Source organism: Streptomyces kronopolitis (assembly GCF_014646275.1).
Classification (GTDB): Bacteria; Actinomycetota; Actinomycetes; order Streptomycetales; family Streptomycetaceae; genus Streptomyces; species Streptomyces kronopolitis.
Genome location: NZ_BMND01000002.1, coordinates 56,658 through 172,000, shown reverse-complemented (window position 1 = coordinate 172,000; position 115,343 = coordinate 56,658). Strand labels below are relative to the sequence as shown.

At 73.6% G+C, this 115,343-nt stretch carries 86 protein-coding genes and 3 pseudogenes (1 of these 89 only partly in view); 45 read left to right on the top strand and 44 right to left on the bottom strand.

Translation table 11 applies throughout. From position 1 onward, the window contains the following. Nucleotides 1–981 precede the first annotated feature (981 nt). Both IEY78_RS02565 and IEY78_RS02560 read left to right on the top strand, forming a co-directional pair. Complete coding sequence (locus IEY78_RS02565; RefSeq protein WP_189095858.1) at nt 982–3,495, top strand: DEAD/DEAH box helicase; 2,514 nt, start codon at nt 982–984, stop codon at nt 3,493–3,495. Between the two features lie 52 nt (nt 3,496–3,547). After that, the gene (locus IEY78_RS02560) at nt 3,548–4,417 is read left to right on the top strand and encodes an acyl-CoA thioesterase (RefSeq protein WP_189095857.1); all 870 of its coding nucleotides are present in this window, start codon (nt 3,548–3,550) and stop codon (nt 4,415–4,417) included. Here the strand turns inward: IEY78_RS02560 and IEY78_RS02555 are convergent. Together IEY78_RS02555 and IEY78_RS02550 are read right to left on the bottom strand one after the other, a co-directional pair. After that, the gene (locus tag IEY78_RS02555; RefSeq protein WP_373294045.1) at nt 4,348–5,247 is read right to left on the bottom strand and encodes a DUF6397 family protein; all 900 of its coding nucleotides are present in this window, start codon (nt 5,245–5,247) and stop codon (nt 4,348–4,350) included. The two genes, IEY78_RS02560 and IEY78_RS02555, sit on opposite strands and share 70 nt — an antisense overlap. An 80-nt stretch (nt 5,248–5,327) precedes the next feature. Beyond that, nucleotides 5,328–5,735 carry a roadblock/LC7 domain-containing protein gene (locus IEY78_RS02550; RefSeq protein WP_189095856.1) on the bottom strand — a complete coding sequence of 136 codons (408 nt, stop codon included), beginning with the start codon at nt 5,733–5,735 and terminating at the stop codon, nt 5,328–5,330. A gap of 167 nt (nt 5,736–5,902) precedes the next feature. Between IEY78_RS02550 and IEY78_RS02545 the strand changes: the two genes are divergently transcribed. Then, nucleotides 5,903–6,331, top strand: a complete 429-nt coding sequence (locus tag IEY78_RS02545; protein WP_189095855.1) for a PPOX class F420-dependent oxidoreductase — start codon at nt 5,903–5,905, stop codon at nt 6,329–6,331. A 57-nt stretch (nt 6,332–6,388) separates the two neighbouring features. Here the strand turns inward: IEY78_RS02545 and IEY78_RS02540 are convergent, their stop codons facing one another. Then, nucleotides 6,389–7,003, bottom strand: coding sequence for a GTP-binding protein (locus IEY78_RS02540; protein WP_189095854.1), 615 nt, complete (start codon nt 7,001–7,003; stop codon nt 6,389–6,391). A gap of 304 nt (nt 7,004–7,307) precedes the next feature. Here IEY78_RS02540 and IEY78_RS02535 point away from each other — a divergent pair. Next, a pseudogene (locus tag IEY78_RS02535) lies at nt 7,308–7,918 on the top strand (class I SAM-dependent methyltransferase). A gap of 53 nt (nt 7,919–7,971) precedes the next feature. Here IEY78_RS02535 and IEY78_RS02530 read toward each other — a convergent pair. Continuing rightward, complete coding sequence (locus tag IEY78_RS02530) at nt 7,972–8,871, bottom strand: oxygenase MpaB family protein (protein WP_189095853.1); 900 nt, start codon at nt 8,869–8,871, stop codon at nt 7,972–7,974. Between the two features lie 394 nt (nt 8,872–9,265). On the opposite strand from IEY78_RS02530, the gene IEY78_RS02525 reads away from it, so the two are divergent. Continuing rightward, the gene (locus IEY78_RS02525) at nt 9,266–10,048 is read left to right on the top strand and encodes a hypothetical protein (protein WP_189095852.1); all 783 of its coding nucleotides are present in this window, start codon (nt 9,266–9,268) and stop codon (nt 10,046–10,048) included. A 225-nt stretch (nt 10,049–10,273) separates the two neighbouring features. On the opposite strand, the gene IEY78_RS02520 is transcribed toward IEY78_RS02525, so the two are convergent. Together IEY78_RS02520 and IEY78_RS02515 are read right to left on the bottom strand one after the other, a co-directional pair. Then, entirely contained in the window at nt 10,274–10,456 is a 183-nt protein-coding gene (locus IEY78_RS02520; RefSeq protein ID WP_129250881.1) for a tail-anchor membrane protein, read from the bottom strand. A 394-nt stretch (nt 10,457–10,850) separates the two neighbouring features. Beyond that, nucleotides 10,851–11,243 (bottom strand): nuclear transport factor 2 family protein, encoded by a 393-nt coding sequence (locus tag IEY78_RS02515; RefSeq protein WP_189095851.1) that lies wholly within the window; start codon nt 11,241–11,243, stop codon nt 10,851–10,853. A gap of 324 nt (nt 11,244–11,567) precedes the next feature. Between IEY78_RS02515 and IEY78_RS02510 the strand changes: the two genes are divergently transcribed. From IEY78_RS02510 to IEY78_RS02490, 5 genes and pseudogenes are all read left to right on the top strand, one after another. After that, nucleotides 11,568–14,624 (top strand): glycoside hydrolase family 2 TIM barrel-domain containing protein, encoded by a 3,057-nt coding sequence (locus IEY78_RS02510; RefSeq protein ID WP_189095850.1) that lies wholly within the window; start codon nt 11,568–11,570, stop codon nt 14,622–14,624. Between the two features lie 113 nt (nt 14,625–14,737). Beyond that, nucleotides 14,738–15,665, top strand: a pseudogene (gene mmuM, locus IEY78_RS02505) (homocysteine S-methyltransferase). Nucleotides 15,666–15,829: 164 nt separating this feature from the next. After that, a complete protein-coding gene (locus IEY78_RS02500) occupies nt 15,830–16,627 on the top strand; it encodes an ABC transporter substrate-binding protein (RefSeq protein WP_189095849.1) in 798 nt (265 codons plus the stop codon). 11 nt (nt 16,628–16,638) lie between these two features. After that, entirely contained in the window at nt 16,639–17,424 is a 786-nt protein-coding gene (locus IEY78_RS02495; protein ID WP_189095848.1) for an amino acid ABC transporter permease, read from the top strand. 5 nt (nt 17,425–17,429) lie between these two features. Then, nucleotides 17,430–18,260 (top strand): amino acid ABC transporter ATP-binding protein, encoded by an 831-nt coding sequence (locus IEY78_RS02490; protein ID WP_308426849.1) that lies wholly within the window; start codon nt 17,430–17,432, stop codon nt 18,258–18,260. A gap of 74 nt (nt 18,261–18,334) precedes the next feature. Here IEY78_RS02490 and IEY78_RS02485 read toward each other — a convergent pair whose 3' ends face one another. Further along, a complete protein-coding gene (locus IEY78_RS02485) occupies nt 18,335–19,198 on the bottom strand; it encodes a hypothetical protein (RefSeq protein ID WP_189095847.1) in 864 nt (287 codons plus the stop codon). 136 nt (nt 19,199–19,334) lie between these two features. Between IEY78_RS02485 and IEY78_RS02480 the strand changes: the two genes are divergently transcribed. Further along, a complete protein-coding gene (locus IEY78_RS02480) occupies nt 19,335–20,300 on the top strand; it encodes an acetylxylan esterase (RefSeq protein ID WP_189095846.1) in 966 nt (321 codons plus the stop codon). A gap of 222 nt (nt 20,301–20,522) precedes the next feature. Here IEY78_RS02480 and xylA read toward each other — a convergent pair whose 3' ends face one another. Then, a complete protein-coding gene (gene xylA, locus IEY78_RS02475) occupies nt 20,523–21,686 on the bottom strand; it encodes a xylose isomerase (RefSeq protein ID WP_189095845.1) in 1,164 nt (387 codons plus the stop codon). Between the two features lie 235 nt (nt 21,687–21,921). Here xylA and xylB point away from each other — a divergent pair, with 235 nt between their 5' ends. From xylB to IEY78_RS02445, 6 genes are all read left to right on the top strand, one after another. Further along, nucleotides 21,922–23,352, top strand: coding sequence for a xylulokinase (xylB, locus tag IEY78_RS02470; protein ID WP_189095844.1), 1,431 nt, complete (start codon nt 21,922–21,924; stop codon nt 23,350–23,352). Between the two features lie 63 nt (nt 23,353–23,415). Further along, a complete protein-coding gene (locus IEY78_RS02465) occupies nt 23,416–24,690 on the top strand; it encodes an ROK family transcriptional regulator (protein WP_189095843.1) in 1,275 nt (424 codons plus the stop codon). A gap of 167 nt (nt 24,691–24,857) precedes the next feature. Next, entirely contained in the window at nt 24,858–26,267 is a 1,410-nt protein-coding gene (locus IEY78_RS02460) for a family 2B encapsulin nanocompartment shell protein (RefSeq protein WP_189095842.1), read from the top strand. A 101-nt stretch (nt 26,268–26,368) separates the two neighbouring features. Further along, the gene (locus tag IEY78_RS02455) at nt 26,369–27,784 is read left to right on the top strand and encodes a family 2B encapsulin nanocompartment shell protein (protein ID WP_189095841.1); all 1,416 of its coding nucleotides are present in this window, start codon (nt 26,369–26,371) and stop codon (nt 27,782–27,784) included. 240 nt (nt 27,785–28,024) lie between these two features. Further along, a complete protein-coding gene (locus IEY78_RS02450) occupies nt 28,025–28,672 on the top strand; it encodes an N-acetylmuramoyl-L-alanine amidase (protein ID WP_189095840.1) in 648 nt (215 codons plus the stop codon). A gap of 168 nt (nt 28,673–28,840) precedes the next feature. Continuing rightward, the gene (locus tag IEY78_RS02445) at nt 28,841–30,052 is read left to right on the top strand and encodes a phosphodiester glycosidase family protein (RefSeq protein ID WP_229699696.1); all 1,212 of its coding nucleotides are present in this window, start codon (nt 28,841–28,843) and stop codon (nt 30,050–30,052) included. A gap of 117 nt (nt 30,053–30,169) precedes the next feature. Here the strand turns inward: IEY78_RS02445 and IEY78_RS02440 are convergent, their stop codons facing one another. Beyond that, nucleotides 30,170–30,364, bottom strand: coding sequence for a hypothetical protein (locus tag IEY78_RS02440; protein ID WP_129250376.1), 195 nt, complete (start codon nt 30,362–30,364; stop codon nt 30,170–30,172). Nucleotides 30,365–30,796: 432 nt separating this feature from the next. Between IEY78_RS02440 and IEY78_RS02435 the strand changes: the two genes are divergently transcribed. After that, nucleotides 30,797–31,651 (top strand): Ig-like domain-containing protein, encoded by an 855-nt coding sequence (locus IEY78_RS02435; RefSeq protein WP_189095839.1) that lies wholly within the window; start codon nt 30,797–30,799, stop codon nt 31,649–31,651. Nucleotides 31,652–31,719: 68 nt separating this feature from the next. Continuing rightward, complete coding sequence (gene lysX, locus IEY78_RS02430) at nt 31,720–35,037, top strand: bifunctional lysylphosphatidylglycerol synthetase/lysine--tRNA ligase LysX (protein ID WP_189095838.1); 3,318 nt, start codon at nt 31,720–31,722, stop codon at nt 35,035–35,037. Nucleotides 35,038–35,114: 77 nt separating this feature from the next. On the opposite strand, the gene IEY78_RS02425 is transcribed toward lysX, so the two are convergent. The 15 genes from IEY78_RS02425 to IEY78_RS02355 all read right to left on the bottom strand — a co-directional run bounded on the left by IEY78_RS02425 (nt 35,115) and on the right by IEY78_RS02355 (nt 60,446). After that, nucleotides 35,115–36,290 carry an alkaline phosphatase family protein gene (locus IEY78_RS02425; RefSeq protein ID WP_189095837.1) on the bottom strand — a complete coding sequence of 392 codons (1,176 nt, stop codon included), beginning with the start codon at nt 36,288–36,290 and terminating at the stop codon, nt 35,115–35,117. 39 nt (nt 36,291–36,329) lie between these two features. Continuing rightward, the gene (locus IEY78_RS02420; RefSeq protein ID WP_229699657.1) at nt 36,330–37,283 is read right to left on the bottom strand and encodes a galactokinase; all 954 of its coding nucleotides are present in this window, start codon (nt 37,281–37,283) and stop codon (nt 36,330–36,332) included. Next, nucleotides 37,280–39,145, bottom strand: a complete 1,866-nt coding sequence (locus IEY78_RS02415) for a class I SAM-dependent methyltransferase (protein WP_189095836.1) — start codon at nt 39,143–39,145, stop codon at nt 37,280–37,282. Before IEY78_RS02415 ends, IEY78_RS02420 begins: the two co-directional genes overlap by 4 nt. 5 nt (nt 39,146–39,150) lie before the next feature. After that, entirely contained in the window at nt 39,151–40,407 is a 1,257-nt protein-coding gene (locus tag IEY78_RS02410; RefSeq protein ID WP_189096172.1) for a glycosyltransferase, read from the bottom strand. 2 nt (nt 40,408–40,409) lie between these two features. After that, nucleotides 40,410–41,201, bottom strand: coding sequence for an alpha/beta fold hydrolase (locus IEY78_RS02405; protein ID WP_189095835.1), 792 nt, complete (start codon nt 41,199–41,201; stop codon nt 40,410–40,412). Between the two features lie 7 nt (nt 41,202–41,208). Continuing rightward, nucleotides 41,209–41,523, bottom strand: coding sequence for a phosphopantetheine-binding protein (locus IEY78_RS02400; RefSeq protein WP_189095834.1), 315 nt, complete (start codon nt 41,521–41,523; stop codon nt 41,209–41,211). Further along, nucleotides 41,513–46,099, bottom strand: coding sequence for a type I polyketide synthase (locus tag IEY78_RS34775; protein ID WP_189095833.1), 4,587 nt, complete (start codon nt 46,097–46,099; stop codon nt 41,513–41,515). The genes IEY78_RS02400 and IEY78_RS34775 overlap by 11 nt, the downstream gene beginning before the upstream one ends. Nucleotides 46,100–46,166: 67 nt before the next feature. Beyond that, nucleotides 46,167–53,195 (bottom strand): type I polyketide synthase, encoded by a 7,029-nt coding sequence (locus IEY78_RS02390; protein ID WP_189095832.1) that lies wholly within the window; start codon nt 53,193–53,195, stop codon nt 46,167–46,169. Nucleotides 53,196–53,621: 426 nt separating this feature from the next. Beyond that, entirely contained in the window at nt 53,622–54,560 is a 939-nt protein-coding gene (locus IEY78_RS02385) for a 3-hydroxyacyl-CoA dehydrogenase NAD-binding domain-containing protein (protein WP_189095831.1), read from the bottom strand. 26 nt (nt 54,561–54,586) lie between these two features. Beyond that, on the bottom strand, nt 54,587–55,324 hold the full coding sequence (locus tag IEY78_RS02380; protein ID WP_189095830.1) for an acetoacetate decarboxylase: 738 nt from the start codon (nt 55,322–55,324) through the stop codon (nt 54,587–54,589). 12 nt (nt 55,325–55,336) lie between these two features. Continuing rightward, a complete protein-coding gene (locus IEY78_RS02375) occupies nt 55,337–56,143 on the bottom strand; it encodes a crotonase/enoyl-CoA hydratase family protein (protein WP_189095829.1) in 807 nt (268 codons plus the stop codon). A gap of 52 nt (nt 56,144–56,195) precedes the next feature. Further along, nucleotides 56,196–57,365: a CaiB/BaiF CoA transferase family protein gene (locus IEY78_RS02370; RefSeq protein ID WP_189095828.1), complete on the bottom strand. Its 1,170-nt coding sequence runs from the start codon at nt 57,363–57,365 to the stop codon at nt 56,196–56,198. A 182-nt stretch (nt 57,366–57,547) separates the two neighbouring features. After that, nucleotides 57,548–58,453: a LysR family transcriptional regulator gene (locus IEY78_RS02365; protein ID WP_229699694.1), complete on the bottom strand. Its 906-nt coding sequence runs from the start codon at nt 58,451–58,453 to the stop codon at nt 57,548–57,550. Nucleotides 58,454–58,525: 72 nt separating this feature from the next. Next, a complete protein-coding gene (locus IEY78_RS02360) occupies nt 58,526–58,999 on the bottom strand; it encodes an acyl-CoA thioesterase (protein ID WP_229699656.1) in 474 nt (157 codons plus the stop codon). 217 nt (nt 59,000–59,216) lie between these two features. Beyond that, the gene (locus IEY78_RS02355) at nt 59,217–60,446 is read right to left on the bottom strand and encodes a S1 family peptidase (RefSeq protein WP_189095826.1); all 1,230 of its coding nucleotides are present in this window, start codon (nt 60,444–60,446) and stop codon (nt 59,217–59,219) included. A gap of 103 nt (nt 60,447–60,549) precedes the next feature. Here IEY78_RS02355 and IEY78_RS02350 point away from each other — a divergent pair, with 103 nt between their 5' ends. After that, entirely contained in the window at nt 60,550–61,092 is a 543-nt protein-coding gene (locus IEY78_RS02350; protein ID WP_189095825.1) for a cell wall hydrolase, read from the top strand. 3 nt (nt 61,093–61,095) lie between these two features. On the opposite strand, the gene IEY78_RS02345 is transcribed toward IEY78_RS02350, so the two are convergent. Continuing rightward, on the bottom strand, nt 61,096–62,460 hold the full coding sequence (locus tag IEY78_RS02345; protein WP_189095824.1) for a hypothetical protein: 1,365 nt from the start codon (nt 62,458–62,460) through the stop codon (nt 61,096–61,098). A gap of 203 nt (nt 62,461–62,663) precedes the next feature. On the opposite strand from IEY78_RS02345, the gene IEY78_RS02340 reads away from it, so the two are divergent. Beyond that, the gene (locus tag IEY78_RS02340) at nt 62,664–63,206 is read left to right on the top strand and encodes a Ser-Thr-rich GPI-anchored membrane family protein (RefSeq protein ID WP_229699655.1); all 543 of its coding nucleotides are present in this window, start codon (nt 62,664–62,666) and stop codon (nt 63,204–63,206) included. A gap of 27 nt (nt 63,207–63,233) precedes the next feature. Here the strand turns inward: IEY78_RS02340 and IEY78_RS02335 are convergent, their stop codons facing one another. The 4 genes from IEY78_RS02335 to IEY78_RS02320 form a co-directional block, all read right to left on the bottom strand. Further along, entirely contained in the window at nt 63,234–64,391 is a 1,158-nt protein-coding gene (locus IEY78_RS02335; protein ID WP_189095823.1) for an acyl-CoA dehydrogenase family protein, read from the bottom strand. Then, nucleotides 64,388–65,635, bottom strand: coding sequence for an acyl-CoA dehydrogenase family protein (locus IEY78_RS02330; RefSeq protein WP_189095822.1), 1,248 nt, complete (start codon nt 65,633–65,635; stop codon nt 64,388–64,390). The genes IEY78_RS02335 and IEY78_RS02330 overlap by 4 nt, the downstream gene beginning before the upstream one ends. Continuing rightward, on the bottom strand, nt 65,632–66,630 hold the full coding sequence (locus tag IEY78_RS02325; RefSeq protein ID WP_189095821.1) for an NADPH:quinone oxidoreductase family protein: 999 nt from the start codon (nt 66,628–66,630) through the stop codon (nt 65,632–65,634). The genes IEY78_RS02330 and IEY78_RS02325 overlap by 4 nt, the downstream gene beginning before the upstream one ends. 222 nt (nt 66,631–66,852) lie before the next feature. Further along, nucleotides 66,853–67,923: a glycosyl hydrolase family 18 protein gene (locus IEY78_RS02320; protein WP_189095820.1), complete on the bottom strand. Its 1,071-nt coding sequence runs from the start codon at nt 67,921–67,923 to the stop codon at nt 66,853–66,855. A 248-nt stretch (nt 67,924–68,171) separates the two neighbouring features. Here IEY78_RS02320 and IEY78_RS02315 point away from each other — a divergent pair, with 248 nt between their 5' ends. Then, the gene (locus IEY78_RS02315; protein WP_189095819.1) at nt 68,172–69,617 is read left to right on the top strand and encodes a glyceraldehyde-3-phosphate dehydrogenase; all 1,446 of its coding nucleotides are present in this window, start codon (nt 68,172–68,174) and stop codon (nt 69,615–69,617) included. 202 nt (nt 69,618–69,819) lie between these two features. Beyond that, nucleotides 69,820–70,296 (top strand): SRPBCC domain-containing protein, encoded by a 477-nt coding sequence (locus IEY78_RS02310; protein WP_229699654.1) that lies wholly within the window; start codon nt 69,820–69,822, stop codon nt 70,294–70,296. 89 nt (nt 70,297–70,385) lie between these two features. On the opposite strand, the gene IEY78_RS02305 is transcribed toward IEY78_RS02310, so the two are convergent. After that, nucleotides 70,386–70,868, bottom strand: a complete 483-nt coding sequence (locus IEY78_RS02305; protein ID WP_189095817.1) for a phosphatase domain-containing protein — start codon at nt 70,866–70,868, stop codon at nt 70,386–70,388. A gap of 525 nt (nt 70,869–71,393) precedes the next feature. Between IEY78_RS02305 and IEY78_RS02300 the strand changes: the two genes are divergently transcribed. From IEY78_RS02300 to IEY78_RS02265, 8 genes are all read left to right on the top strand, one after another. After that, the gene (locus tag IEY78_RS02300) at nt 71,394–71,714 is read left to right on the top strand and encodes a hypothetical protein (RefSeq protein ID WP_189095816.1); all 321 of its coding nucleotides are present in this window, start codon (nt 71,394–71,396) and stop codon (nt 71,712–71,714) included. 82 nt (nt 71,715–71,796) lie between these two features. Further along, nucleotides 71,797–72,063 (top strand): hypothetical protein, encoded by a 267-nt coding sequence (locus IEY78_RS02295; protein WP_229699653.1) that lies wholly within the window; start codon nt 71,797–71,799, stop codon nt 72,061–72,063. A gap of 424 nt (nt 72,064–72,487) precedes the next feature. Beyond that, nucleotides 72,488–73,765, top strand: coding sequence for an ergothioneine biosynthesis glutamate--cysteine ligase EgtA (gene egtA / locus IEY78_RS02290; protein WP_189095815.1), 1,278 nt, complete (start codon nt 72,488–72,490; stop codon nt 73,763–73,765). Then, on the top strand, nt 73,762–75,081 hold the full coding sequence (gene egtB / locus IEY78_RS02285; protein ID WP_189095814.1) for an ergothioneine biosynthesis protein EgtB: 1,320 nt from the start codon (nt 73,762–73,764) through the stop codon (nt 75,079–75,081). Before egtA ends, egtB begins: the two co-directional genes overlap by 4 nt. Nucleotides 75,082–75,118: 37 nt before the next feature. After that, the gene (egtC, locus tag IEY78_RS02280) at nt 75,119–75,874 is read left to right on the top strand and encodes an ergothioneine biosynthesis protein EgtC (RefSeq protein WP_189095813.1); all 756 of its coding nucleotides are present in this window, start codon (nt 75,119–75,121) and stop codon (nt 75,872–75,874) included. Further along, entirely contained in the window at nt 75,871–76,833 is a 963-nt protein-coding gene (gene egtD / locus IEY78_RS02275) for an L-histidine N(alpha)-methyltransferase (RefSeq protein ID WP_189095812.1), read from the top strand. The genes egtC and egtD overlap by 4 nt, the downstream gene beginning before the upstream one ends. A gap of 147 nt (nt 76,834–76,980) precedes the next feature. Further along, entirely contained in the window at nt 76,981–77,916 is a 936-nt protein-coding gene (locus tag IEY78_RS02270; RefSeq protein ID WP_189095811.1) for a phosphatidylinositol-specific phospholipase C, read from the top strand. A gap of 246 nt (nt 77,917–78,162) precedes the next feature. Beyond that, a complete protein-coding gene (locus IEY78_RS02265; RefSeq protein ID WP_189095810.1) occupies nt 78,163–79,287 on the top strand; it encodes a trypsin-like serine peptidase in 1,125 nt (374 codons plus the stop codon). On the opposite strand, the gene IEY78_RS02260 is transcribed toward IEY78_RS02265, so the two are convergent. Further along, on the bottom strand, nt 79,259–80,293 hold the full coding sequence (locus IEY78_RS02260) for a phosphatidylinositol-specific phospholipase C domain-containing protein (protein WP_189095809.1): 1,035 nt from the start codon (nt 80,291–80,293) through the stop codon (nt 79,259–79,261). The genes IEY78_RS02265 and IEY78_RS02260 overlap by 29 nt on opposite strands. 184 nt (nt 80,294–80,477) lie before the next feature. Next, complete coding sequence (locus IEY78_RS02255; protein WP_189095808.1) at nt 80,478–83,663, bottom strand: cytochrome P450; 3,186 nt, start codon at nt 83,661–83,663, stop codon at nt 80,478–80,480. Between the two features lie 105 nt (nt 83,664–83,768). Here IEY78_RS02255 and IEY78_RS02250 point away from each other — a divergent pair, with 105 nt between their 5' ends. From IEY78_RS02250 to IEY78_RS02235, 4 genes are all read left to right on the top strand, one after another. Beyond that, nucleotides 83,769–84,470 carry a PAS domain-containing protein gene (locus IEY78_RS02250; protein ID WP_189095807.1) on the top strand — a complete coding sequence of 234 codons (702 nt, stop codon included), beginning with the start codon at nt 83,769–83,771 and terminating at the stop codon, nt 84,468–84,470. A 185-nt stretch (nt 84,471–84,655) separates the two neighbouring features. Next, a complete protein-coding gene (locus IEY78_RS02245) occupies nt 84,656–85,063 on the top strand; it encodes a universal stress protein (RefSeq protein WP_189096168.1) in 408 nt (135 codons plus the stop codon). Nucleotides 85,064–85,164: 101 nt separating this feature from the next. Then, nucleotides 85,165–85,380 (top strand): dodecin, encoded by a 216-nt coding sequence (locus IEY78_RS02240; protein ID WP_189095806.1) that lies wholly within the window; start codon nt 85,165–85,167, stop codon nt 85,378–85,380. Between the two features lie 134 nt (nt 85,381–85,514). After that, nucleotides 85,515–86,966 carry an amino acid permease gene (locus IEY78_RS02235; RefSeq protein WP_189095805.1) on the top strand — a complete coding sequence of 484 codons (1,452 nt, stop codon included), beginning with the start codon at nt 85,515–85,517 and terminating at the stop codon, nt 86,964–86,966. A 71-nt stretch (nt 86,967–87,037) separates the two neighbouring features. On the opposite strand, the gene IEY78_RS02230 is transcribed toward IEY78_RS02235, so the two are convergent. Beyond that, complete coding sequence (locus IEY78_RS02230; protein ID WP_189095804.1) at nt 87,038–87,514, bottom strand: hypothetical protein; 477 nt, start codon at nt 87,512–87,514, stop codon at nt 87,038–87,040. A 455-nt stretch (nt 87,515–87,969) separates the two neighbouring features. Here IEY78_RS02230 and IEY78_RS02225 point away from each other — a divergent pair, with 455 nt between their 5' ends. Continuing rightward, the gene (locus IEY78_RS02225) at nt 87,970–90,351 is read left to right on the top strand and encodes a GH92 family glycosyl hydrolase (protein ID WP_189095803.1); all 2,382 of its coding nucleotides are present in this window, start codon (nt 87,970–87,972) and stop codon (nt 90,349–90,351) included. An 81-nt stretch (nt 90,352–90,432) separates the two neighbouring features. Here the strand turns inward: IEY78_RS02225 and IEY78_RS02220 are convergent, their stop codons facing one another. From IEY78_RS02220 to IEY78_RS02205, 4 genes are all read right to left on the bottom strand, one after another. Then, the gene (locus tag IEY78_RS02220; RefSeq protein ID WP_189095802.1) at nt 90,433–90,645 is read right to left on the bottom strand and encodes an EF-hand domain-containing protein; all 213 of its coding nucleotides are present in this window, start codon (nt 90,643–90,645) and stop codon (nt 90,433–90,435) included. An 83-nt stretch (nt 90,646–90,728) separates the two neighbouring features. Then, on the bottom strand, nt 90,729–93,197 hold the full coding sequence (locus IEY78_RS02215) for an excinuclease ABC subunit UvrA (RefSeq protein ID WP_189095801.1): 2,469 nt from the start codon (nt 93,195–93,197) through the stop codon (nt 90,729–90,731). Between the two features lie 20 nt (nt 93,198–93,217). Next, nucleotides 93,218–94,597 carry an NAD(P)/FAD-dependent oxidoreductase gene (locus tag IEY78_RS02210; protein WP_189095800.1) on the bottom strand — a complete coding sequence of 460 codons (1,380 nt, stop codon included), beginning with the start codon at nt 94,595–94,597 and terminating at the stop codon, nt 93,218–93,220. Between the two features lie 254 nt (nt 94,598–94,851). Further along, on the bottom strand, nt 94,852–96,033 hold the full coding sequence (locus IEY78_RS02205) for a CapA family protein (RefSeq protein WP_189095799.1): 1,182 nt from the start codon (nt 96,031–96,033) through the stop codon (nt 94,852–94,854). Nucleotides 96,034–96,374: 341 nt separating this feature from the next. Between IEY78_RS02205 and IEY78_RS02200 the strand changes: the two genes are divergently transcribed. Beyond that, entirely contained in the window at nt 96,375–97,178 is an 804-nt protein-coding gene (locus IEY78_RS02200; protein WP_229699652.1) for an alpha/beta fold hydrolase, read from the top strand. 165 nt (nt 97,179–97,343) lie between these two features. On the opposite strand, the gene IEY78_RS02195 is transcribed toward IEY78_RS02200, so the two are convergent. Continuing rightward, on the bottom strand, nt 97,344–99,428 hold the full coding sequence (locus IEY78_RS02195) for a restriction endonuclease (RefSeq protein WP_189095798.1): 2,085 nt from the start codon (nt 99,426–99,428) through the stop codon (nt 97,344–97,346). A gap of 393 nt (nt 99,429–99,821) precedes the next feature. Between IEY78_RS02195 and IEY78_RS02190 the strand changes: the two genes are divergently transcribed. Together IEY78_RS02190 and IEY78_RS02185 are read left to right on the top strand one after the other, a co-directional pair. Continuing rightward, entirely contained in the window at nt 99,822–100,163 is a 342-nt protein-coding gene (locus IEY78_RS02190; RefSeq protein WP_189095797.1) for a hypothetical protein, read from the top strand. Between the two features lie 285 nt (nt 100,164–100,448). Then, the gene (locus tag IEY78_RS02185; protein ID WP_189095796.1) at nt 100,449–100,910 is read left to right on the top strand and encodes a hypothetical protein; all 462 of its coding nucleotides are present in this window, start codon (nt 100,449–100,451) and stop codon (nt 100,908–100,910) included. Nucleotides 100,911–100,961: 51 nt separating this feature from the next. Here IEY78_RS02185 and IEY78_RS02180 read toward each other — a convergent pair whose 3' ends face one another. Both IEY78_RS02180 and IEY78_RS02175 read right to left on the bottom strand, forming a co-directional pair. Then, nucleotides 100,962–102,635, bottom strand: a complete 1,674-nt coding sequence (locus IEY78_RS02180; protein WP_189095795.1) for a DUF6895 family protein — start codon at nt 102,633–102,635, stop codon at nt 100,962–100,964. A gap of 79 nt (nt 102,636–102,714) precedes the next feature. Further along, entirely contained in the window at nt 102,715–102,933 is a 219-nt protein-coding gene (locus IEY78_RS02175) for a hypothetical protein (RefSeq protein WP_189095794.1), read from the bottom strand. Between the two features lie 870 nt (nt 102,934–103,803). On the opposite strand from IEY78_RS02175, the gene IEY78_RS02170 reads away from it, so the two are divergent. Beyond that, nucleotides 103,804–104,646, top strand: a complete 843-nt coding sequence (locus IEY78_RS02170; protein WP_189095793.1) for a nitroreductase/quinone reductase family protein — start codon at nt 103,804–103,806, stop codon at nt 104,644–104,646. Between the two features lie 84 nt (nt 104,647–104,730). Here IEY78_RS02170 and IEY78_RS02165 read toward each other — a convergent pair whose 3' ends face one another. Both IEY78_RS02165 and IEY78_RS02160 read right to left on the bottom strand, forming a co-directional pair. After that, nucleotides 104,731–106,293 carry an AMP-binding protein gene (locus tag IEY78_RS02165; protein WP_189095792.1) on the bottom strand — a complete coding sequence of 521 codons (1,563 nt, stop codon included), beginning with the start codon at nt 106,291–106,293 and terminating at the stop codon, nt 104,731–104,733. Nucleotides 106,294–106,646: 353 nt separating this feature from the next. Then, a complete protein-coding gene (locus tag IEY78_RS02160) occupies nt 106,647–106,817 on the bottom strand; it encodes a hypothetical protein (protein WP_159742382.1) in 171 nt (56 codons plus the stop codon). A gap of 424 nt (nt 106,818–107,241) precedes the next feature. Between IEY78_RS02160 and IEY78_RS02155 the strand changes: the two genes are divergently transcribed. Beyond that, nucleotides 107,242–108,666, top strand: coding sequence for a lipase maturation factor family protein (locus IEY78_RS02155; protein ID WP_189095791.1), 1,425 nt, complete (start codon nt 107,242–107,244; stop codon nt 108,664–108,666). Here IEY78_RS02155 and IEY78_RS02150 read toward each other — a convergent pair. Continuing rightward, entirely contained in the window at nt 108,560–109,648 is a 1,089-nt protein-coding gene (locus IEY78_RS02150; RefSeq protein ID WP_189095790.1) for a tetratricopeptide repeat protein, read from the bottom strand. The genes IEY78_RS02155 and IEY78_RS02150 overlap by 107 nt on opposite strands. 294 nt (nt 109,649–109,942) lie before the next feature. Between IEY78_RS02150 and IEY78_RS02145 the strand changes: the two genes are divergently transcribed. Continuing rightward, entirely contained in the window at nt 109,943–111,145 is a 1,203-nt protein-coding gene (locus IEY78_RS02145; protein ID WP_189095789.1) for a lactonase family protein, read from the top strand. Nucleotides 111,146–111,304: 159 nt separating this feature from the next. Continuing rightward, nucleotides 111,305–112,732 carry an amino acid permease gene (locus IEY78_RS02140; protein WP_373294044.1) on the top strand — a complete coding sequence of 476 codons (1,428 nt, stop codon included), beginning with the start codon at nt 111,305–111,307 and terminating at the stop codon, nt 112,730–112,732. 4 nt (nt 112,733–112,736) lie between these two features. On the opposite strand, the gene IEY78_RS02135 is transcribed toward IEY78_RS02140, so the two are convergent. Continuing rightward, nucleotides 112,737–113,507, bottom strand: a complete 771-nt coding sequence (locus IEY78_RS02135) for a PaaX family transcriptional regulator C-terminal domain-containing protein (protein WP_189095788.1) — start codon at nt 113,505–113,507, stop codon at nt 112,737–112,739. A gap of 113 nt (nt 113,508–113,620) precedes the next feature. Between IEY78_RS02135 and IEY78_RS02130 the strand changes: the two genes are divergently transcribed. Further along, nucleotides 113,621–115,279, top strand: a complete 1,659-nt coding sequence (locus IEY78_RS02130) for an acyl-CoA dehydrogenase family protein (protein WP_189095787.1) — start codon at nt 113,621–113,623, stop codon at nt 115,277–115,279. Further along, nucleotides 115,279–115,343, top strand: a pseudogene (locus tag IEY78_RS02125) (crotonase/enoyl-CoA hydratase family protein) (it continues 705 nt past the right edge of the window). Before IEY78_RS02130 ends, IEY78_RS02125 begins: the two are co-directional and overlap by 1 nt.

Below are 115,343 nucleotides of genomic sequence, written 5' to 3'. Positions count from 1 at the left end.
GGGGTGGGGGTGGGTGTGGGGGGTGGGCGAGGCTGGGCTTGATGGGGAGCAGCCTCGGCAGATGACTCGATCAACCGCCAAGCTGCCGGCACCGCCTCACCAAAGCCCAACTCGCCCGACGAAACCCGGGGCCCCTCCCCCTCCCCCTCCCCACCCCCTCCTCCACCACCCACCGCCCGCTTCCCACCACCCACTCCCGGCAGCCCGTCACCCGTCAGCGGCAGCCCTCAGCCGTCAGCCATCACCGGTGGCCTGCCGCCTGCCGCCTGCCGCCTGCCGCCTGCCGCCTGCCGCCTGCCGCCTGCCGCGATAGTCGACCGCGCCGGAGGACAACCGCCCCGGACTTCGACCACGGCCGCCGACGTCCATCAGGGCAGGCACCGATAAGGTCAGCGCCGCTCAGAGCCAAGGTTCATCGGGCCGGCATGCCTATGCCCGACATCGCTCAGCTCCGCGCCACTCAGGCCGGACGTTGATCAAGTCGTCACCGCTCATACCCGACGTCACTCAGCCCGACGCCGCTCAAGCCTGCCGTCGCTCAATCCCGACGCCGCTCAGGCCCGAAGCCGCTCAGGCCAGGCATTGATCAGCCGGGCACGCATCAGGCCGGACATTGATCGCGCACCCCGATGATCAAGGCGGATGCCCTCGCCACCCCTCCCCCTCGCCTACCGTGCGTGATCTCCACCACGTGCCGACCGGCGGCGCCGCAGCTGACAACCCCGGTCGCCAACGATCCGTACGCACCCCGCCACGGAAAGCGATGCCATCCCCTCGCACCGCCCCATGGCCCGAGCCGCAAGGGTGGACATGTGTGCTGCTCAGCGTCGCTGCGGTCGGGCGCCAGGGCGGTGGTGGGGCCCGAGTCGTGAGGTGGCGGGGTCGGTGGGACGGTCGGCTTGTGGGGGCGAGCAGCTTGAGTTGATCTTCCGGTGAGCCGCCGGTTCCCTGATCCGGGCCGAAGGCAGGCAGTATGGGGGCGTGACCCTCATCGATCATCTGCCGAACGACGCCGACCCCGATGCCCTCTTCGAAGCCTTTTCGGGCTGGGCCGAGCAGCAGGGCATCTCGCTCTATCCTGCCCAGGAGGAGGCGCTGATCGAGGTGGTCTCGGGGGCGAACGTCATCCTGTCCACCCCCACCGGCTCCGGGAAGAGCCTGGTGGCGGCCGGTGCGCACTTCACCGCCCTCGCAAACGATCAGGTCACCTTCTACACCGCGCCCATCAAGGCACTGGTCTCGGAGAAGTTCTTCGACCTCTGCAAGATGTTCGGCACCGAGAACGTCGGCATGCTCACCGGCGATGCGTCGGTCAACGCGGATGCCCCGGTCATCTGCTGCACCGCCGAGGTGCTCGCCTCGATAGCGCTGCGGGACGGCAAGGACGCGGACATCGGCCAGGTCGTGATGGACGAGTTCCATTTCTATGCCGAGCAGGACCGCGGCTGGGCCTGGCAGATTCCGCTGCTGGAGCTGCCGCAGGCCCAGTTCATTCTGATGTCGGCGACGCTCGGCGACATGTCGCGCTTCGAAGAGGATCTGACCCGGCGCACGGGGAAGCCGACGTCGTTGGTGCGCTCGGCGACGCGGCCGGTGCCGCTGTCGTACGAGTACCGCACGACGGCGATGACGGAGACGCTCACCGAGCTGCTGGAGACCCGCCAGTCCCCCGTCTATATCGTGCACTTCACCCAGGCCGCCGCCGTGGAGCGGGCGCAGGCCCTGATGAGCATCAATATGTGCACGCGGGCCGAGAAGGACGAGATCGCGCAGCTCATCGGGAACTTCCGGTTCACCACGAAGTTCGGCCGGAACCTCTCCCGGTACGTCCGCCATGGCATCGGCGTGCACCATGCGGGCATGCTGCCGAAGTACCGCCGGCTCGTCGAGAAGCTGGCCCAGGCGGGCCTGCTGAAGGTCATCTGCGGTACCGACACCCTCGGTGTGGGCGTCAACGTCCCCATCCGCACGGTGTTGTTCACAGCGCTGACGAAGTACGACGGATCGCGGGTGCGGACGCTGCGGGCGCGGGAGTTCCACCAGATCGCGGGCCGCGCCGGGCGGGCCGGCTTCGACACCGCGGGCTTCGTGGTCGCGCAGGCTCCCGAGCATGTCGTGGAGAACGAGAAGGCGCTGGCCAAGGCGGGCGACGACCCCAAGAAGCGCCGGAAGGTGGTGCGCAAGAAGGCGCCGGAGGGCTTCGTCAACTGGGGTGAGAACACCTTCGAGAAGCTGATCGCTTCCGACCCGGAGCCGCTGACCTCGCGCTTCCGGGTGACGCACGCGATGCTGCTGTCGGTGATCGCGCGGCCGGGCAATGCGTTCGACGCGATGCGCAAGCTGCTGGAGGACAACCACGAGCCGCGCCGGAACCAGCTCCGGCACATCCGGCGGGCCATCGCGATCTACCGCTCGCTGCTGGACGGCGGAATCGTGGAGCGACTGGCGGAGCCGGACGCGGAGGGCCGGATCGTCCGGCTGACCGTGGACCTCCAGCAGGACTTCGCGCTGAACCAGCCGCTGTCGACCTTCGCACTCGCCGCGTTCGACCTGCTCGACCCCGAGTCGCCGTCCTACGCGCTGGACATGGTCTCGGTCGTGGAGTCCACGCTGGACGATCCGCGGCAGATCCTGGCCGCGCAGCAGAACAAGGCCCGCGGCGAGGCGGTCGCCCAGATGAAGGCCGATGGGGTCGAGTACGAGGACCGCATGGAACGGCTCATGGACGTGGAGTACCCCAAGCCTCTGGAGGAGTTGCTCTTCCACGCCTACGGCCTCTACCGCAAGAGCCACCCGTGGGTCGGCGACCACCCGCTGTCGCCGAAGTCGGTCATCCGCGATATGTACGAGCGCGCCATGACCTTCACGGAGTTCACGTCCTTCTACGAGCTGGCGCGCACCGAGGGCATCGTGCTGCGCTACCTGGCGAGTGCCTTCAAGGCGCTGGACCACACCGTGCCGGACGATCTGAAGTCCGAGGACTTCGAGGACATCATCGCCTGGCTGGGCGAGATGGTGCGGCAGGTCGACTCCAGCCTGCTGGACGAGTGGGAGCAGCTCGCCAACCCGGAGGTGGAGACGGCGGAGCAGGCCGCGGAGCGGGCCGATCAGGTCCGGCCGGTCACGGCGAACGCGCGGGCGTTCCGGGTGCTGGTGCGCAATGCGATGTTCCGGCGGGTGGAGCTGGCGGCGCTGGACAAGGTCGAGGAGCTCGGCGAGATGGATGCCGAGTCCGGCTGGGACGCGGACGCCTGGGGCGAGGCGATGGACGCCTACTGGGATGAATACGAGGATCTGGGCACCGGGCCGGACGCGCGTGGCCCCAAGCTCCTGCAGATCGAGGAGGATGCCGAGCACGGGCTGTGGAAGGTACGGCAGACTTTCGCGGACCCGAACGGTGATCACGACTGGGGTATCTCCGCGGAGGTGGACCTGGCCGCCTCCGACGAGGAGGGTCGCGCGGTGGTGCGGGTCACGGATGTGGGTCAGATGTGAGGCGACGGCTTCGTCCGAGGCCGCCGGAGGATGCGACGGAGGGCCACCGGTCATGAGCAATCCCGCCGACAGGCTGGTCGATCTGCTGGATCTCGAACAGATCGAGGTGAACATCTTCCGCGGCCGCAGCCCGCAGGAATCGCTGCAGCGGGTCTTCGGCGGGCAGGTCGCGGGACAGGCGCTGGTGGCTGCCGGGCGGACCACGGAAGGTGACCGCCCGGTCCACTCGCTCCATGCGTACTTTCTGCGGCCGGGCCGGCCCGGGCTGCCGATCGTGTACCAGGTCGAGCGGGTGCGCGACGGGCGGTCCTTCACCACCCGCCGGGTCGTCGCCGTCCAGCAGGGACGCACGATCTTCAATCTGACCGCCTCCTTTCACAAGCCGGAGCCCGGCTTCGATCATCAGTTGCCGTTGCGCCGGGCGGTGCCCGACCCGGAGGAGCTGCCTACGCTCGCGGAAGAGGTCCGCGACTATCTGCGTGAACTGCCCCAATCCCTGGAGCGGATGGCGCGCCGGATGCCGTTCGAGATCCGGTATGTCGACCGGCTGCGGTGGACCCCGGACGAGATCGAGGGTGCCGAGCCGCGCAGCGCGGTGTGGATGCGCGCGGTCGGGCCGCTGGGCGACGATCCGCTGGTGCACACCTGCGCGCTGACCTACGCCAGCGATATGACGCTGCTGGACGCGGTCCGCATCCCGATCGAGCCGCTCTGGGGACCGCGCGGGTTCGACATGGCCTCGCTCGATCATGCGATGTGGTTCCACCGGCCGTTCCGCGCCGACGAGTGGTTCCTCTACGACCAGGAGTCGCCGATCGCCACCGGCGGGCGCGGCCTGGCCCGGGGAAGGATCTACGACCGGGAGGGCAGGCTGCTGGTCTCGGTCGTCCAGGAAGGGCTGTTCAGAAAGCTGGGCGGCTGACCCGAGCGGGCCGCGGAGGCCGTGGCGGCCGGTGTCCGCAGCCGCCCCGGGTCGTTCCGGCGGGCGCGCTCCAGGCTTCGGGAGAGGTTGACGCGGTACCACAGCACCTCGTCGAACTCCTCGGCCGTCACCACCCGTTCAAAGGACTCGCGGGCGGCCGGGGTCACCGTGATGACGGAGGCCAATGTGGGCCGGAGCCGGCGCAGCAGGGACCGCTCCAGCGGGTCCTCGGCCACCGAGGCCAGTTCTTCCGGCGGGAGTACCGCGGCGATCACGGCGGCCGATTCCCAGGGGTCGTCGGTCTGTCCCATGAGCTGGGCGACGCGCCGGCTGCGCCACTGGCGGGCCCGCCAGTCCTGTCCGCTGTCGAGCATCACCCGCATCGCCGCGGGGGTGTTGCCCCGCATGAGTTCGGGTTCCCGCTCGGCGAGGCGGGTGACCTCGGAGGCGAGGTACAGCCAGACCACCGCGCCGAAGCGGTTCACATAGAACCGGACGGGGCCGAGGCAGCCGGCCCGGGTCAGGCGCACCACCCGGCCGGGCCCGACGCCCATCAGCGCGGCGGCCTCAGTCGTGCTGACCGCGCGGATCCGTTCGCGGAGGGCTTCGGGAAAGCCCGGTTCGGCCTGTAGCCGGGCGATCTCCTCCGCCGGGACCCGGTGGTGCCGGCCCGGCGATCCGGTCCCCGCCGGCCGGTGCTCGCTCCCGGCCGGGACCGTCCGCACTTCTCCGAGCTGGACGGCGAGTTCGAACTCGCCGGTGCGCAGCTCCAGTTCACGGGCGGCTCGGCCCGTCGTGAGCGTCTGCTGCCCGTCGCACATCACTGTCATGCCGTTTCCCCCGGCCACTCGGTCGATCACTGACAGTGACGACCATAGCCGCAGGCGATGACAGCCGGTCAATGCCCGCCTCAGATCTGTGGATAACTCTCCGGCCGGCGGACCGCGACCCCCAGATGCTCCCCGACGCGATTGACCAGCAGCGTCATTTCGTAGGCGATCTGGCCCATGTCGGCCTCGGCGCCCGCCAGCACGCACAGCGCGCTGCCGTCCCCCGCCGCCGTCACGAACAGCACCCCGTCGTCGAACTCCACCATCGTCTGGCGCACCCGGCCGATGCCGAAGTGCAGCCCCGATCCCTTCGCGAGACTGTGCAGTCCCGACGCGACGGCCGCGAGGTGCTCGGCGTCCTCCCGGGCCAGTTGCTCGCTCGCCCCGGTCACCAGCCCGTCGTTGGAGAGCACCAACGCGTGCCGTACCTTCTCCACCCGCTTGGTCAGGTCGTCCAGCAGCCAGTCGAGTCCGCTGCTCAATGCCATTGCCGCTTCCTCCCCGTGTCCTGGCCGCGCATCGGGCCGGACGGCAGCCCGCGGTCCGTCCGCGAACTGCTGTGCCAGCCTGTCCCACCGCCGCCGTCTCGGCAAGCGGCCCACAGCCCGGCGTGCCACGCGGCGCCGCTCCGCGCCCCATGGATGAGGATGTCCGCATGGCACACAAGATGACCAAGGACGAGTGGCAGAGGTTCCTTTCCGAGGGGACCCGTACCGGCAAGCTGGCGACCGTACGGGCCGACGGCAGCCCGCACGTCGCGCCGGTGTGGTTCCTCATGGACGGCGAGGAGTTGGTGTTCAACACCGGTGAGGACACGGTCAAGGGCCGCAATCTCGCCCGTGACGGCCGGGTGGCGCTGTGCGTCGACGACGACACGCCGCCGTTCTCCTTCGCGGTCGTCCACGGGACGGCGGAGACCAGCAGCGAGCCGGCGGACGTGCGCCACTGGGCGACGCGGATCGCGGCGCGCTACATGGGCGAGGACCGTGCGGAGGAGTACGGGGCGCGCAACGGCGTGCCGGGTGAGCTGGTCGTACGGGTCAGGATCGACAAGGTCGTCGCGGTGGCGGCACTGGCGAGCTGAGGGTGCGCATGGGGCGGGCCGTCCGGGGTCCGCGCCGGGCCCGCCCCCTTCCCGCCGTCACCCCACCGGGTCCAGGACCCGGTCCGAGCGCCACCGCCCCGCGTGCTCGACGAGCCGGACCAGCACTTCCTTGCCGGAGTCGCGGTCGCGCACGTCGCAGAGCACCACCGGGGTGCCGCGGTCCAGGTCCAGCGCCCGGGAGACCTCGTCGGCGCCGTAGGAGTGCGACTCGGCAAAGCAGTTGACGGCGACCAGGAACGGGATCGAGCGGCGCTCGAAGTAGTCGACCGCGGGAAAGCAGTCCTGCAGCCGCCGGGTGTCGGCCAGCACCACGGCGCCCAGCGCGCCCTCCGACAGGTCGTCCCACAGGAACCAGAAGCGGTCCTGTCCCGGGGTGCCGAAGAGGTAGAGGGACAGGCCCTGCCGGATGGTGATGCGGCCGAAGTCCATCGCCACCGTGGTGCTGCCCTTGAGGTCCACTCCCCCGGTGTCGTCCACCATCTCGCCCGCCTCGCTGAGCCGTTCCTCCGTGCGCAGCGGGTGGATTTCGCTGACCGAGCCCACCAGGGTCGTCTTGCCCGCGCCGAAGCCGCCCGCGACTAAGACTTTCAGGGTCACATCGGGGTCGGAGCCCGGGCCTGCGCCCGTCGGGGCCCCCTGTGCGCCGTTCATCGGCCGTCTCCTCCAGGTGCAAGGGTCCTGCGCGTCACGGGGTGTACGGATCCACGGCTCGGCGAGAGGAGCCCTCGGCGGCACAATGCCGTCCGCATCCATGGCGAGGACCGTACCGCCCGCTGACCGGGATGTCCGAGGATTCCCCAAAGCCACCACGACTTCCGATCAAGAAGCGCCCCGGCCCCGGATTTCGTGATAGCCGGTCGTAGCGTGGGGCCCCATCCGGGGGCCGGAGCACCACCGGTCCCGGGGCACCCGGCGCCTGCGCCGCGCCCCTGACCGCCCGTCACGAAGGAGCCCCATGACCGACCATCACGCCGACCGGCCGCACGAGGTCCGCGCGTTCTTCGCCGCCCGTGCGGCCGGCTGGGACGCCAAGTTCCCCGATGACGGCGCGGCCTATGCCGCGGGCGTCGCCGAGCTGGGCCTCCGGGAGGGCGACCGGGTCCTGGACGCCGGCTGCGGCACAGGGCGGGCACTGTCCGCGCTGCGCTCCGCCGTGGGGCCGCGCGGGACGGTGCTGGGCGCCGATCTCACGCCCGAGATGCTGGCGGCCGCCGTGCGGGCCGGGCGGGACCGGGCGGCCCGGCTGCTGCTCGCGGACGTGACCCGGCTGCCGCTGCCGGACGCCGCGCTGGACGCCGTCTTCGCCGCCGGGCTGCTGTCCCATCTGCCCGACTCGGCGGACGGCCTGGCCGAACTCGCCCGGGTCGTCTGCCCCGGTGGCCAGCTGGCGCTGTTCCACCCCCTCGGGCGGGCCGCCCTCGCCGCGCGCAAGGGGCGCCCGCTCACCCCCACGACCTGCGCGCCGAGCCGAATCTGCGGCCCCTGCTCACCGCCGCCGGGTGGGAGCTGATCCGGTACGAGGACGAGGATGCCCGCTACCTGGCGCTGGCCGTCCGGCAGGGATGAGCCGGGGCCGGACGGTTGAGCCGGGGCCCGAAGCGGGACGGGCCGCCGCCGTGTCATTCGGGGGCCGCGGGCTCCTCCCCGTGCGGGACCGGGCAGGTGCCCGTGGGGCGCGCGGCGGGAAAAGTCCCGAGAGCGGCCAGCCGGAAGCCGTTCGGGTAGCCCTTGATCTCAGGGTTCTGGCGTGCGTAGTGCGGGGTGCGGCGCGGCGGCAGCAGGCGCACGGCCCGGGCGCGCAGCTTCAGTGCGCCGCGGACCGTCTTGCGTACCGCCGGCGCGGGCGGCTCGTACCGGAACGCCGCCAGAAGGGCGTCGTCCAGGAGGGCCATGCTGGCGCCGCGCACCACCGGCGCGAGCGGGCCGTACCAGCCCGCCATGAGGTCCAGAGTGGCGTCCGAGACCCGGCGTCCGCCCTCGTCCCACCCGAAGTGGGCGGCCTCGTAGGCGTCGAGGCAGCGCTCGAAGTCCTGGTAGGTCTGCGGGATCCCGGCGATGCCCATGTGCCGGCCGAGGGTGCGGTAGTAGGCGGCGACGGCCTGCTGTTCGTGTGCGGTCAGCCGTCGCCAGCCGTATGCGTCGAGCCAGCGCTTGGGCACCACCACGAAGGTGCACAGGACGTAGCGCATGTCCTCGTTGCTGATGTCGTAGCCGTGGTGCATCTGGTTGATGCGGCGGATCGCCGTCCGGCCTTCGGTGCTGTCGAAGCCGTGCTCGACGACGGCGTCCAGGAGGAGGGCGGTGTCGTCATAGCGCTTTTGCGTACGGTCCGTCAGCTCCGCCGTCTCGGCGAGCAGCCGGCCGATGCTCGGCACCGCATAGGTCCGGTAGAGCGCCAGCTCCAGGGCGCGGGTCAGGTCCCAGGGGAATTCATGGGTCGCGATGATGCGGTAGATACGCAGGAAATCGCGCTCCGGGTCGAGCCGCCGGATCTCCCGTAACCAGTCGTAACGCCGCACCTGATGACCGTCCCTTCCCTTGCCGACGGGGCCAATTTTAGTGTGGTGAGGGCTAGTTGAGGGGCGGTGCCGGGCGCCGGATCGGGCCGTACGGTGGCCGGATCCCGTCGTGGCGGGCGGCCCCGGGGCGGGTGAGCCGGGGCGTCGACCCGGGTGGGTCGCGCTCCGGGGAGCCTCCCCCTTCGGCCGGGTGCGGCGGCGCCGCCGGGGCGCCCACCGGGACTCCCGCAAGGCCTGCGCCGCCCTCACCCGCGTCACGGCGCGGCGTCCGCGCGAGGGGCGCACCGCTCCGGCAAAAACGCATCCGCGCAGCGTAGGGCTGGTGACAAGGCCATGCCGGGCCAATTAGGGTGCGCCGACGTACTCCGCACCGGATTGGATGGGGGAGGCCCTCGTGCCCACGACCGAGAGCGCCGACAACGACCAGTTGTTCGTGCTGACGGCGGTGCTGCTGACGCCCGCGCAGTTCCCGAGCGTGCTCGGCGACGACTACCCGGAGGTGTGCGCGGGGCTCGGCCTCGAACCGTACGCCGAGGGTTACGGGCTGGTCCTCGGCCAGGACGGGGACGGCGCCCGCTGGACGGTGGTGACGGAGGACGTGACGCTGGTGGCCTGTGCGATCGCGGCCTGGGACTGCGGGATGGAGTACGACCTCTCCCCCGGGGAGCACAGCATCGTCGGGGCACTACCGGGATGGCCGCTGGCGCTCGCCGTCGCGGCGCCGGGGGTGCCGCAACCGCACGATCCGGAACCGCAGGAGGGCGACCCCGCGCCGCTGACGCCGCCGGACGCCGAGGCCTGGGGCCCCGCGCAACGGCGGCTCGGCGCGGACGAGATCGCCATGCAGTGGGCGGCCTGGCGCGAGCAGGTGGACGGCGACGACAGCTTTGCCGAGCCGGGCGACGAGACGCACCAAGGGGTGCGCAGGGTGCTGGCGCAGGCGCGCGGCTATGTCGCCGAGCCGCCGCCGCCCGGGCGCGTGCGGTCGTCGTTCGCCGCCGGTGAGGCGCGCACCCTGCGGGTCGACGGGCCCGGCTGGAGCATGGTCGCCCGCACCGATGACATCGCCTTCGTGCTGCTGGACGAGGAGCCGGGCGAGGTGCATCCGGTGGGCCGGGGGCCGGAGCTGCCCGGCCTGCTGTCGTCGCTGGACGAGCTGGCGGTGCGGCCGGTCTGAGCCGGTCCGGCGCGTCTGCCGTGGCACGGCAGACGCCGGTCCCGGGCGACGACGGGTCGGCCCAGGTGGCACCCGGGCCCCGCGCCCAAAAGGCAGGCCGAGCCTCGCACCCACCAAGCCAGCCGGGCGCCGTGCCCACCACGCCGGCCAGGCCCCGGCCCACCGTCCTCCGTGCGCCACCGCCCCCGGCGGCCCACTACAGGAGGTGCGCGGCGGCCGGGTCGCTCAGCGGCCGATCTGCTTGCGGCCGACGCGGCGCAGCCGGCGCCGCTGGGAGGAATCGAGCGTCAGATACGCGACGGCCGGGACCCCGACCATGACCAGGAGAGCCGCCCAGAAGGGCAGCAGCCACAGCAGGATCACTCCCACCGCGACCCCGCCGACCGCGACCTTCGCCTGTGTGGACATCCTTCACGCCCCTTCCGCGGCGCCTGCCGCGCTCTGTGTACTCCATTGAACGCCGATCGCGCGCCACAGGTTCCACCATGGCGGCACCCGTCCGAGTGCCGCCGGACGTTTCCGGAACTCTCAGTAGTCACCCGTAGTCACCCGTGATCGGCCAGGGGTACCCAGGGCATCGTCCCCGGTCCGGCCGTCGCGCCCGCACGGCACCGTGAGCACCGGCCGCCGCCGCCCCGCCGGTGCACGCCCGTACCGCCCCGGGGCCACCCGTCCGGCCGCCGCCTTCCGGGGCACCCGGCGGCAGCCCTCGTACAGGCCCGGAGGAACGGAGAGGAACAAAAGCCGGGCCGACGGTCAGGCTGCGGCATCACACCCCCGGGAGCGGTCCGGGAAGCACGCCCTATCGGTCGCTGCCGATGGTGCGGTCGGCTTCGGAGCCCTGGAGCAGCAGGGTGGTCTCCTCGATGCGGCTGAACCGGCCGTCCGGGGCGAGGTCGGCGAACACGTAGACCTCCATGCTCACGGCCGAGCCGTCCTTCTTGGTGAGGTGGACGGTGTGCCGGTCGGCGTAGTGGCCGCCGCTGTACAGCTCCTCGTGCACCTCGACACGGCCGTCGGCGACGAGGCCGCGCACATGGGTCATGTGCTCCATGAACTCGGCGCGGTCGGCCCACTCGCCGTCCGTGCGCTGGCGGTACTCCGGGGTGAAGTGACGGTCCACGGCCTCCTCCAGGGCGAGGTCGCCGCGGAAGAGCAGGTCGGTCAGGGCGGCCTCAATACGGGTGCGGGTCATGGGGGTTCCTTTCAGGGAAGGGCACGGGAGAGGAAGCGATGCGTGCGCTTCGCACGCAACTCCTGAACTGTAGCACCAGATGCGTGCGTGGCGCACGCTCATTCTTTCCAGAGGGAGCCGCCGGGCGAGGCGGGGCAATTCGCCCACCTCCTGCGCCGATTCACGGCCGAGGGCCCGTTCGCGCAACGGAGGAGGGATCGTCCTGGGCCCGTCCAAGACGGAGAGGCTCTCGAATCCTGTTCATCCTGCTGCGCCGTGCGGCCGCGCATGCTTCGCTGAAGTGATCCCCCACCGCCCGGCACGTCGCCCGCAGCAGGAGGACCAGTGACCGGCACTTCGCCGCACGCGCCGCACCACACGCCGCCCGCCCCCGCCCCGGCTCCCCCGACCGCCGACGGGACGGACCGCGCACCGGACCGCTCCCCGGCCATCTCCCCGTACTACGAGGACCGTTCACCGGGGAGCGGGGTCCTGCCGCCACGCGCCTGGTACGCGGAGTCGGACACCGCCCGGCTCTCGCTGAACGGGACCTGGCGCTTCCGGCTCTCGGCGGGCGCCACCACCGAGGACGAGTCGTTCGCCCGGCCGGACTTCGACGATGCGCAGTGGCAGGACCTGCGGGTACCGGGCCACTGGGTGCTGCAGGGACGTACCGCCGCCGACGGCTCCCACGAGGGCGGCGGCGCGGCGCGGGCGAACGGCGCGCCCCAGTACACCAACACCGCCTATCCCTTCCCGGTAGATCCGCCTCGGGTGCCGGACGAGAACCCGACGGGCGATCACCGGCGGGTCTTCGATCTGCCCGAGGGGTGGGGTGAGGGGCCCGCCGTGCTGCACTTCGGCGGGGTGGAGTCCTGCGCCCGGGTCTGGCTCAACGGGCAGGAGCTGGGCCACTTCAAGGGCAGCCGGCTGCCGCACGAGTTCGAGGCCGGGCATCTGCTGCGGCCGCGCCGCAACGTGCTGGCGGTGCGGGTCCACCAGTGGTCGTCCGGCAGCTATCTGGAGGACCAGGACCAGTGGTGGCTGCCCGGCATCTTCCGGGAGGTCTCCCTCCACCGGCGCCCCCGGGGCTCGGTCGCCGATCACTTCGTCCACGCGGGGTTCGACCACCGCACCGGCGAGGGGACCCTGCGGGTGGAGTGCGATCCGGCCGGCCGGGTGGCCGTGCCGGCGCTCGGCCTCGATCTGGCCACCGGGGAGCGCGCGACGGTGCCGGTGCGCCCCTGGTCGGCCGAGGATCCGCACCTCTACGACGGGGAGCTGGTCACCCGCGGGGAGCGCATCCCGCTGCGGATCGGCTTCCGCACGGTCCGCGTCGAGGACGGGCTGCTGAAGGTCAACGGCCGCCCGATTCTGCTGCGCGGCGTCAACCGGCACGAGTTCCACCCGCGTCACGGCCGCGCCCTGGACGCCGAAACGATGCACCGCGACCTGCTGCTGATGAAGCAGCACCACATCAACGCCGTGCGCACCAGCCACTATCCGCCGGACCCCGCCTTCCTCGGCCTGTGCGACGAGCTGGGGATGTGGGTCGTCGAGGAGTGCGATCTGGAGACGCACGGGTTCGCCCAGCAGGACTGGCGGGACAACCCCGTCGACGACCCGCGCTGGGAGCCGGCGCTGCTCGACCGGGCCCGGCGGATGGTCGAGCGGGACAAGAACCACCCCGCCGTCGTGCTGTGGTCGCTGGGCAACGAGTGCGGCACGGGGCGCGGACTGTCCGCCATGGCCGCCTGGATGCGCGAGCGCGACCCGTCCCGCCCGCTGCACTACGAGGGCGACCCCAGCTGCGCCGACACCGATGTCTACTCCCGGATGTACGCCGGGCACGCCGAGGTGGCGCGCATCGGGCAGCGCGCCGAGGACCCGCTGCCCGACCCGGAGCAGGACGCCCGCCGGCGGCACCTGCCGTTCCTGCTGTGCGAGTACGCCCATGCCATGGGCAACGGTCCGGGCGGACTGGTCGAGTACCAGCGGCTGTTCGAACGCTACCCGCGCTGCCAGGGCGGGTTCGTGTGGGAATGGATCGATCACGGGCTGCGGCAGCGGACGCCCGCCGGCGAGCTCTTCCACGCCTACGGCGGCGACTTCGGCGAGGAGCTGCACGACGGGAACTTCGTCTGCGACGGGCTGGTCTTCCCCGACCGGGTGCCGTCGCCGGGCCTGCTGGAGCTGAAGAAGGTCTTCGAGCCGGTGCGGATCGAGGCCGGGAGCGACGGCCAGGACCACCCGGAGGCGGTCCGGCTCACCAACGGCTACGACTTCAGCGGCCTCGGCCATCTCGCCTTCCGGTGGATCTACGAGGTGGCCGGCGAGCTGCGCGGGCACGGCCGCCTCGACGTCCCGCCCCTGGCGCCCGGCGGGTCGGCGACGGTCCCGCTGCCGACGCCGCCGGTCGAGCCGGGCGAGGACGGGGAGGCGCTGTGGACGGTGGCGGCGGTGCTGGACGAGGACACCGCCTGGGCGGCGGCCGGGCACGAGATCGCCTGGGGCCAGCTGCCGGCCGGCCCGCGCCCCGCCGTCCCCTGGACAGCCACCGCCGCCCCGCGCCGCGGCGTGGGCAATGTGATCGTGCTGGGCCCGGGGACCTTCGACGCCGCCACGGGGGCGCTCGGCTATCTGGACGGCTTCCGGATCGGCGCCCCCCGGCTGGACGTCTGGCGGGCGCCGACCGACAACGACGAGGCCGCGCCCTGGCAGCCGGGGCCGCGGCCGGCCACCGAGTGGCGGCGGATCGGACTGCACCGGATGCGGCACCGCGTGGACGCCGTCGAGACGGGGCCGGACGCCGTGCGGGTACGGACCCGCCTCGCCCCGGCCGGCTCGCCGCTCGCGCTGCGTGCGGTCTACCACTGGACGGCTCAAGCGGACCGGCTGCGGCTGGAGTTGAGCGTCGAACCGGAAGGTGACTGGACGGTTCCGCTGCCGCGACTGGGCGTGCGGATGCGGGTGTGCGGCAGTCTGGGCCGCGCCGAGTGGTTCGGCGGCGGGCCCGGCGAGGGCTATCCGGACACCCGGGCCGCCACCCGCGTGGGCCGCTGGTCGATGCCGGTGGACGCACTGCAGACGCCTTATGTGCGGCCCCAGGAGAACGGCGCGCGGCCCGGCGTGCGCTGGGCGGAGCTGACCCGCGGTGACGGCTCGGGCCTGCGGATCGAGGGCGACCCGGACTTCTACTTCTCCGCCCGCCGGTGGTCCGCCGAGGAACTCACGGCGGCCCGGCACACCACGGACCTGCGGCCCGGCGAGGGGCTGTGGCTCCATCTCGACCATGCCCAGCACGGGATCGGCAGCCAGTCGTGCGGCCCGGGGGTGCTGCCGCAGCACCGGCTGGAGGCGGCCCCGGCGCGGTTCTCGTTCGTATTCTCGTCGCTGCGCTGACCCGGCGCCGGATGCGCACGGTGCCGGCCGGGGCACTGTCACCGGTCGGCATTACGCTCGGGAGGAGGCGCGCACACCGCACGCGTCAGGACCGCACCGGGAGGCTTCGCACCATGGTCAGCACGTCCTCGTCGCTCGCCGAGGCCCTCGCCGCGGGGCCGCTCGTCCTCGACGGGGGCCTGTCGAACCAGCTGGAGGCCGCCGGGCACAACCTGAGCGACGCGCTGTGGTCGGCCCGGCTGCTGGCCGAGGAGCCGGAGGCCGTCGTGCGCGCGCACCAGGCGTACTACGAGGCCGGGGCGCAGGTCGCGATCACCGCGAGCTACCAGGCGACGTTCGAGGGCTTCGCGCGGCGCGGCATCGGCACCCGGCAGGCCGCGGAACTGCTCGGCCGGAGCGTGGAGCTGGCCCGTGAGGCGGCCGGGCGGGCGCGGGCCGGCGGGGTCGCGGGGCCGCTGTACGTGGCCGCGTCGGCGGGCCCGTACGGGGCGATGCTGGCGGACGGCTCCGAATACCGCGGCCGCTACGGCCTGTCGGTGGCGGAGCTGGAGCGCTTCCACCGGCCGCGCCTGGAGGTGCTGGCCGCGGCGCGGCCCGATGTGCTGGCGCTGGAGACGGTGCCGGACGCCGACGAGGCCCGGGCGCTGCTGCGCGCGGTGCGCGGTGCGCGGGCTGGGGGTGCCCGCGTATCTGTCGTACAGCGTCGCGGGTGGCAGCACGCGTGCCGGGCAACCGCTGACGGAGGCGTTCGCGGTGGCGGCGGAGGCCGACGAGGTGATCGCGGTGGGGGTGAACTGCTGCGCGCCGCAGGACGCGGACGGCGCGGTGCGGTCGGCGGCGCGGCTCACCGGGAAGCCGGTGGTGGTCTACCCCAACAGCGGAGAGAGCTGGGACGCCGGGGCCCGGGCGTGGCGCGGGAGCACGGCGTTCGACGCGGAGCGGGTCGCCGCCTGGGCCGCGGACGGCGCCGCGCTCATCGGCGGCTGCTGCCGGGTGGGCCCGGAAGCCATCGCCGCGGTGGCGGCCGCGCTGGGCCGCTGAGGTCCGCCCGGGGAACGGGCGGGCGGCCGGGGCCGGGTCGCGGGCCGAAGGCGTTACACAGACGCAACCGACGGGGCGGGGACAGCGCACCGGGCCGGTGGCAGGATGCAGCCACATCGCAGCATGCGCGGCTTGGTTGATCAGCATCATGCCCTGGAGGACCCGTGTCCGCTCGCTCCGTGTCGTCTGTCATAGCCGTGGTCGCTGCCGTCGCCGTCGTGGCGGGGTGCACCAGCACCGCGTCCGGCGGGAAGAAGGGGGCCGGCGGGCTGGAGCTGGTCTCCTCCGGGACGCTGAAGACCTGCACCCACCTTCCGTACGCGCCGTTCCAGGTGAAGAAGAACGGCAAGATCGTCGGGTTCGATGTGGATCTGGTCGATCTCGTCGCCAAGAACCTGGGAATCAAGCAGGAGATCGTCAACACCCCCTTCGAAGGCATCGAGACCGGCCAGGACTTCACCATCCACAAATGCGATCTGGCCGCCGCCGGCATGACGATCACGCCCGAGCGCGACAAGGTGATGGACTTCTCCGACCCCTATTTCAACGCCACCCAGGCGCTGTTGACGAAGAAGGGCAAGCCCTACAAGAAGGTCGAGGACCTCCAGGGCAAGAAGCTCGGCTATCAGAAGGCCACCACCGGCGGGATCTACGCCAAGAACCACGGCAAGGGCGTCGAACTCGTGGAGTTCGAGGACCTGGGACTGCTGCTGACCGCCGTGAAGTCCGGTCAGGTCGATGCCGGCATCAATGACAACGGCGTGCTCTTCGACTACGTGAAGCAGAACCCCGACACCGCGGTCACCGCGGAATTCAACACCGGTGAGCACTACGGCATCGGCGTGCGCACCGGGAACGACGCGCTGCGAAAGAAAATCAACGAGGTCATCAAGAAGGCGAAATCCGACGGGACGTACGACCGGATCTACAAGAAGTGGTTCGGCACCACCCCGCAGAGCTGAGGCCGGCCGTCATGTCTGTGTCCAAACGACAGCGCGCCCGGATCATCCGCGGTGTGCAGTACGGCGTCCTGGTCGTCGCCGTGGTGGTCTTCGCGCTGGTCGCCGACTGGCACCAGCTGCGGATGGCGTTCTTCGATGTCGGGGTCGTCAAGGCACTCTTCCCCGAGATCATCACCACGGCACTGGTCAATACCGTCCTCTACACCCTGCTCGGCTTCGGTTTCGGACTCGCGCTGGGGCTGGTGCTCGCGCTGATGCGGCTGTCCTCCGTGCCGCCCTACCGCTGGATCGCCATCACCTATATCGAATTCTTCCGCGGCATTCCCTGTCTTCTGGTGTTCATCGCGCTCGGCTTCGGGGTGCCGCTGGCGTTCGAGGTCGCGCTCGACATGAACGTCACGGTGATGCTGTCGCTCGGGCTGGTGGGCGCGGCGTACATGGCCGAGACCATCCGGGCCGGAATCCAGGCGGTCCCCAAGGGCCAGACGGAGGCGGCACGTTCGCTGGGAATGTCGCACGGGCGGGCGATGGTCTCCATCGTCATTCCGCAGGCGTTCCGCATCGTGCTGCCGCCGCTGACCAATGAACTGATCCTGCTGACGAAGGATTCCTCGCTGGTGTATCTGCTGGGGCTGTCCCTCTCCCAGTTCGAGCTGGCCAACTTCGGCCGGGACGCGCTCAATGAGCACAAGAGCCTGACCCCGATCCTGATCGCCGGGCTGCTCTACCTCGTGATCACCCTCCCGCTCGGCCAGCTGGTCCGGCGCCTGGAGGCCCGTACGGCGAAGGCCAGGTGAGAGACGTGACGGCGGAGACGACGGCACCGGGCGCGGCGGCGGTGAACGCCATCGAGGTGCGGGGGCTGCGCAAGGCGTTCGGTGACCTGGAGGTGCTGCGCGGGATCGACTTCTCGGTGGCGCGCGGCGAGGTGGTGTGTGTCATCGGGCCCTCGGGGTCGGGGAAGTCGACCCTGCTGCGCTGCGTGAATCTGCTGGAGGAGCCGAGCGCGGGCCGGGTGACGGTGGCCGGCACCGAGGTCACCGACCCGGACGTGGACATCGACCGGGTCCGGCGGCGCATCGGGATGGTCTTCCAGGCCTTCAATCTCTTCCCGCATCTGAGCGCGCTGGAGAATCTGACGATCGCGCAGCGGCGGGTGCTCGGCCGCGACCGCGCCGAGGCGGAGCGGATCGCCCGCGCCAATCTTGAACGGGTGGGCCTCAGCGACAAGGAGGCCGCCTATCCGGCGCAGTTGTCGGGCGGGCAGCAACAACGGGTGGCCATCGCGCGGGCGCTGTCCATGGAACCGGAGCTGATGCTGTTCGACGAGCCGACCTCGGCGCTCGACCCGGAGCTGGTCGGGGATGTGCTGGCGGTGATGCGCGGGCTGGCGCAGGACGGCATGACCATGCTCGTCGTCACCCATGAGATGAGCTTCGCCCGGGAGGTCGCCGACCGGGTGGTGTTCATGGACGGCGGGGTGATCGTCGAGGAGGGCACCCCGGAGCAGGTGGTGGGCGCCCCGCAGCACGAGCGGACCAGGACCTTTCTGGCGCGGGTGCTCGATCCGGCGGCCGCGGAGGTCGGGGAGGTCGCGGGCGGCGGCGCGGCAGGGAGGCGCGTCGACCGCTGACCGGCGGCCCCGCCCGGCACTCAGAGGGCTGCCGGGCGGGCCTTCCGGCGACAAGGCACCCGCCGTTCGTTCGCTCAGGTCAGCGGCTTGGTGAGCTTCTTGGTGCCGGTGCGGTCGGCCATCAGGCTGCAGCTGACGGACTTGATGCCGAGCTTGTACCCGCTGAGGCTCGGGTACTGGATGTAGGTGCCACGGGTGGTCCCCGCGGGCTGCCGGGCCGCCTTGCGCTCCAGCTCGCCGCGGCACAGCGAAGAGGCCTTGCCCTTGATGGCGGATTCGGTCGTCAGACCGGCGTCCAGGCGGTGCGTGGTGACGACCTCGGCGTCGTGCGGACCGCTGCAGGAGGCCGCGTCGTTGTTGCCGCCGCCGCCCGCCGGGAGGTCGTAGCAGTCGCCGACCTTCAGCAGGTAGAAGGGGAGCTTGCCGTCGGACGGCGTCGGCAAGCCGCTCGCGAAGTCGCTGTCGGTGGGCGTGCCGGAGGGGTCGGGTCCGTAGGTGGGCGTCGTGGTGGGGTCCGGCCCGTAGGTGGGCGTCGCGGACGCGTCGCCGGACGGGGTGGCGAGGGACTGCGCAGCGGACGGCTGCGCGCGGTTGCTGCCGCTGTCGCCGGTGTTCACCACGACGAGGGTGATCACGACGGCCAGGACGAGCGCGCCGCCGGCGATGATCGCCGCTATGAGCTTGCCGTTGCCGCCGCCACCGCCGGGCGGGCCGGGGGGCTGCTGCCAGCCGCCGGGCCCCTGGGGGCCGCCCGGACCGTAGCCGCCCGCGGGCGGGCCGAAGCCGGCCGGGGGCTGGTTGCCGCCCGGAGGGGGCCCGTAGCCACCGGGGCCGTAGCCGCCCTGAGCGGCGCCGCCGGTCGCGTAGCCGCCGGCCGGCGGACCGAAGCCGCCGGACGGGTCAGGAGGCGGCTGGTTCGGCGGCGGAGGAAAACTCATGGGGGAAATGATCGCTTCTTTGCTCGGTTGTGAGAGGCCCGGTGACCAACCTGGAACATTGCACGTCTGAAATGTCCGCCTCCTGGGCACCGTTGGCGACAGAACAGCCAGCCACCCTACGGCGCGGAGGTTTGCCGTGTTCATCGACCTGCCCCTGGACGAACTCCACGCCTACCGCCCGCCGGTGCCCGAACCGCCCGGCTTCGACGCGTTCTGGCAGCGCACCCTCGACGGGGCCCGCGGCCATGACCTGGACGCCCGCTTCACCGAGATCGATACCGGGCTCACCCTCCTGCGCTGCCACGACGCGGAGTTCGCCGGCTTCGGCGCGCACCGCATCCGCGGCTGGTTCCTGCGCCCGCGCGCGGCCACCGGGCCGCTGCCGTGCGTCGTGCAGTACCTCGGCTACGGCGGCGGCCGGCTGCTGCCGCACGACTGGCTGCTGTGGCCGTCGGCCGGGTACGCCACGCTGGTCATGGACACCCGGGGCCAGAGCGGGCCGAACCGCCCAGGGGACACCCCCGATCCGGTCGGCTCGGGCAATCCGGGCGTGCCCGGCAAACTCACCCAGGGACTGCTCGACCCCGACGACTACTACTACCGGCGGCTGTACACCGACGCCGTACGGGCCGTGGAGGCAGCGCGCGGCCATGACGCGGTGGACCCCGAACAGATCGTGGTGGCCGGCCACAGCCAGGGCGGCGCCCTCGCCCTGGCGATGACCGGGCTGGTCCCCGGGCTGGCGGGGGCGCTGATCGATGTGCCGTTCCTGACGCACATCCGGCGGGCCCTGGAGGTCACGGACGCGGGCCCCTACGGCGAACTGTCCCGCTACTTCGCCGGCGCCCGCGGCCATATCGACACCGCCCTGCACACCCTGGACCACTTCGACGGCCTGAACTTCGCCGTCCGCGCCACCACTCCGGCCCTGTTCGGCACGGCGCTGCGCGACGCGGTGGTGCCGCCGTCCACCGGCTTCGCCGCGTACCACCACTACGCGGGCGAGAAGGAGTTGCAGGTGTGGCGGTTCAACGCCCATGAGAGCGGCGGCGGCGACCAGCGGGCGGCGGAGCTGGCGTTCGTGCGGCGGGTGCTCGGGTGAGGGGGGAGCGGTTCGGCGGGGGCTCCGAAATCGGGGGTGCCGCTCCCCCCCCACCCCCGAACCCACCCCCCGCCCCCTCCCCCGAAGGGGGAGGAGGGGGAGGGGGCGGGGGAGAGCCCCGGGCGCCGCGCCGAGCCCCTCGGAGCGCCCGCGGGCACGGCTCCCGGCCCCCCTCCGGCACCCACGGCCCGCACACCGCCCCGGACCGCCCTAACGCCCCCCTCAGACCGCCCCCATCAGATGCTCCAGCGCCAGTTGGTCCAGATGCTCGAAGGCCATCCCCCGGGCGGCGGCCGCCTCGGCGTCGAAGGACTCGTACGCGGTGGGGTCGGCCAGCAGCCCGGCGAGGCCGTCGTCGGCGGTGGGGCGGCGCAGCTGGTCCAGTCGGGCGGCGTGCAGGGCGTCCTGGACGGCCGGGTCGGCGCGGAAGGCGGCCGCGCGCTCCCGCAGGAGGAGGTAGTTGCGCATGCAGCCGGCCGCCGAGGTCCAGACGCCGTCGAGGTCCTCGGTGCGCGGCGGTTTGAAGTCGAAGTGCCGCGGGCCGTCGTAGCCGGCCGTCTCCAGCAGGTCGACCAGCCAGAACGCGGAGCGCAGATCGCCGGCGCCGAACCGCAGGTCCTGGTCGTACTTGATGCCGCTCTGGCCGTTGAGGTCGATGTGGAAGAGCTTGTCGGCCCAGAGCGCCTGGGCGATGCCGTGCGGGAAGTTCAGCCCGGCCATCTGCTCGTGGCCGACCTCGGGGTTGACGCCGTACAGCTCGGGGCGCTCCAGCTGCTCGATGAAGGCGAGGGCGTGGCCGACGGTGGGCAGCAGGATGTCGCCGCGCGGCTCGTTGGGCTTGGGCTCGATGGCGAACCGCAGGTCGTAGCCCTGCTCGACGACGTACTGGCCGAGCAGGTCGAAGGCCTCCTTCATCCGGTCCAGCGCCGCCCGGACGTCCTTGGCGGCGCCGGACTCGGCGCCCTCCCGGCCGCCCCATGCCACATAGGTGCGGGCGCCCAGTGCGGCGGCGAGGTCGATGTTGCGGAGGGTCTTGCGCAGTGCGTAGCGGCGCACGTCGCGGTCGTTGGCGGTGAAGGCGCCGTCCTTGAAGACGGGGTGGGTGAAAAGGTTGGTGGTGGCCATCGGGACGACCAGGCCGGTGGCGTCCAGGGCCTGCCGGAAGCGGGCCACGGCCGTCTCGCGTGCGAGGTCGCCTGAGCCGGGCGGGATCAGGTCGTCGTCGTGGAAGGTGACGCCGTACGCGCCGAGGTCGGCGAGGCGGTGGACCGTTTCGACGGGGTCCAGGGCGCGGCGGGTGGCCTCCCCGAAGGGGTCGCGGCCCTGCCAGCCGACGGTCCACAGGCCGAAGCTGAACTTGTCCGCGGGGACGGGCTGATGGCTCATGCCGGCACCTCGCTCCGTGCGGCCCGGCCTGCGCGCGGCGGGCGCCCTCCGGTGGTCCTCCAGCGGCCCCGGGCCGGGCGGATTCCCACACTGCGTTCCCTCATGCGCGACTCCCTCGGTCATTTCATCAACGCGCTTTACAAATTCCGCCGCGGCCAAACTAATATGCGGCAGCACACCGGGGAACCCCCTGGACCGAGACCGAGGAACACCGGCCGCCGAGGGAGAGTGCACGATGGGCGCACAGTCAGCGGGACCGCTCGTCGTCGGGGTGGACAGCTCGACCCAGTCCACCAAGGCGCTGGTCGTGGACGCCGACACCGGTGCGGTGCTCGCCCGGGGCCAGGCCCCGCACACGGTCGGCGGCGGCGAGGGCAAGGAGAGCGACCCGGGTCAGTGGTGGCGGGCCCTGGGCGAGGCGCTGGCGCAGTGCGGCGAGGCGGCGCGGCAGGCCTCGGCGCTCTCGGTGGGCGGTCAGCAGCACGGGCTGGTCACGCTGGACGCGGCCGGGGCACCGGTACGCCCCGCGCTGCTGTGGAACGACGTCCGTCCGGCGCCGCAGAGCGAGCGGCTGATCGCGGAGCTGGGCGGGGCGCGGGCCTGGGCGGAGCGGGTGGGGAGCGTGCCGGGCCCGGCCTTCACGGTGGCCAAGTGGGCCTGGCTGCGAGAGCACGAGCCGGCCGCGGCCGAGTCCACCGCCGCGGTGCGGCTGCCGCACGACTATCTCGTGGAGCGGCTGACCGGTGAGGCCGTCACCGACCGCGGCGACGCCTCCGGCACCGGCTGGTGGGCGTCGCGCACCGAGTCCTACGACCAGCGGATCCTGGACCATGTCGGGCTGCCCGCCGGGGCGTTGCCGCGGGTGGCGCGGCCGGGTGAGGCGGCGGGGACCGTGCACGCCGAGGATCTGCCGCTGCCCCGCGGCGCGTTGGTGGCGGCCGGCACCGGCGACAACATGGCGGCCGCGCTCGGGCTGGGCCTGCGGCCCGGGCAGCCGGTGCTGAGCCTGGGGACGTCGGGGACGGTCTACGCCGTCGCCACCCGCCGGCCCACCGATCCGACCGGCACGGTGGCGGGGTTCGCCGACGCCCGCGGTGACTGGCTGCCGCTGGCCTGCACCCTGAACTGCACGCTCGCCGTGGACCGGGTGGCGGCGCTGCTGGGGCGTGACCGGGAGGCCGTGGAGGAGGGCGGCGAGGTGGTGATGCTGCCGTTCCTGGACGGCGAGCGGACCCCGAATCTGCCCGGCGCCTCGGGGCTGGTGCACGGGCTGCGGCACGACACCACGCCCGGCCGGTTGCTCCAGGCCGCGTACGACGGTGCGGTGTTCGCGCTGCTGCAGGCGCTGGACCGGGTGCTGGACGCGGACGCCGCGTCCGACGCGCCGCTGCTGCTGATCGGCGGCGGGGCGCGGGGGCGGGCCTGGCGGGAGACGGTGCGGCGGTTGTCCGGCCGCCCGGTGGTGGTGCCCGAGGCGCAGGAGCTGGTGGCGCTCGGCGCGGCGGCGCAGGCGGCCGGGCTGCTGCTGGGCGAGGATCCAGCGGCGGTGGCCCGGCGCTGGGGCACGGCGCGCGGCGCGGAGTTCGAGGCGCGGCCGCGGGACGGCGCGGCGTGGGACCGGCTGACGGCGACGCTCGCCGACGGTGCGGCGCTGCTGCGAAGCTGACCGCTCCCCCACCCCGCATCCGGCAGGACGCCCACTCCCGCCCGGCACCCCGAGGAGACCCCTGTGACCGCGTCCGGCGGCGACACCCAGCACGACATCCGGCGCCGCAATGTGGCCCGGGTGCTGCGGACCGTGGCCGCCGGGGGGCCGCTGTCCCGGCCGGCGGTCGCGGCGCGGATCGGGCTGACCCGGGCGGGGGTGGCGCCGCTCGTCGAGGAGCTGCTGCGGGCCGGGCTGCTGGTCGAGACGGGGCGGACCGCGACCGGGGGGCGGGGGCGGCCGGGCGGTCAACTGGCGGTCAGCGACCGCGGTCCGGCCGGGCTCGGGGCGGAGATAGGCGTCGATCATCTGGCGGTGTGCGCGGTCGATCTGCGCGGCCGGGTGCGCGCGCGGGTGGCGGCCGGTGCGGCGAACCGGCACAGCGCACCGGGGCCCGTGCTGCGGCGGCTGTCCACGCTGCTGGCGGAGGTGACGGCCGGCCTCGCGGCCGAGGGGCTGCGGCCGGCCGGGCTGACGGTCGCGGTGCCCGGCCTGGTGGCGCGGGGGTCGACGACGGTGGTGCATGCCCCCAATCTCGGCTGGCGGGCGGCCGATCTGGCACCGGGCCTGGCCGGGGCGTGGCTCCCGGGGCGCGAGGCCGCGCTGCCGCTCACCGTGGAGAACGAGGCCCACCTCGGTGCGCTGGCCGAGCTGTGGCTGGGGGGAGGCGAGGGCCGGCCGGTCCCGCCGCCGGATTTCGTGCATGTCTCGGCCGAGACCGGTATCGGGGCCGCGGTCGTCGTGGATGGCCAACTCCTGCGCGGGGCACGGGGGTTCGCGGGCGAGCTGGGGCATGTGCCGGTGTACCCGGACGGGCCGGTGTGCGACTGCGGCGGCCGGGGCTGCCTGGAGCAGTACGCGGGGGAACGGGCCGTGCTGCGCGCGGGCGGGCTCGCGCCGGAGGGGGCGGATGACATGCCCGCGGGGCCGGGTGCCCGCATCGGCCTGCTGGCGCGGCGGGCCGCCGACGGGGACGCGGCCACGGTGGGTGCGCTGCGGGAGGCGGGGACAGCGCTCGGGATCGCGCTGGCCGGGGCGGTGAATCTGCTCGACCCGCGGGCGGTGGTGCTCGGGGGTGCGCTGGCGGAGCTGGCGCCGTGGGTCCTGCCCTCGCTGGAGCGGGAGTTGACGCGGCGCACGGCGGTCGCGGCGGCGGACGGGCGGGGCGGCGGGCCGCTGGTGACGGTGTCCCGGCTGGGGGCGGACGGGCCGCTGCTCGGGGCAGCGCACGCGGCGCTGCGGACCGTGCTGGACGACCCCCTCAACTCCCTTACCCCGGCACACTCTCCCCGCAATTGAGCCCGCTAAACCTTTCCAGGGAAAGGGAATTCCATGCCACCCCATCGGGCGATTGTGCCGATAAAATCCGCACGGATACCTTCGGTGCGGCGGGTTGCCGCGGAACTGCCCTGAACTGGGGTTTCGGGGCGTCCTGTTGAGCACTCTCCGAAGAGACAGGTGGCAGGATGACGATTGCCGACGAATCGCTGCACGACCACGCGGAAGAATCCCAGAGTTCCAGTCTGAGTACCACCGCAGCGCGGAATTTGGCGACCACCACCAAGACCGCACCGCAAATGCAGGGCGTCACGTCCCGCTGGCTGCTGCGGCTGCTGCCCTGGGTGCAGGTCTCCGGCGGTACGTATCGCGTGAACCGCCGGCTGGCGCACACGCTCGGCGACGGGCGCATCGATTTCGACATCACCGGCAGCGATGTGTCGATCATCCCCGAGGAGTTGCGCGAGCTGCCCGCGCTGCGGGAATTCACCGATGCCGGGGCACTGGCCGCGCTCGGCGAGCGGTTCACCCAGCAGGAATACGCGCCCGGTGAACTCATCGCCGAGGCGGGCGCGCCGGGCGACCGCCTGGTGCTGATCGCGCACGGCCGGGTGGACCGGATCGGCAGCGGCAAATACGGCGAGGACACCGTCCTGGAGGCGCTGGCCGGCGGTGACCACCTCGGTGACGAGCCGCTCACCGACCCGGACGGGACCTGGCGGTTCAGCTATCGCGCGGTGACCCGGGTGACCGTGATGGCACTGTCCCGCCTGGCCGCGCAGGAGGTCATGGACCGCTCCCCCGGCCTGCGCGAGCATCTGGCGACGGCCGGGCAGGACGAGGCGCGGCCCACCAACGCCAGTGGGGAGTCCGCGGTCTCGCTCTCCTCCGGGCACCACGGCGAGCCGACCCTCCCCGGGACGTTCGTCGACTACGACCTGGCGCCGCGGGAGTACGAACTGAGCGTCGCCCAGACGGTGTTGCGCACGCACAGCCGGGTCGGCGACCTCTACAGCGACCCGATGAACCAGGTCGAGGAGCAGCTGAAGCTGACGGTCCAGGCGCTGCGGGAGCGCCAGGAGCACGAGATGATCAACAACCGGGAGTTCGGGCTGCTGCACAACGTGGCGCTCCAGCAGCGCATCCACACCCGCAGCGGCCCGCCCACCCCCGACGACCTCGACGACCTGCTCGCGACGGTCTGGAAGGACCCGGGCTTCCTGCTCGCCCATCCGCGGACGATCGCCGCGATCGGCCGGGAGTGCTCCGCCCGCGGCCTGTATCCGACGGCGGTCGATTTCATGGGGCATTCGCTGCCGTCGTGGCGCGGTGTGCCGATTTTCCCGTGCAACAAGATTCCGGTGACCAAGGAGCGGACCAGCTCCATTCTGCTGATGCGCACCGGTGAGGAGAAGCAGGGCGTGGTCGGCCTGCATCAGACCGGAATTCCCGATGAATACGAGCCGAGCCTTTCGGTGCGCTATATGGGCCTCGACGACCGGGCCGTTCTCAAATATCTCGTCAGCGCCTACTACTCGGCGGCCGTTCTCGTACCCGACGCCCTGGGCGTGCTCGACGACGTGCAGATCGGCCACTGAACGAACCGCGGAAGACCGCGCGCCCGGGGAGCGGCCCCGTGTGTCCGCCCGGCGCGCGCACCGTACGCACCGCAGCGAACTGGAACAGGTGAGCTTTCTTCATGACCACATCGGTGGATCCGACGTCCGGCTCCGAGCCGTCCGCGCCCGAGCAGTTCCGGTCCAGCCTGGACACCGCGGCCGCCCGCAAGCTGGCGACCACGACCAAGACCGCGCCGCAGATGCAGGGGATCTCCTCCCGCTGGCTGCTGCGGATCCTGCCCTGGACGCAGGTCTCCGGCGGCACCTACCGCGTCAACCGGCGGCTGACCCACACCCTCGGTGACGGCCGGGTGGAGTTCGTCTCGACCGGATCCGACGTCCGGGTCATCCCGGCGGAGCTGCGCGAGCTGGCCCCGCTGCGCGGCTACACCGACGCGGCGACGCTGGAGGCGCTGGCCGACCGCTTCGTCCAGCGGGAGTTCGCGCCGGGTGATGTGCTGGCCCGGCAGGGCGGCCAGGCCGACCGGGTCATCCTGATCGCGCACGGCAAGCTCGACCGCACCGGCACCGGCAAGTACGGCGACGAGACGGTGCTGGGGGTGCTGGCGGACGGGGACTCCCTCGGGGCGGCGGCGCTGCTGTCGCCGGACGCGCAGTGGGAGCACTCCGTGCGCGCGGTGACCCGGGTGACCGCGCTGACCCTCTACCGCAGCGACCTCGAGGAGGTGCTGGGCCGGTCGGAGTCGCTGCGCTCCCATCTGGAGGAGTTCAGCGAGGCGCTGGTGCCCGCGCAGAACAAGCACGGCGAGTCGGCCATCGAGCTGGCCGCGGGCCATGTCGGCGAGCCGGCCCTGCCGGGCACCTTCGCGGACTACGACATGACGCCGCGGGAGTACGAACTCAGCGTGGCGCAGACCGTGTTGAAGGTGCACTCCCGGGTCGCCGACCTCTACAACGACCCGATGAACCAGCTGGACCAGCAGCTGCGGCTGACCATCGAGGCGCTGCGGGAGCGCCAGGAGCACGAGATGGTCAACAACCGGGACTTCGGGCTGCTGCACAACGCCGACCTCAAGCAGCGCCTGCACACCCACAGCGGTCCGCCCACCCCCGACGACCTCGACGAGCTGATCTCCCGGCGCCGCAAGACCCAGTTCCTGCTGGCCCACCCCCGCACCATCGCGGCCATCGGGCGGGAGTGGAACGCCCGCGGCATCTACCCCACGACCGCCGAGGTGGAGGGCACCGCGGTCCGTGCCTGGCGGGGCATTCCGCTGCTGCCCTGCAACAAGATCCCGATCACCCCGGAGGGGACCAGCACGGTGCTGGCACTGCGGGTCGGCGAGGAGAACCAGGGGGTGGTGGGGCTGCACCAGACGGGCATCCCGGATGAGTACCGCCCCGGCCTGTCGGTCCGCTTCATGGGCATCAACGACCAGGCCGTCATCAACTACCTGGTCAGCGCCTACTACTCCGCGGCGGTGCTGGTGCCGGACGCGCTGGGCATCCTGGAGGACGTAGAGATCGGACACTGACGCCGGGAGCCGGGGCTCCGGGTGCCGCGCCCGCCACCGCCCTCCGGGGCCGGGGTGCGGCACCCGGGTGACGTCCGATCAGGTATCTCCTGAACTCCTGACCTGCGCCGTTCCGCCTTTGGTCGAGCCATTGGCAGAACGGCCATTCCCTTGGCAGGGCGAGGTCTGTTGCGCATCATGAACGCACCGGCTGTGCGTGACATGTACGCGACCACCCCTCGGTCACCGTCAGGAGTCCCCATGGAGCAGCCCGACCCCCGTCGCCCGGCCCGCAGACGCCTGCTCACCGGTGCGGCCGCGCTCACCGCGTCCGCCGCCCTCACCCCGCTCGCCACGGCCACCTCCGGCGCCGCTGCCGCCGCGGGCCGGCACACCCCGTTCGGCAGCGGCTATCCCGCCCGGCAGTGGGTCCCGGCCAGTCCGTCCAACTACACCGCCGCCGACCGTCCGACGCAGTACCCCGTCGAGATGGTCGTGATCCATGTGACGCAGGAGACCTACGCCCACACCCTCAAGCTCTTCGCGAACCCCGCGCACAAGGCGGCCGCACACTACGTCCTGCGGTCCGCCGACGGCCATCTCGCCCAGTGCGTCAGCGAGCGGAACGTGGCCTGGCACGCCGGGAACTGGGACTACAACACCCGCAGCATCGGCATCGAGCACGAGGGCTGGATCGACGACCCGGCGTGGTTCACCGACACCCTCTACGCCCGGTCCGCCCGGCTCACCGCCGCCATCTGCGACCGCTACTCGATCCCCAAGGACCGCGAGCACATCATCGGCCATGTGGAGGTCCCCGGCTCCGACCACACGGACCCCGGCCAGTTCTGGGACTGGCCGCGCTATCTCCAGCTGGTCAACGGCCTCTCCTGGCGGACCGCTCTCTGACCGTTCTCCGGCCGTCCGTGACCCGGCGCGGGGCACCCCGCCCGGCGACACGACGGCCGTTCCCGAGGTGTACGGATTCATGACATCTCCGGGCCATAGTGAACATCTTCGGCACCTGGGACCGTTGACGTGACGTCAGGGGGGCTCGTGAAGCAGCGATTCGTTCGAGTGCGCGCGATGCTGACCGTGCTGGTGGCATGGGGTGCGCTGACCGGCGGCGGGCTGGCGGCCGGCGCCCCGGCCACCGCCCTGGACGCCGGCCTCAGCCGCTACGGCGCCGCGTCGGTGGCGCCCGGTGTCTCCTACGACGAGTTCCGGATGACGGTGCCCCGCGGCCTGGTGCACGGGCATCTGCTGACCGTCGATCTGGCCGATCCGCGGGTCGCGGTGGATCTACTGTACCCGGGGGCGGTCGGCGCCCGGGCACCGGTGTCCCAACTGGCCGCGGACCGCGGCGCGGTGGGCGCGGTCAACGGCGACTTCTTCAACATCAGCGAGGGCCAGCACCCCGGGGTGGAGGCCACCGGCGCCTCCGTCGGCCCGGCCGTGGCCTCGGGGCGGCAGCTCAAGGGCGCGGTGCCCGACGGCCAGCGCTTCGGGCCGGTCATGCCGCCCGGCGCCACCACCGAGGACGTCATCGGTGTCGGCTACGACCGCCGGGCCCGGCTGGACCGGCTCACCCTGCACGGCGCGGTACTGACCCCCGAGGGGGCGCTGCCGCTGCGCGGGCTGAACCAGTACGCCCTGCCCGTCGACGGGATCGGCGCCTACACCGAGCGGTGGGGCCCGGCCTCCCGGCTGCGCGCCACCTGCGGGACGGACCTCGACCGGGCGGCGCCGTGCAGCGAGGACACCGCGGAGGTGACGATCCGCCACGGCCGGGTGGCGGCGCTCGACGACGTACCGGGCGCCGGCGGGGTACCCGTGGGCAGCGTGGTGCTCGTGGGCAGGGAGGAAGGGGCCCGGCAGCTGCGCAAGCTGCACGTCGGTGAGCGGGTGCGGGTCAGCCACCATCTGACGGGCCGGGGGCGGGGCCCGCTGCGGTTCGCGGTGGGCGGTTTCCCCCTCGTGCGCCACGGGGTGCCGGTGGACGGGCTGGACACCGGCGCGGTGGCGGTGCGCACCTCCGCGGGGACCGGGGCCGGCGGCCGGGTGCTGTATCTGCTGGCGCTGGACGGCGGGCCGGGCCAGACCGGCCTGACGGTCAGTGAGCTGGCCGACCTGATGACGCAGTTGGGGGCGCGGGACGCGGTGGATCTGGACGGGGGCGGGTCCTCCACGCTGGTCACCGGCGACGCCTACGGGGAGACGGTGCGCAACCATCCGTCGGGGGGTGCGGAGCGGCCGGTCGCCAACGCGATCGGGGTCTTCTCCGAATAGCGGCCGGGTGCGCGGGTGTGCGGCCGAGCATCCGTGTGCCGCCGCCCCCGCCCCGCGCTCACCCCCGGGGGCGACGGCGGGATCGCGGCGGGCAGGGGGCCCTGGCGGGCCGCCGCCTCACGGACGCACGCTGCTCACCACGTCGGCGGCGCCGGCCAGGCCCTGGTGGATGTCGGGGGCGAGGCTGCTGTTCGCCAGGTAGAAGCCGAGCAGCGCGCACACCAGGGCGTGCGAGAACTTGAGCTTGCCGCTGCGCAGGAAGATCACGGTCAGGACCACCAGCAACAGCACGACCGAGATGGAAATTGCCACGGGACGCACCCTCCTCGACCGCCGCCCGAACGAGCGGCAATGGGTGGCTAGTTTGGCGTATTTCAGGGTATGTCCGGTTCCCGGGCGGGTGCTCCGATCGGGTGATCACTGCGGGTCACCGGCGGCGGAGCGAGAGACGGGCGGCCGGCTGGGGCGCGCGGGCACGAGCGCCGCCGCAGGGGTGGGACGCCCCCTCTTCCGCGACCGGCCGCACACCGACGCCCGCGTCACCCACCGCCACACGCCCCATGAGAGACATAAGGCTCATATCTCCTCAAGTGCCCGGCGGCGGTGGCCCGTTCAGGCCACCCGTCGCGCCACGCCAGCCAATGTGGCGCGGATCACATCACTCCCTGCAACGAATAGTGCCGCCCGTTCGTCTTAGCGGCCGACATCCTGCCCCTCACCCCTCCTCGCAGACGGAAAGCCCGTATGAGCCAGACCCCCTCGCCCCGCCGCTGGCCGTCCCGGTCACTGCGCGTCCCGCTGTGCGCGCTCCCGGTGATCGCCATGGGCACGCTCACCGCGTGCGGCGGCCCCGCCTCGTCGGCCCCCAAGGGCGAGCCGGTGACGGTCGCGCTGGGAGCGGCGAGCGGGACGAGAACCGTGCAGGCCGGCGACCGGATCACGGTGACCGCGCGGGGCGGGGTACTGACCGAGGTGACCGTCACCGACCCCGGCGGCCACAAGCTGCCCGGCGGGCTCGGGGGCGACCGGACCGTGTGGACGGCTAGGACGAAGACCTCGCCGGGCACCAAATACTCCGTCGTCGCCCGGACCAGGAACCCGCAGGGCGACATCGCCGCGACCAAGGAGTCGCTGACCACCGCGAAGCCGGACCGGGTCGCCCCGCAGACGTCCGACTCCGGGCGGCCGGGCGGGGTGGTCGGCACCGACCGGTCCCTGACGGTCACCTTCGGCTTCCCGGTGGCCCACCGGGACGAGGTGCAGCGCCGGCTGAACGTCCTCACCGGCCGCCCGACGAGTGGATCATGGACCTGGACCAAGGACCGCGGCGGCGCGGACCGGGCGGACTGGTCGCCCGCGCGGCTCGGCCGGTCCGACGCACCGGTCGCCCTGCGGGCGGAGCTGGACGCGGACGGCTCAAGCGGCGGCGTCACCCAGGACTATGACCTGAACTTCACCATCGGCCGGAGTTGCACCGACTCGGCGGCGGGGCGGGAGTGTGGCAAGGTCCAGGTGGGTGACCCCCTGGAGGTCGCCGCGTCCTCCGTACGAGGGAAAGACGACAGGACCACGAGGATCGGAGACTGGCATGCCGGCTGATCCCCACGACGGACGAACAGCGCCCTCGCGCCGAGCAGCTGACCCTTTTCAGAGCCTAATGTGACGGAATGAGCACCGTGCAGGACCAGGATCAACTTACGGGGTGGCGGCGCTTCCGGCGCCGGGTCCCCAATGGCTTCGCCATCATCTTCACCATGCTGGGGCTCTTCTGCGCCCTGACCGCGGTGATCGGGCCGTTGCGGCGCGGACTCCATCCGGTCATCTACTGGCTGGACACGCTCACCGTCCCGGTGCCGCCGAACCTCGCCTACGCGGTGCTCCTCTTCCTGTTGGCCGCGGCGCTGACCGCACGCAAACGGGTGGCGCTGTGGTGCCTGGTGGCCTACATGGTGCTGGTCACCGTGGCGGACGCGCTGTTCCTGGCCCTGGGCTACTGGGAGTTCGCCTTCTCGCTGGTGCTGTGCGTCGGCGTGCTGGTGCTGCTGCTCCTGTCGCACCGTGAGTTCTACGCGATCACCCGGCGCGGTGCGTTCCTGCGGGCCATCGGCGTGCTGATCGCCGGGGCGGTCGTCGCGGTGCTGATCGGCTGGGGGCTGGTGACGCTGACGCCGGGCACCCTGGAGGCCGGTGGCGGCAACCGGCTGCTGTGGGCGGCCAACCGCGTCTGCTTCGGGCTGGTCGGCGGCCGGCTGATCGAGGGCCACCCGCCGCACTGGACCACCTTCCTGCTCGGGCTGCTCGGTGCGCTGGCGCTGCTGAACGCCGCGGCCACGCTGTTCCGTTCGCAGCGGATGGAAGCCGCGCTGCACGGCGACGAGGAGGACCGGATCCGGGCGCTGCTGGAGCGCTACGGCAGCCAGGACTCGCTCGGCTACTTCGCCTCCCGCCGCGACAAGGCCGTGGTCTTCTCCCCCAGCGGCAAGGCCGCCGTCACCTACCGCGTCGAGGCCGGTGTCTGTCTGGCCAGTGGTGACCCGGTCGGTGACCGCGAGGCCTGGACGCAGGCCATCGAGGCCTGGCTGGAGGTCGCCGGGCGCTACGGCTGGCAGCCGGCCGTCATGGGCGCCAGCGAGAGCGGCGCCAAGGCGTTCGCGCGCTGCGGCCTCGGTGCGCTCCAGCTGGGCGACGAGGCGATCCTGCACGTCAAGGACTTCGACCTGGACGGCCGGGAGATGCGGGTCACCCGCCAAGCCGTCAACCGCGTCGAGCGGACCGGCGCGACCTTCCGGCTGCGGCGGCACTCCGCGCTCACCGACGAGGAGATGCAGGAAGTCATCCACCGGGCCGACGCCTGGCGGGACACCGAGACCGAGCGCGGCTTCTCGATGGCGCTGGACCGGCTGGGCGACCCGGAGGACGGGGACTGCCTGCTGGCCGAGGCGTTCGACGGCGACGGCAACATGATCGCCCTGCTGTCCTTCGTGCCGTGGGGCAAGGACGGCATCTCGCTGGACGTCATGCGCCGCGACCGCACCGCGCCCAACGGCGTCATGGAGTTCATGGTGGCCCGGCTGTGCGCGCAGGCCGGGACGATGGGTGTGCGCCGGGTCTCGCTGAACTTCGCGGTGTTCCGGTCCGCCTTCGAGGAGGGCGCCCGGATCGGTGCCGGGCCGGTGCTGAAGTTCTGGCGCAAGCTGCTGCTGTTCTTCTCCAAGTGGTGGCAGCTGGAGGCCCTGTACCGCTCGAACGCGAAGTACAACCCGGAGTGGTACCCGCGGTTCCTGTGCTATGCGGACGCCGGCGCGCTGGCCCGGATCGGTCTGGCCTCCGGTATCGCCGAGGGCTTCGTCGCCGTGCCGAGCCTGGGCAAGCTGTGGGGCAAGGGCCACAAGAAGCGGCTGCTGGCCCCGGCGAGCACCGCCGGCCTGCCGTCGCTGGACGAACTCGGCCTGGTCCAGACGGGTCCGGCCACCGAGGAGGAGCTGCACGAGCGGGAGCTCGCCGCGCTGCCCGAGCAGGTGCGGGTGCGCCACCGCAAGCTGGAGCGGCTGCGGGAGGCCGGCACCGACCCGTATCCGGTGGGCGTGCAGCGGACGCACACGCTGCAGGAGGTCCGCGGCGAATTTTCCGAACTCAAGGCCGGGGCGCGGACCGGCAAGTCCGTCACCGTCGCGGGCCGGGTGCTGCTCACCCGCGACCACGGCGGGGTGCTCTTCGCGGTGCTGCGCGACTGGTCGGGCGATCTGCAGATCGCGCTGACCCGCGACGGCAGCGGCACCGGGCTGCTGGACCGCTTCGGCTCGGACATCGACCTCGGCGACCATGTCGAGGTGGAGGGCGAGATCGGCGCCAGCGACCGCGGTGAGCTGACGGTGTTCGTCAGCTCCTGGCGGCTGACCGCCAAGTGCCTGCGGCCGCTGCCGGACAAGCGGCGCGGGCTGTCCGACCCGGAGGCCAAGGTCCGCCAGCGGTATGTGGACCTGGTCGTCTCGACGGACGCGCGGGACAATCTGCGGGCCCGCAGCACGGCCGTCCAGGCGCTGCGCCAGGGGCTGATCGACCGGGGCTATCTGGAGGTCGAGACGCCGATGCTCCAGCAGATCCACGGCGGCGCCAACGCCCGCCCCTTCCAGACCCACATCAACGCCTACGACCTCGATCTGTATCTGCGGATCGCGCCGGAGCTGTATCTCAAGCGGCTGTGCGTGGGCGGCATGGAGAAGGTCTTCGAGATGGGGCGGACGTTCCGCAACGAGGGCATCTCCTACAAGCACAACCCCGAGTTCACGATGCTGGAGGCCTACCAGGCCTTCGCCGACTACGACGTGATGCTCGACCTGACCCGGGAGCTGATCCAGGGCGCGGCCGTCGCCGCGTTCGGCAGCGCCACCGCCCGCAAGGCGGACGAGCGCGGCCGGCTGGTCGAGCACGACATCTCGGGGATCTGGCCGGTCAAGACCGTCTACGGGGCGATCTCGGAGGCGTTGGGCGAGGAGGTCGACGCGGACACGAACCCGGACGTGCTGCGCCGGCTGTGCGCGGCGTCGGGCGTGCCGGTCAAGCCGGAGAGCGGCCGGGGCGACATCGTGCTGGAGATGTACGAGCGCCTGGTCGAGGAGAAGACCACGCTCCCCACCTTCTACAAGGACTTCCCGACCGATGTGTCCCCGCTGACCCGTCAGCACCGGCGGGACCCGCGGCTCGCCGAGCGCTGGGACCTGGTCGCGTTCGGCACCGAACTCGGCACCGCCTACTCGGAGTTGACCGACCCGGTGGAGCAGCGCCGGCGGCTGACCGCGCAGTCGCTGCTGGCGGCCGGCGGCGATCCGGAGGCCATGGAGGTGGACGAGGACTTCCTCCAGGCGCTGGAGTACGCGATGCCGCCGACCGGTGGTCTGGGCATCGGCGTGGACCGGCTGGTCATGTTCCTCACCGGTCTGTCGATCCGCGAGACGCTGCCGTTCCCGCTGGTGCGGCGCCGCTGAGCGCATCCCCGCCTGCCGGCATCCGGCCCGGGCCCGTCACCGCTGCGGTGGCGGGCCCGGGCCTTTTCCGCCGCCGGTCAGAACCAGTTGACGGTGAGCGGGAAGGTGGCGGTGGCGGTGGCGCCCCGGGCGTCGGTGACGGTCGCCGTGACCGGGAAGCCGCCGGTCTGCCAGGGGCGGCCGCCGATCCGGCCGCCGCCCGCGTCGGCGGACAGGCCCAGCGGCAGACCGGTGATGCGGTAGGTGAGCGGGGGCGTGCCGCCGGTGGCGGTGAGGTGGACGGTGCACTCCTGGAGGAAGCGGCAGGTCTGCGGGCCGGGGGCGGCCAGGGTGAGGCCGCCGCCGGGCGGTTCGGTGCCTCCGGTGTCGAAGACGCCGGTGACCGGGGTGGCGGTGGCCGCGTTGCCCGCGTGGCCGGTGCCGTACATGTCCTCGAAGGTCCGCAGCAGGCTGTAGTGGTTGTAGTCGCCGCTGAGGCTGCCGCGGGTGAGGTGGGCGCCGTGGAAGACGGTCGCGATCCGGTTGGAGCCGAAGTAGTTGTCCTCGTCCCAGGTGACCATCAGCAGGCTGTTGTGGTCCTCGGCCCACCGGGCGTAGCCGGCGAGGTTGTCCTTCAGCCAGGTGTCTCCGCTGCCGACGGCGCAGTCGTGCATGTCGTTGCACATGTCCGGGATGACGAACGACAGGGTCGGCAGCGCGGCGAAGTCGTCCCGGGGGAACTGGGCGAAGGTCTTGCCGGTGTCCGGCGGCACGTTGCGGAAGGCGAACCAGGGGCTGTGCCGCTGCACGTAGCGGCCGTCGGAGCAGGTGGTGGAGCCCTGGGCGGGCAGGCCCTCGTTGTAGCTGGCGAAGGTCTTGCCGGCGGCGAGCAGCTCCTGGGCGAGGTTGGGCGCGGTCATCGACCGGGCGGTGTAGCAGCCGTCGTCGGTGATGCCCTGGGTGGCGCCGGAGAAGAGGTTGAAGTAGTTCGGCTGGCTGGGGTGGGTCAGCGCCTTCATGCCGGTCAGGTCGGCGCCGGTGCGGGCGAGTTCGTTGAGGTAGGGCGCGTCGCCGTTGCCGATGATCTCGCCGTACTGCTTGTTCTCGAAGACGACGATCACGACGTGGTCGTAGGACGGCAGCGCGGACCGGACGGGGCGGGCGTCGGCGGTGGTGGCGACGGCCGTGGTGGCCGTGGTGGCGACCGCGAGCAGGCCCAGCGCGCCGAGCACGGCCGCGAGCGCCCGGCGCCGGCGGCGCGGTGTGCGTCTCATCAGCTCTCACTCCTCCTGGGGGAAGCGGGGCGGGTGGGGTCAGTCCTCGCGGCGGGCGGCGGACGTGACGCGGATCCGCAGCAGACGCGGTACGGGCAGGTCGCAGCGGCGGAAGGCGTCGATGACGGCGGTGCGGACGGCGGTGCGCCGCTCCGGGGGCATCAGCAGCAGGACGCTGCGGCCCGGGCGGGTGCCCGGCCAGGAGGCGGACCGGGCCCCGGCCGTGAGGGCTTCGCGGACCGCGGTGGCCAGGGCGGTGGCCGCCCCGGCGCCGTTGTCCGCAAGATCGCCGCCGGCAGGCGCGGTACGGGCCGTCAGGAGCAGCAGGCTGGGGGCGGGGCCGTCGTCGGGGGCCGGCAGCGGCCGGTCGGTGCTGCCGTCGGCGGCCAGCAGCCGGCCGGCGCGGCCGAAGAGCGCCGCGCGGCGCAGCCCGTGGTCGCCCGGTACGGCGGCGCCGAGGAGGTCCGCCAGTTCGGCGCGGGACAGCGGGCGGGCGCCCCGGGCGGCGTGGACGTCGGCGAGGGCGAGGGCGACCGCGCACTCCAGCGGTTCGGCGACGGGCAGCCCCACGGCGTCGGGCAGGGTAGCGTTCACGTGCAGGTCGGCGCCGCCCCGGCCGAAGCCGGCGGCGGCCAGCGCCCGCAGCACGGCGTAGGGGCGGGCCGCCCAGCCGGGGGCGGGGGCGGCCGGTCCGGTCAGGGGGAGTTCGGCGGACTCGGCCGGGTGGTTGAGCGAGCCGCAGCGGAGCAGTCCGTCGGCGCGCGGGGAGACGGCCGCGGCGACGTACCAGTTGGCCGCCGCGACCCAGTCGGTCCGCGGGGCCGCCGCGGCCGGTGGCGGACCGGGGTCGACGGCGGAGGCGGCGAGCCGGAAGGCGTACGGGGCCCGCCACACCGCGCCGGGCGGCCGCCCGTAGGTCGTCGCGAAGCCGTGGGCGAGCAGCCTCAGCAGCGGGTCGGCGGTCACCCGCCGGGCCAGGTCCACCGCCCTCACCCCAGTGCTTTGCGGGCCAGCAGCCGGTAGGCGTTGCCGCCGTCGGTGGCCCGGGCCGCCACGGTGCCCAGGGCGTCCAGCGCGAAGGCGGCGGCGTAGCAGGGCACCACCGCGGCCTGGACGGTGCGGCGGGCGGCGCGGCGGGCGGGGGTGTCGGGGACGGTGGCCCAGGGGGCCCGCGGGTCGGGGGCGAGCCGGTTCGCGAGCAGGGCGACGGCCGCGAGGAAGTCGCCGTTGCCCTGGTGGGCGGCGCCGTGCTGCTCGGCGAGGACGGTGAAGCCCCGGGCGGCCAGGGCCTGTTTGAGGTTGCCGACGGGCATCAGGTGCTGGTGCTGGGGCTGGAACCAGGGCAGCCAGTAGGGGCCGAGCAGCCGGCCCGTACGGGACTCGGGGTCGGGCAGCTCGATCAGGAGGTGGCCGCCGGGGGCCAGGACCTTGACGGCGGCGTCGAGTTCGGCGAAGGGGTCCCTGGTGTGTTCGAGGTAGTGGTGCATGCTCACCGTGTCGTAGCGGCCGGCGAGCCGGTCGGCCAGGTCGGGGAACTGGCCCTGGTAGGCGGTGGTGATCCAGCCGCGGCGGGCGGCCTCGTGGACCCCCTCGCCCATGTCCAGGCCGTCGAAGCGGGTGTCGGGCCACACGGTGCGCGCGGCGTTGCAGAAGTGGCCGGCGGCGGTGCCGACGTCGAGCCAGGCCCGGGGGGTGGTGAAGGGCCGCAGCAGGGCGGCGCGGTCGCGGTAGGTGCCGCTCATCCGGCCCAGGACCAGGGCTGCGCCCTCGCCGCCGAGGCCCTCGTAGAAGTCGCGGTAGTAGAAGTCCAGCCCTTCCGGGGTGAGGCGGGGGTTCTGGAAGACGTGGCCGCAGCGGCGGCACTCCTCCAGGGTGAAGCGGCCGGGCTTGCCCTGGAGCAGGTCGGGCATGCGGACCCGCACGGTGAGGTCCGGCGCTGAGCACCAGGGGCAGTCGGTGCGGCGGGGTTCGAGGAACCGCTCGGTGCCGGCGGCGAGTTCGCCGGTGTAGGCCGCCCGGCGGTCCGCCCCGTCGACGGGTTCGGGCGGTTCGGCGGCGGGCGTCGCCAGGGTGCGCAGGGCGGTGGTCAGGGAGCGCAGCGGGCGGGCGGCGGTGTCGCGGGCCAGTCCGGCGGGGCGCAGCCCGCGGCCCGGGGTGAGTACGGCGACGGGCTGCAGCCAGTACAGGGCGGCCGCGGCGGTGCCCCAACGCGGCGCCGAGACACAGCACTTGACCAGCAGGGCGAGGCCGGCGAGCCGGGCGGCGGACAGCAGGGCCGGCGGCAGACCGCGGGCGCGCAGCTCCTCGGCGTGCTCCCCGGGGCCGGGCGGCGGCGCCGTCAGGCCGGGGGCGAGGGCCCAGCCGGTGGCGTCCGGGGCGTACTCCTTGAGGGTGCGCACGAGGCGGAGCAGGTCGGCCGGCGAGCGCGGCGGCTCCCCGGCGGCGAGCCCGGCCCGTCCGAGGACCTCGTCGGTCACCAGCAGCGCACGGCCCGCGCCGTGGCCCGGGGCGCAGCGGTCGGTGCGGTGGGCCGCGGGGTCGAGCAGCCGCAGCAGCCCGAGCGCGCTCTCGGCGTCCAGCCGCGCCGGGATGAGGTCCAGGACCTGGAGTCCTTCGCGCACGGCGTGGGCGACCGCGGCGTGCAGGGTCGCCGGGTCGGCCGTGACACCGGGCGCGGTGAGCAACCGCCAGCCCAGCGGCGGCGCGGGGTCCGGCCCGGAGTCCTGGGGTGCGGGGTCGAGGGCGGGCAGCGCGGCGAGGCGGCGGCGGGCGCGTACGGTGCCCGCGCCCAGGGCGGTGCAGGCGGCGGCCGCCGCCCATCGCGTGCGTCGTCCCGAACGGTGCGCTCGCGTCATCTGGCTCACGGTCCCTTCTCGGTCACGGTGCGGACGGCGCCGCGGCGGGACAGCTGCGGGCGCTGCCCGTGCGGCAGTTTCTCCAGGCGGTCGGCGGCGGCGGGGGCGCCGCCCGCCGCGGCGAAGGACGCCTGGATGCGGCGGGCCGCGCGGCGGTGCGCCGGGTCGTCGAGGACGGCGGCCAGGGCCCGGTGGAGTTCGTCGGCGCGGGCCCGGCCGAAGCGCACCCGGACGCCCGCGCCGGCCTCGGCGACCTGGCGGGCGACGATCGGCTGGTCGTCGCGGACCGGCGCCACCACCAGCGGCAGCCCGTATGCGAGGGCCTCGCACACGGTGTTGTGGCCGCCGTGGCACAGCACCGCGTCCAAGTGCGGCAGTAATTGCAGCTGGGGGACGTACTCCTGGTGCACCAGGTGGGGCGGGACGGCCCCGACGAGGTCGCCGGGGGCGGCGAGGATCAGCTGGGCCCGGTCGGCGAGGGCGTCCGCGGCGCGCAGCACGGCGGGGTAGAAGCGGGCGCCCGCCTCGCGGTTGAGGGTGCCCAGGGAGACCAGCACCCGCGGCCGGGCGGGATCCAGCCGGTGCCAGGGAAAGCCGGTGGTCGTCGGGCGGGCGCCGAAGGCGGGGCCGACGAAGGCGTAGTGGGGCGGGTATCCGGGCGCCTCCGCTGCGCCCGGGCCGGCCGGGTCGGGTCCGGCGGCGCCGATGAGGGCGGGGGTGGAGAAGACCAGGACGAGGTGGGGCGAGAACCGCGGGTCCCAGCCGGCGGGGGCGCCGCAGTCGGCGAGCAGCGCCGCGATGCTCTGCGCCACCCACTCCCCCACCTTGGGGACCCCGGCGAACGGCCGGGTGAACTCCGCGGACGTGGTCGCCGAGGTCGCCCAGGGCAGGCCGTATCTGCGCGCCACCACGGCCCCCGCGAGGGCCTGTTGGTCGGCGACCAGCACATCGGGCCGGAACGCGGCGACGGCGCCGTGCACGCCGGGCAGCATGGCGCGGGCCAGCGGGATGAGGACGTCCGCCCACAGGAACCGCAGCGCGGCGACGCCCCGCAGATCGCGCCAGCGCGCGTGCAGGACGTCATGGCCCCCGGCCGCGCCCCGGTCCCCCGCCGGGTACAGCAGGGCGCCCGCGGGGAGCAGCGGCTCCAGGGCGGCGGCGGGTCCGGTCCAGGCGACCTGGTGGCCGCGGGCGGTGAGTTCGGCGGCGACGGCGACGGTGGGGTTGACGTGCCCGGCCAGCGGCGGGACCACGAAGAGCACTCTCATCCGGCCACCGCCCCGGCCCGGGCGCCCAGCCGGGCGAGCAGCGCGGCGCACAGCCCTTCGGTGGCCTCGTTGAGCACGGTGTGCCCCACCCCCGGCAGCACGCACAGCTCGCAGTCCGGTGCGGTGCGCGCCAGCTCCCGTGCGCCGGGCAGGAGTTCGGAGTGCGCGCCGTAGACGGCGAGGACCGGGCACTCCAGGCGGGCGAAGTCGCGGGCGGTGAAGGCGGTGGCCGCGGCGAGGTCCTCGATCAGGGTGGTGCGGTTGAGCAGGGCGTCGGCCCCGGCCGCCAGCCGGGCCTCCTTACGGCGCCCGAGCGCGGCGAGCTGTTCGGGCAGCCGGCTGTCCTCCAGGCCCAGGGCCGCGACGGAGAGGGTGTCGGTCATGTCCGCCACCCAGTCGCCGGTCAGCTGGGCGTCGATCAGTACCAGCGAGGCGACCAGGTCGGGGCGGCGGAGCGCGGTGTGCAGGGCGAGCACGCCGCCGTAGCTGTTGCCGACCAGGTGGACCGGGCGGCGGTCGAGTCCGAGGGCGGCGAGCAGGGCGGTGAGGTCGGCCAGCGCGGTGTCCCGGTCGTAGCCGTCCGGGGGCCGTTCGCTGCGGCCGTGTCCGCGCTGGTCGTAGAGGAGCACCGGGTGGCCGGCGCGGGAGACGGGGCCGGCGAGGGTGCAGTAGAAGCTCGACAGGTTGTCCATCACCAGTCCGTGGAGGAAGACCACGGTGGGGCCGTCGCCGCGTCCGGGCAGCCGCTGGGTGTGCAGGCGCAGCCCGCCTGCGGAGGTGTGGGCCATGGCGCGCTCAGCTCGCGCAGGCCCGGCCGGCGGTGACCCGGTCGACGTGGACGGCGAGTTCACCCACCGACATGGCCAGGATCTGGTCGATGTCCTTCTCGGCGAGGAAGCCGAGGAAGTCCACCGCGGAGCCGTAGCGCTCCTGGAGCAGCTCGGCCAGGGCGACGAACTCGATGCTCTCCAGGGCCAGATCGTCGTTGAAGGTGGTGGCGGGGCCGATCTCGCCGACGACGAGGAGTTCCTCGCCGACGACGCTCACCAGCATGTCGGTGATCTCGTCCACGATCGTCCGGGTGCGCGCGGTGAGGGGCTCAGCTGCCATGGATGACCTCCGGGGATGTGGGGGTGCCGGCGCCGGTACGGTCCGCGGGCCGCGGCCCGGTCCAGGCGACGACATGGCGTGCGGACGGGTCGTGCACGGAGTCGAGGTGGACGAGGTGGCGGTGGCCGTCCGGGGCGGTCACCCACAGGGCGCCGCCCGTCGCGGGCGTCACGGCCCAGGCCTGCGGGCGGTCGCCGAGGCCGGTGCCCGCCGCCTTCGCCGCGGCCTGTTTCGCGCACCACAGCGCGGTGGGCCAGTGGGCCCGGCCGCCGTCGGCGTCGCGGGCGTGGAGGCCGTCCGCCAGGCGGCGTTCGGCCGGGGTGAGGGCGATCCGTTCGAGGGCGCGCGGATCCTCGGAGACGGTCTCGACGGCGACCCCGACGGGGCCGGTCCGGTGGGCGAGGGCGACGGCGAGCCGGTCCGTGTGGGCGAGCGAGAGGTGGATGCCGCGGGTGAGCGGGCCGTCGGGGCGCGGGCGGCCGTGGTCGTCGTCGACGACGGCGACCTCGGCCGGGAAGACCGGACCGGCGCCCTCCGCCCACAGCAGTTCGCGGACCGCGTCCTTGGCCGCGATCCGGCCCAGCAGCCACGCCGTGCGGGTGTGCGGCGCGCGGCCCTCGTAGCGTGCGCGTTCGGCCGCGCCCAGATAGCGGCGCATGACCAGTTCCTGCGAGGCCGGGTCCGACCAGCGGCGCCGGGCCAGGCACCAGCCGCCCGGCCGGGCCTCGCCGATGCCGCACACCTCCGGGGTAAACTTCATCGGCCACACCCGCTCGTCGGCACCGAAGCGCCGGTACGTCCAGCCCTCCAGCCGCGCCCAGACGGTGCCGTCGGCGCGGCACAGTTCGACGTCGCCGCGGACCGTACCGGGCCGTACCGCGCGGATCCGGGCGGTCGCCGCCAGCAGGGCGCCCGCGGGGGGCGGGGGCCCGTGCAGCCGTATCCGCTCCAGGGTGGCGGGGAAGACCAGCCGGTCGCCGGAGAGCTTGCACTGCATCCAGTGGCCCAGGAGTTGGCCCGCGGCGTCCAGGAGGGCGCCGGGTGCGGGCAGGGCGCGCAGCGTGCCGCGGATGCCGTCGGCGGCGAGCGTGGCGACCTCGTGGACGCCGGCGAACTCCGGGCCGTGGAACATCCAGCGGTCCCGGTAGAGCGCGGCCGCGCTGACCGGCGCGGGCCCGCCGGAGGTCAGCGGCGAGGGGTCGGGGGGCGGCGGGGCCGGGTGGTGTGCCGCGAGGTGGACGGTGACGGTGGCGTAGTCGCCGAGGTCGACCCGTATCCGGCCGTCGCCGGCGGGGGTGGCGGTGACGGGCAGGTCGACGGGCGGGGCGACGGGCAGCCAGCGCAGGGCCCGTACGTCGGAGTAGCCGGTGACGGTCTGCCCGGGGGCGAGGAGCCGGGCCTCCTCGGCCGCCAGTTCGAGCAGGGTGGTCATCGGCACGACGGGGAAGCGGTCGGCGGGCTCGGGCCAGTCGTCGGGCTGGAGGTAGACGCAGTGGTCGCGGACGTACGGGAGGGTGTCGAGGGAGAGGTGGCGGACGGTGCGGCGGGGGGCGCCGGGCGGCGCGGCCGGGTGGGCGGGCGGCGCGGGGGTGGCGTGGGTGGCGGACGTGGCGTGGGTGGCGGACGCGGCCTGGGTGGCGGATGCGGCGGCCGCTGCCGCCACGGTGCGGGTGGCGGCGCGGGTCTCGGCGAGGAGTGCGTCCAGGGCCTGTTGGACGGGTGCGGCGGCGGGCGGGCCGGGGGGCGGCAGCGCTCCCCCGCCCCCTCCCCCTCCTCCCCCTTCGGGGGAGGGGGCGGGGGGTGGGTTCGGGGGTGGGGGTGGGCCCGCGGGCGCGAGGAGTCCCGTCAGGCCCGCGGTGGCGTCCAGGCGGACGAGCGGTGAGCCGAGGTCGAGTCGGACCTGCGGGCCGGAGGCCGCCGAGCCGATGGCGGGCTCCGGGCGGGTGGCGGACGCCGCGGGCGGGGCGGCGCCGGCGGGGCCCGCGAGCCGGTCCCAGCGCGGGCTGAGCCCCTCGGCCCACAGGGCGGCGGCCAGCCGGCGCAGCGGGGCCGTTCCGCCGTCGCGGGAGCCGGCCGCCGCCACCGCGAGGTGGTCCTGCCCGTGGAGGGTGTCGGCCACGAACCCGGTGAGGCTGCCGGCGCCGACCTGGACGAAGGCGCGCACCCCCGTCTCGTACAGCCGCCGGGTCAGCTCCTGGAAGCGGACCGGCTCCAGCAGGTGGCGCAGCACCAGCCGGCGTACCGCGGAGGGCTCTTCGGGAAAGGCCGCGACGCTGGTGGCCGACCACACGGGCAGCTGCGGGTCGCGTTGCGGCAGGGCGTCGAAGGCGGCGCCCACCTGGTCGAGGTAGGGCGCCCACATCGGCGTGTGGAAGCCGGAGCGGAAGGGCATCTCCTGGGCCCGGACGCCCTGCGCGGCCAGGCGGCGGGCGGCCTCGGCCAGTTGCCCGGAGTCCCCGCAGATCACCGACTGGTGCGGGCAGTTGTCATGGCTGACCGCGACCCGGTCGAGTCCGGTCAGCGCCTCGGCGGCCTGTGCGGCGCCGCAGCCCAGGGCCGCGTAGACCAGGTCCGGCACGGCGAGGGAGGTGGGCCGCAGCGAGCCGAGGAAGGCGTCGACGGCGTGCGGCGGGTACATGCCGGCGACCACCATCGCGGTCCATTCGCCGAGGCTGTGGCCGGCCAGCAGGTCGGGGGCGATGCCCAACTCGCGCAGCGCGCGGGCGAGCAGCCGCCCGGTGGTGAGGGTGTCGACGGCCCGCTCGACCAGTCCCTCGCCGCCGGTGACGTGGGGGCGGGGCAGGTCCAGCAGGTCGGCGATGTCGTCCACCGGGGGCGGCAGCTCCGCCTCCAGCCCCGGGAAGAGGAACGCGAGCCGCGCTCCCGGCTCCGGGGCGTACGGCCCGAAGAACGGCGCCGGGGTGAACCACACCTCGCCGCGGCCGCGCCATGGCAGTGCGCGCGCCACGATCTTGGCGGCCAGGGCGCGGCGCTGCGGGGTGGGGTCGGGCAGGGCGAGCCGGCAGGGGCGGTGGTGGGCGGGCACGCCGGTGTCCGCGCCCCGGTCCCCCGCCTTGCGCAGTTCCTCGGCGAGTTCGGCGGGGGTGTCCGCGGTGAGCCAGAAGGTGCGCTCGGGTTCCGTGGTCCGCAGCGGGGAGCCGCGGCGTACGGGCGGTGCGTCGGGGCGGAGCCGTCCCGGTGCCTCCTCCAATACGGCGTGCGCATTGATCCCGCCGAAGCCGAAGGCGTTGACGCCCGCCCGCAGCGGCTGCCGTCCGGCGTCCCAGGGTTCGGCCGCGGCGACCGGGCGCATCCGGGTGCGCGCCAGGTCCTCGTGCGGCTCGTCGAGGTGCGGTGTCGGCGGCAGGGTGCGGTGGTGGACGGCGAGGGCGGCCTTGATCAGGCCGGCGATGCCGGCGGCCTGCATGGTGTGGCCGAGGGTCGACTTCACCGAGCCCAGGCCGACCGGCGCCCGGCCCGCCCCGGGAGCGCCGAACACCCTTGCCAGGGTGGCGAGTTCGGTGCGGTCGCCCACCGGGGTACCGGTGCCGTGCGCCTCCAGCAGCCCGAGCGCGCCGGGGGCCAGCGGGTCGAGGCCCGCGCCGTGCCACGCCTGTTGGAGCGCCTGCACCTGGCCCTCGACCTGCGGGCTCATCAGGCTGGAGCTGCGCCCGTCCCCGGCCACGCCCACCCCGCGGATCACCGCGTAGATCCGGTCCCCGTCGCGCTCGGCGTCGGCCAGCCGCTTGAGGAGCACGACGCCGGTGCCCTCGGAGAGCAGGGTCCCGTCGGCCCGGCGGTCGAAGGGGCGGATGTGCTGGCTGGGGCTGAGCGCGCGCAGCTGGGTGAAGACGCTCCACAGGGTGGCGATATGACAGTGGTGCACGGCGCCGGCGACCACGAGGTCGCAGCGGCCGGCCGCCAGCAGGTCGACGGCCTGGCCCACGGCCAGCAGGGAGGAGGCGCAGGCCGCGTCGAGGGTGTAGGCGGGGCCGCGGAAGTCCAGCCGGTTGGCGGTGCGGGCTGCGGTGAAGCTGGGAACCAGGCCGATGGAGGCCTCGGGCGCCTCGGGGCCGAGGCCCGCCTGAAAGGCCTCCCGGACGGCCGAGATCTTCTCCTCGCCCAGTTCCGGGGCGAGTTCGCGCAGCGTGGCGGCGAGCTGGTGGGCGGTGCGGACGCGCTGGTCGAGGCGGGCGGTGGCGACCCCCATGTAGCCGCCGCGGCCCAGGATGACGCCGATCCGCGAGCGGTCGGCGGGCAGCCGCTCCTGGCCGCCCGCGTCGGCGATGGCGTCGGCGATGACCCGCAGGGCGAGCAGTTGGTCGGGCTCGGCTCCCGGGACGGCGGCGGGCATGATGCCGAAGCGGGTGGGGTCGACGAACGCGTGCTCGTCGAGGAAGCCGCCGCGCCGGCAGTAGAAGCGGTCGCTGCGGACGGGGCCCTCGGCGCCCCGGGGGTCGTAGTAGACGTCCGGGTCCCAGCGGCCGGGCGGCACCTCGGTGAGGCAGTCGGTGCCGGCCACCAGGTTGCGCCAGTAGGCGGCGAGGTCGCCGGCGCCCGGGAAGAGCGCCCCCATGCCGACGATCGCGGCATCCGCGGGCCGGGGCCCGGCAGGCCCTGCCCCACCGGGCCGTGCCGCCGCCTCACTCATCGTCCGCCGCCCCGCCGTCGGCCTGCGCCGCCAGCACGACCTGGGCCGCGGTGCCCCGGGCCAGTTCGTCCAGGAGGGCGGCGGCCGCGGCGTCGGGGTCCAGGAGCGCGATGCCGCGGCGGGCGTAGGCGCGTTCCAGTTCCTCGGTGACCATGCCGCCGCCGGTCGCGGCCCAGGGGCCCCAGTCGACGGCGAGGACGCGGCCGGGCGCCCGGGCCGACCAGGCTCCGGCGAGGGTGTCCAGGGCGTCGTTGGCGGCGGCGTAGTCGGCCTGGCCGCGGTTGCCGAAGACCCCGGCGACGCTGCCGAAGAGGACCAGGAACCCGGTGTCGTCGCCGGCCGCCGACAGCAGGTGCCGGGCACCGTCCACCTTGGTGGCGAAGACCCGGGCGAAGGACGCCGGATCCTTGTCCCGCAGCAGCTTGTCCTCCAGGGTGCCGGCGCCGTGCACGATCCCGTCGAGACGGCCGTGCCGGGCCCGGATGTCGTCCACCACGGCGCGTACGGCGCCCTCGTCGGTGACATCGGCGGCGTGGTAGCGCACGGAGGCGGCGAGCGGCTCCAGCGCGGCGAGGGTGGCGGCGATCTCGCGGCGGGCCAGCACCCGGCCGGCCGCTGCCTCGATCTCGGCGGGCCGGCGCAGGCCCTGGGCGATCAGCGCGGCGCGCAGCGCGATCCGGTCGTGGGCGTGCGCGAGCGCGGGGTCCTCGGGGGTGGCCTCCAGGGGGGTGCGGCCCAGGAGTTCGATGTGGCAGCCGTGCGCGCGGGCCAGGGCGAGGGCCGTACGGGCGGTGATCCCGCGGGCGCCGCCGGTCAGCAGCACCACCGAGCCGGGGCCGAGCGGCGGCCGGCCGGTGGCGGCGCGGTCGCGGGGCAGCGGTGCGGCCACCGTGCGCAGGGTGGTGCGCGTGCCCCGGGCGTGGCCGACGACGGCCGGCTCGCCGGGGGCGCACAGTTCGGCGAGGAGGTGGGCGGCGATCCGTTCGGGGCGGTCCTTGGGGTCGAGGTCCACGGCGCGGATCAGGGTGTCGGGGTATTCGAGGGCGGCGGTGCGGGCGAAGCCGCGCAGCCCGGCGCCGGGCAGCGGGTCGGGGAGGTCCCCGGCGGCGTCCAGGCCGAAGGTGCCGCCGGCCGCGGTGGCCAGCAGCAGCCGGCCACAGCCGCCGGTCAGCGCGCCGCGCAGGGCGGCGAACCGGCCGGGCAGCACGGCCCCGCGGCCCGCCCGCAGCGCGCTGAGGTCCACGACCCCGTCCACCCCGTCGGCGATGAGCGCGGCCAGCCGCTCGGCGGGGACGGTGCGCACCCGTGCGCCGTGGCTCTCCAGGAGGGCGGTGAGCGCCACCGCCACCCCTTGGCCGTCCTCGACCACGGCGAAGTCGAGCCCGGCCACGACCTCGGCGGGCGGGCGGCCGGCGGGCGGGCCGAGGGGGACGGCCCGGACGAGGGAGCGGGTCGGGGGCAACGGGCCCGGGCCGCCGCCGGGTTCGTCCGGTCCGGCCGGGCCGGGGGTCAGCGGTGCGGGGGCGGCGGGAGCGGGGGCCGGTGCGGAGGGGGCCGGTGCGGGCTCGGGGCGGGCGGCCGCGATCCAGTCGACGATGCCGCTGATGGTCTTGACCCGGGCGAGTTGCTCCACCGCCGACTCGGTGGCCCCGTCGGCGTCCTGCGGGAGTCCGATCCGGTCGGCCAGCGCACCAATGATCTCCACCCGCTTGATGGAGTCCACCGAGAGGTCGGCCTCCAGGTCGAGCCCGGCGTCCAGCATCTCGCGCGGGTAGCCGGTCCGGGTGTGGATGATCTCCCGTACGGTGTCGAGGAGTTGCTCGGGGCTCAGCCACTCGGGCCCGGCGGGCGAGGGCGCGGGGACGGCGGGCGCCGCCACGGGTACGGCGGGGGCCTCGGCGCGGGAGTCCTCACGGGCCGGTGCGGGGTACGGCGCAAGGACCCCGTCCGCCGATGCTGCCCCCGCGCCCTCCCCCAAGTACCGCAGTACGACATCCCGTTGGGCGGCGACCAGCTCCCGGGTGGTCCGCAGGTACTCCAGCACCGCGTCCTGCGGGGCGGGGCCGCCGGCCGCCGCGTCCGGCGCGTGCGCCGCGGACGGACCGGCCTGCGCGGTGTCGACCCGCCGTGCCGGGCGCAGCCCGCCCGGCAGGCAGGCGCCGTCGGCGGTGCGGACCAGATGCCCGTCCACCAGCCATCCCGGGCGGCGCGGCGCGGCCTCGGGCAGGATCCGGGTACGCCCGTGGAACAGGGCCTCCGGGTCGAAGGGGACCCCGGCAGCGGCGAGCCGGGCCAGGACGTGCGGCAGCCGGGCCAGCGCGGACTCGCCCGGTACGTCCAACGGCACGGCGGTGTGCGGGCGGTCGCCCAGGATCTGTCCGACGAGCCCCGTCAGGACCCGCCCGGGACCGGCCTCCACGAAGGTGCGCACCCCGGCGGCGTACATGTCCTCGATCTGGTCCACGAAGCGCACCGGCGCGGCGACCTGGTCCGCCAGGGTGCCGCGCAGCGCGGCCGGGGTGCGGTCGTAGCGGCGGGCGGTGGCGCCGGACCAGACGGGGACGGCGGGCGCGCGGACCTCGGTGGCGTCCAGTGCGGCCGCGAGGGTCTCGCGGGCGGTGGCGAGCTGCGGACTGTGGAAGGCGCAGGCGACCGGCAGCCGCCGGGCGTCGACCCCCGCCGCGCGCAGGGCCGCCACGGCGCTGTCCACGGCGTCCGTGGGGCCCGAGATCACGCTCTGGGCGGGGGCGTTGTGGTTGGCGACGACGACACCGGTGGCATCGGTGGCGCCGGTTACGCCGGTCAGCGCAGCCACCCGGTCCGGTGTGGCCACCACGGCGGCCATCGCCCCGGGGTCGTCCCCGGCGGCCGTGAGGATCGCCTCGGCGCGGCGGGCACTGAGCCGCAGCAGCGCCTCGGTGTCGAAGGCGCCGGCCGCCCACAGGGCGGTCAGCTCGCCGTAGGAGTGCCCGGCCGTGCAGTCGGGGCGCACCCCGAGGGCGGTGAGCAGCCGGAACGCGGCGGCGGAGGCGAGGCCGAGGGCCGGCTGGGCGACGCGGGTGTCGGTGAGGGCCGCCTGCTGCGCGGTCCGCTGCTCGAGGGTGAAGGCGGCGGGCGGGAACATGGCCGCGGTCCACTGCGGGTCGGCACCGTCCAGGAGGGCGCGCAGCGCGGGGAAGGCGGTGAACAGCTCGGCCAGCATGCCGGTGCGCTGGCTGCCCTGGCCGGGGAAGAGGAACGCGACCTGACCGGGGTCGGCGTCGCGGGGGCGCGGGTGGACCCCGTCGGCGGCGGTGCACGCGCGGGCCGCCGCCAGCTTTCCGGCGAGGTCGTCGAGGTCCTCGGCGATCACGCAGAGCTGCACCGGCCCCGGCGCCGCGGCGGTCTCGGCGGCCAGGTCGCGCAGCGGCCACGGCCGCCCGGCGGCGTCGTTGGCGGCCAGCCGCGCGGCGAGGCGCTCCACGGCCCGTACGGCGGCGGCGCGGTCGGCCCCGCGGAAGCAGAAGAGTTCGGCGGGCCACTCCTCCAGGGCGTGGGCGGGCTCCGGCGCCCCCGCGTAACCGGCCAGCACGGCGTGGTAGTTGGTGCCGCCGAAGCCGAAGGCGCTCACGGCGGCGATGCGCCGCTCGGCGGGGACGGGCCAGGGGCGGGCGCCGCGGGTGTCGAAGCGGAAGGGGCCGGCGGCCGCGGCGTCGTCCGCGGCCGGGCGGGTCAGATGCAGGGTCGGCGGCCGCACGCCGGTGTGCACGGCGCGGGCGGCCTTGATGAGTCCGGCCAGGCCGGCCGCGCATTTGGTGTGCCCGATCTGCGATTTGACCGAACCCAGCGCGCAGCTGCCGGGCTCCGCGCCCGCCTCGTCGAACACCTCGGTGAGGACGCCGAGTTCGGTGGTGTCGCCGACGACGGTCCCGGTGCCGTGGGCTTCGAGCAGGCCCACCTGCGCGGGGCTGATCCCGGCGCGCCGGTAGGCACGTTCCAGGGCGCGCCGCTGCCCCTCGGGCCGGGGGGCGGTGAGGCCGAGGGAGCGCCCGTCGCTGGAGGTGCCGACCGCCTTGACGACGGCGTAGATCCGGTCGCCGTCCCGCTCGGCGTCCGCGAGGCGCCGCAGCACCAGCGCGCCGACGCCCTCGCCGAGCGCGATCCCGTCGGCCGCGGCGTCGAAGGGGCGGCAGCGGCCGGTGGGCGACAGGGCACGGACGGAGGCGAACATCAGGTAGTCGTTGATGCCGTTGTGCACATCGGCGCCACCGCACAGGACCATGTCGGCGTCGTGGTCGCGCAGTTGCCGGCAGGCCAGGTCGAGCGCGGCGAGCGAGGAGGCGCACGCGGCGTCCACGGTGCAGTTGGCGCCGCCCAGGTCGAGTCGGCCGGCGATCCGGCCGGCGATGACGTTGGCGAGCACGCCGGGGAAGGAGTCCTCGGTCAGGCGCGGCAGTTCGGCGTCGAGGGCGGGCGGCAGTGCGCCGAGGTAGCCGGGGTGCAGCGCGCGCAGCCCGTAGGCGCCGGCGAGTTCGGTGCCCGCCTCGGCGCCGAAGACGACGGCGGTGCGGGCGCGGTCGAAGTCCCGCTCGGCGTATCCGGCGTCCGCCAGGGCCTTGGCCGCGGCGTCGAGGGCGAGCAGCTGCACCGGTTCGACGGCGGTGAGGGAGGCCGGGGGGATGCCGTGCGCGAGGGCGTCGAAGGGGATCGGGGGCAGGAAGCCGCCCCAGCGCGAGGGGGTGCGCTCGCCCGCCCGCGCGGGGTCCGGGTCGTGGTAGGTGGCGGCGTCCCAGCGCCCGGCGGGCACCTCGGTGACGGAGTCGACGCCGTGGACGACGTTGGACCAGTAGCGGGCGGTGTCGGCGGCGCCCGGGAAGCAGCAGGCCATGCCGACGATGGCGATGTCCAGCGGCGCCGCCTCGGGGCCCGGTGCCGCGGCGGGCGGCCGGAACCGCCGGGCGCGCGCGGCGAGCAGGGCGGTGGCGCCGTCGGTCACATCGGTGTGCAGCGCGGCGACGGTGGTGGTGGCGCTGCGGGTGGTGGCGGCCTGGCCCAGCATGTACAGGCCCTCCCGGCGCTGTTCCGGCTCCGCCACCGCCGCCGGGCGCCCGCCGTCGGTGTGCCGCAGGCCCTTGCTCGCCAGCCGCAGCCGGCCGAGGTTGCGCCGCTCCAGCTCCTCCCAGCGGGCCCGCGGGTCGGTGCCGTCCGCGGCCAGCCGGCGGGCGGCCGCCGCGAATTCGCCGGCGTAGGCGGTGTCGGCGCAGCGGGTGGCGTGGCCCGGCGCGGTGCGCAGCAGGACGGTCCGGTCGCAGGCCAGGGCGGTCTGCTGGAAGCCGGGGACGACGGCGCCGGTGGCCACGGCCTCCTGGGTGAAGAGGTAGGCGGTGCCCATCAGGACCCCGAGGGTGGCGCCGCGTGCGGCGAGCGGGGCGGCCGCCGCCATGGCCATGGCCGCCGAGCGGGCGTCGTGGATGCCGCCCGCGAAGAGCACGTCCAGTTCCTCCGCGCTGCCGCCGTGCGCCCGGGCGTGCTCCAACAGCCGCTCGATCTGCTCGTCCCACAGCGGGAAGCTGGCCCGGGGGCCGATGTGGCCCCCGCACTCCTGCCCTTCGAAGACGAATCGGCGGGCGCCCTCGGCGAGGTAGCGGGTCAGCAGGCCGGGCGCCGGGACGTGCAGATAGGTGCGGGTGCCGGCCGCTTCGAGGGGCGCGGCCTGGGCGGGCCGGCCGCCGGCGATCAGCGCGTACTCGGGGGCGAACTCGGCCACCGCGGCGAGCTGTTCGGTGCGCAGCGCGGGCGGGGCGAAGCCGAGCAGGCCGACGCCCCAGGGCCGCTCGCCCAGCCGCTCGGCGGTCTCGGCCAGCAGCCGGCGCACCTGGTCGCCGTCCATGACGGCCAGGGCGAGAAAGGGCAGCCCGCCCTCGGCGGCCACGGCGGCGGCGAAGGCGGCCCCGTCGCTGACCCGGGTCATCGGCCCCTGGGCGACGGGGAGATGGCGGGCGCCGGGGCGGCGGTCCAGCGGGCGGGTGCGGGCGGCCGCGGTGAGGTGGTCGGTGAGGGCGGCGCGGACGGCCTGCACGATGCCGGCGGTGGTGTGGTGGCGCGCGGCGAGCCGGGCGGCGAACGCGCCGTCCTGGCCGACGGGGAGCAGCTGGACGGACAGATCACGGGTGCCGAGGAGACCGGTGAGGCGGGCGGGTTCCATGTCCTGGACGGCATCGGGCGCGCCGCCCGCGCGATCGGCCGGGTCGGCGCCGGGCGGGGCGAAGTCGGGCCGCCGCAGGACCCGGTGGCCGGCCAGGAGCGTGGTCTCGCTGCCGTCCATGGCGCGGAGCGCGGCGGCCACCGCCCGGGGCAGCCGGTCCGCGCCCTCGGTGGTGAGCGCGAGCTGGGAGTCGAGCAGCACCCCGGCGGCCCCGCCGGCGACGGCCGCGGCGGCGCTGTGCACACCGATGCCGCCGGCGGCGACGACGGGGACGGTCACGGACGGGTCGGCCAGGATCCGCTGGAGCAGCACACAGGTGGTGAGTTCGCCCACCCGGCCGCCCGACTCGTGGCCGCGGGCGACCAGCGCGGTGACGCCGGCGGCGCATGCCGCGGCGGCTTCCTCGGGGGTGGTGACCTCGGCCCATACCCGGCGGCGTCCGCCGTCGGCCCACTCCCGCGGGCCGGGTACCGCGGCCTCGGCGGGCCGGCCGCCGCGCGGGGCGGGGGCGGCGTAGGCCCGCGGATCGGCGAGCAGCACGGTGTCGACGGTGTCGGGCAGATCGCCGGGGGTGCAGGGGCAGCCCACCGGGATGCGCACGCCGTGGGGCAGCGGTCCGGTGCGGGCCAGCGCCGTGCGCGCCGCGTCGGCGTCCCGGCCGAGGTCCAGCAGGCCGAGCGCGCCCGCGCGGGCGGCCGCCACGACGATCCGTTCGCCGGGCTCCTCGAAGGGCGAGAGCACGACGACGAGATCCCGTGCGCAGACCTCGGGCGGAGGTCCGGCGGGGGCGGACGATCGGGGGCGGGGGGTGCCGGGGAACGGGGGCGGGGGGACCACGGGCGCTCCTTCTGCCGGAGGGGGGCGTACACGCTGACCACTGCCACCTGCGCTACCGAGTGGTAGCCCGCTTGCCGCGTTGCATCGTGGGGCCACCCCCCTGCACTGTCAACGCATCTGCGCCAGGCGGTAGTTGATTCCGCCAAGGTCACCGGGGCGCCCGGTCGGCCCGCCGTGGCGGCCGCCTTCCGCGCTCCGAGGTGCACCGCCGCGCCGGGCGTCCGGCCGCACCGGACCCGGTGCACCGCCCCGTCGAGCAGGGCCGCTCCCCGCCCGGCCCGCCGCTTCCCCACTGCGGTGCGGCACAAGGCCGCTGCCCACACGCCGTCACACCGGCGCCCCCGGGCCCCGCGATCCCCACCGGCCCGTTATCGCCCACCGGCCCCAGGGGTGGCCGATAACCGCTTCCCCTCGCTCCCCCGGCGGTCAGGGCGCCGAGGTCTCCCGGAGGGCGGCGAGGACGGCGAGCTGCTTGCGGTCCCGCTCCCGGCCGAGGTCGCGGTAGGAGCGCGAGCCGTAGGCGTCCTCGACGGCCCCGATGAGCCGTTCGGTCTGCTCGGGGCCTCCCTCCGGGCGGCCGAGGGAGTCCCACATCTCCCGCATCGACGGGCCGATGTGCTCGGCCATGTGCCGGTAGCCACCGGGGCCGCCGCCCAGGTGGGCGCCGAGGAAGGGCCCCACCACCGACCAGCGCAGACCGAGCGAGTTCACCATGATCGCGTCGAGTTCCGACGGGCTGACCACGCCCTGCTCGACCAGGTGGATCGCCTCGCGGCTCAGCGCGTTCTGCAGGCGGTTGCCGACGAAGCCGGGGATCTCCTTGCGCTCCACCACCGGGACCCGGCCGACCGAGCGGTAGAAGTCCACCGCCCGGCTGACGGCGTCGGCGCCGGTGCGCCGGCCGGGCACCACCTCCACCAGCGGGACGAGGTGCGGCGGGTTGAACGGGTGGCCGACCAGGATCCGTGCGGCGTCGTCGAGGCCGTCGGTGAAGTCGCTGGCGGGGATGGCGGAGGAGGAGCTCAACAGGAGGGCGTGGGAGGGCGCTTCGCGGATCAGGGTGGTGAAGAGCGCGCGCTTGAACCCGGTGTCCTCCGGGCCGCTCTCCTGCACCACATCGGCGTCGCGCACGGCCTCGGGGACGCCGTCGGCGAGGTGGACCCGGTCGGCGAGGCCTTCGGTGTCCAGGCCCTGCCGGGCGAGCTGCGGGGCGGCGTCCGCCAGTGCCGAGGCGACGGCCTCGGCGAGATCGGGGCGCGGGTCGGTGACGTGCACCCGCAGTCCGTGCCCGGCGAACAGGGCGGTCCACGAGAGTCCGATGGTGCCGGCGCCGACCACCGCCACGGTGGAGTAGGGCGTGCTCATGGCAGGGGCTTCCTTCCGTACGCGGGTCAGTGGGCGAGGTAGTCGTGCACCGGCGTGACCGGCGCCAGGGTGAGGTCGGTGAGGAGGTGGCTGGCGGAGACGATCTCGCGCACCGGCAGATCGGCCATCGGGGCGAGGGCGTGCGCGCACAGCTGCAGCCGGGCGGGGCCGGTCCAGGCGCCCTTGACGACCACGTCGGTGATCCGGGTGCGCACCAACTGGGCCACCTGGGGCGCCCCGTCGTAGCCCGGCACCAGCTTGAGCAGGTAGGTCGGCACGGTGATCTGCGCGGCCGCCTCCTCGGGGTCCAGCTCGTGGTGCTTGTAGCCCATGGTGGCGGTCGCCACCCGGACCGAGCCGTGGTCGAGGACGCCTACGAGCGCGCCGTGGTCCACGTACAGGGCGGGTGATCCGGCGGTCTTCGGATAGGCGCTCGCCTCGCGCCCGGAGACCGTGGCGGGGAAGTTGTCGAGGTACATGGCGTGCAGGTACTCGCCGCGCTCGCCCTCGTAGCGGACCGGGATGGCCTGGCCGGACTCGGTGTAGGGCCCGTACCCGGAGACATCGCCCATCCGCATCACCTCGAAGCGGACCAGCGGCTCGTCGATCTCCAGCGGCTCGGGGACCACCGCGCGCAGCGCGTCGTAGTCGGTGCGGTAGACGATGTTGAGGTACTCGCGGTCGGTGAAGCGCGGGTTGACGGGGGGATACGCCGGGTTCCCCAGCGGGGTGGCGTGGTGCCGGACGACGTCGTGCTGCTGCATGAGCTGCTCTCCTTACTTTCCCTGCCAGACGGGGGCGCGGCGCTCGGCGAAGGCCGTCATGCCTTCCCGTACGTCGGCGGAGGCGGCGAGGGCCGCCGTCCGACGGCGCTGGGCGGCGAAGGCGGCCGGCTCGGGCGAGCCGTCGGCGGCGTGCACGATCTGCTTCACGGCGGCGAGCGCGAGCGGGGCGTTCGCCGCGAGCCGCGCGGCCCACTCGAGTGCCGTGGCGACGGCCTCACCGGCCGCGACGACCCGGCCCGCGATCCCCAGCTGGCCGGCCCGCTCGCCGGACATCGGCTCCCCGGTCAGCAGCAGCTCCATGGCCAGGTGGTACGGGATCCGCTTGGGCAGCCGGATCGCCCCGCCGCCGGCCGCGACGAGGCCGCGCTTGACCTCCGGCAGGCCGAACCGGGCATCGGCGGCGGCCACGATCAGGTCGCAGGCCAGGGCGAGTTCGAAGCCGCCGCCCATGGCCCAGCCCTCGACGGCGGCGATCAGCGGCTTGGCCGTCACGGTCTCGGTCAGCCCGCCGAACCCGCGGCCCGGTATCTCCGGCGATTCACCGGACAGCGCGGCCTTGAGGTCCATCCCGGCGCTGAACGTGCCCTCGGCCCCGGTCAGCACGCCGACCCGCAGCGCGGGATCATCCTCCAATTCATCGACCGAGGCGGCGAGTTGGGCCGCCATGGCGGCGTTGACGGTGTTCCGGGCGCGGGGCCGGTCGAGGGTGATGAGGAGCGTCGTGCCGATCCGCTCGGTGCGGACGACGCGGGAGGTGTCGGGGCGAGGGGCGGGGGTGGTGTCGGGTGCGGCGGTCATGTGCGGGCCCTTCGGGGTCAGGGGTGTGCGGGGGCGGCGGGGTGTACGGCCGTCACCGGCGGACCGCGGCCAGTTCGTCGAAGACCTCATCGGTGTGCTGGCCGGGCAGCGGGGCCGGCCGCCGGACGGAGCCCGGGGTGGCCGAGTAGCGCACGGGGATGCCGATCGAGCGGATCGGGCCCTCGCTCGGGTGCTCGACCAGGTCGAGGAGGTGGCCCTCACGGACGTAGGGGTCGTCGGCCGCCCGGTCCAGCTCCAGCACCGGCGCCATCGGGATGCTGTGCTCGGCGCAGACCTCCTCCCACCGCGCGGTGGTCAGGGCGGGTGCGGAGCGGGCCACCAGTTCCAGGAGCGGGTCGACGTCGGCGTCCTCGATGGCCGGGCCCGCCACCCGGGGGTCCGCGGCCAGATCGGGGCGGCCGGCGGCGGCGAAGAAGTCGCGGTAGTTCTGCGGGGAGTACGGCACGATGCAGGCGAGCCCGTCGGCCGTGGGGACGGCCTGGTGGCCGCGCTTCATCGACAGGGAGAAACCGGTGGGGCCCTCGGCCGGCTCGTAGACATGGCCGGACAGGTGCTCCACGAGGTTGAAGGCGAGCAGGGTGTCCGTCATGGGGACTTCGATGTGCTGGCCGCGCCCCGTGCGGTCGCGGTGCACCAGCGCGGCCAGCACCGAATAGACGATGGTCAGCGCGGCGACCTTGTCACCGATGATCGTCGGCAGGTAGACGGGCCGGCCCAGCGCCCGGTTGGCCACGTCCACCAGGCCGGAGGACGCCTGCACCGTTTCGTCGTAGGCGGCGTGGCCCGCACGGGCGGAGTCGCCGCGGAAGCCCTGGGCGTGGGCGTAGACCAGTCCGGGGTGGCGCTCGGCGAGATCGGCATGGGTCAGGCCGAGCCGGGCCAGCGCGCCGGGGCGCATATTGGTGATCAGCACGTCGGCGGTGCCGATGAGGGCGAGGGCGCGCGCGTGGTCGGTCTCGTCCTTGAGGTTCAAGGAGACGCTGCGCTTGTTGCGGTTGACGTTCAGGTTGAGCGGAGTCATCCCGGGCGTGATGCGGTAGGGGCCCGACCGTACGGTGTCCGACGGCGACTCGATCTTGATGACGTCGGCACCCAGGTCGCCCAGGATCTGGGCCGCGTAGGGACCCATCACCACCGTGGACAGATCGATCACCCGCACGCCGTCCAACGGGCCGTCGGCGCTTTCGGTCGTGGCGTCCATGTCGCTCCCACCAGAAGTAGATGTACTGCGAATCTTTCTGACTTCGACAGTAGGCGCGACACGGTGGAATGAGAACGATCAAGAAACGAAGAAGGGCATGACCACAGCGGTCATACCCTTAGCGGTCATAGCCCTGGGTCCGGACGGTGCGGGTGCGGGCGCAAGTGCGGACGCGCACCGGCTCAGGCGAACAGCTCCTCGGCGAAGATGCGCCGCGACGCGCCGACGAGCGCTTCGAGGTCGCCGCCCGGCTCCGCCCGGTCCTTGCGGTAGAGCAGCCCGGTGGCCAACTCGGCCCGGAAGTCCACCACCGGCAGCACGGTGACATTGTCCAGCCGGTGCCGATGCATCGGACTGTCCGGCGACAGCATCGTCATCGTGAAGGCGATTCCCCCGGAAACCAGTTCCGAAGTCCCCGCGTAATCGGAACTGTTGAGGCGAATTCTCTTCTTCAGACCCGCGGAATGCAGCCGGGTATCGATTTCGTCGAAATACGCGGGCAGGGCCTCGGACGCGATGGTCACACAGGGGAACTGCTTCAGTTCGTCCAGGGTGACCGACTCCCGGCCCTCGAACCGGTCGGCGGGCACGGCCGCCCCGAGCCGTTCGCGCATGACCTCGATGAGGCCGAGCCCGGCACCGGCGACCGGCAGCCGGACCAGCGCCAGAGCCAGCCGTCCGTCCCGGACCGCCTCGGCCAGACCACCGGAGCGGCCGGGCCAGCGCTTGAGTTCGCAGGTCTCCCGGCAGGCCTCCGCCAGCTCCCGGACCCGGCCGCGGAGCGCGGGATGCACCCCGGACGGCATGCCGATGAGCAGGGTGGCGCGCTGCGGACTAACAGCCTCCCGCAGCCGCCAGGGTATGGCATGGACGCGTTCGAGCACCTCGCGCGCCATAGGCAGCAACGCGGCGCCGGCCGGGGTCAGTTCGACATGATGCGTGGTGCGGTCGAAGAGCGTCTGGTCCAGCTCGCGTTCCAGATCCTTGATCCGCTGGCTCAGAGGCGAGGCCGCCATGTGCAACCTGCGTGCCGCCTGGGAGAAATTCAGCTCTTCGGCCACCGCCACGAAGTAGCGCAGGTGCAGCATGTCCACGCGCCCACACTACCCGCGCCGGCCGGCGCGCCCCACGGCCCGGGCGCGCCGCGCACGGCACGCCCGTCACTCCGCCGGGAGCCCCAGCAGCGAGGGGTCGTCGGCCAGTTCACGGAAGGCCGCCCGCGGGTCGGCCAGCAGCTTGCGCGTGGTCAGATCGAGCAGTCCGCAGACGGCGCTCACCTCAGCGGCCACCACCCCGTCCGCCGTGCGCACGGTCTGCTCGATCCGGAACGTCTTGCCCTCGCCCCAGACGAACGCGCAGCTCACCTCGGTCTCGTCCCCGGCCCGCAGCTCCCGCCGGTAGCGGATGGTGGTCTCGATGGTCACCGGGCCGATGCGCCGGTCCACCATGGTGCTCTGCCGGATCCCGCTCGCCTGCAGCAGCGACCAGCGGGCGTGCTCGGCGTACTGGAGATACACACTCTGGTTGAGATGCCCCTGAGTGTCCGTCTCATAGCCACGCACCGTAATGCCCACGGCGAACGGCTCCGCCCCCTCATCGGCAGTGCCCGCCGCCGTACCCGCCACATCCGCCACGATCGCTCCGCTCGCCGAAGGTTGTCCCCTGACCGAGAGCCGACCCTAGGCCGAGCCGACCACCATGTCGACGATCATCCGGAGAGCGGGACGAAGTGCTCAGATCCGGCACGCCCTTGTGGTGTTCTTGAGGCGCGCAAGAACCGATACGACCCGGTCTTCCACGAGGCACCGGCGGCCGGGCCCGTACGAGCCGAACCGAGCCCAGCCGCGCCCGTCAGGGGCTGCCCGTTTTCAGGCGGAGGTTCCACTTGGTGAGGGCCTCGCCGATGGGCTGGAAGATGGTGAGGGTGGGGCCGCCGAAGTTGCCGCAGGTGGCGGGGCCGCCTCCGGAGTGGACGCCGAGCGCCATCGGGGCGCTGGGCTGGGTGACGTACGAACCGCCCGAATCGCCGGGCGCCGAGCAGGCGTTGGTGAACGACAGGCCCTCGATGACCGTGTTGCCGTAGTCCACGGTCTGGTCGACCCGGGTGATCTGCCCGCAGTGCCAGCCGCTGCTCTGCCCGGAGCGGCACATCGACATCCCGACCAGCCCCTCCTGGTAGCCGGTGACGGCGACCGGCGTACCGCCCTGGCCCGCCACGTTCGCGCTCACGGTCCAGCCCGGCCCGTCGACCCCGACCAGCCCGAAGTCGCCCTCGCGCCCGTTGACGCTGTGCCCGCCGCCCTGGTTGGACATCCCCAGGAGGCTGCCGTCCTTGCCGTAGGCGGCCTGGTCGGGGGTGAGGGTGCAGTGGCCGGCCGTCAGAAAGCCCTGGAAGTCGCCCGGCCCGGTCACCGAGAAGCCGATGGAGCAGATGCCCTCGCTGCCGGGCATCCAGCGCTCGCCGCCCACCACCGAGCCGCCCTGCTGGCGCGGCGTCTGGTCGCTGCGCTCGACGGTGACCGGGATCCTCGTCCGCGCACCGAGGCCGCGGACGGTCCGCTCGAAGGCGTCGGTCCGCGGGCCGCGCCGGGTGCGCGCGACCCGGAGCACGACTCCGTTGGCGCGCTCGTCCACCCCCCACCCGGTGACGCCCGGCACGCCGTGGCCGGCCCGGTGGGAGATCCGGCGGACGAGCCCGCCGAGCGCGGCCCGGCTGTGCGGCACCGTCCTGGCCACCGCGCCGACATCCCGTACCCTCCGCGCGTCGGCGGCGCCGGTGACCGCGACCACGAGCCGCCCCGTCGCGGGATCGAACCACATGCCGGCGGGCGGCGCGCTCAGCGCCCGGCGCACGGCGGCCACCGAGCGGTGCGCTTCGGCCTCCTGCGCGAGCCGGGTCCGCACCTGCGCCGCCGACAGCCCGAGGTCGCGCCGCATCGCGTCGAGCATGCCGCGCGGCGCGGGCTGGGGCGACGGGTCGGGCCGGGGCCCGGCGTGTGCCGGTCCGATCGGGCCGGCCGCCACCAGGACGGCGGCCACGGTCGCGCCCCAGAGGGCTGCCAGGCGAAAGCGGCGTTCCATCGGGGGTCTCCTCGCGGTGTCGGGTGCACGTCGGATCCGATGGAGCGAGCCTGCGCGACACCACGACGTGCGGCACGAGGGCGACCCCGGGCAGCATGACCGGATGACCGACGAGCCCCGCCGCCAAGTCCCCGCCGCCGACGGCGCGATAGCGCTCTCCCGGCTGCCGGAGGCGCTGCGCAAGGTGACCTACTCGGGTGCCCGCCATCCGGGAGCCGGGACACCTGAATGCCCGTCACACACCCCGGAGGGGACCGCCGGTGCCGCCGGCCCGCCCGCCCCCGGCGCCTTCGCCGACCTGGCCGGCGGCGCCAACTGCCAGCGCTACGCCTATGCCGTGCTCGGCCACTTCGGGCTGCCGGTACCGCCGTTCCGCTCCGCGGAGCTCTGGGCGGACGACCGCGCGACCCGGCGGGCCGACCGTCCGCGACCGCTGGACCTGGTGCTGTTCGACGGCGGCCCGGTCGCCGGCCGGCCCCCGGGGTACGGCGCGCATGTGGGCGTCCTCTGGGGGCCCGACCAGGTGCTGCATCTGTGCCGGGAGGTGGGCCGGCCCGCCGTCTGGCGCTTCGCCGACTTCGCGGCGCGGCCGCGCTACCGGCGGTTCCTCGGCGCCAAGCGGGTGCTGCGCACGACGGGCCGCTGACCGCTAGAAGCCGCCGTCTCCCCCGCCGAAGCCGCCACCGTCGCCGAAGCCACCGCCGTCGCCGAACCCGCCCCCGTCACCGAAGCCGCCGCCGAAGCCGTTCGGGTCGAAGTCGGATCCGGAGAAGTCCCCGCCGTCGACGCCGCCGCCGAAGTCGGCCCCGTAGGCGTCCGAGGACATCATGACGTTGCCGAGCAGCGTGCCCACGAGGAGTCCGGGCAGCAGACCGCCGCCGAAGTAGCCGCCGGCCCAGGGGCCGTAGGCCGGTCCCGCGTCCCAGTAGGGGCGGTCGCCGCTCTCCGTGCGGACCGTGCGGGCCAGCGGCTCGCGGCCGTCGTCCAGGCGGCTCTTGTCGGCGGCGCAGACCGGCACGGTGCGCTGGGCGCCGCCCGCCGGTGCCCAGGTGGCATCGACGACGGACGGGCCGTGGCGTGGGTCGAAGAAGCAGGGCAGTCGGCGCTCGGGCAGCGGCTCGCCGGTCCGGCGCGCGGCGAGGGTGGCCAGCGAGAACCTGCCGTCCTCCAGGGCCTGGGTCACGGCCTGCACCTCGCCCGGGTGCCGGGCCGCGGCCATCGCGGACTTGGCGCCCTCGTACGAGTCCAGGGCGCGGGTGTAGTCCGCGCGCATCGCGTCGTCGGCGCCGGGCTCAGCGGGGTGGAAGTCGAGCCGGTCCAGCTCCTCGCCGAAGGCCGTGATGTCCTCGTCGACGACGACCCGCAGGTCCTCCAGCGCGGCCCGCTCGGCCTCGGCCCGCCGCTTGCGGCTGCGCCGGGCGAGGGCGTAGGCGCCGCCACCGCCGACGACGATCAGCACCCCGAGCCCGATCGCGGTGCCGGTGCCGAGGCCGGAGCCGCCGCTGCCGCCCCAGGAGGACGGGGCCTGCCCACCCGCCGACTGATCCGCGGAGTCGACGAAGCTGTTCAGCCGGGCGCTGACCGTCGGGTACCCCGAGCGCTTGACCGAGCCGACGAGGTTCTGGACGGAGGCGTGCGACATCACCCGCGGGTCGGCGCCGGCATTGAAGCCGTCACCGAGGGCGACGGCGTAGACGCCGCTGATGCCGACCTTGGTGCGCAGGTCCTTCAGCAGGGTCTGCGGCGGGAAGTCGGCGGTGCGCGGCAGCACGGCGACGAAGACCGGCTTGTCCGCGTCCTTGATCTTCTTGGCCAGGCTGTCGGCCTGGGCGGCGGAGAGCTGGCCCGAGGCGCGCGGATCGACGTAGACGGGGCCCTTCTTCAGGGCGGCCGCGGCGTCGTCGAGCCCCCCGGCGGCACGGGCCTGCGGTGCCATCGCCCCGGCCGCCGCCAGCAGCAGGGCCACCAGCAGCAGAACGGGTCCGGTCAGAGCACGACGAGTTGCGGTCTTCATGTGTTCGACGCTACCCGAACCGAACTTTCCCGACATCGCCGATGTAGCGGCCGGCAGCGTTCACATCGGGGGATTTTCCTGCACGGTGGCGAGCCTGTCGCGCCGGGGATGTCCATCCAGGTGATCGCTCAGCGCGTCGTTTTTGATGATCGAAGTGCCGGGGATGTACCCGCTCGCCCCTCCCCCGAGGAAACGAGGAGACGATGTGCAGGGCCACCTCGATGGCCACCAATCTGGCCGTCGCCGTCGCCACCACCGCCGTCGGATGCATGCTGGTGATCTCGCTGGCGCCGTCGCACCCCGAGGCCGTGAAGAGCCGGCCGCGGGAGGACGGTGCGGTGGCGGCGGTGTCCGGGCATGCGGGCTCGGCCGCACGGGCCGCCACCTCGGCCCTGGGCGCACCCGCCGCCGAAGCCGACGACGGGCGCTACTTCTCGCCCCCGAAGGGACGGATCGTGGTGACCGCCCCCGCGCCGGGCGTCGACTACAAGGCGAACGGCAGCACCACGGTGGCGTGGACGAACACCACGGGTGAGCAGGTGGACATCTGGCTGTGGGCAGACAACGGCAACGGCCCCGCGGAGCGGGTGTCCGTGGTGGCGCCCCGGGCCGGTGCCGGGCGCCACGGCGAGGCGCTGGTGACGCTGCCCAACGTGCCGCCGGGCCCCCGGTACTTCCTGGAGGTGGCCACCGCCGGCGACGGCGCGGTCCGCGGTGTCAGCCGGACCTTCGCCGTCACCGCGTGACCGCCGCCGGGCGGGGCCGGGCCCGCCCTACGGTGCGTCGATGCCGACCAGGGGGCCCAGGGCGTTGCGGTGCCGCCCCGGGGAGCCGAGGGCGAGTTCATCGCTCTTGGCCCGCTTGAGGAACAGATGGGCCGGGTGCTCCCAGGTCATGCCGAGGCCGCCGTGCAGCTGGACGCACTCCTCGGCGGCGCGCACCGTCACCGGCCCGCAGTACGCCTGGGCGACGGCCACCGCCACCGGGGCGTCGGGGCTGTCGGCGGCCAGCGCGTCGGCGGCGTAGCGGGCGGCGGCACGGGCCGAGGCGACCTCCAGCCAGAGCGCGGCCATCCGGTGCTTGAGCGCCTGGAACGAGCCGACGGGACGGCCGAACTGGGTGCGCCCCGCGGTGTGGCGCACGGTCTCAGCCAGGCACCACTCGGCCACGCCCAGCTGTTCCGAGGCGAGCAGCCCGGCGCCGGTGAGCAGGGCGCGCTCCACGGCGGCCCGGGCCCGGTCCCCGGTGGCCAGCAGTCGGCCGCGGGCGCCGTCGAAGGCGAGATGGCCGAGGGGGCGGGTGAGGTCGAGCGGGGTGACGGTCTCGGTGCGCACGCCCTCCGCCGCGGCCGCGACCGCGTACAGCGCCGGCCCGTCGGGGCCCTCGGCGGGGACCAGCAGCAGCTCGGCCGAGGCGGCGTCGGCAACCGAGGTGACCCGGCCGGTGAGGGTGCCGTCGGCCGCGGCCCGTACGGCGAGGTCCGGCGGGGCGCCGGGAGCGGTGGGCAGCGGGAGGGCCAGCACGCCGATGGTGCGGCCGGCGGCGAGCGCGGCGAGCGGCCCCGTGACCTCTGCGCCGTCGCCGCAGCCGAGCAGTGCGGTCACCGCGATCACGGCGCTGGTCAGATAGGGCACGGGCGCCACCGAGCGGCCCAGCTCCTCCAGGACCACGGCGGCCTCGCGGGCGCTCGCGCCGTGTCCGCCGAGCTTCTCGGGGACCAGCAGTCCCGCGGTGCCGATGTCGGTGGCCAGCGCCCGCCACAGGCCGGTGTCGTGGGCGGAGCCGGACTCCAGGCCGGCCAGCACGGTGGCCGGGGCGCAGCGGTCGGCGAGCAGCGAGCGGACGGCGGCGCGCAGCGCCTCCTCGTCCTCGGAGTACAGCAGGTCCGGGTCGGGCGCCGGGGCGCCGGGGCGCGGTGTCGCGTCGGTCATCGGGGCAGGTCCTTCCACGCGACGTCCTTGTCGGTGCGCGGCTCGGGCGGCAGCCCCAGCACGCGTTCGGCGACGATGTTGAGCAGCACTTCCGAGGTGCCTCCTTCGATGGAGTTCCCCTTGGCGCGGAGGTAGCGGTAGCCGGCCTCGCGGCCGGTGAAGTCGACGCCGTCGGGCCGGCGCATCGTCCAGTCGTCGTAGGCCAGCCCGTCCTCGGCGAGGAACTCCACCTCCCAGCCGCTGATCTGCTGGGCGAGCCGGGCGAACGCCAGCTTCATCCCGCTGCCCTCGGGGCCGGGCTGGGGCGCGGGGGCGGCTCCCGCCCGGCCGGAACCGGCTGTGGGGGACATCTGCTGACGCAGCCGTTCGCCGGTCAGCCGGGCGACCTCGGCCTCGACCCACAGGGTCAGCAGCCGCTGGTGCAGGTCGTGGGTGCGCAGTTCGGGGCGGGCGCGCCAGTCCTCGGCGGCGACGCCGATCATGCCGCCCTCGCGGGGGATGCGGGCGCCGCCGATGGCGACGCGCTCGTTCATCAGCGTGGTCTGCGCGACCTTCCAGCCCTCGCCGACCTCGCCGAGGCGGTGGGCGTCGGGGATCCGGACGCCGGTGAGGAAGACCTCGTTGAACTCGGCCTCGCCGGTGATCTGCCGCAGCGGCCGCACCTCGACGCCGGCGTCGGTCATGTCGCACACGAAGTAGCTGATGCCGCGGTGCTTGGGGACCGCCGGGTCGGTGCGGGCGATCAGGATGGCCCAGCGGGCCAGATGCGCGCTGGACGTCCAGACCTTCTGGCCGTCCACGATCCAGTCTCCCCCGGCCTCACCCGGGTGGGAGGCGTGCTGCTCGTCGCGCACCGCGCGGGTCGCCAGCGCCGCGAGGTCGGAGCCGGCGCCGGGCTCGCTGAACAGCTGGCACCACACCTCCTCGCCGGTCCACAGGGGGCGCAGCCAGCGCCGCCGCTGCTCCTCGGAGCCGAAGCGCAGGATGGTCGGCGCGGCCATGCCGAGGCCGATGCCGATCCGTCCCGGGTCGTTGTCGGGGGCGCCGGCGGCGGTGAGTTCGGCGTCCACGACGGACTGCAGGGAGCGCGGCGCGCTGAGTCCGCCGAGGCCCTCGGGGAAGTGGACCCAGGCGAGTCCGGCGTCGAAGCGGGCGCGCAGGAAGTCCAGTCGGTCGGTGCCGGCCGGCGGGTGCGCGGCGAGCAGGGCGGCGGTGCGCCGCCGCAGGTCAGCGGCGTCGGTCATCGTGCCTCCTCCGCTCCGGGGAGCACCACGAGCCGGCCGACGGATGTCCCGTCGGCGACCCGCTGGACGGCGTCGGCGGCCGCGGCGAGCGGGACCCGCCCGCCGATGAGCGGCCTGACGGTGCCCTGCGCGGCGAGCTTGGTCAGCTCCTCGTGGCAGGCGTCGATCGCGGCCGGTTCCTTGGTCTGGTACAGGCCCCAATGCAGGCCCAGGATCGCGTAGTTCTTCACCAGGGCATGGTTGAGGGCCGGGGTGGGGATGGCGCCGCCGGCGAAGCCGACGACCACGATCCGGCCCTCGAACGCGATGCACTTGACGGACTTGGCGTAGGCCTCGCCGCCCACCGGGTCGTAGACGACGTCGGCGCCGCGGCCTCCGGTGGCTTCCTTGACGGCGGCCACGAGGTCGTCGCGGCGCCGGTCGAGCACGAGGTCGCAGCCGAGCTCTTGGGCGACCCGGGCCTTCTCCGCTCCGCCCACCACGCCGATGACCCGCGCGCCGGCGGCCTTGCCGAGCTGGACGGCCGCGCTGCCGACGCCGCCCGCGGCGGCGTGCACCAGCAGCGTCTCGCCCGGCTGGAGACGGGCCCGGCGGTGCAGGGCGAACCAGCCGGTCTGGTAGCCGACGTGCAGCGCCGCGGCCTCGGCGTCGTCCAGGGCCTCGGGGGCGGGCCGGACGGTCGCGGCGTCGACGACGGCAAGTTCGGCCAGTCCCCCGTCGGGCAGCGGCGGCTGGGCGAGCACCCGCGCGCCGAGGTCACCGGCGGCGCCCTCCCCCACGGCGAGGACCTCGCCGCAGACCTCCACACCCGGGGTGAACGGCAGCGGCGGCCGCACCTGGTAGAGCCCGCGGCACAGCAGCGCGTCCGGGAAGTTGATGTTGGCGGCCCGCACCCGCAGCAGCAGCTGTCCGGGGCCCGGCTGCGGATCCGGCACCTCCTCCAGCCGCATCACTTCACGCGGCTCGCCGTTCGCGTGTACGCGCCATGCCTTCACCTGGTGCCTCCACAGACTTGGATACGCGGTGGGGCGAAGGGCACACCGACCCCCTCGCCAGTGGCATACTAAGCGGTCGGTATCCCCGAGGGAACAGTCTCCGCCACCCGGCGACGACACCGGGCGACGACACCCGGGCGACGGCACCGGACGAGGGCGGGCCGGGGGTGGGCGCCCGCCCCCTGATGCTCCCCGGCCCCCGACGCTCCCCCACCGGCACGGCTACTCGCCGCGCAGCGCCGCCCAGGTCTCCGGGTCCTCGAAGCCGAGCGCCCACAGTCCGGTGCCGCGCACCCCGTACTTCCGCAGCAGCGGCATCAGCTCCCGGACACCGCGCGCGTCCTGGTACCAGACCTCGTGGTCGTCGCCGTCCTTGCGGTAGGTGAAGTGCGGGGTGCCGGAGCGCTCGTCGAAGAGGTAGTCCGCGTCCTCCCGCTCGCGCAGCGCCTCGACCTCCTTCCAGGTCCGGTGCGCGGCATGGCCGGTGACGCCGGTGATCCAGTCCCAGCCGTAGCCCGGGAAGGCCACCTCGATCTTGTCCCGGGGGATGGTGTCGGTGGCGTAGCGCAGGAATTCGCCGTACCAGTCCCGGGCGGACAGCGGCCCGGCCTCGCCGCCCGACCAGTGCAGGTCGTAGCCCATGATCCGGACCCGGTCGGCATACCGGCCGAGCTGCTCGTAGTCGAAGGCCTTGCCGGCCCCGCGGACCCGGGCGGGCACGGTGACGACGCACTGCGCGTCGCGGGCGTGCAGCCGCGCGCACAGCTGCCGGACGAGCGCGCTGTACCCCGTGCGCACCCGCGCGCGGACCTTCTTGTCGTGGGTGAGCGCCATCGACTCGTAGTCCAGGTCGAGCCCGTCGTACGGCCTGCTGTCCATGATCCCCAGCAGGGCCTCCACATGGTCGGCGCGCCGCTGCGGATCATGCATCAGCTCGGCCATCCGCTCGGCGCCGAGGGTCTCGGTCACAGTGGGGACGACATCGATCCCGGCGTCGTGCAGCCCGTCGATGATCCCGCGCCGGCCCGCCCCTTCGTGCCCCGCGACGGCGGTGTCCGCGGAGGCCTGGTACCAGAACGGGCTGACCGTGTGCAGCTGGGAGGCGTGCCGCAGCGCGTCGCGGTAGGCGGCGTCGATGTCGCCCCAGTAGGGGAGCCAGGCCGAGCCGGTGCGGCCGCCGTCCCTCGACTCCTTGGGCACGGCGGCCGCCGGGGACCAGGGCACCAGGAGCGCCGTTACGGCCAGGAGGAGCGCAAGACCGGTGCGCAGCCGGGAGCCCGAAGCCTGTTCCATGATCCGAGCGTGACCCGGCAACGGTACTGACGCACCGTCAGATGCGCCGAACGGGGAGGTGAGCGGAGTGGCGGGCGCGATGGTGGGCCGCCCCCGGGCGCGACACGGGCGCCCTCCCACGGCCGCCCCGCCCGCACCCGCGGTGACCAGGGACCCTTTCCCGGCGGGCCCGCACGATGGCACCCCTTGAAGGAGCGAACAGGCGTCGGGTTAGCATATGAGCACCGCCTAGCTCGAAAGATAAACCTGTGACTGTCAATGACGACTCGTTCACCAACTGGAAGAACCGCGAAGAGATCGCGGAGTCGATGATCCCGATCATCGGGAAGCTGCACCGTGAGCGGGACGTCACGGTCCTGCTGCACAGCCGCTCCTTGGTGAACAAGTCGGTGGTCAGCATCCTCAAGACGCACCGCTTCGCCCGGCAGATCGCGGGCGAGGAGCTCTCGATCACCGAGACGCTGCCGTTCCTGCAGGCCCTCACCACGCTCGACCTCGGCCCGTCGCAGATCGACATCGCGATCCTCGCCGAGTCCTACCGCACCGACGACCGCGGACTGTCGGTGGAGGAATTCACCGCCGAGGCCGTCGCCGGCGCCACGGGCACCGACAAGATCGAGCGCCGCGAGCCGCGCGATGTCGTCCTCTACGGCTTCGGCCGCATCGGCCGCCTCGTCGCCCGCCTGCTCATCGAGAAGGCCGGCTCCGGCAACGGCCTGCGGCTGCGCGCCGTCGTCGTCCGCCAGGGTGGCGAGCAGGATCTGGTCAAGCGGGCCTCGCTGCTGCGCCGCGACTCGATCCACGGCCAGTTCCAGGGCACGATCACCGTCGACGAGGCGAACAGCTCGATCATCGCCAACGGCAACGAGATCAAGGTGATCTACGCGAGCGACCCGTCGGAGGTCGACTACACGGCGTACGGCATCAAGAACGCCATCCTGATCGACAACACCGGCAAGTGGCGCGACCGCGAGGGCCTCTCCAAGCACCTGCGCCCCGGCGTCGACAAGGTCGTCCTGACCGCCCCGGGCAAGGGCGACGTGCCCAACGTCGTCCACGGCGTCAACCACGACTCGATCAAGCCGGACGAGCAGATCCTGTCCTGCGCGTCCTGCACCACCAACGCGATCGTCCCGCCGCTGAAGGCGATGGCGGACGAGTACGGCGTCCTGCGCGGCCACGTGGAGACCGTCCACTCGTTCACCAACGACCAGAACCTGCTGGACAACTACCACAACTCCGACCGCCGCGGCCGCTCGGCGCCGCTGAACATGGTCATCACCGAGACCGGTGCCGCCTCGGCTGTCGCCAAGGCGCTGCCCGACCTGGACGCGAAGATCACCGGCAGCTCGATCCGCGTCCCGGTGCCGGACGTCTCGATCGCGATCCTCAACCTCCAGCTCGCGCGGGAGACCGACCGCGAGGAGGTCCTCGACTACCTCCGCAATGTGTCGCTGACCTCGCCGCTCAAGCGCCAGATCGACTTCACCAGCGCGCCCGACGCGGTCTCCAACGACTTCATCGGCTCGCGCCACGCCTCGATCGTCGACGCCGGCGCCACCAAGGTCGAGGGCGACAACGCGATCCTCTACCTCTGGTACGACAACGAGTTCGGCTACTCCTGCCAGGTCATCCGCGTCGTCCAGCACGTCTCCGGGGTGGAGTACCCGACGTACCCGGCCCCGGTCGTCTGACCTCGGCGGACCGAGACGCCCGGTGCGGGGCGGGTGGCAGTGGGGCGGCAGCCGATACCGGTTGCTCCCCCACCGCCACCCGCCCTTGCGCGTTTCACCCCCCGCGACCGATGAGTTCCGCCCCGCCGCGTCGTCCACACGGGAGAATGGCCCCTTCCGCGCCTGCGGGAGGCGAGAGACGAGGACGAGGAGCGTGCCCGCCGTGGACCAGGAGAACGTGAGCGCCACCCTGACGGTCGCCGTGCCCGAGGCCAGGGTGTTCGCCGTGCTGGCGGACCCGACGACCCATGCCGCGATCGACGGCACCGGCTGGGTGCGCGAGGCCGCCGACCGGGCCCCACTGACCGAGGTGGGGCAGGTCTTCCGGATGGACATGTACCACCGCAACCATCCCGACGGCGACTACCGGGTGGCCAACCAGGTCCACGTAATCGACCCGCCACGCGCCATCGGCTGGCGGACGGGAACGGAGAAGGACGACGGCCGCCTGCAGTTCGGCGGCTGGACCTGGCGCTACGACCTCGCCCCGCTCGGCCCCTCCGAGACCGAGGTCACGCTCACCTACGACTGGTCCGCGGTGCCCGATCCCGTCCGCGAGTACATCCAGTTCCCGCCGTTCGGCCCCGAGCACCTGCACAACTCGCTGCGCCACCTGGCCGGGCTGGTCTCCGGCGGGTGACCTGGCGGCCCACGGCAGCTGGGTGAGGCTCAACCGGCGCCGTGCGGGACTTTGAAGCCAGCCCGAACGGCAGCCCGGGCAGCCAGCCCCTAGGTGCGTCCCGCCCGTTGCTGGGCGTCGCGCAGGGTGTCGGACGGGGTGGACCAGTGGACCCGGGTCACCGGGAAGCCGGCCTTCTCGCAGGCGTCGCAGACGAGTTCGTCGTCATCGACCACGTGGCGGACCTGGCGGTCGCGGGCGATCCGGCGCAGGATCTCCAGCTTGGTGTGCCGGGCCGGGCGCCGGTCGTGGTCGGGGCGCATCCACAACCGGCCCTCGGGCAGGCCGTGTCGGGTGAGCCAGGCCAGGGTGTCGCGGCGGCAGCGCTCCGGACGGCCGGTGAGGTAGACCACCTCGCAGTCCTCGGCGTCGCGGAGCGCCAGGGCCACTCCCTCGGCGAGCGGCGGGTCCTCGGGGGCCGCGGCGAAGAAGGCCTTCCAGTCGCGCGGGGTGCCCTCCAGCAGGTGCTGCCGGTGGGTGGCGTCGGCGAGCGTGCCGTCCAGGTCAAAGACCGCCAGGGGGCGTGCCGTCATGCCGTTGCCGTCCTCTTTCGTTTCGGTTGCCTTCGTCGCGTGGTCTGCGTTCCGTGGTCCGCGTTCCGTCGCTTCGTTTCGGTCGTCTTCGCCGGATGCCTCGGCCGGGGTGGCCGCGGGTCGGACGGACCGGACGGGTCGGACGGAATCGGTTCCCCGTACGAGGGACAGCCGAGGGTACGCGAGGGCGATACGGGGCGCGATACCCGGGCCCATGAAAGGCGCGGAAGAGGGCGGGAGAGGGCAGAAGAGGGCGCGCGGGCGGGAAAACGGCGGCACAAAAGCCTCTGCGGCCACGGCAGATGACATTCGCCATTCCGGTTCTGCGCAAGAGCCCCCAACCGGCCAGGATCAACTTTCCAGCCGATTCCCTCCGTTGCCCCGCGAATGGACAGCAGCCTGGGTAGTTTTTGTGCTGTGCCCAGATACGTCCGGCCCGAAGGCGCGGCATTCGGCGATTCCGAACCCACCGCCCTGGCCGGCACGTCGAATTCGCGATGACCGGCGAAAGGAAATCGATACCGCATGACCACTGGAATCAAGGGCTGCGACAACCAGTCGAACTCGTTCGTGTCCTTCGTCAACGAGGAGCACGCCGGGGACAGCGAGTCGGTGTCCCCGCGGTCGTACAGCGACGCCTACGCGTGGATCTCGCAGCACAAGGACAAGCCGCTGAGCGTGCAGACCGGCCGGGGCCGGTGCATCATCTGGGACGACGACTGGAAGATCAAGGGGCAGTGGGACGACGGCCGGGGCGAGGTCGTCCTCGCCAAGGTCGAGCACAGCCCGCAGGACTACCGCATGACGGTCAGCACCACGGGAGACATCGCGCTGTCCGCGGTCTGATCCGCGGACGCGTCGGCGAAAGCGCACAGGAGCGAAAGCGGTAAGAGCGGAACCGGCAGCGAAAGAGGGGGATGGGATCAGCATGCCCATGGACAACTGGCGTATCACGAATGCCATGGAGAACCGGACCGGGAACTGGGTGTACTACATCTGTTCCGCCGCGGCGGCGTTCGCGAATCTCCATTTCAGCCGCCACGTCGACAACCCCGCCGACGACCATATGGCGACGAACGACGGAGCCTATTACTACTACGGCGTGACCGGGACCTTCAATCAGGCGGCACAGCAGGCCGACCAGGCGGTCCGCCAAGCGCTCGTCGACGCCTGGAACGACTACTTCACGGTATGAGCGGCCGCTTCCCGGCGGAGGGGAATCCGTCCGCTCGCCGCGGTGGCGTCACGGGGCGAGGGCCGCGCCCGTACGGCACGAGGCGGGCCGGCCGGATCCCTCCGCGGCCGCGTGAAAGCGCACGGGAAGCCACCGTCACGGCACGCCCCACCGCACACTCACTCGAACAGCCGTACGCTCCGCGCGCCCCCGTCCGCCGGCCACCCGGCCGGTCGCCGGGCCCCACGGCGGGCGGAGCGGCCGTCTGGCGCCCCGGAGGCGCCGCGGCACCCTTCGGAAGCTTCCCGGTCCGGACGGCCCGTCGGCCCGGGGAGAGCCCCTCCGCCGCCGTCCTGGCGGCGGATGCGCCCTTGAGCGCATCGCCCGCAAGAGATTAGGTGGAGGGCGGCAATCCTGCCGCCGCCCCACGAGGGAGAGGGATTCCATGCCCGCACGACCTGCTGTCACGGAAGCGGAGCTTGAGGCTCACCTGCGCGGAATATGCTTCAAGACCGGGCCGCCGAGCCGTCTCGGGGTCGAGATCGAATGGCTGGTCCACGACGCGCGCAACCCCCGATGTCCGGTCGAACCGGCCCGGCTGCGCAGCGCCGCCACGACCCTGCGCGCCCTTCCCCTGAACTCCCTGCTGACCTTCGAACCGGGTGGCCAGCTGGAGCTCAGCTCGCCCCCGGCCACCTCCCTGACCGGCTGCATCGAGGCCGTCACCGCCGACCTCGCCCTGGTCCGCCCCGCCATGCGGGCGATGGGTCTGGGCATGGCCGGCCACGGCCACAACCCCTGGCACCGCCCGCAGCGGGTGCTGACCGAGCCCCGCTACAACGCCATGGAGGCGTACTTCGACCGCTGGGGGTCGGCCGGGCGGTCCATGATGTGCGCCACCGCCTCCGTGCAGGTGTGCGTGGACGCCGGGTACGAGGAGCCCGGCCCGTTCGGGCACGGCCGGCGCTGGCTGCTGGCCCACCTGCTGGGCGCGGTGCTGGCCGCGGCGTTCGCGAATTCGCCGACCAGTGAGGGCTGCCCCACCGGCTACCGCACCACCCGCCAGGTCGTCTGGTCCCAGCTCGACCCGGCCCGTACGCTCGCCCCGCCGCAGGGGCCCGACCCGCGCGCCGCCTGGGTGCGCTACGTCATGGACGCGCCGGTGATGTGCATCCGCGCCGAGGACGGCCCCTGGGACGCGCCGGAGGGGCTCACCTTCCGGGAGTGGGCCCGCACCGGCGTCCCCCGGCCGCCCACCCAGGAGGATCTGGACTACCACGTCACCACGCTCTTCCCGCCGGTGCGCCCCCGCGGCCATCTGGAACTGCGCATGATCGACGCGCAGTCGGGCGAGGCCGGGTGGATCGTGCCGCTGGCCGTCACGGCCGCGCTGTTCGACGACCCGGAGGCCACGGAGTGCGCCTACCGCGTCGTCAAGCCCCTCGCGGAGACCGCCGGCGCGCGGCCCGCGCCGCGCAATCCGCTGTGGCGGCGCGCCGCCCGCGGGGCGCTGACCGACCCCGAGCTGCACTCCGCCGCGGTGGCCTGCTTCGCCGCCGCGCAGGAGGCCCTGCCGCGGCTCGGCGCCTCGCCCGAGGTGTGCGCGGCGGTCGCGGCGTTCACCGAGCGCTATGTGGCCCGCGGCCGCTGCCCCGCGGACGACCATCTCGACGCCCTGTACGCCGCGGAGGGCGACCTCATCGTTGGGAAGGACAGCCAGTGACCATCGACCCCGAGCTCCTTCGTGAGCGGGCTGCCTCGGCGCTGCTGGCCGCCCGCGACCGCACCCGCCTGCTGACCACCTGCGTCGAGCATCCCGATCTCGTTGCCCAGCACTCCCCGTTGATGTCCCCCCTGGTGTGGGACCTGGCGCACATAGGCAACCAGGAGGAGCAGTGGCTGCTGCGCACCGTCGGCGGCCGTGACGCGCTGCGCCCCGACATCGACTCCGTCTACGACGCCTTCGAGCACCCCCGCGCCAGCCGCCCCTCGCTGCCGCTGCTGGCGCCGGACGAGGCGCACGGCTATGTCGCCGAGGTCCGCGGGCGGGTGCTGGACATCCTTCAGAGCACCCCGCTGCACGGCGGCCCGCTGCTGGACTCGGGCTTCGCCTTCGGCATGATCGCCCAGCACGAGCAGCAGCACGACGAGACCATGCTCATCACCCACCAGCTGCGCAGCGGCCCCGCCGTGCTCACCGCGCCCGAGCCGCCGCCCGTCACGGACGAGATCATTCCGGCCGAGGTCCTGATACCCGGCGGCCCATTCACCATGGGCACCTCCACCGAGCCCTGGGCGCTGGACAACGAGCGGCCCGCGCACCCCCGGCTGGTCCCCGCCTTCCTCATCGACACCACCCCCGTCAGCAACGGCGCCTACCAGCGGTTCCTGGAGGCCGGCGGCTACGACGATCCGCGCTGGTGGACCCCCGAGGGCTGGGCGCAGGTACAGGAACACGGGCTGCGCGCCCCGATGTTCTGGAAGCGGGACGGCGGTCAATGGCTGCGCCGGCGGTTCGGGGTGACCGAGCCGGTGCCGCCGGACGAGCCGGTGCTGCACGTGAGCTGGTACGAGGCGGACGCGTATGCCCGCTGGGCGGGGCGGCGGCTGCCGTCCGAGGCCGAGTGGGAGAAGGCCGCCCGCTACGACCCGGTGTCCGGGCGGGCCAGGCGCTACCCCTGGGGCAACGAGGACCCCACACCGGCCCACGCCAACCTCGGCCAGCGGCATCTGCGGCCGGCTCCGATCGGCAGCTACCCGGACGGGCAGTCCCCGCTGGGCGTCCGGCAGCTGATCGGCGACGTGTGGGAGTGGACGTCGAGCGACTTCCTGCCCTACCCGGGGTTCGCCGCCTTCCCCTACCGGGAGTATTCCGAGGTGTTCTTCGGCGACGAGTACAAGGTGCTGCGCGGCGGGTCGTTCGCGGTCGATCCGGTCGTCTGCCGGGGCACCTTCCGCAACTGGGACCTGCCGGTGCGGCGGCAGATCTTCGCCGGCTTCCGTACCGCCCGCGACGCCGACCCGGAGGCGGGCGCATGAGGCGCACCGCCCGGCCGGCCCGGGAGGCCGATAGCTGATGTGCCGTCATTTCGCCTATCTGGGACCGGAGATACCCGTCGAGCGGCTGGTGCTGTCCCCGCCGCACAGCCTCTACCGGCAGTCGTGGGCGCCGCGCCACCAGCGGCACGGCACGGTCAACGCGGACGGCTTCGGCGTCGGCTGGTACGCGCCGGGCGACCCGGTGCCCGCCCGCTACCGGCGGGCCGGGCCGATCTGGGCCGACGAGCAGCTGCCCGATCTGGCGCGGGTGGTGCGCACCGGCGCGCTGCTCGCCGCCGTGCGGGACGCCACGGTCGCCGGTGCGGACGCCGAGGCCGCGGCCGCGCCGTTCGCCGCCGGACGCTATCTGTTCAGCCACAACGGCGCGGTGACCGGCTGGCCCGCCTCGCTCGCCCCGCTGGCCGCGGAGCTGCCCGCAGGCGAGCTGCTGAGGCTGCCGGCCCGCTGCGACGCGGCGTTCCTGTGGGCGCTGGTGCGCCACCGCCTGGAGCGCGGCGACGAGCCCGGTGAGGCGCTGGCCGCCACGGTCACGGCCGTCGCCGCCGCCGCGCCCGGATCCCGGCTCAATCTGCTGCTCACCGACGGCACCACCATCGCCGCCACCGCCTGGGGCGACACGCTCTGCCACCTGGCCGTCCCCGGGGGCGGCACGGCCGTCGCCTCCGAACCGTACGACGATTCCCCCCACTGGACGGAGGTTCCGGACCGCACCCTGCTGCGGGCCACCCGGACCGAGGTCCACCTCACCCCGCTCAAGGAGCCCGCCACGTGAGCCCCCTCAGCATCACCCGCACCCTCCCCGCCGACGCCACCGCGGCCGCGCTGCGCGCCGATGTCACGCAGGGGCTGTCCCGCAGTCCCAAGCAGCTGCCGCCCAAGTGGTTCTACGACGCCCGCGGCAGCGAGCTGTTCGAGGACATCACCAAGCTGCCGGACTACTACCCGACCCGCGCCGAGCGGGAGATCCTGCTCACCCGCGCCGACCACATCGCCGCGGCCACGCAGGCCCGCACGCTGGTCGAGCTGGGCTCCGGCTCGTCCGACAAGACCCGCCACCTGATCGGCGCGCTCGGCTCGCTGCACACCTATGTGCCCATCGACGTCAGCGAATCGGCGCTGGCCGCGGCGGGTGAGGCGCTGCTCACCGAGCACCCCGGACTGACCGTGCACGCGCTGGTCGCCGACTTCCAGCGGGGCATCGAGCTGCCCGACACCCCCGGGCCGCGGCTGCTCGCCTTCCTCGGCGGCACGCTCGGGAATCTGCTGCCGGAGGAGCGCGCGGCCTTCCTGCGCTCGGTGCACGCCATGCTGTCGCCGGGCGATGCCCTGCTGCTCGGCACGGACCTGGTCAAGGACGAGGCCACCCTGGTGGCCGCCTATGACGATCCGCAGCGGGTGACCGCCGCGTTCAACAAGAACGTCCTGGAGGTCATCAACCGCGAGCTGGGCGGCGACTTCGATCCGGCGGACTTCGACCACGTCGCCGTGTGGGACGCCGAGCAGGAGTGGATCGAGATGCGGCTGCGGGCCCGCAAGGACCTGACGGTGAAGGTCCCCGGGGTGGATCTCGCGGTGACCTTCGCCGCGGGCGAGGAGATGCGCACCGAGGTCTCGGCCAAGTTCCGCCAGGAGGGGGTGCGCGCGGAACTCGCCGCGGCCGGACTGGAGTTGGACAGCTGGTGGACGGACAGCGCGGACCGTTTCGCACTGTCCCTGGCCTTCCGCGTCTGAGCGCTTCGCCACCCGGCCGGTGTGACCAGGGGGTCCCGCCGGCCGGGTGTCATGTCCACGGTCGATGTGGTTCGATGCCCCGATCGCAGCTTCGTACCGGAGCGGCCGGTGCGGGGGCACGCAGACTCGACGGACAGGGGAAGCGGCATGGGGCTGGGACTGGATCGGCGGGGGTTCCTCAGAGGCGCGGTCGGACTGTCGGCCGCCGGGGTGCTGACGGGCCTCGGCAGCGGGCAGTCCACGGCGAGCGCGGCCCGGCGCCGCCGCACCGCGGTGTCCGTACAGGACTGGATGTCGGCGCTCGGCGACGCCACCCCCGTCCAGCGGCTGACGATTCCGGGCACCCATGACTCCGGCGCCCGGATCGGCGGCCCCTGGGTCGCCTGCCAGAACACCGCCGTGGACGCCCAACTCGCCTCCGGCATCCGCTTCCTGGACGTCCGCTGCCGGGCCATCGACGGCGTCTTCGCCATCCACCACGGCGCGTTCTACCAGCAGCTGATGTTCGGCGATGTGCTCAACGCCTGCCGGGCGTTCCTCCAGGCGCACCCCTCCGAGACGGTGCTGATGCGGGTCAAGCAGGAGTACTCGGAGGTCTCCGCCGACGACTTCCGCCGGATCTTCGTCAGCTATCTGGACGACAAGGGCTACCGGCCGCTGTTCCGCCTGGACGGCGGGCTGCCGACGCTGGGGCAGGCCCGCGGCCGGGTCGTGCTGCTGGCGGACTCCGACGGCCTGGGCGGCGTCCGCTACGCCGATCCGCAGCTCTTCGACGTCCAGGACGACTACATGGCGGAGCCGTTCGGGAAGTACCCGAAGATCGAGGCCCAGTTCCGCAAGGCCGCCACCCAGCCGGGCAAGCTCTTCGTCAACTACGTCAGCACCTCCGCCTGGCTCCCGCCCCGCTCCAACGCGGACCGCCTCAACCCGCAGGTCAAGGCGTTGCTGACGGGCCCGGAGGGCAGCCGCTGGACGGGCCTTGGCATCGTCCCGATGGACTTCCCGAACGAGGCCGGGCTGGCCGAGGTGCTGATCGCGCACAACCTCGCGGGGCAGGCGGTCCGGCTCACCCGACCGGCCTAACGGAACCGCCGCCGCGCCCCGCCGCCGTCCCGCACGGCACGACCCGGCCATCCGGCCTACCGGACCCCGGATGTGACGGGTGTTCCGCTGCCGCGCGGGCGCTCTCCTGACCCTTGGCGCGAAGGAAATGCCCAGGTGAGCCAACCGCGACGCGCCTCCCTGCATCAGACTGGGTGAAATGTCTGCTTCCGGTGCCGACCCCCGCCCGACGGGGTGACACCGGCTGATGCGGGGAGGCGGCGGCTGGTGACGACGAGCGAACGCGGTACCGCGCCGGCGGACGACCCCGGGCGGACGCAGGAGGGCGCCGGAGCACCGGCGGCCCCCGCATGCCCGGCTCCCGGCGGGCCGCCGTGCACGGGGCGCGGCCGGCCCGGCGTTCCGCTGCGGACCTCGCTGGCGCTCGGGGTGGTGGCCATCGTGGTGGGCAGCGCGGCACTGGCGCTGCGCTCCTCCTCGCACGACCCGTACCTGGCCGCCGGGGACCCCGCCTCCGGTGCGTATCTCGCGCCGCCGGCCGAGGGTGACCGGGCCGCCGCGGCAGTGCTCTCCGGACCGTATGTGGAGCGGCCCGGGCCGCTGGTCCCGACCCGCCGCCCCACCACCGCGGCCACCCCGACATCGGTGTCCCGGCCGCTGATGGCGGCCCCGGCGGAGCCCGCTCCGGCGGTCGGCGCGCTCTTCTCCCCCGACGACGACGGCAATCCGGTCCACCACTGCACGGCCAGCGTGGTGCACTCGCCGGCGGGCGATCTGGTCGTCACCGCGGCCCACTGCGTGCACGACGACGGCTTCCGCACCCGGCTGGTGTTCGCACCCGGTCTGCACGACGGGGTCGCGCCGTACGGGCTGTGGGTGCCCAGCCGGATCGATGTCGACCCGCGCTGGGTCAGCAACCGGGACCCCGACCACGATGTGGCGTTCCTGCGAGTGCGCCGGGCGGGGCGGGCCGGCGGGCCGATCGAGGAGGTCACCGGCGCCGAGCGGATCCGCTTCGACGCGCCGCCCGGGCGCCCGGCGCAGCTGACCGGCTACCCCGAGGACCAGGACAGACCGGTCAGCTGCCGGCACACCGCGGACGTCCAGAGCCCGTCCCAACTCCGGTTCGCCTGCCCGGGGTTCCCGAACGGGACGAGCGGCGGGCCGATGCTCACCGACCTCGATCCGGCCACCGGCACCGGCTCGCTGATCGGGGTGATAGGCGGTCTCGACGAGGGCGGTGACGACCTCGTGTCGTACAGCAGCCGGTTCGGCGCGGATGTGGCCGCGCTCTACCGGCGGGCGACCGCGGGACCGGTCACGAAGGCGGCCCGGCCGGCCCCGGGGACCGCGGCGCTCGGGGTCAGGCCCCGCGCGGCACCACGGTCTTGAGGACGGACGGCAGCGGATACCAGTCGGCGGTGGCGAAGCTCGCGTGCGCCGAGGCGAGCTGGCCGACCCGGGCCAGCGCCTGCGCCTCGGTCGGGTGGGTGGCGTCGATGGCCGGCGGCACGTTGTGCGCGTCGGTCATGATGAGCAGGTAGTGGCGGGTGTCGTACCAGGAGGTGTCGATACTGCCGTTCAGATAGGTCGCGGCGTCCCCGTCGAAGACCACGAACCAGGGGCGCAGCGCCGGGTCCGCGTAGCGCTCGCGGGGGTCGCCGGGGGCCGCGCCGTGCACCGCGGGGAACGCCGTGGACTGCGCCAGCTTCCCCTGTGCCGCGAGGTCCTTGAGGTGGCCGGCGTACTCCACGTCCGTCCACAGCTTGTCGAACGGGTTCTTCTCCTCGACGGTGCCCGGTATCAGCTCGAAGAGGAACTTGCCGGCCAGGTCGGCACGGGCGGGCCAGCCGCCGGCCCGCACCGCGTCGTCCAGGGTGGCGTGCCCGCCGATGAGGTTTCCGGGGCCGTAGACGGCGTCGCCCAGCTTCTGGCGCACCAGCGCGTCGAACTCGGCCGGGCCGCGCCCGCCCTTGGCGTTGAAGCCGTCCTTCATCTCGACCTTGAACAGGATCGGACGGTGGCCGGGGTGGGCGTCGTGCCAGGCCTTCATGTCGGCGAGGCAGCCGGCGAAGTCCTGGTTGCGGGCCCTGGTGCGCAGCTGCGAGGCGTCGGCCGCGCCCTCGCAGTTGCTGTCGTTGCCGAACGGGTTGGCGTGCGAGACCCGGAAGGACCTGCCCAGGCCGTTCGTCCAGAGGTCGAGTTCGAGCAGCGCGGCGCCGGAGTCCAGGGCGTCCGCGAAGTACGGGTACTTCCCCTTGTCGTAGGCGTTGTGCACGCCCACGGACGTGCTGGTGCCGTACGTCGTGCCGGCCGGCTCGGCGCCCGCCGGTCCGCTCACCGCGAGCAGTGCCGCCGCCGCGACGGCGACCGTTCCCACACTCCGCTTTCCGTTCATGTTCCCCGCTCTCCTGGAGGTCGTCGGCCGTCCGGCACCGGTCCGGCGGCGGCCCGTCCGGTCGGTCGCCCGGACGATCGGGGAGCAGCGTACGGGAGTTGTGCCGCGAGGGGACCGCGAGAGCGGCGCCGACCTCGTCGGCGCCGCTCGGTCGGGCAGTGCGGACCCCGTGCGGGGGCGGGGGTCAGCCCGCCGCGTAGACGTCCTCGATGTAGCGGCCGGAGGCGGTCAGTTCGCGCAGCCAGGCCTCGGACTCCTGCGGGGAGGCGCCGGTGTGGGTGCCGTGCAGGGCGCGGAAGGCGTCCCGGACGCCGGGCGCCATCCGGCTGCCGTCGCCGCAGACATACACCCGCGCGCCGGCCTGGAGCAGCTCCCACACCTCGGCGCTCTCGGCGGCGATGCGGTGCTGGACGAAGCGGTGGCCGTGCTCGGGGCGGGCGCTGAAGACCGGGCGCACGGACACCGCGCCGGCGGCCTCGGCGGCGGCGAACTCCGCGGCGTGCAGGAAGTCGCCCTCGGGGTCGTCGCAGCCGAAGTAGAGCCGGGCGGGCGCCGTCTGCCCGGCGGCGACCCGGTCGGCGACCGCGCCGCGGAAGGGCGCCAGGCCGGTGCCCGCCGCGACCAGGATGACCGGCGTCCCGTCCGCCGGATCGAGGCGGAAGGCCTCACGGCAGGGCTGGACGCGGGCCAGGACGGTGTCGCCGGGGCGCAGCGTGTGCAGATGGGTCGAGCCGGTGCCGCCGGGCAGCAGCGAGACCATCAGATCGGCGTGCCGGGCATCGGCGGCCGGTGAGGACGACAGCGAGTAGTGGCGGATGCGCAGCGGCGGCAGCAGCTCCAGCAGCACCGGCCAGGGCAGCGCCCCGCGCAGCGCCGGGTACGCCCCGATCAGCTCGATCAGGGTGCGCGGGTCGTCCTCGGCGAGGTTCTCCAGGGCGATCCGCTCGGGCGGGCACGGGTTGTGCGCGGCCAGCACGGTGCGCTGGTCGGGGGTGGGCCGCTGCCCCAGCTCCAGGTGGTGGGTGAGGAGCTCACGCACCGTCAGGGGACGGTCGACGGGCAGCGTGTCGCGGGCGGGCCGGCCGGCGCTGTGCAGGGCCAGGAGGGTGTCGAGGTCGGCGCCCAGGGCGTGGGCGGCGCGTTCGACGGCGGCGGGGGTGTTGGCCGGGAGCACGGCGAGGTGGTCGGCGGTGCGGTAGCTGACGCCGTCGGGCAGCGCGATCCGCAGGAAGCGCTTGGGCCGCGGCCAGCCCTCGGCGGTCAGGTCACGGGCCTCGGTGACGGTCATCGGGACGAGGTCGTGGCGGGCGGCGAGCGCGTCCAGCGGGCCGCCGGTGATCTCGGTGACGGTGTAGCCGGTGTCGTGCGCGGCGGGGGCGGCGGCGCCGACGGTGTCCGGGTCGCCGTAGCGGGTCAGCAGTTCGGTGCGCAGCGCGGCGGTGAACTCCTTGACGGTGCCGCCCAGGTCGCCGGAGGCGTCGGCCTCGGCGCGCGGCAGCAGCCGGTGCGCGCCCAGGGCGTCCAGCCGGTCGTCGATCAGGGTCGGTATGTGCTGGTAGGTGGCGGCCCAGTTGCGGTCGCCGACCCCGAGGACGGCGAACGGCACATCGGCGGCGGCGCCCTCGGGCGCGGTGTTCAGCCACTCGACGAACGCGGCGGCGTCATCGGTGGGCCGGCCATTGTAGGAGGCGGCGACGATGACGACCGGCCGGTCGTCCGGCAGGGCGCCGGCCGCCGCGTCGAGCGCGGCCACCTCGGCGGCGCAGCCCAGACCGGTGGCCTCGTCGGCGAGCCGCTCGGCGAACTCCCGGCAGGTGCCGTAGTTGCTGCCGTGCAGCACCAGCAGCCCGGTGCCCTGGCGCACCCGCGTCGCCAGCCCCTCGTCGGTGGCGGCGTCCCGGTCGGCGGCCTCGCCGCTCCCGGGGAGCACGGCCAGCGCGGTACGGACCGCCGCGCGGTCGGCGGGCGTGCGGGGCGCGAGGGTCAGCGTGAACCCCTCGGGCTTGAGGGTGAGCGTCTCCTTGATGCGCAGCTGGTAGCCGGCGTGGTCGATCAGCCGGTAGCGGTGGGCGAGGAGAGCCAGCAGCATGGTCGCCTCGTGGAGGGCGAACTGCCGCCCGATGCAGGCGCGTTCACCGGTCCCGAACGGCTTGTACGCGTGCGGGGAGCGGGCCGCCTCGGCCTCCGGGCTGAAGCGGGAGGGGTCGAACAGCTCGGGGTTGTCGCCCCAGGCCGGGTCGCGGTGCAGCATCGGGGTGAGCACGGTGACCAGCTCGCCCGCCTGCACCGGGATCCGGCCGCCGAGCAGGGTGTCCTCGCGGGCCTGGCGGCTGAAGGCGGCGGCCGTGGGCCACAGCCGCAGCGCCTCGTTGAGGACCTGGCGGGTGAACGGCAGCCGGCCGATGTCCTCGAACGACGGGTCGGGATCGGCCTGGTCGCCCCACAGCTCGTCCGCCTCGCGCTGCACCATCCGCAGCGCCACCGGGTCCTTGAGCAGGTGGTAGAGGGCGAAGGACAGGGCGCCCGAGGTGGTCTCGTGGCCCGCGATCAGGAAGGTGATGACCTGGTTGCGGATGTTGGCGAGGTCGAGGGTGGGACCGTCCGCAGCGCCGCCCTCCCCGCCCCGGGCGCCGAGCATCAGGCCCAGCAGATCGTCGTCCCCGCTCTCCCCGCTCGCCGTCCGGGCGGCGATGACCTCGTCGACGACGGAGGCGAGGTAATCTGCGTCGGCCTGGAACGCCGCGTCCGCCGCCGAGTGGTCGGCGTCGGGGTCCCGGGAGAACTTCGTCATGCTCCACTCCAGGCAGCGCACCATCGCCTCGACGAAGGGGTGCGCGCCCTCCCCGCGGGAGAACGACTCGAAGTCGAAGCCGAACCCGGCCAGTCCGATGGTGTCCAGCGTCATCCGGGTCATGTCCTCGGCGACGTGGACGGGCGTGCCGTCGGCCACCCGGCGGTCCCAGGACGCCATGACCCGGCGGGCGACCTTGAGCATCGCCGGGTGGTAGGTGCGCATCGAGCCGAGCGCGAAGGCCGGCATCAGGACCTCGTGCGCCTTGGCCCAGTTCGGCTCGTCGTTGTAGGCGGTGAACAGACCGTCACCGGCGAACTCCCGGACGTTCTCCAGCACGACCGACACCCCCTTGCGGAAGCGCGATTCGTCGGCGACCTCGGTGACCAGGTCGAGCGAGGAGACGAACAGCGACCGGTGGTCGCCGTACTTGCGCCGGTAGGCCGGGCCGTGGACCCGGGTGAGGTCCATGGCCTGCTGAATGGGCGTCCCGGTGAGCCCGACCTCGGTGAGGTCGGCCAGCGGAATACCGTCATCGGCGGCGCGTTCGTCACTGTGGAGCGCAATGGTGTCGGTCATGTCTCCAGCGTGCAGGGCCCGGAGCCCCGGTCGGGCACGGACAACTGCATGATTGTGCAGTGGTTTTTCCCCACCCGCCCTTGCACAGCGACCGGAGAAGCGTCCATGGAGAACGAGACCGCCGACGGGGCATCAGGTGCCGGTGACCCCGCCGTGCCGCCCTGCGAGCCTCCCCCGCCCGATCCGGCCGGGCCCTACGCGGGCGGCCCCTGGCGCAACTACTTCCTGATCCTGCTGGACCGCATCCCCACACCGATCGCGGTGTGCACGGCCCACGGCGAGGTGATCATCGCCAACCCGGCCATGGCCACCGAGTGGGGCGCGCACGCCGGAGCACTGCGCGGCCGCAATCTGCTGGATCTCTTCGAGCCCCGCGCGAAGGCGCAGCTCGACCGGCTCACCGAGGCCCTGCGGCTGGGCCGCCGGTCACGCTATCCGATCGAGGTGCGGTGGCCGGCCGGCCCCGACGGCACCGCACGGGAAGGGGAGCTGACGATCGACCCGGTGGGCGACCCCTCGGTGCACCCGCCCGCGCTGCTGGCGCTGCTGCGGGTGCGCGAGAGCGGCCCGCCTCCCGCGCCGCGCGGCTCGGCCAGCCCGGTCGAGGCGCGGATCCTGGCGCTGGCCGCGGGCGGCGCGACCACGGCGTCGATCGGGACGGCGCTGGGGCTGACCGTCGACGGGGTGAACTACCACCTCACCCGACTGGCCCGCCGCTGGCGGGTCCAGGGCCGTACCGCGCTGGTGGCCAGGGCGTACGTACTGGGCGTGCTGGCGGCGGACAGCTGGCCGCCGGAGCCCGCCTGACCGTCCGGGGCGGCGGGCCCGGGGAGACCGCCGGGCCGCCGGGCCGGCAGCACGCGTGTGCGGATAACCTCCCTCGTGTGGAGGACAACGAGCAGCACGAGGCACCCGGCGGGCACCGCGAGCACGACGGGCACAGCGCACACGCGGACGAGCGGTTCGAGCGCGGGACGGACGGCCCGAAGGTCATCGTCGTCGGCATCGACGGCTCCGACTCGTCGTGGCGCGCCGCCGCCTACGCGGCGGGGCTGGCCCGGCGTCAGTCCTCGAAGCTCGCCCTGGTCTACGTCCAGCCGGTGCTGCCGGCCGGGGCGGCGATGGGGGCGCCGGTCGCCGACACCACGGACGAGGTGGCCGAGGAGCTGATGGCCGAGATCCGCCGGGCGAGCGAGCGGCCCTCGGGGACGCATCCCCTGCGCTGGGAGTTCCACACGCTGCGCGGCGACCCGTACAACGGCATGGTGCGGATGGCCGACGACCTCAAGGCCGACGCGGTGGTGGTCGGCGCCTCGGAGTCGGCCGGGCACCGCATCATGGGCTCGGTCGCCGTGCGCCTGGTCAAGGCCGGTCGCTGGCCGGTCACCGTCGTCCCCTAGGTCGTGTCCGCAGGGGCGGCCGCTCCGCTGGTGGGGCCGGGCGGGCTGAGGCACGGTGGGAGGTGGACGGGCGGAGCGCCGCCCCGGCGAGGGAGACCACCGTGACCGACCGCACGTACCGCGTGACCGAGATCGTCGGAACGTCCCAGCAGAGCATGGACGCCGCGGTCCGCAACGGCATCAAGCGCGCCTCGCAGACCCTGCGGAACCTCGACTGGTTCGAGGTGACCCAGGTCCGCGGGCATATCGTCGACGGCGAGATCGATCACTACCAGGTCGGTCTGAAGGTCGGGTTCCGGCTGGAGGAGACCGACTGACACCCGTGCGCGTACGTTTCCCGGCGAGTCCCCGCCGTCCGGGGACCGCTCCGTGGCGTCGCCTTCCTTAGTCGTCCCCGAGGGTCCATGATGAGCCGCCGTCGGACCACATCGGAGCGACGGAGGGATGACGCATGGGGCTGCGCGCGGGACAGGGCGTATTGCGCCGCAAACCGATCGAACACATCGAAGAGGCGGAAGGCAGCGCGAGCGAGCAGCTCACCCGGGCGCTCGGCCTCTGGCAGCTGACCGCCATCGGTGTCGGCGGCATCATCGGCGCGGGCATCTTCACCCTGGCCGGCACCGTCGCGAACGGCAAGGCCGGCCCGGCCGTGCTGATCTCGTTCCTCATCGCGGGCATCGCGAGCGCCGCGGCCGCCTTCTCCTACGCCGAGTTCGCCGGGCTGATCCCGAAGGCGGGGTCGGCCTACACCTACGGCTACGCGGTCCTCGGCGAGGTGGCGGGCTGGTTCATCGGCTGGGACCTGCTGCTGGAGTACACCGCGATCGTGGCGGTGGTGGCGATCGGCATCTCCGGCTACTTCGGCTTCCTCCTCGGTGAGCTGGGCGTCGACCTGCCCGCCTGGATGCTGGGCGCGCCGGGCACGGGTCCTGGGCACCGGGTCGACCTCTTCGCGGCGGTGCTGTGCCTGCTGATCGCCTACCTGCTGACCCTGGGCATCAAGAACGCCGCGCGCTTCGAGACGATCGTGGTGGGCCTGAAGGTCGTCGTGGTGATCGTGGTCATCGCGGTCGGCTTCTTCCACATCAACACCGCGAACTACCACCCGTTCTTCCCGTTCGGGGTGAGCGGCGCCTTCACCGGGGCGGCCACCGTCTTCTTCGCGGTCTTCGGCTACGACGCGATGAGCACCGCGGCCGAGGAGTCCAAGGACGCCCAGCGCCACATGCCGAAGGCGATCCTCTATTCGCTGGCCATCTCCATGGTGCTGTACGTCCTGGCCTGCCTGGTGCTGACGGGGATGCAGAACTACCGGCAGATCGACCCGGAGAGCGGCTTCTCCTCGGCGTTCAAGTCGGTGGGCCTGAGCGGTCTGGCGGACGTCATCGCGGTCGGCGCGATCATCGGCATCCTGACCGTCATGTTCACGTTCATGCTCGGGGTGACCCGGGTGTGGTTCTCGATGAGCCGGGACGGGCTGCTGCCGAAGTGGTTCGCCAAGACCAGCGCCAAGCACCGGGTGCCGACCCGCGTCACATGGATCGTGGGCTTCGCCTCCGCGGCCATCGCCGGCTTCCTGCCGATCGGTGAGGCCGCCGAGCTGACGAACATCGGGATCCTGCTCGCGTTCGTGGTGGTCTGCGTCGCGGTCATCGTGCTGCGCTACAAGCGCCCCGAGCTGCCGCGGACGTTCCGTACGCCCGGGATGCCGGTGGTGCCGGCCATCGGGGTGTGCTTCTCGCTCTGGCTGATCACGTTCCTGGAGTGGCAGACCTGGGTCCGGTTCGTGGTGTGGTTCCTGATCGGCATGGTCATCTACTTCTCGTACTCCTACCGCCGTTCGAACCTGGCGCGGGCGGAGGGGGCCGCCTCCGGTACGGACGGCGGCGGCACGGCGGGTTAGCCGCGGCGGCCGCCCGGGCGGCGGCACGCGACGGGGACCGGCGCAGGCTCTCCGCCGGTCCCCGCGCGCGGTCAGAAGACGAACGGCCCCGGCGACTGCGGGGTGGTGGCCTTGCAGGTGGCCGTGATGCCCAGCACCACGACCGTCAGCGAGGTGGCCGCCAGGCTGTCCCCCGGGGCGACCTTGCCGGTGAGGGGACCGGTGGAGACCTCGCCACCGGCCGGGATCGCCGGGTTGGCGCTGCCCTTGAACTGGGTGGTCCCGGAGCCGTTCTTGGTGAGGGTGAGGGTGGAGGTGACCGAATTCGCGCCGATGGGTATCGGGGAGCTGATGGCCTTGGTGGCCAGGCTGATGGTGCCGGTGGTGCCCTTCTCGGTCGCGGTGAGCGTCGCCGAGCCGGAGCCGTACCAACCGCAGTCGAACGAGAGGGTCGCGGTGCCGGGGGTCACCGCGCCGGCGGCCGGCGCCATGCCGAGCGTGCCCGCGGCGGCGAGGGCGACGCAGAGCGCCGTTCCGAAGCCGAGTCTGCCGGGTCTGAGGTGTCTCATGGGGGTACCGCCTTCGTGAGGGGGGTGCGGGTCGATGCCACCGGCCGTCGAGGGGGTACGCGAGGGAACGGCAGGCAGCCGCGCGGGGGCCTCAGCCGGACCCCGTGCCGATCGGGCGCCATGATCTGACGGACAGTCACCAACCCGTATGACGCTGCCCATTGAGACACGCACCCCAAGAGAGAGCAAGGCAGGTACCGCATGATTTTCGGCGCTCCCACCAGCGGTTCACCGCACCCCTCCCCTTGCCTCACCACGGCCACCGGGGCCACACCCGCCCCCGCCTCCGGGCCCCGGAAGCACCGGAGTTACCGCCACGCCCTCTTGACGCACATCGGGCCGACACCAAGAATGAGCGCGCCTTGACAACGTTGTCGAACGCCGGGCGCCGCCTGCCGTCCCCGCGCGCCCGGCGCTCCCGTGCGACGACGACCCGACCCCGGAGGTCCGAATCCATGCCATGGCTCAGACGTACCCGGCTGCGTACCGCGGGCGCGGTGCTGGCGGCCGCGCTCCTCGGGTGTGCGCTCACGGCCCCCGCCGCGCAGGCCGCGCCGCCCGGCGGCCCGCTCACCGACCTGGTCAACCCGTTCATCGGCACCCGCAACGACGGCAACACCTACCCGGGTGCCGCCGTCCCGTTCGGCATGGTGCAGCTCAGCCCCGACACCGGCCACTACGCCGGCTACGGCTGGGACGACGACCACATCCGCGGCTTCAGCGCGGTGCATCTGTCCGGTGTCGGCTGCGGGATCGGCGGTGATCTGCCGGTGCTGCCCACCACGGGCGACATCACCGAGACCGACAACGCCAAGTACGCGGCCGCCTACGGCCATGACGACGAGTCGGCCCGCCCCGGCTACTACCGCGTCGGTCTGAAGTCCTACGGCGGGATCACCGCCGAACTCACGGCCACCGCCCGCACCGGCAAGCAGCGCTACACCTTCCCGGCCACCGACCGGGCCAATGTACTGCTCGACGCGGGCCAGTCCCTGCACCGGACGGTCTCGACGCGGGTGGAGGTGCTCGACTCCCGCACCATCCGCACGACGATCACGGGCCGCGGCTTCTGCCAGGACACCGAGCCGTACACGGTCCACACGCTCACCCGCTTCGACCGCCCCTTCGCCTCGTACGGGACCTGGGACGGCGACAAGGTGACGGCGGGCTCCCGGGACTCCACCGCCACCGGCCGGCACGGGGCCTACGCCCGCTTCGACACCCGCACGGACCGCACCGTCGAGGCGACCACCGCGATCAGCTATGTGGACGCGGCGGGCGCGGCGGGCAACCTGCGGGCCGAGGGCGGCCGTTCCTTCGACCGGACGAGGGCCGCGGCCGACGCCGCCTGGGAGCACCGCCTGGCGCTGGTGCGCACCCAGGGCGGCGACCAACCGCTGCGCCGCACCTTCTACTCCTCGCTCTACCGGTCCTTCCTCGCGCCGAACGTCGGCAGCGACGCGGACGGCCGGTACACCGGCTGGGACCAGCGCGTCCACCGGGCCGAGGGGTTCACGTACTACCAGAACTGGTCGCTGTGGGACACCTACCGCACCCAGGCGCAGCTGCTGGCTCTGCTCGCGCCGGGCGAGTCCCGCGACATGGCGCTGTCGGTGCTGCGGATCGACAAGGAGAGCGGCTGGCTGCCCAAGTGGGGGTACGGCACGGTCGAGACCAACGTGATGACCGGCGACCCGGTCACGCCCTTCCTCACCAACGCCTATCAGCAGGGGCTGTTGCGGGGCCATGAGGAGGAGGCGTACGCGGCGCTGAAGAAGAACGCCGACGGGGTGCCGCCGGCCGGCTCCCCGGCCGTCGGGCGGGAGGCCAACGCGCCGTACGTGCGGGGCGGCTTCGTGCCGTACCTCAAGGACCACCGGCCGCCGAAGGCCGGCGACTCCGACTTCGCGCAGGGCGCCTCGGCGACCCTCGAATACGCCCTGTCGGACGCGATGCTGGCGCGGATGGCCCGCGATCTGGGCCACGGCGCGGACGCCGACCGCTATGCGGCCCGGTCCCGCAACTACCGCAACCTCTTCGACGGTTCGACCGGCTTCTTCCGGGCCCGCGACGCGCGGGGCGCCTTCGCCGGCCCCGCCGACCCGGCCAAGAGCGTGGGCTTCCACGAGGGCACGTCCTGGCAGTACCAGTGGCTGGTGCCGCAGGACCTGCCGGGGATGCTGGAGCTGATCGGCGGCAAGGACAAGGCCGACGCGCGCCTGGACTCCTTCTTCGCCTATCCCCAGCTGCTGGCGGACCCGGCGAGGACGGCCCGCAAGGTGTGGGTCAACGGCCCGTACGACTACTACAACGCGGACAAGTACAACCCGCAGAACGAGCCCGACCTGATCGCGCCGTACACGTACCTCTCCACCGGCCGCCCCTGGAAGACGACCGACGTGGTGCACGCCGCGCTGACCCTCTTCACCGACGCCCCCACCGGGATGACCGGGAACGACGACCTGGGGACGATGTCGGCGTGGATGGTGCTGTCCTCGATGGGGATGTTCCCGGTCCAGCCGGGCACCGACACCTGGGGGCTGAGCACTCCGGTCTTCGACCGGGTGGACCTGGCCCTGGACCGGCGCTACTACCCGTCCGGCCACTTCACCGTCACGGCGCCCGGTACGTCCGCCGCCGACCGCTACGCGCAGTCCGTCCGCCTGGACGGCGCCGACCACGACCGCACGTATGTCACCACCGGTGAGCTGCGCGCGGCCCGCGAACTGTCCTTCACCGTGGGCCCGAAGCCGTCCGCCTGGGGCACCGGCCCGCATGCGGCCCCGCCGCCGGTGGCCGGCCCGGCCAGCGGGCAGCGGCCCGCCGACCGGCGCTGAGAGCCGCCCCCGACCGGCGCGGTGCCGGCCCCGCCCCCGTGGGCCGGCACCGCGCCCCGCCGAGCGCGCGCGAGTTCGGCGTCAGCCCTGGAGGGCCTGCCAGAACTCGTCGAAGGACATCTTGCCGTCGTGGTCGGCGTCCTTGGAGTTGATGACGGCCTCGGCCATCGGGCCGGTGACGTAGGGGTCGCCCATCTCGGCCATCGCGTGCTTGAACTCGTCCGGCGTGACCTGGCCGTCGCCGTCCGCGTCGAACCGGTCGAACGCCGCCCGGGCCTGCTCGATGTTTGCCATGAGAGGGTGCCCCCTTCGTGATGGTGCGCAGTGCTGCGCGGTGCTGTTGCCTGGTGATCTGACCTGCGTACATTAGCGGACCGTCAAGAGGCTTCCGGCCGCGCCCTCTGCCGGGCCAGGTAGGGCGCGGTGCGGCTGTCGGGGGCCGCCGCCACCTCGGCCGGCGTGCCCGTGGCCACGATCCGGCCGCCGTCCGCGCCGCCGCCGGGGCCGAGGTCGATGACGTGGTCGGCGCCGGCGACCACCCCCATGTCGTGCTCGACGACCACCACGGTGTGGCCGGCGTCGACCAGGCCGTGCAGCTGGTGCAGCAGCACCTCGGTGTCGGCGGGGTGCAGCCCGGTGGTGGGCTCGTCGAGCAGGTAGAGGGTGTGGCCGCGGCGGGTGCGCTGGAGTTCGGAGGCGAGCTTGATGCGCTGGGCCTCGCCGCCGGACAGTTCGGTCGCGGGCTGGCCGAGCCGCAGATAGCCCAGGCCCACGTCCTGGAGGGTGCGCAGACTGCGGGCGGCCGCGGGGACGTCGGCGAGGAAGCCGGCGGCCTCGTCCACGGTCATCGCCAGGACATCGGCGACGGTGCGGTCCCGGTAGGTGATCTGGAGGGTCTCGGGGCGGTAGCGGGCACCGTGGCAGGTGCTGCAGGGCGCGTAGGTGCCGGGCAGGAAGAGTAGTTCGACGGCGACGAAGCCCTCGCCCTGGCAGGTCTCGCAGCGGCCGGCGGCGACGTTGAAGGAGAAGCGTCCGGCGGTGTAGCCGCGGGCGCGGGCCTCGTCGGTGGCGGCGAAGACCTTGCGGACCGCGTCGAACAGCCCGGTGTAGGTGGCGAGGTTGGAGCGCGGCGTCCGGCCGATCGGCTTCTGGTCGACGCGCACCAGCCGGTCGATCGCCTCCAGCCCCTCGGCGCCGGTGAGTTCCGCGCGGGCGTCCGGACCGGCGCCGGCGGCCTCGGCGTCGTCCCCGGCGGCCGTGGTCTGCCGTTCGTCGCCGGTGCCGAGGTGCTCGCGCACGGCATCCGCGAGGACCCGGGTGACCAGCGTCGACTTGCCCGAACCGGAGACGCCGGTGACGGCGGTGAAGACGCCGAGCGGGAACGTGGCGTCCAGCCCGCGCAGATTGTGCAGGGTGATGCCGCGCAGCGTCAGGGCGCCCGCGGGGCGGCGCACGGTGCGCGCGGGGGGCGGTTCGGTGGCGAAGAGGAACCGGCGGGTGGCGGAGGCGTCGGTGTCCGCGAGCCCGGCGACCGGTCCGCTGTGCAGCACCTGCCCGCCGTGCTCCCCGGCGCGCGGGCCGACGTCCACGATCCAGTCGGCGCGGCGCACCACCGCCATGTCGTGCTCGACGACGAACAGGGAGTTGCCGGCCTCCTTGAGCCGCCCCAGCACCGTGAGCAGCGACTCGGTGTCGGCGGGGTGCAGTCCGGCGGACGGTTCGTCCAGGACGTAGACGACGCCGAAGAGGCCGGAGCGCAGCTGGGTGGCCAGCCGCAGCCGCTGGAGTTCGCCGGACGACAGCGTGGGCGCGGGCCGGTCCATACTGAGGTAGCCCAGGCCGAGTTCGGTGAGCACCTCGATCCGGGCCACCAGGTCGCGGGCGAGGGTCGGGGCGGCGCCGTCGTCCGCCCGCCGGGCGGTGGGCCGCAGCAGCTGCTCCAGCGCGCTCAGCGGCCGTCCGGCGAGGGTGGCGATGTCGTGCCCCTCGAAGGTGACGGCCAGGGCCTCGGGACGCAGCCGCCGCCCGAAGCACACCGGGCAGGGCTCGGCGACCATGAACCCCTGGACCCGCCCGCGCAGCGTCTCGCTCTTGGAGTCGGCGAAGGTGTGCAGCACATAGCGGCGGGCGCTCATGTACTGGCCCTTGTAGGGGCGCTGGATCCGGCCCACGTCGCGCACCGGGTGCACGGTGACGACGGGCTGCTCGTCGGTGAACAGGATCCAGTCGCGGTCGGCCTGCGGCAGCTCCCGCCAGGGCAGGTCGAGGTCGTATCCGAGGGCGCCGAGGATGTCGCGGAGGTTCTTGCCCTGCCAGGCGCCCGGCCAGGCGGCGATGGCGCCTTCGCGCAGGGACAGCGACGGGTCGGGGACCAGGGACTCCTCGGTGACGCGGTGCACGGTGCCCAGGCCGTGGCACTCCGGGCAGGCGCCGGCCGCGGTGTTGGGCGAGAAGGCGTCGGAGTCCAGCCGCGGCGCACCCGGCGGGTAGTCGCCGGCGCGCGAGAAGAGCATGCGCAGGGTGTTGGACAGGGTGGTGACGGTGCCGACCGAGGAACGGGAGGTGGGCGCCGAGCGCCGCTGCTCCAGGGCGACGGCGGGCGGCAGCCCGGTGATGTCCTCGACCTTGGGCGCGCCCACCTGGTGGATCAGCCGCCGGGCGTAGGGGGCCACCGACTCGAAGTAGCGGCGCTGCGCCTCGGCGTAGAGGGTGCCGAAGGCGAGCGAGGACTTGCCCGAGCCGGACACCCCGGTGAACGCGACCAGCGCGTCCCTCGGGATGTCCACGTCGACGCTGCGGAGGTTGTGCTCACGGGCGCCGCGCACCCGTACGTACGAGTCGGTCATCCCTCCATGATCGGGCACCGTCAGGGCGTGTCCGGGCCGGACGCGAGGGCGGCGCGGATCCGCTCGCGGGCCTCGTCCCAGGGGAGCGGGGTGGCGACGACCGCGCGCAGGGCGCGGAGCCGGCGGGGCGGGACCCCGGAGGCCAGCACGCCGACGGCGCTGCCGTCCCGGCCGTAGAGCGCGACGGCGTGCCGCTGCGCCCGGTCCAGGACGGTGGTCTCGACGCGGTCGGCGCCCGCGGTGAGCCCGTAGGCCTGGATCTTGAGGTGGTACTGGTCGGACCAGAAGTACGGCACGGGGGCGAAGGGGCGGCGGTCCGCTGCCGGGGCGCTCTCCCCGTCCGCGGCGGCGGGGGCCTCGGCAGCGAGTTCGGCCAGGAGGTTGCGGGCGGCGGCCATGCCCTGCTCGGTGGCGTTCATCCGGTGCTCGAAGCGCAGCGGACGGCCGTGCAGCGGATGGTCCCAGCGCGCCACGTCGCCGGCGGCGTAGATGCCGGGGGCGGCGGCGCAGTACGCGTCGCAGCGCAGCCCGTCGGTGGTGTCCAGCGCGGGGTCGGTCAGCCATCCGACGGCGGGCCGGGAGCCGATCGCCAGCAGCACGAGGTCGGCCGGCAGCCGGCTGCGGTCGGCCAGCCGGACGGCGGTGACCCGCTCGCCGCCCGTCCCCGCCGGGTCCGCGGGGCCGGTCTCGAAGCCGTCCACCGTGCCGGTGCGCAGCACGACGCCGCGGGCGCGGTGCTCCTCGGCGAGCAGTTCGCCGACCTCCGCGCCGACGGCCTCGGCCATCGGGGTCCCCGCCATGCCCACGAGGGTGACCTCGTGTCCCAACTCCCGTGCCACCGCGGCCGCTTCACAGCCCAGCACGCCGTTTCCGACGATCACCAGGCGCCGCCCGCCTCCCCCGGCGGCTACGCCCTCACTGCCGGGGGTACCCCCATTGGCCAGCAGGCCGCGCAGGGTCAGCGCGTCATCCAGGGTGCGCAGGGTGTGCACACCGGCGATGCGGTCGGCGCCGGGCAGCGAGCGGGCCGCGACTCCGGTCGCGACGATCACGCCGGCGCAGGCGAGCGTCTCCGGCTCCCGGCCCTGCTCGGACGGGTCACCCGCCGCGCCGCCGTCGAGGGTGAGGGTGCGGGTGGCCACGTCCAGGCCGGTGGCGCGGGTGCCGAGCCGCAGGTCCAGGTCGAGCGGCGCGAGCTGGTCCGCGGTGCGCAGCAGCAGCTTCTCCGGCTCCCAGGCGCCGTGCAGCAGCTGCTTGGACAACGGCGGCCGGTCGTACGGCAGGTGGGGTTCGTCGCCGATGAGGGTGAGCGGCCCGCGCCAGCCGCCGCGCCGCAGCGCCTCGACCGCGGCGAGACCGGCCGCCGAGGCGCCGACGACGGCTATCGGCCGGGCGGTCATGCGCGCACCTCGCGCACGGGCACCGGGCGGACGGCGCCGCGAGTCGGATCGTCACCGAGGGTGGTCTTCATGACGGGGCTCCGTGGGGGTCGTCGGGGTGTACGGGAGCGGACGGACCGGTCCGGTACCACGATCACCCGTCGACGGTGCCGATGTCACCAGTTAACGGGCACGGCATGACGGCCACGAGGGGACATATCACCACGGAACAGGATCAGAGCCCGGGGCGATCAGGGACTCCCCGGGCTCTCCCCTCATCTCCCCCGCGTCAGCCCGTCGGCCGCCGCGCCCCGGCTCAGCACCGCTTCGGCGATCTTCTCGGCGGCCTGGCCGTGCGCGGTGGTGCGGCCGTGCGCGGTGGTCCGACCGAGAGTGCGCACCCGCACCCGCGCCCCCTGCTCGGCGAGCTGCGGGAGATACTCGGCCCGGACGACCCGCCAGCGGCCCCCGGCCGGGTACGGCGGGGCGAACCGGAAGCGGGCGATGCTGCTCCAGATACCGCCCGGCTTCTTCGTGGCACCGGTGACCTGGTCGCCCAGGCCGTAGACGACCCAGGTGCCGTTGACCTTCTCGTAGGGCTGCGGGGTGTGCGCCCGGACGCCGACGATCAGATCGATGTCGGGCCGCCCGTGGGACCGGGAGGCGGTGAGGGCGCGGGCGAGCGCGATCTGCCGGCCGTCGGGGGCCGTGCGGTGCGCCGGGCCCCAATACGGGCTGACGACCACGACATCGGCCCCGGCCCGGCGAGCCGCCCGGGCGTCGTCGATGATCCGCCGCTCATCGAGGCGGTCGACCGCCCCGCCCGCCCCCTCGGCGCCTCGGGAGCCCCCGGTGCCGTCGGTGTACGACAGGTGGGCCACCCGCGCGCCGCCGGGGGCCCGCAGCAGCGCCGGGGTACCGAGACCGGCCGCCTCACGCGCCGAGCCGGCATGCCGCAGCCCGACGGTGTCCAGCGCGTCCAGGGTGCGCCACACGCCCGGGACGCCCTGGTCGAGGGCGTGACCGGAGGCGGTGGCGCAGGAGTCGTAGCCGGTCGCCTTCAGGGCGGTGGCGATCTGCGGCGGCGCCTGGAGAACCGGATACCCGGTGAAGGGCCCGTCCAGCGGCCCGAGCGGCGCGCCCAGCTGACACAGCGCCAGGCCGGCGGCGGAGACCACCGGCCGCACCCCCTTGAGCATCGGCCGGTAGTCGTAGCCTCCGTGCCCGGCGTCCTTGCGCGCCGTGGCGAGGACCGCCGGCTGGGAGGGGAGAACGGCCCCCGCGGCGACCAGCGTGAACGGACGGCGGGCGACGACGACGGGGGCGCCGGCGTGGGCGCGCGGCGAGGGCTCCGGGGAGGGCCGCGGCGCCGGCCGCGGGAGGGCGCGCGGGCCCGCGCAGCCCACGGCCAGCACGGCGAGCGTGGCAACGGCGACAGACCGGGTGTACGCGCTCATGCCTCGATTCATATCAGCATATTTATCGTGACAAATGGTCCCCGCCTCCCGGTGTCCGGCGCGCTCCCCCGGACGGAGTCATGGGCTCCTGTGCGTTCCCTTGGGCTCCGTCGACTCGGCGGGCGTCGCGGGAGCGTCGTGGGAGTGCGCGGCGGCATCGTGCGGAGCGTATGTCCGTGTCGGGCGCGCGTCCGTGCCGATGGCATGTCCGTGCCGGGCGCAGGTCCGTGCAGGGCGTGCGTTCGGCGCTTTCGGGCCGGTCTTCCGTCCGGCGCCTTCGGAACGCCCTTCCGTCCCGGCCCTCCTCCGCCGCCGCCTGGAACCGCCTAGCCTCGACGCACATGAACCGTGAACCGCCTCCGGGCCGTGAACCGCTTCATGTGACGGTGTGGGACGAGGCGACGCCCGGTGCGCCGCGGGCGCTGCTGGTCCACGGCACCATGAGCTGGGGCACGGAGTGCTTCGCGGGCCAGCGGCCGCTGGCCGAGATGTTCCGCCTCGAACTCCTCGACCGGCGCGGCTTCGGCGACAGCCCGGACACCGAGCGCAGCGACTACGCGATCGACGCCGAGGACCTCGGTCAACTACTGGGCAGCGGAGCGCACTTGGTCGGCCATTCCTACGGTGCGGCCGCCGTGATGCTGGCCGCTTCGGCCCACCCGGAGGCCGTGCAGTCACTGACCCTCATCGAGCCGTCCGTGCTGCGCACCGCGGCCGGGCATCCCCTCGTGGCGGCCGCCCTGGAACGCATCCGGGCGGCGTTCGCGGGCCCCGCCGAGGAGGTGGGCCCGCACGAGCATCTGCGGCGGTCCACCGAGCCGTACGGCCTGCCGGTGCCGGAGCCGACCCCGCGGCTGCTGCGTGCGGTGCGCTCGGCGATGCGCGAACGGCCGGTGTGGGACGCGGAGATCCCGCTCGGCCCGCTGGCCGGGGCGACCATGCCCAAGGCGGTCATCAACGGGACGTGGGAGACCGCGCACCCGGCGTACCGGGAGTTCACCGGCGAGGCGCTGGCGGCCTGCGGGGAGTATCTCGCCGAGGCGATCGGCGCCCGGCACATACGGGTGGACGGCGCCGCCCACACCCCGCACCAGGAACGCCCGGAGCAGGTCAACGCGGTACTCACCCGGCTGTGGCAGCACTGACGGGGGCGGTGGAATCGGGCGGGGTGAGCGGACCGGTTGGGTGGACCGGTTGGATGGACGATTGGACAAGCCGGTTGGGCGAGGCGGTCGGGCGGATCGGTCGGGCAAGCCGGTTGGGCAAGGCGGTTGGGCAAGGCGGTCGGGCGGACCGTACGCCCCGCCCTCTCACCCGACCTCGATGCCGTACTCCTGTACCAGCTCCTCCAGGCCTCCGGCGAAGCCCTTGCCGCCGATCACGAAGTCCCAGTCGCCGCCCGCCCGTCGCCGGAACGAGCCCAGGACCAGGGCCGTCTCCCCGGACCGCCCGTCCGAGACCTCCAGTTGACCCAGCTCCTCCCCCGAGGCGTCCAGCAGCCGGATCCGGGCCTCGGTGAAACCGGAGAGATCGGCGTCGGGATTGACCTGTGGATCGATCGCGGCGACCAGGACCAGCCGGTCGGCGTCCGCCGGCAGCCCCTCGAACCGCACCTGCATCGCGGCACGGTCGGGGGCGAAACCGGGCAGCGTCCGCACCGAACCGTCAGGGTTCCGCGGGTTGTTGTAGAACACGAACTGCTCGTCGCTGAGCACCCCGCTCCCCTTGCACACCAGGGCACAGACATCGAGCGCGACCTCGCCGGACCAGTTCATGCCGAGGATGTTGTGGTCGGGCGGCCCCTCGGCGGAGTCGGGACCGTCCGTGGACCCCGCCCCGAGCCGACCGCGCAGCCCGTACCGTCCGAGCAGATCGACGAGTTCGGGTCCGGCGATCAGGCCGAGCGGCTTGCCGTTGGCGAAGGTGTGGGCGCCGGGGCCGAAGCGGGAGGTCGTCACCAGCACGCCCTTGTTCGCGCCCTCCGACTGGACGGTGCCGTAGAGGTCGCGGACGGCGGTGGGCGGGACGGTGTGGCGGTAGCGCTTGACCTGCACCACTATCTTGCCGCCGCGCACCGGGTCGGGATCCAGCGCGTCCACGTCGACCCCGCCGTCACCGGACCGCTGGGTGGTCACGGCCTGCATGCCCATGGCCCGGAAGAGTTCGGCGATCAGGTTCTCGAAGGCGATCGGGTCCATCTCGTAGAGATCCGGCTCGCTGTCCGTGCCGTGCGAGACGACCGTGGCCCCGCCGTCGACGTCGCCGGGCAGCCGTCCGGGGCGCACCGCGGCGCGCTGGTCGGGGCGCGCGGAGAGCTGGCCGCGCAGCCCCTCGGTCAGGCACTCCACCGCGCTGACCTGTTCAAGGCGGAGCAGGGTGAAGGCGTCCCGGGGTGCCATGACGGTCGCCAGACACACCTGGGCGGGGCGGCCGGTGGCCGGGTCGACGTCGTCCACGAAGCCGTTGAGCGCCACCGATTCCAGCGTCCCGTGAGTGTCGGCGGCGAAGAGGTCACGCAGCACCAGCAGCATGCTCTGGGCCAGCACATCGCGGTAGAGCGCGCGGCACTGCGCGGCCGGCCGGGCGGTCTCCTTCTCCTGGTCGGCGGTGGGCATGTACCGGACGGATCGGGTCTGCGGAACGATGTCGTAGCCGGGGAGTTCCCAGTCCAGGACGAGCTGGCGGGCGGCCGGGTCGTAGGCCGCGGCGACCTGCCGGGGGAAGCCCTCCGGCCAGGCGGTGGAGGAGTACAGCGCGGCGGAGAAGTACTCGACGGCGGCGTCCGCGTCGCCGGCGCGCAGGCCGCGGCGCAGCTCCTCGATGCCGGAGTTGTGTGCCCGGATGTCCTGCAGTGCTCCGGCGGCCCACTGGTCGTACTGCTGTCGGTAGGCGGCGAGTTGGTTCTGCCGGCGGGTCTCCGCGGCCTGGGCGGCGTACCAGTCCTGCTCGTAGCGGGCGCGGGCCTCTTCGTGGGCGCGGTCGCGGCGGGCGCCGAGCTGCCAGCCACCGGTGGGTGTGTGGTAGCGGTTCGGGTCGGGCATCGGCACAGGGGTGGCCAGGGCGCCGGGCGCGAACTCCTGCACCCGCTCGGGGCGCAGCAGCGCGTCGGCGGTGAAGGCGGGGGCGCGGCAGCCCTCGGCAAGCAGACCGGAGAGCGCGGCGACCCGGGCCTCCAGCTCCTCGGTACGGCGGCGGGCGTCGGCCTCGCGCTGCTGCCGGTAGGCCGCCTGCCGCTCACGGTGCATACGCGCCATCGCGCGCTCGGCGTCGCGCGCCTGCCGCTCCTGGTCGCGCTGCTGCTGCGCCAACGCGCGGCGCTGGGCTTCCTGCTGGCGCTGTTGCTGACGCTGCGCCTCGGCCCAGACAGCCATTAATCCATGGGAACGGCGGCTCATGCTGGTCTTCGTCCTCCCCCCGGGGCAGCCGCACCCGCAAACCCCTGCGGAAGCGGCTTCACCTGCGCTGTTGATACGACTTTAGCGGGGGAGCACGAAACCGGTCACCGGTTGTGGACGAACAGCCACCACGTCGTCCACAGCCCACCCCGACCACCACCGCGACGAGGGCAGGTCCGGCGCCATTCGGCTGCCGCAGGTTGGCGGCCGCCGTCGCCAGCGTCGCAGCCATGGCGCGGCCCGACGTCCCGCCGACACCGACTCCCGGCCCGTGTCACCTGACCGAGTCACCTGCATACATCACAAATCCGACACGATGCCATCTTGTTGCCCGCTCAACCATCACATCTCCTTCACAATAGCCTTCTCGTGCAGAGAACTTGGGGGGCAACCATGGCCTATAGCCCGAACCCGTACCTCAACTCGCCGATCACCCCGGCCCGGCCGCGCATGTTCAGCTCGACCCTCGCCCAGGTGGTATGGACGCTCGTGCCGCTGGTCAGTTTCAGCCTGCTCGCCGCAGTGCCGTTCGTCGTGGCCGCCGTGAAGGGCGTCATCAAGCCGTGGCTGGCCGGCGTCTACGTTGTGGTCGAGGTCGGCATCTTCGTCTTCTCCACCGCCGTATCCGGCAACGACCCGAAAAACTGGACCGGGCTGCTGCTCATACTGCTGATGCTTGTCGCCACGACGCACACCGCTTTGCTCGACAGCGAGAAGATCCACATCGGCAAGTAGCCGCAAAAGGAACGTGCCCATGCGGCTGCGCTGGTGCACCCCGCGGCGCGCCGCCACGCTCCCTGCCCACGTGTGACGCCCAGAAGCCGGACTACCAGTGTGGGCACGCCTATCTGCGTGACCCCGAATCCAAGCGAAATACCGAATCCGGACGGCACCTCGTGAGTCGAAAGGAACCATGACGTGGACAAAACAACTGAAGCGACCGCCGAGATACCGCCAGTCCCGCCGTATCCGCCCACATCCACGCGCAGGCGTCCCGTGATCGTAGCGATCGTAGGAACCGTGATCATCGCGGCGATCTCCTCCGCAATCACCGCGATACTCGTCTCCGGCTCCGACAAGGAGGCCGCGAGCCCCAAGCCAACGTCGGCCAAGTCGGCGCCTGCGGCGCCCTCCGAGGACCCGACCGAGGCGAGCGAAGAGACTGAGGAGACCTATAACGACAGCCCCACATCCACGGACTTCGCACTGTCCATGAAAACCACGAAGAAGCAATGCTTCGGCAGTGCCGGGTGCAACATCACAGTAGATCCGCACCTGTCGTACATCAGCGCAACGTCGCTGGACCCGGAGAAGACCATCTCCATCACGTACGAGATCCACGGCGATGAGAGTGGACCCGTCATCCAGACTCTGGAGCTGTCCGACGGAGATCAGGTCACCTATGACCCGGTCTCCATTTCCACCGCTGACCGTTCGACAAAGGTGACAGCCGAGATCACCGACGTCACCGTGTCCTCATAGGATGCGACGCCGCTCCGCGCCGCCGTGGTTACGCCTCTGGCGGCGAGCCGGTCACGACATGCGCGACCCGGCTTCGGTCGGTGCGGTCGTGTCGGCAGTGGTCGGGGTCGGGGCCCCGGCGGTGTGCACGGTGGCCAGGGCGGTGACGGTGCTCTGTGTCCAGGACAGCATCGCCCGTTCCCGTTCCTCGGGGTCGTCGCAGGCCGGACGGCCGAAGGCGCCGCACGGGCTCTGCTGGGCGAGCAGGAATGCCACCGCGTCCCGGGTGAGGCGGTGCTCCGCCTTTCCCTCACGGGCCAGGTCGCGGACGATGCCGGCGATCTTTCCCAGGTGGTAGTGCTTCCAGGCTCCTGGTAGGTCTCCGGTGGCCGCCTCCGGGGTCGCGGGGGGCGCCGTGGTTGCGCCGCCGGTCAGCGCGGTGGCGCGTCGGGGGGACAGCAGCCCGAGGTCGGCCAGGCGCCGGACGCTGGGCGCCGCTTGGGCCGGGACGGTGTCCAGGAGGTCGACGGCGGCCGCGGTGGACGTCAGGAACGCGTCGAGCGAGCCACAGGTGATGCCGTGCGCGCGCAGCCCGGACGCGAAGGTGCCGACGACTTCCATCCCGTGCCCCTGCCACACGGCGGCGTCCGCCTCCGCGAGACGTGCGGAGTAGTCGAGGAGCAGCGGACGGGTGAGGTCGGGCTCGCCCAGGGCATCGGCCGCGTGCGCGGCGGCCGCGGCGGCCGGCAGCCACCTGGCCGGGTCGTGGCGTCGGACCGTGGCGGCCAGCCATTCCACGGCCCGCCGTAGGGGTCGCGTCACGACCTGACGGGACGCCGGGTCGGCGGGTCGGGCCTCCCGCAGCACCCGGGGGCTGCGGTCCAGCAGCGCGGCCAACGCGGCGACGATGGTGGTGTGGTAGCCGGTGGCCCAGTGCCCGTAGTCCTCGTCGCCGTCGGTGAGCCCGGGGTGCACCACACCCGGGGGGCCGTTCACCCGCCCGTCGTCCTCCTGGACCGACAGCAGGAACTCCCATGCCGTGTGGGCCTCTTCGGAATCCCGCACCCCCAGGCACAGCAGACAGCACAGCAACTCCCCCACCAGGTCGGCGTTGCCCTGCCCGCGGGTGAGGACGAGAAGCGCCTCCAGCAGCTCCACCGCGGCGCCCCGGTCGAAGCTGCCCCGTCCGCTCGGCCGGCGCAGACCGAAGTCCGTGGCGTAGAAGATCGTGTGGGTCAGTGCGTAGATGTCGCGGTCGGCGAGCTTGAGGACGTTGGGGCTGTTGTGAAGCAGAGTGAAGGGCAGCACCTCGGCCATCGATGGCAGGGGGTGCGCGATACCGCACAGCTCCAGGGTGTGCAGCAGATCGAGCTGCCGGTAGGGAATCCGTTCGAAGGCGGCCGCGTAACCGCCCGACACCGACTGCTGGATGAGGGTCCGGAACTCCGGATCCTCCCGCCCGCAGAGCCGCAGTGCCGCATAGGTGCCCGCGTACAGCAGGAGGGCGGCCTCGTCACGGGCGATCAGCTCGCGGTAGGAGGGTCGGGCCGCGACGTCCTGGATCGTGTCCAGGAGGGCCGCATAGTCACCGTCCAGTGGTGCCGGGTCGAGACGCGCCCGCAGCCCCACGAGGAAGGCGGTTTCGAGGAGGGCCTTGCGGGCGAACAGCACCCGGTCCGGGGCTGCTTGGGCCGGGTCGATCCGATCGCGGCGCGCAGCGAGCCAGGCGACTGCCAGTGACTCCACCGCGCGCCTCTGTGCCGATCCGTCACCGGGCTGCGTCGTATCCATCGAATGCCTCCCGGCGGTCGGTGCTGTCGATGCCTCAGTTACCGGCGGCGGTGGTGGTGTCGTCGGACTCCGCTACGTGGTTGGCGACCACCAGCACGTAGCGCTCCCAGGCGAGTACATAGCCGGCCACCTCATCGAGTTGGCTGACCTGGTCGACGACCCGCGCCAACGGGACGTTGAGGTCGACGAGCCCGCTGGTTCTCAGGAAGTCGAGTGCCTTCCTGGCATCGACGGAAGGAGGGGGACAGGACATGAGTGCTCCTTTTGAGTGGTTCGGAGGGACATTGCGAGTATCACGACGAATGACTGAGTGGTCACCGCATGCACTCTCTGTCGAAGCGTGGGCCCAGCCATCGGACCTGTTCGGAGCCGCTGCCGAACGCGCCAAACCACCCCGAGGGGTGGTTAATCGCCAGTGGGTTCGGGAGAGAAGGGCGCGGCTTGACTCCGCCGGGCTGGGGTCGAGATGGACCGTCGGGGCCCCATGAGACCCTCCACACGCAGGGGTTGGGGACGGGAGCGGACCGAACCGGGTCGTCGGGTCGACTGCCTCGCGCCGGACCGGTTCACAGCGGGAACGGACCGAGCGGAACCGAACCTCCGTACCCCTCCGGCGTTGCCCGCTCACCCCTACGGCATTACCCTGACGGCGTGACTACCGGGTCGGCCATGTGCCATGAGCGAGTGAGGTTCCCGGTCACCACGTGACCGCGAGGCGGGCGATCAGAGGCCCGCCCCTCCCCTCCTCCTCCACAATTCGCGCGTTCCGCGCTTTTCAGCTGCATCCGTGAACGAAGTTCGTCTGTGGGCGAAGCCGTTCGCCTGCGGAATGTCGGGTGTGGCGATACGGGCCACGGGCAACCAACCACGGGCCGCACTTTTCGCAAGCCTGCGCACCTTGCGTGAGTACCGCTTCCGCCTCGTCCCCCCTTTCCTCTTCCTCCATTCCCGCCTCCCATCCCCACGCCCACGGCCATCTGCCGCCATTTCATGGCCCGTTCGCCGTGCGCTGCGCCATGCCTTTTCGCGGGCGATATGCCCTGTCGGTCCAGCCTGCCCGCACTCCAAGCGCACACCTCCGCGGATTCGTCCGCGCTCACCACTACAGGAGAAAACTCCCTCCATGCCGAACGATTTCAACCGACGGATCATCGAGGAATTCCGTGCCCATGGCGGGCGGGTCGGTGGCCCCTTCGAGGGCGGCCGGCTGTTGCTGTTGACGACCACCGGGGCCCGGTCCGGGGCGCCGCACACGACCCCGCTCGGCTACCTTCCCGACGGCGGCGGACGGGTCCTGGTCATCGCCTCGGCCGCCGGGGCGCCGAGGCATCCGGCGTGGTTCCACAACCTGGTGGCCCACCCGCGCGTCACGGTCGAGACCGGCGTCTTCACGTACGAAGCGGAGGCCCTCGTCCTGGAGGGTGCCGAACGCGACCGCGCCTTCGCCCGCGCGGCCGAGGCGGATCCCGGATGGTCGGCATACCAGGACCGGACCGAGCGGTTGCTCCCCGTTATCGCCCTCCGGGAAATTCCCGCGGGTCCGCCGAATATCGCCGCTGCCTCGGTGGGCGCCGCACTCAAGGCCGTACACGACGGATTCCGGCGGGAACTCGCCCTGGTCCGCGCGGAAATCGCCGCTTCGGGACCCGGCCTCGGTGCTCAGCTCCGGATCAATTGCCTGACGCTCTGCCAGGGGCTGCGCAACCACCACACCGGTGAGGGCGCCGGAATGTTTCCGATGCTCGATCGGGGCCATCCCGAACTCGCCCCGGCCCTGGAGCGGATGCGCCAGGAACACGAAAAACTCGCCGTCCTCCTCGGCGAATTGCAACAGGTCATTTCCGCGCAGGACGCGGATCGGGCACGGGTGCTCGCCGAGGTCGAGCGGTTGACCAGGGAGGTGGAAAGGCATCTGGACTACGAGGAGGAGCAGTTGATACCGGTCCTCGACGGATCGGCCTGCTGAGACCGGCCCCGTCAGCGAAGTAACACCGGGCAGGTCACGATGGGCGGTCACGACGGGCGGGTCACCCCGGGCCGGTCACCGCGGTCAGATCACGCCCTCGTGACCCGCCCAGTACGGGTCCCGTAGCTGGCGTTTGAAGAGCTTGCCCGACTCGTCGCGTGGCAGCAGCTCCTCGAAGACCACCGCCCGGGGCACCTTGTACCCGGCGAGCCGCCCGGCGACATGGGCACGCACCTCTTCGGCACTGAGCACCACACCGGGTTCGGTCTGCAGATGCGCGGCGAGGGTCTCGCCGAACTCCTCGTCGGGGATGCCGAAGACCGCCGCGTCGCTGATCCCGTCGAGCGCCAGCAGGCAGCCCTCGATCTCGGCGGGGTAGATGTTGACGCCACCGGAGATGACCATGTCGTTGCGGCGGTCGCTGAGGTAGAGGTAGCCGTCCTCGTCGAGATGGCCGACGTCCCCGATGGTGACGTAGCCGGGCAGGCCCGGCGCTTCCATGGCGGCGCGCCGGTCCGGGTCGCCGAGGTAGGTGAACCGGGGCCAGTCGTCGCCGGGCTTGAGGTAGATGTCGCCGGTGTCGCCGGCCGGCAGCGGTTTTCCGCCGGGGCCGAGGACCGCGACCGCGCAGGTGCCGGTGGCCCGTCCGACGGTGCCGGGGTGATCCAGCCACTCCGTGCTGTCGCACCAGGTCACGGCGCCGGTCTCACTGCCGCCGTAGTACTCCCGTAGCACCGGACCCAGCCAGTCGATCATGGCGTGTTTGACGTGCGGCGGGCAGGGCGCCGCGGCGTGCACGACCGAGGTGAGCGAGGAGAGGTCGTGGCGCTCGCGGACCTCCTTGGGCAGCCGCAGCAGCCGGACGAACATCGTGGGGACGACCTGCACCTGCTCGATGCGGTGATGGGCGATCAGCCGCAGGAACTCCTCGGCGTCGAACCGCGGCATCAGCGTGATGTCCAGCCCCGCGGCGAGGGCGAGGACCGCGTGCTGGCTGGGCGAGGCGTGGTAGAGCGGGGCGGGAATGAGGGTGCGGCCGCCGGGAGCGACCGCGAAGTACTCCAGGAACCGCTGCACCGCTTCGTCGAGCCTGTCCTGGGCGACCGGTTCGCGCAGCACCCCTTTGGGGCGCCCGGTGGTTCCGGAGCTGTAGATGACGGTGGGCGGGTGCTCGGCGGCGGGCCGGTCGAGCGGTGGGTGACCGGCCAACCAGTGGTCCAGCAACGGATGGTCGCCGGTGGGGGCGGGTGCCTCGAAGCCGCAGGCGTCCGCGACGCCGGCCGGGACGGCGGCCTCGATGATCCGTACGCCGTCGGGGAGCACCGCGCTCACCCCGGCCAGCAGATCGGTGTGCGCGAAGACGGCCTTGCTGCCGCTGTCGGTGAGCACATGCCGCAGTTCGTCCTGCCGGAAGTGCCAGTTCACCGGCACGGCGGAGACGCCGGCCAGGGCGGCCGCGGCGGTGATCTCCAGATGGGCGGGCTCGTTGCGCATCACGACGGCGATCCGGTCGCCGGGTGCCACGCCCGCGTCCCGCAGGCCGGTGGCGATCCGCGCCGCACGGTCGAGGAAGGCCCGATAGTCGCGCTCATGGCCCGCGCAGCGGATGGCCGGGACGCCGGCGGCGGACGGGACGACGGCTTCCATGGTGCCTCCAATGAGTGCGACCCGGCCGCTCATTGAACCGTCACGTCCCGCTGTCCGCCAGGGTGACCAGGGCGGGCCGGCGGACCAAACGCCGACTTCCGGTCAGCTCTCCCGCGGCCGGTCCCGCCGGTCTCGACCCGTCCGATCTCGACGCATCCGGTCTCGGCCCGTCCGGAATCGCCTCGTGGGCATCGCCCGGATTCCGTGCTGCCCGCCACCGCCAGACCCAGCAGCCCCGACAGACCCGCCCGCACCAGCCGCTCGTGCCGCGACGCCGTCGTGCCCACTCGGGCGCCGGCCCCGCTCCCCGGGGAAAGGGACCCGGGGGCAGGACCGGCGCAGGGGTCAGCTGATCAGTCGATGCCGCGGAAAATATTGGGCTCGGCGGGGTCGTCCTCGCAGCCGGCCAGGCGCACCGGGGCACAGCGGTCCCAGACTTCCAGATTGCGGACTTCCTTGATCCGGCCTGGCCGCTCGCCCTGCTTCAAGCGGGGCTGCTTGTGTTGAGCCTTGTGCAAAGCCACCACGCACTCCTTCATCGAGGTATCGGTCTGACGCGGTGGCGCCGTGTTTCACAAACCGGGAGGTCAGCCAAGGTTTGTGGCGTTCCCGCGACGGGCCAATGGTGTTGGCGTCTCCCAGAAAGGTCGTCCGTCGTCCCTCAGAGTAACTAGGCCGCACGCGCCGCGCTCGACGTTTTGCCGGGCGAGGGTAATGGGACGGTAAGGCGCGTATTCCGTCCCCCTTGAGTGGTGGGAAATCCGGGTGATTGTGTGATGTACATCACTCACCCGAACGGCCCCCTTCTCCCCCGCCCGCGGCCACCCCAACGGCCCCCCGGTTGCTGCATTCGCCCCGCTCCCTACGCTGAAGAGTGAGCGGGGATCCCGCCGTCGAGGCCGCGCGCCATGCCGCAGAGCGCGCGGCCGCGGTGCTACCCATGGGCGGGTGGCTTGGTTCTCGGATTCCGGTTACTGGCTCGGGCGGCTCGTCTTCCAGCGCATGCTGGCCGTTCTCTATCTGGTCGCGTTCCTCGCGGCGGTGCGCCAGTTCCGTGCGCTCATCGGGGCGCGCGGCATGCTGCCGGTGCCCGCGTTCGTGGCGCGGGTGCCGTTCCGTGCCGCGCCCTCGGTCTTCCACCGGCACTACTCGGACCGCTTCTTCGCCCTCTGGTCGTGGGGCGGCGTCCTGCTGTCCGCGGCCGTGGCGGCGGGGGCCGCGGACGCCGTCCCGCTGTGGGCGGCCATGCTGATGTGGGCCGCGCTGTGGGTGCTCTATCTGTCCATCGTGAACGTCGGGCAGACCTGGTACGGCTTCGGCTGGGAATCGCTGCTGCTGGAGGCCGGCTCGCTGGCGGTGTTCCTCGGCAATGCCGATACCGCTCCCCCGGTGCCGGTGATGTGGCTGCTGCGGTGGGTGCTGTTCCGGGTGGAGTTCGGGGCCGGGCTGATCAAGATGCGCGGCGACCGCTGCTGGCGGGATCTGACCTGTCTGTACTACCACCACGAGACCCAGCCGATGCCCGGCCCGCTGAGCTGGTTCTTCCACCATCTGCCGCGGCCCCTGCACCGGGTCGAGACGGCAGCCAACCACGTCGCGCAACTCGCCGTCCCCGTCCTGCTGTTCACTCCGCAGCCGATCGCCGGGTGGGCCGCCGTCGCGATGGTCGTCACCCAGCTGTGGCTGGTGCTGTCCGGGAACTTCGCCTGGCTGAACTGGGTGACCATCGCCCTCGCGATGTCGGCAGCCGCCCCGCTGTGGGACGGGCCGTCCGCACCGTCCGGTGCGCCTCCGGTGTGGTTCGAGGTGCTGGTGCTGCTCGCCACCGCCGGTGTGCTGGCGCTCAGCTACCGGCCCGCGCGCAATCTGCTGACCCGGCGGCAGATGATGAACACCTCCTACGAGTCGCTGCACCTGGTCAATTCGTACGGGGCCTTCGGCTCGATCACCCGGGTGCGCCGGGAGATCGTAGTGGAGGGGACGGCGGACGCGGTGACCGGGCCGGAGACGGTCTGGCTGGCGTACGAGTTCCACGGGAAGCCGGGCGCGGTGCGGCGGCTGCCCCGCCAGTTCGCGCCGTATCACCTGCGCCTGGACTGGCTGATGTGGTTCGCCGCGCTGTCGCCCGCCTATGCGCGGGAGTGGTTCGTGCCGTTCGTGGCGCGGCTGCTGGAGAACGACCGGGACACCCTGCGGCTGCTGCGCGGCAATCCGTTCCCCGAGGTGCCGCCGGCCCGGATCAGGGCCCGGGTCTTCCGCTACCGCTTCACGACGTGGCGGGAACTGCGGGAGACCGGAGCGTGGTGGCACCGGACCGAGGAGCGGGAGTTCCTTGCTCCGGTCGGGCGGTCAGCTCTGCACGGAAGGCGATGACCATGTCGCGGGCGTGATGCAGCCCTATGCGCCGGAAGTCGCCTTCCAGTACGGAGAGTTCGGCCAGCGTCTCGTCCCGGTCGCGACCCAGGCGGGCGCGGGACTTGGCCAGTCCGAGCCGGGAGAGGGCCACCCCGCGCGGCTCCTGCATCGCGCGGAACTCCCGCAGCGCGAGCGTGTAGGTCTCGCGCGCGGACTCGTAGCGCCCCGCGCGGTAGAGGACGTTGCCGCGCATCTTGTGGTTGTAGGCCAGCGCGCTCGCCAGGTCCATGGTGCGGCAGATCGCCTCCGCCTCGGACAGCAGCGTCAGCGCCCGCTCCGTCTCGCCCTGTACGGACAGGACGTCGGCGACGCCGCGCAGCGACCAGGCGCGCCCGCGGTGGTCCTCGGCGTCGGCGGCTATGCGGGCGGACTCCTCGAAGAGCTCCAGGGCCTTGGCGTATCCGCCGGTGTTGCGGTGCATCTGGGCGATGCCCGACATCGCCCAGACCGTGTGCCGGGCCTCGCCGTGCTTCTGGGCCTGGGCCAGCAGCTCCTCGTGGAGTGCGGCGACGGCGGCGTAGTCGCCCTGGATACGGCCGGTTTCGGCCAGGCCGGCGAGCGCGTAGCCGTGGGCGAGGCGGTCGCCGCCGGCCTCGGCGAGGGTGACGGCGTGGGCGAGCAGCCGGCGGGCGAGCGGCAGGGATCCGCACTGCCGGGCCAGGGTGCCGCCGCTCCACAGCGCCCAGGCCCGGGCGCCGGCGTCGTCGGCGGCGCGGGCGCTGCGGTAGCTCTCGCGCCAGGCGTCGCCCGCCTCCGTCACCCGGCCGAGCCGCCGGTTGGCCTCGGCGACCGCGAGCGCGGCCCGGGCCCGCTCCAGTGCGCTGTCCGCCTCGGCGTGTGCGCGACTCGCCGTGGCCAACACCTCCTCGTAGGAGGAGTTCACACCCAGCGCCGAGCCCAACTCGCCCTGGTATTCCGGGGCGAATGCCTTGCCGTACATATATCCGTGGCCTCCCGATCAGCTCCGTACCTTGATCACAAACCTATGAGCGGAATCCGCCCGGCGAATCAGTCCGCGTATGTGTTGTGCTGTACGACTCGAGTGCTACGTGTGGGGCTTGTGGTCATCTTGGGGATGTAGGGGTACGTCAGGGTCAACCGGCCGACACGGCCGTCATGGCGGGTGGCCGACCGGGCTCCGCGCTCCGCCCTGCTTGCCCGCGCGGGCCGTACGGGCCAGGCTTTCCACGACCGGCCGACCACGTGTCGGCACCGCCGACCACCGAGGTGTGGCATGAGCGCAGCACGTAGGGGAACGGGGTCAGGGATCGCCCGCCGACGATTCCTCGGCGTCGCGGCCGGGCTGACCGCGACCGCCGGGACGGGGGCGGGCCTGCCGACACGGGAGGCCGCGCGGACCGCCCCCGCCACCCGCCGCCCCGGCGACCCGTACCCCGGCACCCGGCCGCTCTTCCTGGGGACGTACACCGCCCAGCCCGGCGGCGGGACCGGCGTCGGGGTCGGTACGTACGACATCGCGACCGGGCGGATCACCACCACCGGGGTCGTGGCGGGCGTCGCCGACCCCTCCTATCTCGCCGTGGCGCCCTCCGGTCGGACCCTCTACGCGGTCGACGAGCAGGAGCAGGGCGCGGTGACGGCCATGGCGCTGCGGCCGGACGGGCCGCCCGTGGTGCTGGGGTCCCGGCCGACGGGCGGCGCCGGACCCTGCCATCTGTCGGTGCATCCCGGCGGGCGCCTGCTGCTGAGCGCGAACTACCTCTCCGGCAGCGTGGCGGTGCATCCGATCGATCCGGCCACGGGGGCGCTGGGCGCGCGTACGGACCTGGTCACCCACTCCAGCCCACCGCCCGGTCCCGGCCAGGACGGGCCGCACGCCCACCAGATCCTCAGCAGCCCGGACGGCCGGTTCGTGCTGGCCGTCGACCTCGGCAACGACACCGTCTACACCTACCGGCTGGACGAGCCGGCCGGCCGGCTGATCCCCGTGTCGACCGCGGCGCTGCGGCCCGGCGCCGGCCCCCGGCATCTGACCTTCCACCCCTCGGGGGCCTTCGCCTACCTGGCGAATGAGGTCGACAACACGGTGGTGGTCTGCCGCTACCACCGGGGGACGGGGCGGTTGGTGCCCGGTACGCCGCAGTCGACGGGGACCGGTCCGGGCACCAGCTTCCCGGCGCAGATCCTGGTCACCCGGGACGGCCGCTTCGCCTATCTCGCCAATCGCGGGCACAACAGCCTCACCCGCTACGCCGTGGAGGCGGCCGGTGCGCGGCTGCGGCTGCTGGACACCGTGCCGGTGGGCGGGGACTTCCCGCGGCAGATCGCCTTCTCCCCGGATCAGCGGTGGCTGTTCGCGGCGAACCAGAAGTCGGGGTCGGTGACGGTGTTCGCGGTGGACGCCCGGACCGGGGCGCTGCGCGGCACCGGAGCGCCGTTCGCCGCGCCGGTCCCGGTGTGTGTGCTGCCGCTGTGAGGGCGGGGCGCCGGCGGTCCGTTCCAGGTCCCGCCGGGGAGGCTCCGCCGCCGGAATCCGTGCCCCGTATCGCATTCGCCGTCCCCCGTCTGCCGGTGTCAGGCTGCTGAAACACTGCGGCAATGGCCCCGCATGGTTGGCCGATTAACGTCGGTCTCCATGAGTACGGGAACGACCTCCACGAGTACGGAATCGACACGGGACGTGAGCGCCGCGGGGACCGGGGCGCCGACGGCGCCGGGCGGGCTGCGGCAGGGGCTCAGGCAGCGCCATATGCGGCTGATCGCGCTGGGCGGGGTCATCGGGGCCGGGCTGTTCGTGGGCAGCGGGGTGGTCATCCGCGCCACCGGTCCGGCCGCCGTGCTGTCGTTCCTGGCGGCCGGGGTGCTCACCGTGCTGATCATGCGGATGCTGGCCGAGATGACCGTCGCCCGCCCGGCGCTGGGGTCCTTCTACGCCCATGTCCGCGAGACCCTGGGCCTGCGAGCCGGGTTCACGGTCGGCTGGCTGTACTGGTACTTCTTCGTCATCGTGGTCGCCGTCGAGGCGGTGGCCGGCGGCCGGATCGTCCAACTGTGGCTTCCCGGCGCCCCGTTGTGGGCGGTCAGCCTGGTGCTGATGGGGCTGCTGACCGCGACCAACATGGTCTCGGCGCGCTCCTACGGCGAGTTCGAGTACTGGTTCTCGTCGGTCAAGATCCTGGCGATCGTGGTGTTCCTCTTCCTCGGGGCGCTGTACGTGCTGGGGCTGTGGCCGGGCGCACCGGGCGGGCTGGGCACGCTGACGGCGCACGGCGGGTTCGCGCCCGCGGGGGCCGGCGCGGTGCTGGCGGGGGTCGTGCCCTGCGTCGGGTTCTTCACCGGCGCCGAGATCGTGACCATCGCGGCCGCCGAGTCGGCCGAGCCGGAGCGGGCGGTGGCGGAGGCGATCCGCTCGATCGTGCTGCGCGTGGTGGCGTTCTACGTGCTGTCGGTCTTCCTGGTGGTCGCGGTGGTGCCGTGGACCTCGAAGGCGGTCGAGGTCAGTCCGTACGCGGCGGTGCTGGACCGGCTCGCCGTCCCCGCGGCCGGGACGGTCATGAACGCCCTGGTGCTGATCGCCGTGCTGTCCTGCCTGAACTCCGCGCTGTACACCTCCTCCCGGATGCTGTTCGCGCTCACCCGCAACGGGGACGCGCCCCGCGGCTTCGCGAAGGTCAGCCGGAGCGGGGTCCCGCGCCGGGCGCTGCTGGCCGGCACGTCCGCCGGCTATCTGTCGGTGATCGCGGCCTGGATCTCGCCCGATGTCGTCTTCTCGTTCCTGATCAACTCCTACGGTGCCGTCGCCCTGTTCGTCTATCTGGCGATCGCGGTCGCGCAGGTGCGGATGCGGCGGAAGCTGGAGCGCACGGAGCCGGACCGGCTGACGCTGCGGATGTGGCTGTTCCCGTGGCTGAGCCGGCTGACCATCGCGCTGATGGCGGTGGTGATCGGGGCGATGGCCTTCCTGCCGGACAGCCGGGCGCAGTTCTGGCTGAGTCTGCTGACGGTGGCCGTGGTGCTGGCGGGCTACGAACTGCGGCGCCGGAGGGGCCCGGCCGCCGGGTAGCGCGCTATCCGCCCACGTACTGCCGCAGCAGCGCGCCCAGCTCCTCCTCGAACGCGGCGTAGTCCAGCCGGAGTTGCGCGCCGGGCCAGTCCTCGGGGAGCAGTCCGGCGGGGAGCAGCGGGTCGGCGAGGAGGTGGCGGAGGGCGGCGGCCGCGACGGTGAAGCGGTCGGCGGGGCTCGTGGCGCGGCCCAGCGCTGTGCTCAGGTCGCGGGCCCGCCCTGCCCAGGCCGGCAGGTCCCACAGGCGGCCGGCGAGCGCGACGGGGTCGCCGTCCGGGGTGCCGGTGAGCCAGGTGCACTGCGCGGTGACGACGGCCGGGCGGGGCCGGTCGAGGTTGGCGGGGCGCAGCCAGCTGCCCTCGCGCAGCTCGGCCAGCCGCAGCGCCGCCATCGCCTGGCGCAGCGCGGTGCGCTCGGCGGCCGGCCGGCGCTCCGGGGTGGTGACCAGGGCGATCTCCCAGTCCCCGTGCCAGGGCCGGGTGCTCGGTGTGCGGCTCTCGTCCTGCCGGGTCTGGCGGTCCAGCAGCCGGGGGGTCAGGGCGTACGCGCCGTCGCTCTGCCGCAGGTCACCGGCGGCCACCATCCGGGAGAGCGCGACCCGCACGGTGCCCTCGGCGATGCCGAAGAGTTCGCCGACCCGCACCAGGGCCCGGGCGGGCAGCTGGGGCGGGTGATGCCCGAGCAGGGTGCTGAGCACGATGGAGCGGGCGGTGAGCGGGCGCAGGGCGAGCGCGGCGCCCGCCGGGTCGCCGCTGATGCCGGTGTCGTCGTTCATATGTGCCCCAAACTCTAGGGGCTGTCTTCAAGGTCCCGCCTGCCTCGCGGCGCCTGGCGAGCCCTCCCCTTACAGCCTTCCCACAGCTGTTCGGCTTCTGTAACGTCATGGGTATGACCGTCACCCATGAAGTCGTGAATCAGGCTCCGCCGCTGACCGGGTTCAGTACGGCGGACGAGCCGGCCCTCCTGGAGGCGCTGCGCCGGGACGGTGCCGAGTGGGGCGTGCCGGAGGTCGCCGAGCTGGGGGCGCTGGCCGGTTCGGCGGCGGTCCAGGACCAGGCCCGCTGGGCGGAGGAGCATCCGCCCCGGCTGCGCACCCACGACCGGTTCGGCCACCGCGTCGACGAGGTCGAGTTCCATCCGGCCTGGCACCAGCTGATGACGGTGGCCGTGGAGCGGGGGCTGCACGCCGCGCCCTGGGCCGACGACCGCCCCGGCGCGCATCTGGTGCGGGCCGCGAAGTTCTACGTCTGGTCGCAGGCCGAGGCGGGACACGGCTGTCCGATCTCGATGACGTACGCCGCGGTCCCCGCGCTGCGCGCCGCCCCGGACCTCGCCGCGCGGTACGAGCCGCTGCTCGCCGCGCGCAGCTACGACTTCGGGCTGCGGGCGCCGCTGACCAAGTCGGGCCTGATCGCGGGCATGTCGATGACGGAGAAGCAGGGCGGCTCCGATGTGCGGGCCAACACCACCCGCGCGGTGCCGGCCGGCGACGGCACGTACCGCATCACCGGCCACAAGTGGTTCACCTCCGCGCCGATGAGCGATGTCTTCCTGGCGCTGGCGCAGACCGAGGAGGGCCTTGGCTGCTTCCTGCTGCCGCGGGTGCTGCCGGACGGCACGCTCAACGGCATGCGGCTGATGCGGCTCAAGGACAAGCTGGGCAACCGCTCCAACGCGTCCTCCGAGATCGAGTACGACCAGGCGGTGGCCTGGCCGGTCGGGGAGCCGGGCCGCGGGGTGCGCACCATCGTCGAGATGGTGAACATGACCCGGCTGGACTGCGTGCTGGGCTCGGCGGCCGGGATGCGGGCCGGGCTGCGGCAGGCGCTGCACCACACCGCGCACCGGCGGGCGTTCGGGCGGGAGCTGGACCGGCAGCCGCTGATGCGCGCGGTGCTCGCGGATCTGGCGATCGAGTCGGAGGCGGCGACGCTGCTGGGGATGCGGCTGGCCACGGCGGTGGACCGCTCGCAGGCCGGGGACGCCGGGGAGGCGGCGCTGCGCCGGCTGGCGCTGGCGGCCGGCAAGTACTGGGTGTGCAAGCGGGGCAGCGCGCACGCGGCGGAGGCGCTGGAGTGCCTGGGCGGCAACGGCTATGTCGAGGACTCCGGCATGCCGCGGCTCTACCGGGAGGCGCCGCTGCTGTCCATCTGGGAGGGCTCGGGGAATGTCGCGGCGCTCGACGTGCTGCGGGCCCTGGGCAAGGAGCCGGCCGCCCTGGAGGCGTTCCTCGCCGAGGTGGAGACCGCGGCGGGCGCGGATCGCCGGCTGGACGCGGCGGTGGCCGGCGTCCGCAAGATGCTCGGCGCGGCGGCCGCCCCGGAGCGCGCGCAGCTGATGGCGCGGTCGCTGGCGGAACGGATGGCGCTGGTGCTCCAGGGCTCACTGCTGGTGCGCTACAGCCACCCGGCGCTCGCCGACGCGTTCTGCGCCTCGCGGCTCGACGGGGAGTGGGGCAACGCCTTCGGCACGCTGCCGGCCGGCGCCGACCTGACGGCGGTCCTGGAGCATGTGCGGCCGGAGACCGCGCGCGGGGACGGGGCCTGATGTCCGTACGGGTGGAGCGCACCGGTCCGGTGACCACAGTGGTGCTCTCCCGGCCGGCGTCCCG

Bases quoted from the DNA above. Each gene is read 5' to 3' on its own strand.
- IEY78_RS02560 (WP_189095857.1), top strand. From the start codon at position 3,548: ATGAGCAATCCCGCCGACAGGCTGGTCGATCTGCTGGATCTCGAACAG.
- IEY78_RS02555 (WP_373294045.1), bottom strand. From the start codon at position 5,247: ATGACAGTGATGTGCGACGGGCAGCAGACGCTCACGACGGGCCGAGCC.
- IEY78_RS02550 (WP_189095856.1), bottom strand. From the start codon at position 5,735: ATGGCATTGAGCAGCGGACTCGACTGGCTGCTGGACGACCTGACCAAG.
- IEY78_RS02545 (WP_189095855.1), top strand. From the start codon at position 5,903: ATGGCACACAAGATGACCAAGGACGAGTGGCAGAGGTTCCTTTCCGAG.
- IEY78_RS02540 (WP_189095854.1), bottom strand. From the start codon at position 7,003: ATGAACGGCGCACAGGGGGCCCCGACGGGCGCAGGCCCGGGCTCCGAC.
- IEY78_RS02520 (WP_129250881.1), bottom strand. From the start codon at position 10,456: ATGTCCACACAGGCGAAGGTCGCGGTCGGCGGGGTCGCGGTGGGAGTG.
- IEY78_RS02515 (WP_189095851.1), bottom strand. From the start codon at position 11,243: ATGACCCGCACCCGTATTGAGGCCGCCCTGACCGACCTGCTCTTCCGC.
- IEY78_RS02495 (WP_189095848.1), top strand. From the start codon at position 16,639: ATGTCTGTGTCCAAACGACAGCGCGCCCGGATCATCCGCGGTGTGCAG.
- IEY78_RS02485 (WP_189095847.1), bottom strand. From the start codon at position 19,198: ATGAGTTTTCCTCCGCCGCCGAACCAGCCGCCTCCTGACCCGTCCGGC.
- xylA (WP_189095845.1), bottom strand. From the start codon at position 21,686: ATGAGCCATCAGCCCGTCCCCGCGGACAAGTTCAGCTTCGGCCTGTGG.
- xylB (WP_189095844.1), top strand. From the start codon at position 21,922: ATGGGCGCACAGTCAGCGGGACCGCTCGTCGTCGGGGTGGACAGCTCG.
- IEY78_RS02460 (WP_189095842.1), top strand. From the start codon at position 24,858: ATGACGATTGCCGACGAATCGCTGCACGACCACGCGGAAGAATCCCAG.
- IEY78_RS02455 (WP_189095841.1), top strand. From the start codon at position 26,369: ATGACCACATCGGTGGATCCGACGTCCGGCTCCGAGCCGTCCGCGCCC.
- IEY78_RS02450 (WP_189095840.1), top strand. From the start codon at position 28,025: ATGGAGCAGCCCGACCCCCGTCGCCCGGCCCGCAGACGCCTGCTCACC.
- IEY78_RS02435 (WP_189095839.1), top strand. From the start codon at position 30,797: ATGAGCCAGACCCCCTCGCCCCGCCGCTGGCCGTCCCGGTCACTGCGC.
- lysX (WP_189095838.1), top strand. From the start codon at position 31,720: ATGAGCACCGTGCAGGACCAGGATCAACTTACGGGGTGGCGGCGCTTC.
- IEY78_RS02425 (WP_189095837.1), bottom strand. From the start codon at position 36,290: ATGAGACGCACACCGCGCCGCCGGCGCCGGGCGCTCGCGGCCGTGCTC.
- IEY78_RS02415 (WP_189095836.1), bottom strand. From the start codon at position 39,145: ATGACGCGAGCGCACCGTTCGGGACGACGCACGCGATGGGCGGCGGCC.
- IEY78_RS02405 (WP_189095835.1), bottom strand. From the start codon at position 41,201: ATGGCCCACACCTCCGCAGGCGGGCTGCGCCTGCACACCCAGCGGCTG.
- IEY78_RS02400 (WP_189095834.1), bottom strand. From the start codon at position 41,523: ATGGCAGCTGAGCCCCTCACCGCGCGCACCCGGACGATCGTGGACGAG.
- IEY78_RS34775 (WP_189095833.1), bottom strand. From the start codon at position 46,099: ATGGGGGCGCTCTTCCCGGGCGCCGGCGACCTCGCCGCCTACTGGCGC.
- IEY78_RS02385 (WP_189095831.1), bottom strand. From the start codon at position 54,560: ATGAGCACGCCCTACTCCACCGTGGCGGTGGTCGGCGCCGGCACCATC.
- IEY78_RS02380 (WP_189095830.1), bottom strand. From the start codon at position 55,324: ATGCAGCAGCACGACGTCGTCCGGCACCACGCCACCCCGCTGGGGAAC.
- IEY78_RS02375 (WP_189095829.1), bottom strand. From the start codon at position 56,143: ATGACCGCCGCACCCGACACCACCCCCGCCCCTCGCCCCGACACCTCC.
- IEY78_RS02370 (WP_189095828.1), bottom strand. From the start codon at position 57,365: ATGGACGCCACGACCGAAAGCGCCGACGGCCCGTTGGACGGCGTGCGG.
- IEY78_RS02365 (WP_229699694.1), bottom strand. From the start codon at position 58,453: ATGCTGCACCTGCGCTACTTCGTGGCGGTGGCCGAAGAGCTGAATTTC.
- IEY78_RS02355 (WP_189095826.1), bottom strand. From the start codon at position 60,446: ATGGAACGCCGCTTTCGCCTGGCAGCCCTCTGGGGCGCGACCGTGGCC.
- IEY78_RS02350 (WP_189095825.1), top strand. From the start codon at position 60,550: ATGACCGACGAGCCCCGCCGCCAAGTCCCCGCCGCCGACGGCGCGATA.
- IEY78_RS02345 (WP_189095824.1), bottom strand. From the start codon at position 62,460: ATGAAGACCGCAACTCGTCGTGCTCTGACCGGACCCGTTCTGCTGCTG.
- IEY78_RS02340 (WP_229699655.1), top strand. From the start codon at position 62,664: ATGTGCAGGGCCACCTCGATGGCCACCAATCTGGCCGTCGCCGTCGCC.
- IEY78_RS02335 (WP_189095823.1), bottom strand. From the start codon at position 64,391: ATGACCGACGCGACACCGCGCCCCGGCGCCCCGGCGCCCGACCCGGAC.
- IEY78_RS02330 (WP_189095822.1), bottom strand. From the start codon at position 65,635: ATGACCGACGCCGCTGACCTGCGGCGGCGCACCGCCGCCCTGCTCGCC.
- IEY78_RS02320 (WP_189095820.1), bottom strand. From the start codon at position 67,923: ATGGAACAGGCTTCGGGCTCCCGGCTGCGCACCGGTCTTGCGCTCCTC.
- IEY78_RS02305 (WP_189095817.1), bottom strand. From the start codon at position 70,868: ATGACGGCACGCCCCCTGGCGGTCTTTGACCTGGACGGCACGCTCGCC.
- IEY78_RS02300 (WP_189095816.1), top strand. From the start codon at position 71,394: ATGACCACTGGAATCAAGGGCTGCGACAACCAGTCGAACTCGTTCGTG.
- IEY78_RS02295 (WP_229699653.1), top strand. From the start codon at position 71,797: ATGCCCATGGACAACTGGCGTATCACGAATGCCATGGAGAACCGGACC.
- egtA (WP_189095815.1), top strand. From the start codon at position 72,488: ATGCCCGCACGACCTGCTGTCACGGAAGCGGAGCTTGAGGCTCACCTG.
- egtC (WP_189095813.1), top strand. From the start codon at position 75,119: ATGTGCCGTCATTTCGCCTATCTGGGACCGGAGATACCCGTCGAGCGG.
- IEY78_RS02270 (WP_189095811.1), top strand. From the start codon at position 76,981: ATGGGGCTGGGACTGGATCGGCGGGGGTTCCTCAGAGGCGCGGTCGGA.
- IEY78_RS02260 (WP_189095809.1), bottom strand. From the start codon at position 80,293: ATGAACGGAAAGCGGAGTGTGGGAACGGTCGCCGTCGCGGCGGCGGCA.
- IEY78_RS02255 (WP_189095808.1), bottom strand. From the start codon at position 83,663: ATGACCGACACCATTGCGCTCCACAGTGACGAACGCGCCGCCGATGAC.
- IEY78_RS02250 (WP_189095807.1), top strand. From the start codon at position 83,769: ATGGAGAACGAGACCGCCGACGGGGCATCAGGTGCCGGTGACCCCGCC.
- IEY78_RS02235 (WP_189095805.1), top strand. From the start codon at position 85,515: ATGGGGCTGCGCGCGGGACAGGGCGTATTGCGCCGCAAACCGATCGAA.
- IEY78_RS02230 (WP_189095804.1), bottom strand. From the start codon at position 87,514: ATGAGACACCTCAGACCCGGCAGACTCGGCTTCGGAACGGCGCTCTGC.
- IEY78_RS02225 (WP_189095803.1), top strand. From the start codon at position 87,970: ATGCCATGGCTCAGACGTACCCGGCTGCGTACCGCGGGCGCGGTGCTG.
- IEY78_RS02220 (WP_189095802.1), bottom strand. From the start codon at position 90,645: ATGGCAAACATCGAGCAGGCCCGGGCGGCGTTCGACCGGTTCGACGCG.
- IEY78_RS02215 (WP_189095801.1), bottom strand. From the start codon at position 93,197: ATGACCGACTCGTACGTACGGGTGCGCGGCGCCCGTGAGCACAACCTC.
- IEY78_RS02210 (WP_189095800.1), bottom strand. From the start codon at position 94,597: ATGACCGCCCGGCCGATAGCCGTCGTCGGCGCCTCGGCGGCCGGTCTC.
- IEY78_RS02205 (WP_189095799.1), bottom strand. From the start codon at position 96,033: ATGAGCGCGTACACCCGGTCTGTCGCCGTTGCCACGCTCGCCGTGCTG.
- IEY78_RS02200 (WP_229699652.1), top strand. From the start codon at position 96,375: ATGAACCGTGAACCGCCTCCGGGCCGTGAACCGCTTCATGTGACGGTG.
- IEY78_RS02195 (WP_189095798.1), bottom strand. From the start codon at position 99,428: ATGAGCCGCCGTTCCCATGGATTAATGGCTGTCTGGGCCGAGGCGCAG.
- IEY78_RS02190 (WP_189095797.1), top strand. From the start codon at position 99,822: ATGGCCTATAGCCCGAACCCGTACCTCAACTCGCCGATCACCCCGGCC.
- IEY78_RS02175 (WP_189095794.1), bottom strand. From the start codon at position 102,933: ATGTCCTGTCCCCCTCCTTCCGTCGATGCCAGGAAGGCACTCGACTTC.
- IEY78_RS02170 (WP_189095793.1), top strand. From the start codon at position 103,804: ATGCCGAACGATTTCAACCGACGGATCATCGAGGAATTCCGTGCCCAT.
- IEY78_RS02165 (WP_189095792.1), bottom strand. From the start codon at position 106,293: ATGGAAGCCGTCGTCCCGTCCGCCGCCGGCGTCCCGGCCATCCGCTGC.
- IEY78_RS02150 (WP_189095790.1), bottom strand. From the start codon at position 109,648: ATGTACGGCAAGGCATTCGCCCCGGAATACCAGGGCGAGTTGGGCTCG.
- IEY78_RS02145 (WP_189095789.1), top strand. From the start codon at position 109,943: ATGAGCGCAGCACGTAGGGGAACGGGGTCAGGGATCGCCCGCCGACGA.
- IEY78_RS02140 (WP_373294044.1), top strand. From the start codon at position 111,305: ATGAGTACGGGAACGACCTCCACGAGTACGGAATCGACACGGGACGTG.
- IEY78_RS02135 (WP_189095788.1), bottom strand. From the start codon at position 113,507: ATGAACGACGACACCGGCATCAGCGGCGACCCGGCGGGCGCCGCGCTC.
- IEY78_RS02130 (WP_189095787.1), top strand. From the start codon at position 113,621: ATGACCGTCACCCATGAAGTCGTGAATCAGGCTCCGCCGCTGACCGGG.